101 protein-coding genes, 6 pseudogenes and 1 riboswitch (2 of these 108 only partly in view) are annotated in these 115,343 nt (G+C 34.4%); of the genes and pseudogenes, 83 read left to right on the top strand and 24 right to left on the bottom strand.

What is annotated here, in order from left to right; all coding sequences use genetic code 11:
• The 6 genes from MHH59_RS16075 to MHH59_RS16050 all read left to right on the top strand — a co-directional run.
• Positions 1-438 carry the 3' portion of a glycoside hydrolase family 113 gene (locus MHH59_RS16075; RefSeq protein ID WP_340851782.1) on the top strand. 630 nt of this gene lie to the left of the window's left edge, so the window shows 438 of its 1,068 coding nt (coding positions 631-1,068); its start codon lies beyond the left edge, outside the window; its stop codon occupies positions 436-438.
• An 88-nt stretch (positions 439-526) separates the two neighbouring features.
• Complete coding sequence (locus tag MHH59_RS16070) at positions 527-718, top strand: DUF378 domain-containing protein (protein ID WP_002084566.1); 192 nt, start codon at positions 527-529, stop codon at positions 716-718.
• A gap of 209 nt (positions 719-927) precedes the next feature.
• Positions 928-2,010, top strand: a complete 1,083-nt coding sequence (gene serC / locus MHH59_RS16065; RefSeq protein ID WP_002128120.1) for a 3-phosphoserine/phosphohydroxythreonine transaminase — start codon at positions 928-930, stop codon at positions 2,008-2,010.
• A gap of 12 nt (positions 2,011-2,022) precedes the next feature.
• Entirely contained in the window at positions 2,023-3,195 is a 1,173-nt protein-coding gene (locus tag MHH59_RS16060) for a 3-phosphoglycerate dehydrogenase family protein (protein WP_002128119.1), read from the top strand.
• Positions 3,196-3,208: 13 nt separating this feature from the next.
• Entirely contained in the window at positions 3,209-4,456 is a 1,248-nt protein-coding gene (locus MHH59_RS16055; RefSeq protein ID WP_002168017.1) for a DUF1015 domain-containing protein, read from the top strand.
• Positions 4,457-4,540: 84 nt separating this feature from the next.
• On the top strand, positions 4,541-4,918 hold the full coding sequence (locus MHH59_RS16050) for an enoyl-CoA hydratase (RefSeq protein ID WP_050000520.1): 378 nt from the start codon (positions 4,541-4,543) through the stop codon (positions 4,916-4,918).
• 231 nt (positions 4,919-5,149) lie between these two features.
• Here MHH59_RS16050 and MHH59_RS16045 read toward each other — a convergent pair whose 3' ends face one another.
• Positions 5,150-5,545, bottom strand: coding sequence for a DUF3224 domain-containing protein (locus MHH59_RS16045; protein WP_002128116.1), 396 nt, complete (start codon positions 5,543-5,545; stop codon positions 5,150-5,152).
• A gap of 217 nt (positions 5,546-5,762) precedes the next feature.
• Positions 5,763-6,794 (bottom strand): S66 family peptidase, encoded by a 1,032-nt coding sequence (locus MHH59_RS16040; RefSeq protein ID WP_002128115.1) that lies wholly within the window; start codon positions 6,792-6,794, stop codon positions 5,763-5,765.
• Positions 6,795-7,084: 290 nt separating this feature from the next.
• On the opposite strand from MHH59_RS16040, the gene MHH59_RS16035 reads away from it, so the two are divergent.
• Complete coding sequence (locus tag MHH59_RS16035) at positions 7,085-7,726, top strand: F0F1 ATP synthase subunit alpha (RefSeq protein ID WP_002168020.1); 642 nt, start codon at positions 7,085-7,087, stop codon at positions 7,724-7,726.
• Between the two features lie 180 nt (positions 7,727-7,906).
• The gene (locus MHH59_RS16030; protein WP_002110712.1) at positions 7,907-8,176 is read left to right on the top strand and encodes a 2TM domain-containing protein; all 270 of its coding nucleotides are present in this window, start codon (positions 7,907-7,909) and stop codon (positions 8,174-8,176) included.
• 465 nt (positions 8,177-8,641) lie between these two features.
• On the opposite strand, the gene MHH59_RS16025 is transcribed toward MHH59_RS16030, so the two are convergent.
• Entirely contained in the window at positions 8,642-9,997 is a 1,356-nt protein-coding gene (locus MHH59_RS16025) for an RNA-guided endonuclease TnpB family protein (protein WP_050000564.1), read from the bottom strand.
• A gap of 523 nt (positions 9,998-10,520) precedes the next feature.
• Between MHH59_RS16025 and MHH59_RS16020 the strand changes: the two genes are divergently transcribed.
• The 4 genes from MHH59_RS16020 to MHH59_RS16005 all read left to right on the top strand — a co-directional run bounded on the left by MHH59_RS16020 (position 10,521) and on the right by MHH59_RS16005 (position 14,359).
• Positions 10,521-11,360, top strand: coding sequence for a YitT family protein (locus tag MHH59_RS16020; RefSeq protein WP_003190353.1), 840 nt, complete (start codon positions 10,521-10,523; stop codon positions 11,358-11,360).
• A gap of 235 nt (positions 11,361-11,595) precedes the next feature.
• The gene (locus MHH59_RS16015; protein WP_002013739.1) at positions 11,596-12,273 is read left to right on the top strand and encodes a response regulator transcription factor; all 678 of its coding nucleotides are present in this window, start codon (positions 11,596-11,598) and stop codon (positions 12,271-12,273) included.
• A 1-nt stretch (position 12,274) separates the two neighbouring features.
• Positions 12,275-13,651, top strand: a complete 1,377-nt coding sequence (locus MHH59_RS16010) for a sensor histidine kinase (protein WP_050000565.1) — start codon at positions 12,275-12,277, stop codon at positions 13,649-13,651.
• A gap of 237 nt (positions 13,652-13,888) precedes the next feature.
• Positions 13,889-14,359: a DinB family protein gene (locus MHH59_RS16005; protein WP_002128104.1), complete on the top strand. Its 471-nt coding sequence runs from the start codon at positions 13,889-13,891 to the stop codon at positions 14,357-14,359.
• 226 nt (positions 14,360-14,585) lie between these two features.
• Here the strand turns inward: MHH59_RS16005 and MHH59_RS16000 are convergent, their stop codons facing one another.
• Both MHH59_RS16000 and MHH59_RS15995 read right to left on the bottom strand, forming a co-directional pair.
• The gene (locus MHH59_RS16000) at positions 14,586-15,869 is read right to left on the bottom strand and encodes an MFS transporter (protein WP_016127264.1); all 1,284 of its coding nucleotides are present in this window, start codon (positions 15,867-15,869) and stop codon (positions 14,586-14,588) included.
• Between the two features lie 69 nt (positions 15,870-15,938).
• On the bottom strand, positions 15,939-16,562 hold the full coding sequence (locus MHH59_RS15995; protein WP_016127263.1) for an ArsR/SmtB family transcription factor: 624 nt from the start codon (positions 16,560-16,562) through the stop codon (positions 15,939-15,941).
• Positions 16,563-16,745: 183 nt separating this feature from the next.
• Between MHH59_RS15995 and MHH59_RS15990 the strand changes: the two genes are divergently transcribed.
• Both MHH59_RS15990 and MHH59_RS15985 read left to right on the top strand, forming a co-directional pair.
• Complete coding sequence (locus MHH59_RS15990) at positions 16,746-17,810, top strand: ABC transporter permease (RefSeq protein WP_048516809.1); 1,065 nt, start codon at positions 16,746-16,748, stop codon at positions 17,808-17,810.
• Complete coding sequence (locus MHH59_RS15985) at positions 17,810-18,481, top strand: ABC transporter ATP-binding protein (RefSeq protein ID WP_016127261.1); 672 nt, start codon at positions 17,810-17,812, stop codon at positions 18,479-18,481. The genes MHH59_RS15990 and MHH59_RS15985 overlap by 1 nt, the downstream gene beginning before the upstream one ends.
• A 72-nt stretch (positions 18,482-18,553) precedes the next feature.
• Here MHH59_RS15985 and MHH59_RS15980 read toward each other — a convergent pair whose 3' ends face one another.
• The gene (locus tag MHH59_RS15980) at positions 18,554-19,678 is read right to left on the bottom strand and encodes an LPXTG cell wall anchor domain-containing protein (RefSeq protein ID WP_098632714.1); all 1,125 of its coding nucleotides are present in this window, start codon (positions 19,676-19,678) and stop codon (positions 18,554-18,556) included.
• Positions 19,679-19,823: 145 nt separating this feature from the next.
• A complete protein-coding gene (locus MHH59_RS15975; RefSeq protein WP_340851772.1) occupies positions 19,824-20,411 on the bottom strand; it encodes an AAA family ATPase in 588 nt (195 codons plus the stop codon).
• Between the two features lie 213 nt (positions 20,412-20,624).
• On the opposite strand from MHH59_RS15975, the gene MHH59_RS15970 reads away from it, so the two are divergent.
• Entirely contained in the window at positions 20,625-21,545 is a 921-nt protein-coding gene (locus tag MHH59_RS15970; RefSeq protein ID WP_078206917.1) for a class I SAM-dependent methyltransferase, read from the top strand.
• 67 nt (positions 21,546-21,612) lie between these two features.
• Positions 21,613-21,747 carry a hypothetical protein gene (locus MHH59_RS15965; RefSeq protein WP_016127259.1) on the top strand — a complete coding sequence of 45 codons (135 nt, stop codon included), beginning with the start codon at positions 21,613-21,615 and terminating at the stop codon, positions 21,745-21,747.
• Between the two features lie 95 nt (positions 21,748-21,842).
• On the opposite strand, the gene MHH59_RS15960 is transcribed toward MHH59_RS15965, so the two are convergent.
• Positions 21,843-22,280, bottom strand: a complete 438-nt coding sequence (locus MHH59_RS15960; protein ID WP_000372086.1) for an Lrp/AsnC family transcriptional regulator — start codon at positions 22,278-22,280, stop codon at positions 21,843-21,845.
• Between the two features lie 142 nt (positions 22,281-22,422).
• Between MHH59_RS15960 and MHH59_RS15955 the strand changes: the two genes are divergently transcribed.
• The 6 genes from MHH59_RS15955 (at position 22,423) to MHH59_RS15930 (ending at position 28,510) form a co-directional block, all read left to right on the top strand.
• Positions 22,423-23,004: a DJ-1/PfpI family protein gene (locus MHH59_RS15955; RefSeq protein WP_016127258.1), complete on the top strand. Its 582-nt coding sequence runs from the start codon at positions 22,423-22,425 to the stop codon at positions 23,002-23,004.
• 216 nt (positions 23,005-23,220) lie between these two features.
• Complete coding sequence (locus MHH59_RS15950; protein ID WP_016127257.1) at positions 23,221-23,856, top strand: LysE family translocator; 636 nt, start codon at positions 23,221-23,223, stop codon at positions 23,854-23,856.
• Positions 23,857-24,393: 537 nt separating this feature from the next.
• On the top strand, positions 24,394-24,852 hold the full coding sequence (locus MHH59_RS15945; protein WP_000615631.1) for a VOC family protein: 459 nt from the start codon (positions 24,394-24,396) through the stop codon (positions 24,850-24,852).
• Positions 24,853-25,254: 402 nt separating this feature from the next.
• Positions 25,255-26,487, top strand: coding sequence for a DUF4073 domain-containing protein (locus MHH59_RS15940; protein ID WP_002185448.1), 1,233 nt, complete (start codon positions 25,255-25,257; stop codon positions 26,485-26,487).
• A gap of 268 nt (positions 26,488-26,755) precedes the next feature.
• Complete coding sequence (locus tag MHH59_RS15935; protein WP_340851761.1) at positions 26,756-27,751, top strand: D-cysteine desulfhydrase; 996 nt, start codon at positions 26,756-26,758, stop codon at positions 27,749-27,751.
• 129 nt (positions 27,752-27,880) lie between these two features.
• Positions 27,881-28,510, top strand: coding sequence for a class I SAM-dependent methyltransferase (locus MHH59_RS15930; RefSeq protein WP_002142425.1), 630 nt, complete (start codon positions 27,881-27,883; stop codon positions 28,508-28,510).
• 814 nt (positions 28,511-29,324) lie between these two features.
• Here MHH59_RS15930 and MHH59_RS15925 read toward each other — a convergent pair.
• Entirely contained in the window at positions 29,325-29,927 is a 603-nt protein-coding gene (locus tag MHH59_RS15925) for a hypothetical protein (protein WP_340851758.1), read from the bottom strand.
• 526 nt (positions 29,928-30,453) lie between these two features.
• Between MHH59_RS15925 and MHH59_RS15920 the strand changes: the two genes are divergently transcribed.
• Positions 30,454-31,932: a DHA2 family efflux MFS transporter permease subunit gene (locus MHH59_RS15920; protein ID WP_078179035.1), complete on the top strand. Its 1,479-nt coding sequence runs from the start codon at positions 30,454-30,456 to the stop codon at positions 31,930-31,932.
• A 528-nt stretch (positions 31,933-32,460) separates the two neighbouring features.
• Positions 32,461-32,775, top strand: a pseudogene (locus MHH59_RS15915) (tyrosine-type recombinase/integrase); the annotation flags it as partial.
• 497 nt (positions 32,776-33,272) lie between these two features.
• Here the strand turns inward: MHH59_RS15915 and MHH59_RS15910 are convergent.
• From MHH59_RS15910 to MHH59_RS15900, 3 genes are all read right to left on the bottom strand, one after another.
• The gene (locus MHH59_RS15910; RefSeq protein WP_078179037.1) at positions 33,273-35,060 is read right to left on the bottom strand and encodes a helix-turn-helix transcriptional regulator; all 1,788 of its coding nucleotides are present in this window, start codon (positions 35,058-35,060) and stop codon (positions 33,273-33,275) included.
• 114 nt (positions 35,061-35,174) lie between these two features.
• Positions 35,175-35,753, bottom strand: a complete 579-nt coding sequence (locus MHH59_RS15905) for a sensor domain-containing protein (protein ID WP_016127249.1) — start codon at positions 35,751-35,753, stop codon at positions 35,175-35,177.
• Positions 35,754-35,956: 203 nt separating this feature from the next.
• On the bottom strand, positions 35,957-37,294 hold the full coding sequence (locus tag MHH59_RS15900) for an erythromycin esterase family protein (protein ID WP_078179038.1): 1,338 nt from the start codon (positions 37,292-37,294) through the stop codon (positions 35,957-35,959).
• 360 nt (positions 37,295-37,654) lie between these two features.
• Between MHH59_RS15900 and MHH59_RS15895 the strand changes: the two genes are divergently transcribed.
• Positions 37,655-38,536 (top strand): CPBP family intramembrane glutamic endopeptidase, encoded by an 882-nt coding sequence (locus MHH59_RS15895; RefSeq protein WP_002128073.1) that lies wholly within the window; start codon positions 37,655-37,657, stop codon positions 38,534-38,536.
• Positions 38,537-39,279: 743 nt separating this feature from the next.
• On the opposite strand, the gene MHH59_RS30865 is transcribed toward MHH59_RS15895, so the two are convergent.
• Both MHH59_RS30865 and MHH59_RS15890 read right to left on the bottom strand, forming a co-directional pair.
• Positions 39,280-39,456, bottom strand: coding sequence for a SpaA isopeptide-forming pilin-related protein (locus MHH59_RS30865; RefSeq protein ID WP_157835323.1), 177 nt, complete (start codon positions 39,454-39,456; stop codon positions 39,280-39,282).
• A gap of 127 nt (positions 39,457-39,583) precedes the next feature.
• Complete coding sequence (locus tag MHH59_RS15890; protein WP_000132592.1) at positions 39,584-39,727, bottom strand: hypothetical protein; 144 nt, start codon at positions 39,725-39,727, stop codon at positions 39,584-39,586.
• A gap of 481 nt (positions 39,728-40,208) precedes the next feature.
• On the opposite strand from MHH59_RS15890, the gene MHH59_RS15885 reads away from it, so the two are divergent.
• The 13 genes from MHH59_RS15885 to MHH59_RS15825 all read left to right on the top strand — a co-directional run bounded on the left by MHH59_RS15885 (position 40,209) and on the right by MHH59_RS15825 (position 60,945).
• The gene (locus MHH59_RS15885) at positions 40,209-41,438 is read left to right on the top strand and encodes a helix-turn-helix domain-containing protein (protein WP_002017151.1); all 1,230 of its coding nucleotides are present in this window, start codon (positions 40,209-40,211) and stop codon (positions 41,436-41,438) included.
• 1,347 nt (positions 41,439-42,785) lie between these two features.
• Positions 42,786-44,105: a hemolysin BL lytic component L2 gene (gene hblC / locus MHH59_RS15880; protein WP_002128071.1), complete on the top strand. Its 1,320-nt coding sequence runs from the start codon at positions 42,786-42,788 to the stop codon at positions 44,103-44,105.
• 61 nt (positions 44,106-44,166) lie between these two features.
• Positions 44,167-45,387, top strand: a complete 1,221-nt coding sequence (gene hblD, locus MHH59_RS15875; RefSeq protein ID WP_078178959.1) for a hemolytic enterotoxin HBL lytic component L1 — start codon at positions 44,167-44,169, stop codon at positions 45,385-45,387.
• Positions 45,388-45,423: 36 nt separating this feature from the next.
• Positions 45,424-46,551 carry a hemolysin BL binding component B gene (gene hblA, locus MHH59_RS15870; RefSeq protein ID WP_016127245.1) on the top strand — a complete coding sequence of 376 codons (1,128 nt, stop codon included), beginning with the start codon at positions 45,424-45,426 and terminating at the stop codon, positions 46,549-46,551.
• Positions 46,552-46,876: 325 nt separating this feature from the next.
• On the top strand, positions 46,877-48,274 hold the full coding sequence (gene hblB / locus MHH59_RS15865) for a hemolysin BL regulatory component HblB (RefSeq protein ID WP_340851747.1): 1,398 nt from the start codon (positions 46,877-46,879) through the stop codon (positions 48,272-48,274).
• Between the two features lie 688 nt (positions 48,275-48,962).
• Positions 48,963-51,368 (top strand): PAS domain S-box protein, encoded by a 2,406-nt coding sequence (locus MHH59_RS15860; RefSeq protein ID WP_078178957.1) that lies wholly within the window; start codon positions 48,963-48,965, stop codon positions 51,366-51,368.
• 273 nt (positions 51,369-51,641) lie between these two features.
• A complete protein-coding gene (locus MHH59_RS15855) occupies positions 51,642-53,858 on the top strand; it encodes a binary toxin-like calcium binding domain-containing protein (protein WP_340851744.1) in 2,217 nt (738 codons plus the stop codon).
• 372 nt (positions 53,859-54,230) lie between these two features.
• A complete protein-coding gene (locus MHH59_RS15850) occupies positions 54,231-54,944 on the top strand; it encodes a response regulator transcription factor (RefSeq protein WP_002017159.1) in 714 nt (237 codons plus the stop codon).
• Entirely contained in the window at positions 54,941-55,999 is a 1,059-nt protein-coding gene (locus MHH59_RS15845; protein ID WP_002128066.1) for a sensor histidine kinase, read from the top strand. The genes MHH59_RS15850 and MHH59_RS15845 overlap by 4 nt, the downstream gene beginning before the upstream one ends.
• Before the next feature lie 98 nt (positions 56,000-56,097).
• A complete protein-coding gene (locus MHH59_RS15840; RefSeq protein WP_002017161.1) occupies positions 56,098-56,595 on the top strand; it encodes a DM13 domain-containing protein in 498 nt (165 codons plus the stop codon).
• Between the two features lie 1,125 nt (positions 56,596-57,720).
• Positions 57,721-58,419 (top strand): L-serine ammonia-lyase, iron-sulfur-dependent subunit beta, encoded by a 699-nt coding sequence (sdaAB, locus tag MHH59_RS15835; protein ID WP_002128064.1) that lies wholly within the window; start codon positions 57,721-57,723, stop codon positions 58,417-58,419.
• 22 nt (positions 58,420-58,441) lie between these two features.
• Positions 58,442-59,332 (top strand): L-serine ammonia-lyase, iron-sulfur-dependent, subunit alpha, encoded by an 891-nt coding sequence (gene sdaAA, locus MHH59_RS15830; RefSeq protein ID WP_002128063.1) that lies wholly within the window; start codon positions 58,442-58,444, stop codon positions 59,330-59,332.
• A 293-nt stretch (positions 59,333-59,625) separates the two neighbouring features.
• Positions 59,626-60,945: an aromatic amino acid transport family protein gene (locus MHH59_RS15825; RefSeq protein WP_002128061.1), complete on the top strand. Its 1,320-nt coding sequence runs from the start codon at positions 59,626-59,628 to the stop codon at positions 60,943-60,945.
• A 105-nt stretch (positions 60,946-61,050) separates the two neighbouring features.
• Here MHH59_RS15825 and MHH59_RS15820 read toward each other — a convergent pair.
• Positions 61,051-61,161 (bottom strand): annotated as a pseudogene (locus MHH59_RS15820) (IS6 family transposase); the annotation flags it as partial.
• 755 nt (positions 61,162-61,916) lie between these two features.
• On the opposite strand from MHH59_RS15820, the gene MHH59_RS15815 reads away from it, so the two are divergent.
• The 6 genes from MHH59_RS15815 (at position 61,917) to MHH59_RS15790 (ending at position 68,410) form a co-directional block, all read left to right on the top strand.
• Positions 61,917-63,449, top strand: coding sequence for an alpha/beta hydrolase (locus MHH59_RS15815; protein WP_340851739.1), 1,533 nt, complete (start codon positions 61,917-61,919; stop codon positions 63,447-63,449).
• Positions 63,450-64,053: 604 nt separating this feature from the next.
• Positions 64,054-65,499, top strand: a complete 1,446-nt coding sequence (locus tag MHH59_RS15810) for a L,D-transpeptidase family protein (RefSeq protein ID WP_002128059.1) — start codon at positions 64,054-64,056, stop codon at positions 65,497-65,499.
• Positions 65,500-65,848: 349 nt separating this feature from the next.
• The gene (locus MHH59_RS15805) at positions 65,849-66,064 is read left to right on the top strand and encodes a hypothetical protein (RefSeq protein ID WP_002017170.1); all 216 of its coding nucleotides are present in this window, start codon (positions 65,849-65,851) and stop codon (positions 66,062-66,064) included.
• A gap of 209 nt (positions 66,065-66,273) precedes the next feature.
• Positions 66,274-66,903: a LysE family translocator gene (locus MHH59_RS15800; RefSeq protein WP_340851737.1), complete on the top strand. Its 630-nt coding sequence runs from the start codon at positions 66,274-66,276 to the stop codon at positions 66,901-66,903.
• A gap of 617 nt (positions 66,904-67,520) precedes the next feature.
• Positions 67,521-67,682 carry a hypothetical protein gene (locus MHH59_RS15795; protein ID WP_000441003.1) on the top strand — a complete coding sequence of 54 codons (162 nt, stop codon included), beginning with the start codon at positions 67,521-67,523 and terminating at the stop codon, positions 67,680-67,682.
• Between the two features lie 329 nt (positions 67,683-68,011).
• Entirely contained in the window at positions 68,012-68,410 is a 399-nt protein-coding gene (locus MHH59_RS15790; RefSeq protein ID WP_003190280.1) for a DUF1259 domain-containing protein, read from the top strand.
• A 236-nt stretch (positions 68,411-68,646) separates the two neighbouring features.
• Here MHH59_RS15790 and MHH59_RS15785 read toward each other — a convergent pair whose 3' ends face one another.
• Positions 68,647-70,020 carry a sensor histidine kinase gene (locus MHH59_RS15785; RefSeq protein WP_002185472.1) on the bottom strand — a complete coding sequence of 458 codons (1,374 nt, stop codon included), beginning with the start codon at positions 70,018-70,020 and terminating at the stop codon, positions 68,647-68,649.
• Positions 70,017-70,691, bottom strand: coding sequence for a response regulator transcription factor (locus MHH59_RS15780; RefSeq protein ID WP_002128055.1), 675 nt, complete (start codon positions 70,689-70,691; stop codon positions 70,017-70,019). Before MHH59_RS15780 ends, MHH59_RS15785 begins: the two co-directional genes overlap by 4 nt.
• Positions 70,692-71,020: 329 nt before the next feature.
• Here MHH59_RS15780 and MHH59_RS15775 point away from each other — a divergent pair, with 329 nt between their 5' ends.
• The 3 genes from MHH59_RS15775 (at position 71,021) to MHH59_RS15765 (ending at position 74,072) form a co-directional block, all read left to right on the top strand.
• Positions 71,021-71,491 (top strand): hypothetical protein, encoded by a 471-nt coding sequence (locus MHH59_RS15775; RefSeq protein ID WP_002013601.1) that lies wholly within the window; start codon positions 71,021-71,023, stop codon positions 71,489-71,491.
• Positions 71,492-71,511: 20 nt separating this feature from the next.
• Complete coding sequence (locus MHH59_RS15770) at positions 71,512-71,835, top strand: PepSY domain-containing protein (protein ID WP_000912126.1); 324 nt, start codon at positions 71,512-71,514, stop codon at positions 71,833-71,835.
• A 929-nt stretch (positions 71,836-72,764) separates the two neighbouring features.
• On the top strand, positions 72,765-74,072 hold the full coding sequence (locus MHH59_RS15765; protein WP_002165467.1) for a condensation domain-containing protein: 1,308 nt from the start codon (positions 72,765-72,767) through the stop codon (positions 74,070-74,072).
• Between the two features lie 227 nt (positions 74,073-74,299).
• Here MHH59_RS15765 and MHH59_RS15760 read toward each other — a convergent pair.
• A pseudogene (locus tag MHH59_RS15760) lies at positions 74,300-74,622 on the bottom strand (hypothetical protein).
• Positions 74,623-74,803: 181 nt separating this feature from the next.
• On the bottom strand, positions 74,804-75,196 hold the full coding sequence (locus MHH59_RS15755) for a VOC family protein (protein WP_002185477.1): 393 nt from the start codon (positions 75,194-75,196) through the stop codon (positions 74,804-74,806).
• A 111-nt stretch (positions 75,197-75,307) separates the two neighbouring features.
• On the opposite strand from MHH59_RS15755, the gene MHH59_RS15750 reads away from it, so the two are divergent.
• Together MHH59_RS15750 and MHH59_RS15745 are read left to right on the top strand one after the other, a co-directional pair.
• Positions 75,308-77,617 carry an AAA domain-containing protein gene (locus tag MHH59_RS15750; protein ID WP_340851733.1) on the top strand — a complete coding sequence of 770 codons (2,310 nt, stop codon included), beginning with the start codon at positions 75,308-75,310 and terminating at the stop codon, positions 77,615-77,617.
• Positions 77,618-77,692: 75 nt separating this feature from the next.
• Positions 77,693-77,794: riboswitch (SAM riboswitch) on the top strand.
• Positions 77,795-77,882: 88 nt separating this feature from the next.
• Positions 77,883-79,088, top strand: coding sequence for a M20 family metallopeptidase (locus MHH59_RS15745; protein ID WP_033734082.1), 1,206 nt, complete (start codon positions 77,883-77,885; stop codon positions 79,086-79,088).
• A gap of 105 nt (positions 79,089-79,193) precedes the next feature.
• On the opposite strand, the gene MHH59_RS15740 is transcribed toward MHH59_RS15745, so the two are convergent.
• Together MHH59_RS15740 and MHH59_RS15735 are read right to left on the bottom strand one after the other, a co-directional pair.
• A complete protein-coding gene (locus MHH59_RS15740; RefSeq protein WP_002128048.1) occupies positions 79,194-79,727 on the bottom strand; it encodes a DUF2199 domain-containing protein in 534 nt (177 codons plus the stop codon).
• Positions 79,728-79,861: 134 nt separating this feature from the next.
• Positions 79,862-80,302, bottom strand: coding sequence for an Lrp/AsnC family transcriptional regulator (locus MHH59_RS15735; protein ID WP_001178569.1), 441 nt, complete (start codon positions 80,300-80,302; stop codon positions 79,862-79,864).
• A gap of 321 nt (positions 80,303-80,623) precedes the next feature.
• Here MHH59_RS15735 and MHH59_RS15730 point away from each other — a divergent pair, with 321 nt between their 5' ends.
• From MHH59_RS15730 to mntA, 15 genes and pseudogenes are all read left to right on the top strand, one after another.
• Positions 80,624-81,388, top strand: a complete 765-nt coding sequence (locus MHH59_RS15730; protein WP_002128046.1) for an SDR family oxidoreductase — start codon at positions 80,624-80,626, stop codon at positions 81,386-81,388.
• Between the two features lie 335 nt (positions 81,389-81,723).
• Positions 81,724-82,290 carry a TetR/AcrR family transcriptional regulator gene (locus tag MHH59_RS15725; protein ID WP_070128202.1) on the top strand — a complete coding sequence of 189 codons (567 nt, stop codon included), beginning with the start codon at positions 81,724-81,726 and terminating at the stop codon, positions 82,288-82,290.
• 58 nt (positions 82,291-82,348) lie between these two features.
• Positions 82,349-82,603 carry an SDR family NAD(P)-dependent oxidoreductase gene (locus MHH59_RS30860; protein ID WP_445290617.1) on the top strand — a complete coding sequence of 85 codons (255 nt, stop codon included), beginning with the start codon at positions 82,349-82,351 and terminating at the stop codon, positions 82,601-82,603.
• Positions 82,564-83,291: pseudogene (locus MHH59_RS15720) on the top strand (alpha/beta hydrolase); the annotation flags it as partial. The gene MHH59_RS30860 and the pseudogene MHH59_RS15720, both read left to right, overlap by 40 nt.
• 534 nt (positions 83,292-83,825) lie before the next feature.
• Positions 83,826-84,335: a DinB family protein gene (locus tag MHH59_RS15715; protein ID WP_087996081.1), complete on the top strand. Its 510-nt coding sequence runs from the start codon at positions 83,826-83,828 to the stop codon at positions 84,333-84,335.
• A gap of 533 nt (positions 84,336-84,868) precedes the next feature.
• Positions 84,869-85,174, top strand: a complete 306-nt coding sequence (gene arsR / locus MHH59_RS15710) for an arsenical resistance operon transcriptional regulator ArsR (protein ID WP_000046014.1) — start codon at positions 84,869-84,871, stop codon at positions 85,172-85,174.
• Positions 85,175-85,234: 60 nt separating this feature from the next.
• Positions 85,235-85,672, top strand: a complete 438-nt coding sequence (locus tag MHH59_RS15705) for an ArsI/CadI family heavy metal resistance metalloenzyme (protein ID WP_002128040.1) — start codon at positions 85,235-85,237, stop codon at positions 85,670-85,672.
• Between the two features lie 18 nt (positions 85,673-85,690).
• Complete coding sequence (gene arsB / locus MHH59_RS15700; RefSeq protein WP_002128038.1) at positions 85,691-86,731, top strand: ACR3 family arsenite efflux transporter; 1,041 nt, start codon at positions 85,691-85,693, stop codon at positions 86,729-86,731.
• Positions 86,732-86,756: 25 nt separating this feature from the next.
• Positions 86,757-87,161, top strand: a complete 405-nt coding sequence (gene arsC / locus MHH59_RS15695; RefSeq protein WP_002128037.1) for an arsenate reductase (thioredoxin) — start codon at positions 86,757-86,759, stop codon at positions 87,159-87,161.
• Positions 87,162-87,468: 307 nt separating this feature from the next.
• On the top strand, positions 87,469-88,125 hold the full coding sequence (locus MHH59_RS15690; protein WP_033730768.1) for a uridine kinase family protein: 657 nt from the start codon (positions 87,469-87,471) through the stop codon (positions 88,123-88,125).
• A 321-nt stretch (positions 88,126-88,446) separates the two neighbouring features.
• On the top strand, positions 88,447-89,421 hold the full coding sequence (locus MHH59_RS15685; protein WP_340851729.1) for a phosphotransferase enzyme family protein: 975 nt from the start codon (positions 88,447-88,449) through the stop codon (positions 89,419-89,421).
• Between the two features lie 63 nt (positions 89,422-89,484).
• Positions 89,485-90,084 (top strand): DJ-1/PfpI family protein, encoded by a 600-nt coding sequence (locus tag MHH59_RS15680; RefSeq protein ID WP_000701587.1) that lies wholly within the window; start codon positions 89,485-89,487, stop codon positions 90,082-90,084.
• A gap of 368 nt (positions 90,085-90,452) precedes the next feature.
• Positions 90,453-91,202 (top strand): metal ABC transporter ATP-binding protein, encoded by a 750-nt coding sequence (locus MHH59_RS15675; protein WP_033730765.1) that lies wholly within the window; start codon positions 90,453-90,455, stop codon positions 91,200-91,202.
• Positions 91,199-92,065: a metal ABC transporter permease gene (locus tag MHH59_RS15670; RefSeq protein WP_002165479.1), complete on the top strand. Its 867-nt coding sequence runs from the start codon at positions 91,199-91,201 to the stop codon at positions 92,063-92,065. The genes MHH59_RS15675 and MHH59_RS15670 overlap by 4 nt, the downstream gene beginning before the upstream one ends.
• A gap of 17 nt (positions 92,066-92,082) precedes the next feature.
• Entirely contained in the window at positions 92,083-93,018 is a 936-nt protein-coding gene (gene mntA, locus MHH59_RS15665) for a manganese ABC transporter substrate-binding protein/adhesin MntA (RefSeq protein WP_016127228.1), read from the top strand.
• Between the two features lie 91 nt (positions 93,019-93,109).
• Here mntA and MHH59_RS15660 read toward each other — a convergent pair.
• Positions 93,110-93,703 (bottom strand): annotated as a pseudogene (locus MHH59_RS15660) (IS4 family transposase); the annotation flags it as partial.
• A gap of 212 nt (positions 93,704-93,915) precedes the next feature.
• On the opposite strand from MHH59_RS15660, the gene MHH59_RS15655 reads away from it, so the two are divergent.
• From MHH59_RS15655 to MHH59_RS15615, 9 genes are all read left to right on the top strand, one after another.
• The gene (locus MHH59_RS15655; protein ID WP_000846735.1) at positions 93,916-94,488 is read left to right on the top strand and encodes a histidine phosphatase family protein; all 573 of its coding nucleotides are present in this window, start codon (positions 93,916-93,918) and stop codon (positions 94,486-94,488) included.
• Positions 94,489-94,673: 185 nt separating this feature from the next.
• Positions 94,674-95,057 (top strand): hypothetical protein, encoded by a 384-nt coding sequence (locus tag MHH59_RS15650; protein WP_000532580.1) that lies wholly within the window; start codon positions 94,674-94,676, stop codon positions 95,055-95,057.
• A gap of 393 nt (positions 95,058-95,450) precedes the next feature.
• Positions 95,451-96,362, top strand: coding sequence for a 1,4-dihydroxy-2-naphthoate polyprenyltransferase (gene menA / locus MHH59_RS15645; protein ID WP_002084661.1), 912 nt, complete (start codon positions 95,451-95,453; stop codon positions 96,360-96,362).
• A gap of 287 nt (positions 96,363-96,649) precedes the next feature.
• Positions 96,650-96,976 (top strand): hypothetical protein, encoded by a 327-nt coding sequence (locus MHH59_RS15640; protein ID WP_002128033.1) that lies wholly within the window; start codon positions 96,650-96,652, stop codon positions 96,974-96,976.
• A 330-nt stretch (positions 96,977-97,306) separates the two neighbouring features.
• Positions 97,307-97,993, top strand: a complete 687-nt coding sequence (locus MHH59_RS15635; protein ID WP_002128032.1) for a response regulator transcription factor — start codon at positions 97,307-97,309, stop codon at positions 97,991-97,993.
• Positions 97,990-99,774 carry a sensor histidine kinase gene (locus tag MHH59_RS15630; RefSeq protein WP_340851722.1) on the top strand — a complete coding sequence of 595 codons (1,785 nt, stop codon included), beginning with the start codon at positions 97,990-97,992 and terminating at the stop codon, positions 99,772-99,774. The genes MHH59_RS15635 and MHH59_RS15630 overlap by 4 nt, the downstream gene beginning before the upstream one ends.
• Positions 99,775-99,900: 126 nt before the next feature.
• A complete protein-coding gene (locus MHH59_RS15625) occupies positions 99,901-100,584 on the top strand; it encodes an N-acetylmuramoyl-L-alanine amidase family protein (RefSeq protein WP_002142388.1) in 684 nt (227 codons plus the stop codon).
• Between the two features lie 253 nt (positions 100,585-100,837).
• On the top strand, positions 100,838-101,680 hold the full coding sequence (locus MHH59_RS15620; protein ID WP_002033202.1) for a polysaccharide deacetylase family protein: 843 nt from the start codon (positions 100,838-100,840) through the stop codon (positions 101,678-101,680).
• 275 nt (positions 101,681-101,955) lie between these two features.
• Entirely contained in the window at positions 101,956-102,666 is a 711-nt protein-coding gene (locus MHH59_RS15615) for an alpha/beta hydrolase (RefSeq protein WP_002185483.1), read from the top strand.
• A gap of 115 nt (positions 102,667-102,781) precedes the next feature.
• Here MHH59_RS15615 and MHH59_RS15610 read toward each other — a convergent pair whose 3' ends face one another.
• Positions 102,782-103,147, bottom strand: a complete 366-nt coding sequence (locus MHH59_RS15610) for a YxeA family protein (protein ID WP_002168073.1) — start codon at positions 103,145-103,147, stop codon at positions 102,782-102,784.
• A gap of 201 nt (positions 103,148-103,348) precedes the next feature.
• On the opposite strand from MHH59_RS15610, the gene MHH59_RS15605 reads away from it, so the two are divergent.
• The 3 genes from MHH59_RS15605 to ppsA all read left to right on the top strand — a co-directional run bounded on the left by MHH59_RS15605 (position 103,349) and on the right by ppsA (position 107,689).
• Positions 103,349-104,614 carry a Y-family DNA polymerase gene (locus tag MHH59_RS15605; protein ID WP_340851719.1) on the top strand — a complete coding sequence of 422 codons (1,266 nt, stop codon included), beginning with the start codon at positions 103,349-103,351 and terminating at the stop codon, positions 104,612-104,614.
• A complete protein-coding gene (locus MHH59_RS15600) occupies positions 104,611-104,952 on the top strand; it encodes a YolD-like family protein (protein ID WP_002165494.1) in 342 nt (113 codons plus the stop codon). Before MHH59_RS15605 ends, MHH59_RS15600 begins: the two co-directional genes overlap by 4 nt.
• A gap of 130 nt (positions 104,953-105,082) precedes the next feature.
• Positions 105,083-107,689, top strand: a complete 2,607-nt coding sequence (gene ppsA / locus MHH59_RS15595; RefSeq protein WP_340851717.1) for a phosphoenolpyruvate synthase — start codon at positions 105,083-105,085, stop codon at positions 107,687-107,689.
• Between the two features lie 55 nt (positions 107,690-107,744).
• Here ppsA and MHH59_RS15590 read toward each other — a convergent pair whose 3' ends face one another.
• Positions 107,745-108,362: a TetR/AcrR family transcriptional regulator gene (locus MHH59_RS15590; RefSeq protein WP_016127224.1), complete on the bottom strand. Its 618-nt coding sequence runs from the start codon at positions 108,360-108,362 to the stop codon at positions 107,745-107,747.
• A 170-nt stretch (positions 108,363-108,532) separates the two neighbouring features.
• Between MHH59_RS15590 and MHH59_RS15585 the strand changes: the two genes are divergently transcribed.
• The 7 genes and pseudogenes from MHH59_RS15585 to MHH59_RS15555 all read left to right on the top strand — a co-directional run.
• The gene (locus tag MHH59_RS15585) at positions 108,533-109,714 is read left to right on the top strand and encodes a YhgE/Pip domain-containing protein (protein ID WP_016127223.1); all 1,182 of its coding nucleotides are present in this window, start codon (positions 108,533-108,535) and stop codon (positions 109,712-109,714) included.
• A gap of 424 nt (positions 109,715-110,138) precedes the next feature.
• On the top strand, positions 110,139-110,837 hold the full coding sequence (locus tag MHH59_RS15580; protein ID WP_002013637.1) for a response regulator transcription factor: 699 nt from the start codon (positions 110,139-110,141) through the stop codon (positions 110,835-110,837).
• Positions 110,830-111,924 carry a HAMP domain-containing sensor histidine kinase gene (locus MHH59_RS15575; protein WP_103458754.1) on the top strand — a complete coding sequence of 365 codons (1,095 nt, stop codon included), beginning with the start codon at positions 110,830-110,832 and terminating at the stop codon, positions 111,922-111,924. The genes MHH59_RS15580 and MHH59_RS15575 overlap by 8 nt, the downstream gene beginning before the upstream one ends.
• A 225-nt stretch (positions 111,925-112,149) precedes the next feature.
• A pseudogene (locus MHH59_RS15570) lies at positions 112,150-113,177 on the top strand (efflux RND transporter periplasmic adaptor subunit).
• Positions 113,174-113,848, top strand: coding sequence for an ABC transporter ATP-binding protein (locus MHH59_RS15565; RefSeq protein ID WP_103458756.1), 675 nt, complete (start codon positions 113,174-113,176; stop codon positions 113,846-113,848). The pseudogene MHH59_RS15570 and the gene MHH59_RS15565 overlap by 4 nt, the downstream one beginning before the upstream one ends.
• Before the next feature lie 2 nt (positions 113,849-113,850).
• Positions 113,851-115,035: an ABC transporter permease gene (locus MHH59_RS15560; RefSeq protein ID WP_340851714.1), complete on the top strand. Its 1,185-nt coding sequence runs from the start codon at positions 113,851-113,853 to the stop codon at positions 115,033-115,035.
• A gap of 133 nt (positions 115,036-115,168) precedes the next feature.
• Positions 115,169-115,343, top strand: partial view of an ABC transporter permease gene (locus tag MHH59_RS15555; protein WP_340851713.1) — the 5' portion only. It continues 1,193 nt past the right edge of the window; 175 of the gene's 1,368 nt are visible here — the first part of the coding sequence; the start codon lies at positions 115,169-115,171; the stop codon falls past the right edge of the window.

Raw genomic sequence — 115,343 nt, 5'->3', positions numbered from 1 at the left:
AAAATAAATCGCCCGTATTTAAAAAAGGTGGACATCGTAAGTATTGATAGTTGGTTTGAAGTTTCAGGAAAAAGAAATCCATCATACGAAGAAGTAAAACAAAGCTTATTTGCGACGACAGTATACAATCGGGGCCAAAATGTTGTTCAGCAACTTGAGACATTACATAAAACAACTGGAAAGCCAGTTTATTTTGGTGGATTTAATGTGCCAGCACGTGAACTTGGACTACAAAGCCCGTGGAACCCAGATATTACGAATGTGTTTTCAAAAGATGTACAACTTAACGGGTGGCGTGCTTACCGAGATGTATTAGAAGCGAAGCCATATTTTAAAGGTTTTTCAATTTGGTTTATCGGATCTAATGATAGTAATCATTCATATCAAATACATAGTAAAGAAGCAGAGACAGTTATTAATGGCTGGTATCGAAAATAAATTTTATAAAATAGGTAAGTTTTAGAATCCATTACATATATTTTAGTGAAAGGCCTTTCACCATCTTATCACCTAGGGGGCAATCATAATGAAATTTTTGTCATACCTTACAGTAATTTTGGTGATTCTTGGCGGTTTGAATTGGTTGTTTGTGGCGTTAGATTATAATGTAGTTGAGAAATGGTTTGGTTCTATGCCGGCGCTTGTGGATACTATTTATTGGCTCTTTGGTCTTTCAGCTATTTATCAAATTTTCGATCGGTTCTTTACGAGTAAGTAGCTATTATACTTAATTACTAGAGTGTTAAGTACGATTATGTACTTAACACTTTTTTGTGTGTTTATAAAAAGCAGGGTGCACATGCAAGCGATTCCATTGCGTCTTGCACCGTAATAACGGAAAACAAATTGACCGTGTATTGTATATAGGTTATAATTCAGAAAGTTTAAAAAATAATAAAAATGAGAAATAGGGAGGTTATCTGGGTGATGGAGAGAGTGTATAATTTTTCAGCAGGACCATCTATACTCCCTTTGCCAGTTTTAGAGAAAGTGCAAAAGGAGCTTGTAAATTATAACGGGACAGGCATGTCTGTTATGGAAATGAGCCATAGATCTTCTTATTTCCAAAGTATTATTGATGAAGCAAGTAGCTTACTTCGTGAATTAATGAACATTCCTGATGAGTATGAAGTTTTATTTTTACAGGGCGGTGCGTCATTACAATTTTCTATGATACCGTTAAATTTAATGAGTACGTATAAAAAAGCTGGGTACGTACTGACAGGTTCATGGTCTAAAAAGGCGCTGCAAGAAGCCGGAAAAGTAGGAGAAGTACAAGTGATTGCTTCTTCTGAAAAAGAGAAGTTTACTACGATTCCTAAAATGGATGATTTACCAAATGATGAAGAACTAGATTATGTACATATTACAACGAACAATACAATTGAGGGGACAAAATATGTGGATATTCCACATTTAGAAAGAGTGCCGCTCGTTGCGGATATGTCCTCAAATATTTTATCAGAACAATATGATGTTACGAAGTTTGGTCTCATATATGCGGGTGCGCAAAAGAATTTAGGGCCAGCGGGTTTAACGATTGTAATTATAAAAAGAGATTTAATTGGCAGTGCAAATAGTGCTTGTCCTACGATGTTAAACTATGAAACTTACAGTAAAAATAACTCCCTATATAATACACCGCCATCCTTTAGTATTTATGTAGCAAAACTTGTACTAGAGTGGTTGAAAGAACAAGGCGGGGTATCTGCGATTGAAGAACAAAATAGAATGAAATCTTCACTTCTTTACAATTTTTTAGATGAATCTAAATTGTTTACTTCACCAGTTGATCCCACGTATCGGTCACTTATGAATATTCCGTTTACAACACCGTCAGAAGAGCTTAACAATCAGTTTTTACAAAAATCGAAAGAGCGCGGTTTCGTTACGCTAAAGGGACATCGTTCAGTCGGCGGTATGCGCGCTAGTGTTTACAATGCGATGCCAACCCAAGGTGTACAAGAATTAGTAGACTATATGAAGGAATTTGAGCTTGAAAATAGATAGGGAGATGGGGATATGTTTCGTGTTCAGACGTTAAATCAAATTGCAGAAAAAGGTTTGCAAATTTTTGATGGGAATCGCTATGAGATTGGAGACAAAGTAGGTCATCCAGATGGTATTTTACTTCGCAGCTATTCTTTACATCAAGAAGAGTTTTCAGAAGATTTAAAGGCAATTGCAAGAGCTGGTGCCGGTGTAAATAATATTCCTGTTGAGCGTTGTACGGAAAAAGGGATTGTAGTATTTAATACGCCAGGGGCTAATGCGAATGCAGTGAAGGAACTTATTATCGCAAGCCTTATTATGTCTTCCCGTAATATTATAAACGGAGTGAGCTGGACGAAAGAGTTGGATGGAGAAGAAGTACCACAGCTTGTTGAAGCAGGGAAGAAGCAATTCGTTGGATCAGAAATTGCAGGGAAACGTTTAGGGGTTATCGGTCTTGGCGCAATCGGTGCTTTAGTTGCAAATGATGCGTTATCTTTAGGTATGGACGTTGTTGGATATGATCCGTATATATCAGTTGAAACGGCATGGCGTCTTTCTACACAAGTACAAAGAGCGTTTAGCCTAGATGAAATTTTTGCAACGTGTGATTATATTACACTTCATATTCCTCTTACGAACCAAACGAAGGGGATTATTGGTGAACACGCTATAGAGACGATGAAAAAAGGAATGCGTCTATTCAATTTCTCTAGGGGAGAACTTGTAGATGAAACAGCTCTTCAAAAAGCGTTAGAAGAAGATATTATTACACATTACGTAACGGATTTCCCGAATGAAAATGTGATAAAGATGAAAAATGTAACAGCGACGCCTCACCTCGGTGCATCTACGTCTGAGTCTGAAGAAAATTGTGCGGTAATGGCAGCTCGTCAATTACGTGAATATTTAGAGACAGGAAATATTCGTAATTCAGTAAACTATCCAAACGTAGAACTTCCGTACATTGGAAAAAAACGAATTACGATTATGCATCAAAACGTTCCGAACATGGTAGGGCAAATTACAGGATGTTTAGCAGAACATCATATTAATATTGCGGATATGATTAATCGTAGTAAACATTCTTGGGCGTACACAATGATTGATATTGATAATGGTATTGATGATATAATTAAAGAGAATATTGTGGAAAATATAAGCAAAATTACAGGTGTTGTAGCCGTTCGAATGATTGTGTAAAGGAGAGAGGAACTTGGCAAATATCCGACCGTTTCGGGCCATCCGTCCAGTAGAAGAAAAAGCTGTGCAAGTGGCAGCTTTACCTTACGATGTATTAAATAGTGAAGAGGCAAGAGAAGTTGTAAAAGGGAATCCATATTCTTTCTTACATGTTGATAAAGCAGAAATTGATTTAGATCCAGCACTTTCACCGTATGATGATCGCGTATATGAAAAAGCGGGTGGAAATTTAAAGCAATTTATACAAGAAGAAGTGTTCGTTCAAGATGAAGAGCCAGCGCTTTATATTTATGAACTGACGATGCAAGGAAGAACGCAGTCAGGCCTTGTCGTTTGTACATCGATTGACGAGTATGAAGACGATACAATTAAAAAACATGAAAGAACGCGTCATGAAAAAGAACTAGATCGCATTCGTCACGTAGATGTGTGCGATGCAAATACGGGTCCTATCTTTTTAACTTATCGTACAAAAGAAGAAGTGAAACGTTTAATTGCAAGCTGGAAAGAAGAACATGTGCCAATTTATAAATTTACAGCAGAAGACGGCGTTGAGCATGTTGCGTGGAAGATTGCAGATGAAGATGTAATTGCAACTTTAGTAAACGCATTTGAAGACATTCCGAACTTGTACATTGCAGATGGACATCACCGCTCGGCATCAGCTGCAAAAGTTGGACTTATGCGAAGAGAACAATATCCGAATTACACAGGAGAAGAAGAGTTTAACTTCTTTTTATCAGTTCTCTTCCCTCACGATGAATTATCAATTTGGGACTATAACCGAGTTGTGAAAGATTTGAATGGCTTATCAGAGGAACAGTTTTTAAAGCAAATTGCACAATATTTTTATGTGGAAGAAGCAAATGTTTCTCCATATAAACCAAAGGAACCAAAATCATTTGGCATGTATATAAACGAGAAGTGGTATAAGCTTACTGTGAAAGAGGAAACGTTTGATGCGAACGATCTTGTGAGAGGTTTAGATGTATCTATCCTGCAAGATCATTTATTAAGCCAAGTACTTGAAATACATGATCCACGCTCTGATTCCCGTATTGATTTTGTCGGCGGAATCCGCGGGCTAGAAGAACTACAGCGCCTTGTGAACAGCGGTGCATATAAAGCGGCATTCGCATTATATCCAACGTCAATGGAAGATTTATTAGCAATCGCAGATGCCGGGGAAGTAATGCCACCAAAATCAACGTGGTTCGAACCGAAACTGCGCAGTGGGTTGTTTGTTCATTCGTTAAAGTAAATAGACTTCGTTAGTTTTGAAAAACCGAACTGATTTTAGTTTCGGTTTTTCTTATTTTAAAAGAGTTTTTGAGGAGGGGTATCGATGAAATTGCAAGTAGGCGAAAAAATCACCTTTGAGCGAACTTTTACAAAAGAAGATGTTGTTTTATTTACAGAAGTATCTAGGGATGAGGGAATTCATCATATTACACCAGATGAACAAGGACGATTTGTTGTACAAGGTCTTTTAACATCAACGCTTCCTACGAAAGTTGGCGGTGATCATAATGTATTAGCTCGCAAGATGGATTTTGAATTTTTACGTCCCGTTTTTAGCGGTGATACGATTCGTTGTGACGTAACAATTGAACAATTTGAACCCGATGAAAAACATCGCACAAAAATTATTGCGATGTTTATATGTAGAAATCAACTTGAAAAAGAAGTTATGAAGGGGAGTTTTTCGGGGATTATTCTTTAGTTAGTAGGAAAAGTAATGAATAGGTGGGGGGCACATGCCTCTCGGGCTTAGATTTTTAATTCCATCATAACGAAAATTTTATGCATTGCTGAATACTGATAATAAGACGTTATGTAATATACTCTTTTCTTTTCTTAACTAATAGAAGAATAGTTGAATAAGCTCGTCAACAAAAAGGACATTCCTAGTATTACAAGAAATGTCCTTTCCACTATATTATAGGGTATTTTGCTAAAATTCAAACTCTAAAATCAGTTTACTAGTTTGACCTGTAAACTGATAATTATAGGACCCTCTCAGATTTTCTAAGTTACCGGTAGCTTTAATAATTGTTCCTGGGGAATCTAGATTTCCTTTATCAAATATTCCTTGCTCTACAGCTGTAAATGTTCCTTGTTGCCCCTTATAAATTCCTTCAAAGTGTAAAAATCCAGAAATTTTAGCAGTAGCCAAGTGACCATCAGTTATATTTGAGTCTAAATAATATAATAAGTACTCAACAAAAGCTTTTCCTTTTAATTCACCATCAATATCATATTCAACATGGGCAATATTAATAGGAAAATCTTTTCTAGTATCATCAATTAGTTTTTCATCCCATTTACTTACTGTAAATGTTACTTCCATACACGTAATCCCCCTTTATCATTAGATAAGTAATCTCCATATCATTTAAAAAGTACCGATTCACAGTCATATCTCATAAGAGTGTTTTTATTTATTTGAGTCCTGCCATATCGCTATCAAGCTAATAAAATACTCCCTAAAATGAAAAATACGCTATTCTTTCTGTAGGATCAGGAAAACATAATTATAAAACTTATGGCCCTAATTATTTGAATTTTCACTCCACGCCACTTTCCAAAATAGAGAAAAATACATTTTCACAATTAATTTCTGCCATCGCACCGTAAGGCAAAATAAACTTCGGTTCGGTATGGCCAAAATTTAAATTATAAAGAATCGGCAAATCTTCTAAGTTATGTTCTTTCATAACTTTCAGTATTTCGTGTTTATATTCTTCATAATACTTTTCGTCTTTCGGTTTACCAAAAATGATGCCTTTTGCTTTTTGTAGAATGCCTTGCGCTGCATAATTTCGTAACCAATACTTTATATAACTTGGTTCTGGATGGTCTTCAGAAGTTTCAAAGAAAAGGATACTATTCTCCCAATGTTTTTTCTTAGGCCAAAGTTCAGTTCCTTTTGTAAATTCCAGTACTTCCATACAACCACCAATTAAACGCCCTTGTACAGTAGTAGAGCCTTGAAGTAGCTCATATCCATTGTTTTGCTGCATCGTACGCCGTTGATCCTTATTCGCCTCTATCCATTCTAAACGCTCACTCGTCCATTCATGAGCTGGTTGAATCTCGCCAATATTCTCATTTGAAAAGAGAGTTCGATTCACCATTTCAATTGTATATGGATCCATCTCCACATTTTCGGCAAAATCAGTTAAGATTGCTGGACCGTAAAAAGAGGGAATTCCTGCTTTATGACAAAACAAATGTGAAACGGTATCGTCAGAGTAGCCCATAAAGATTTTCGGATTTTCGCGTATAACATTAAAATCTATATAAGGAAGTAAACGGATGCTATCTTCACCGCCAATATTCGTAATAATTCCTTTAATACGAGTATCTTTAAATGCTGTCATTAAATCTTCCGCACGAGCTTGTGGGTTGTTGTAAAGGTATTCGCTACCTTTTAAACTATTTGGCATTGGGACAACCTTAAGACCGAAGACGTCTTCTAATCTTTTTACTCCTTGCTCATATCGCCATCTTAGCTTAGAATCACCAGCACCTCCCCATGAAGAACTTACTGTCGCCACAATATCTCCTGGCTGTAATCTTTTTGGTTTCATTAACATATTAATTCCGCTCCTACATAATGTAATTAACTACGACTATACAAACCGTAGCATTGAAAAAATATGATGCATCACATTAATTTCTTCGTTATCAATCCGTTTACCTGCTGGTATTCAAGAATTTAGCACTCGTGTTGAATATAGGAATAATCGATTTATATTTAAAAATTACAGTATGCAACATTGCATAAGAAAGATGGTTGCTATTTTCTATAACCTGTAACTATAATAGTTACAGGTTGGTCGTATCCAATCAAAAAATATAATCATCATGAATGGAGAGGTTACATATGGGTATGAAAAAAATAATTTTAGCAGGTGCTTTAGGGATCGCAGCATTATCAGGAACGAATTTACCAGGATTAGAACTGTCAAAAGCGAGTGCTGCTTCTATTGAATCGAATCTCTCGACGTTAGAAGGGCGAGTAGTAGAAGTAGATAACGGTGTAATTGTCGTAAAATCTAAGCAATATGAGGAACCTGTTAGTGTGTATATAGATTCCCTTTCAAATGTGAAAGTAGGGGATGAGGTTAAAGCTACTGGATCTATGATGCGTAATTTTACGGAATATATGATTGCAAATACAGTTGAAAATACGTCAAATAAATTAGGTATGCACATGAAAGAAGACGGTTCTCCTGATTATGTGATTGGGGAAGTATCAAAAGTAGGAACGATGAACGATGAGGGAGACGATTCCACTAAATATGTCATTGTTCAGTATCCATCAGTAAATGGAAAGAAAGCTATTATTGATGTTTTCTTAACGAAGGGACAAGTATTTAATATGGGTGAGAAAGTGAAAATTGATATGAAGTATGTAGGTTGGGGCGGAATTTCTATTAACTACAACACAACGGATCATATCGAAAAAATTCATGAGGTAAAGAGCAACGTTGAAAATAATGATGATGTTTGGATTTGGTCTTAATTAGACGCTTGTAAATAACAAATGTATCATGCAGTACCCATCGAATCATCATATGTATGATAATTCGATGGGTACTTTTTTGTTTTATGTTTTTTTGAGAATAATGGATTTCCGATTAGAATATGATGTTAACACTGGAGCGAAGGTGAAAAAATACAATATTGAAAGAGGTGTTTAAGGGTGGAGCGAGATGAGGTTTATTTACGAGCTAAAAAAAGAATGGAGAATTTAAAAGCATTTTATATTCATTTAACGGTTTATATACTAGTGAACTTAATGCTTTTTATTATAAATATAAGTTCTGATTCAAGTAAATTATGGTTTTTATATCCACTTGCAGGTTGGGGGATTGGTATCGTTATACACGGATTGACAACTTTTCCATTTGGGATATTCGGAAAAGAGTGGGAAGAACGAAAGATTAAAGAATATATGGAGAAAGATAAGTAAATTTATTTCTGGAATGTATAAATATAAATCTCTGTGGTCAAATGTTTGATGCGAAGTCTATTATATAGCTTCGCCTATTTGCTTTGTATTCGAAGTTTGTGCGAGTGAGTATTCATATTCATATTCATTTTTTTAGCAACAATTGCATGTGAAATCAAAACTTTATTTGTAGTACATAGTCAACTACCCCCACTGAGATGAAGCGTTTCAGTGGGGGCTTGAGTTAGAACGCTAGGTCTTGTCGTCTATCGCTAGACAGTTGACGCTCTAACATTCATGCCACCTTACGGTAACACCCCAAGTAAGTTTTTGGTTGGTACTAGAAACGAACAATCGTTTCCCCACTTGCACCACCCTTTTGAAAAAGAGCAGTTCTTCCTTATGGAAGAAGCCACCACTCAGATGACCCCGGCGTGTGCTACAAGCCCCGACAAGTCGAGTACACATGGATGGTTGACGCACCCACTAAGCTATGCGCGAAGCAACAGCCTTACGTTTTTGCACTTCTAATAGAATCGGCGTTTTCCCTTTGAGGTTGTCATCCAATTCTACAACTCTTGATTTTTCCAATGTATTCAACGCACCATTAATATCAGCATGGATACATGTTCCTGCTTTACTTTGGTACAGGCCACGAGTGATTCGTCTGCCACTAAAGCGATAATGCGCCCTATCATCCTTAGACCAAACTGGAATCGGATCTTTATCCAGAAAACTAGCTTTTGAAGTATAGCTTTCTTCTTGTTTCAAAAAACGGATGCCTTCTTTTATACATTTATTCTCAATCGCTGCAATCAGTTTATGAAATGGAATTTGAACAAACTTTTGATTATTCTTTTTTCCCATATCAGATTTTTGTTTCCAACCCGTGTTATACCCTACGACAATAGTATCTATATCGAATGCTTTCACTTTTTTGAACAACAAGCCTACAGTTTGTGAAATATAACCGTTTACTTGTCTTTCTCGTTTATGCCAAAGTGCGGCCATTCTATTCGTTACAACGCGTTTTGAAATTCCATTTTCTATATTTTTCTGCTGCAAATTACGTATCTTTTTGTTGAAGTATTGGTTAATGGATTTTAATTTTTTTCCATCAATTAAGAATGTATCACCTGTATTTGTTACGCAACTTAATAATCTATCTACACCTAAATCGCAACTCAAAGCGTTACTAGTAGTCGTGGATTGTTGTTTCATTTGAGAAACGTGCATTTCATATGTGTAATGCACCTCAAAGAACCGACCTTTTTGCTTCGGTACAATCTCAATGTAGGAGATTTTTTTATTTCTTAAGTTCTTTGGCATACGTATTTTAATGGAACCGAATTTTTTCCTGAATGCAACATTCATCGGGATCATCCAATACCCGTTATCATCCACTTTTGGAACTTGATAGATTTCAATAATTCGTTTGTCCGTTGAACGAGAATAATTTGGAAACTTAGGACGACCTGTGAAGGTTTCAGGATTTTTCTTCCACTGTTCCCATGCTTTAAAAAAGCTCTTCACTTCTGTAAATAAGGCTCTACGAATCGCTTGAACAGAGTTTGATTGAATGCCCCAGTAGTTCATATCAGCCTGCATGGCATTGTCCACTTCTTTTACAGTAGCCATTTTATTATGGTTCAAATAACTTTGTTTAATCGTGTACAATCCAACATTTCGCAATGCTTTTGAACTATGTGACATGCGTTGCAGTAAACGAAATTCTTTAGCTGTGAGGCAAGCCCGTCCGATATTCTGTTTCTGCGTGAATCGTTGTATGTTTTCTCTTTTCTTTTGTTTACGTAATACTTTCACTGCTTTCTTTTTAACCATCGTTTTCACCACCTTTCTTAGAGAGTTCATTAAAAATATTTTTGACAAATCAATATTTGGAACGAAACGGAACAAAATATGAACATGTTCTTCAGCGTAATTCCATTCTTCTACAGTAATTCCTTTTGGCTCAAGTGACCGAATGATTATTATTATCCAATTTCGTTGTCTTACGATATATTCCCTCTTTATCTACGACATATCGTAAGACAAAAAGAAACAAATATTCGTCCGCGAAAAATTGTTATGAAGGAAACAAAAGAGTTCAGTCTACCTTCTGACGGCAATTCATCACCACCTGAATTGTTGGGTTTCACCCCTAGCACAATTCAGGTGGAGTCTTCTTGCCGAAAAGGATAAATAAAGTTGTTACCCTTTTTAAATTACATGTGGATATAGGATGAAGTTGATTTATTACCCTATATTAAAATAAAAATAAACCACTGTTCGATTTGAATATTCCACGATATAATGGTGAGAGTTTATGACAGAATAAATATTTACATAAGAAGTGAGGTACTGTATGAAAAAAAGAACGACAGACATTATTTTTATTATTATTGGTGCATTTCTTTTTGCGTTAGGTGTCAATTTGTTTGTTATCCCGAACGAGTTTGGTGAGGGCGGGGTAACAGGTATCACGATTATTACGTACTATTTATTTGAGTGGTCACCAGGCTTAGTCAACTTAATTTTAAATGCAATATTGTTAATAGCCGGTTATAAATTTTTAAACAAGATCACAACAATTTATACGATTATTGCTGTAGTTACGAATTCGCTATTCCTTCATTTGACAGAAGGTTGGACGATTACTTCGGATGAAATGCTTGTAAATGCCATTTTCGGAGGAATATTTATTGGGTGCGGGATTGGTCTTATTATTCGTGTTGGCGGAACAACAGCAGGTACTACCATCTTAGCAAGGATGACGCATAAATATTTAGGATGGAGCATTAGCTATGGTCTACTGTTCTTCGATTTAATTGTTGCGTTTTCATCTTATTTCATCATTGGTGCAGAAAAACTGATGATAACAATTATTATGCTATATGTAGCAACGAAAGTGATGGAGTTTGTAATTGAAGGTTTAAATCCGAAGAAAGCCATTACGATTATTTCTGATAACCCGAATGAAATTGCCGGGAAGGTAACTACCTTAATGGGCAGAGGGGTTACCGTGTATTCAGGTCATGGCTATTACACGAAAACGCCGAAGGAAATTCTTTATATTGTTATTAATAAGCAAGAAGTAGTGAAGCTAAAACGGATTGTTCAAACTACGGATCCGGCTGCGTTCATCGCTATACACGATGTTCGTGATGTGTTCGGAGAAGGATTTGTTGATATTTCTAAAGCTTAGTAAGAGTAGAAATTGTTTTTATTAAAATAATCTTAATACTAAAACGAAAGAATCTATTTTGAATAATTTTTTTCAAAATAGATTCTTTTTATTTATCTTAAAATGTTGGCTTGTAGCGTATTATGTATCAACTCTTATTCAAAAAAACTAATAGCAGTTTGTTTTTCTTTTTCTTGCAAAAAGTACAATTGTTTCTTAATGTAAGAATGTAGAAGGATGAACAAGAGAGGGTTTAATGAAGATGATACATATTTTATTAGCTGATGATGATAAACATATTAGAGAGTTATTGCATTACCATTTACAAAAAGAGGGCTTTAAAGTTTTTGAAGCGGAAGATGGAAAGGTAGCGCAAGGCGTTTTAGAGAAAGAAAATATTCATCTTGCGATAGTAGACATTATGATGCCGTTTGTTGATGGCTATACGTTATGCGAAGAAATCCGGAAGTATCATGATATACCTGTTATTTTATTAACTGCAAAAGATCAGCTAGTCGATAAAGAAAAAGGATTCATTTCTGGTACGGACGATTATATTGTAAAACCATTTGAACCAGCTGAAGTAATTTTCCGTATGAAAGCTTTATTGCGCCGTTATCAAATGCTTAGCGCTGATATTATTACATTACATGGGACGATAATTGACCGAAAAGGGTTTGAAGTGAAGTGTAACGGTCAGACGATTTTGCTTCCATTAAAGGAATTTGAATTATTATCACAACTTGCTAGTTATCCTGGAAGAACCTTTTCAAGAGAAGAATTAATTGAATTAGTATGGGGAATGGATTTTGAAGGAGATGAACGAACAGTTGACGTTCATGTGAAGCGACTGAGAGATCGTTTTTCAAAACGAACAGATGATTTTCAAATTACGACAGTACGCGGACTCGGTTATAAGTTGGAGTTGAAATAAGATGAAATCATTGTATTCTAGATTTGTTTTTATGACAGTCGGTATTATGCTTCTTAGTAGTATTATCGGTTTTTTATTAACGAACGTATATTATCAAGTGAAGTTAAAACCGTACAATAGTGAAAAGATTTTAATGTATGCTAAAGAAGTAAAATCATTATATGAAAAGCAAAGTGAAGAAAATAAAGAGGCATACTTACAGTCTATTGCGAAGTTAGGGTATGAAATTTATATTGTAGATGACGAAAATCATGGAAAGCGTATTGGGAATGCGTTTCGTAAGATAACAATTAGTGATGATACCGTTCATAAAGTATTGCAAGGTGAAACGTTTAATGGCGTTTCCACATATCCAACCCGTTTGTTTATTACAGGATTTTTCGATAATGAATTAATTAATAGTGTCGGTGTACCGCTAAAACACGATGATAAACAGTACGCTTTATTCATTCGCCCTGATATTCAGCAACAATTCGGCGAGATGAGAATTTTTCTAGCGGTATTACTCGGTTTCATCGTTGTATTAAGTATCATTTTTATAGCGATTGCAGCAGGTTATATCGTTCGTCCTATTCGAACATTTACGAAAGCGACTCAAAAGATTGCAAGTGGTGAATATGATATCGAATTAGATGAAAATCGAAAAGATGAAATTGGTACACTAGCGACTAATTTTCAAAAGATGACAAAGAGCATTAAAGAATTAGACCAAATGAGACAAGAGTTCGTTTCTAACGTTTCTCATGAATTCCAATCTCCACTTTCTTCGATACAAGGTTTTTCGAAAACATTACAATCGGAGAATATGAGTGAAGAGGAAAGAAAACGTTACTTGAAAATTATTGAGGGTGAAAGTAAGCGGATGTCTAGTTTATGTAAACAGTTACTTACGCTTGCTTCATTAGATAAAGAAGAGAAGGTTTTACAGATAAAAGAATTCAATCTGCAGAAGCAAATTAAAGACGTCATTTTTATGCTCGAATGGAAATGGCGTGAAAAAGATATAGCTGTTGAATTTGATGTACCGGACATATCTATAGAAGGTGATGAAAACCTACTACATCAAGTATGGAGTAATATTTTTACGAATAGCATTAAGTTTTCAAACGATGGCGGGACGATTGAATTTGTTGTAGAAGAATTAGAATCCGGTATTGTCATTTCTATATCAGATAACGGAATTGGTATGGAACAAGAAGAAATGGATCGTATATTTGATCGTTTTTACAAAGTAGACACAGCAAGGGCAAGAAACGTAGAAGGAAGCGGCTTAGGATTATCTATCGTGCAGAAAATTGTTGAACTGCATCAAGGAAACGTTTCAGTTTATAGCACGAAAGGGGAAGGGACGACTGTTCGGGTTGAGCTTCCTAAATAGATGGAAAGGAAGAGGCTGTTTTTAGAACAGCCTCTTCTTATTTTTGTCAATTGGTCAATATATTATCACTTATGTGTAAAGTGATAAAAAGTTGTTTAAAAAAATGCGAGTCATTCTATTTCACAATTGGGTCAGTTTGTGGAATAAGATTAGCAGGAAGTTTATTTAAAAATGTAGAATCTCTACAGAGTTATAAGGATTTTATTGAAACTTTAACTATTTAGGGAGGCGATTACTCTGAAAAGAATTGACTTGTTTTTAAACGGACTAGATTCCACATTCGATAAAGAGAGTTGGTATGCACCGTTTAAACATGCTATAGAAGGACTTACAGCCGAACAGGCTATCTGGAAACCATATGGAGAGGCAACTAAAACCATTTGGGAGAACGTTAATCATCTCATTTATTACAAAGAGAGACTTGCTGCAAACTTGGAAGACCGTGAATGGATACATAATCTCGACGGTGATGAAACCTTTTATCTTACCAATCAATCTAATGATGATAAGGAATGGAAGAAAGTCGTTGAACGTTGTGAAAATGCCCAACGTAATTTAAGACAGGCATTGAGTGCAATTTCCGAAAAAGAGCTTGAGCAAAATTCACTTGAGGGGAAATTACTGGACATTATGCTTCATGATGCTTATCATACAGGTCAAATTATTCAATTAAGGAAAATGCAGGGGTCTTGGCCATCAAATCGTTGAATGAACGTTTTAGTTATTCCATTAAAGGGTGCTATTTTTGAATAAAACTTAGGTTTTCAAACGACTTTATTGTTATATTTTTAGTGTTGTGAAGTATCTTGCATCCAAAATAAAACAGGCATAACCCCGTCCTAAATTTAGAACGGGGTTATGCTTGTTTGAGCTTTTAAAATTAAATAACTTTATTATCTCTACACATTACGGATTACATGATATTTTCTATTTGCTATAAGGCAGCACCTTTCCCGCGCTCTTCCTTAAAGCGAAGCCCAAAAGTATCCGCTGTAATTTCATCAGCTTTCGGCAATGAACGTAATTTCGGATGAAGTAGCCATACGAGAGAAATAAATAAAATTCCGATGCTAGCGAGCGCGAAAATGAGTTGGCTACTAAATACATTTGCGGTGTATCCGCCAATTAAAGAGCCGAACGGCATAGCGATTGTACCCATGCTTCGTGTGACTGAATTGATGCGTCCAAGATATTGATTTGGAATTACAATTTGACTAATTGTCGCAAATAATATGTTGGTCGCACCAATTGGTATCCAAGCTAGGCCGAATAAAAAAATTGATAACCATTGAAACGGTACAAACGTAGAGAGAAACCAAAAGAAAGCGCTAGTCGCAAAGCAAATAATGGAGACATGGCTAATATTATGTTTACCAACCCATGAACTGAATAGTGCTCCAATTAAACTACCGGCGGATATAGCGGCTAAAAAGAAACCGTATAATTTAACCCCTCCTAAAGAATCGGCGAAAGAAGGGAGTATTGCCATCGTCATACCGATTGAAAAATTAGCGACAACTGAACCGATTAAGAAAACGCCCATTAATGAACGAAAGACGATTGAAAAGCCTTCTTTTAATTCAGAGAAATATTGTTTGACCGAAAATGATGTATTGTCTTCAGAAGGGAGACCTGTATTGGTTTCTACTTGTCTTGGCATTTTCAATGAAATAAACAAAAGGGCGGTAATCGCAAATGTAAAAGAGTCGATTACATATAAAGTGATTGCGCCAAGTAGTGCTACTAATATTCCAGAAAGAGTCGTGCAAATTAAATCAATGCCTTGATATGCAAATGAAAAGAGTGAGTTTCCCCTTAATAATTGTGTTTTATTCAGTAGAAGTGGTAAAGCTTTTGATTGTGCGGGATAGGCGAATTGTTCGATAAAGGCTACGATTGGCATAATGGTGAGTAGTAGTTGGACTGTTAGTAGATCGAAGTAGTGTGTAATAGGAATAATTAAAATAAGAATGCATTGCAGGACTTGTGTGATGACGAGGGTGTTTTTAATCGACCATCTATCAACGAATGGACCAGTAAGAAATTGAAGTGCAGAAGGTAATAACGTAAGAAAACCTGCTAATCCAGAATAAAAAGAATTACCACTCAGCTTATATACGAGCCACATCGCTGCTACATAATACAAGCTATCTCCTATGTTTGTAAAAATTCTCCCTAAAAATAGTAAGAGGAAATTCCGGTTTTTTAATATGTCCACTTTATCTACTCCTTTATAAAAAAATTATTCGGTAAAATAAAATTGACCGTCTCGGTAAAAAAAATCGTATTACGATTTTTCTTCTTTTTTAACAAATTGCTGCATTGTTCTTTCAGCGATTTGAAGTGCAGTAGTAGAAATATAATAAGCTTTACTATTTGGATCTTTATCCGCACCTTTTGTGATTTCGTTTAATTCAGCCATTAATTCATGAAACTTTTTCACCCACACTTGAAATTGTTCTGGCGTAGCATCAAATTCCCAGCAGGATGAAACGTAATTCCACTCAGCTGGGTCTTCACTTGCATTTCGTAATGTAAAAGATTTTTCTGGTGCAGCGAGAATATGGCTTTTCGTTCTTTCCGTCATTTGTAAAAAGATTTGGCGACCTGATTCACTTAATATTTCTAAATGAGGTAATAGGTCCGCGGCAGGGGTAAATCCTTTAGCGACAGATTGATAAAACTTTTGAACGATGCCATTCTTTTCTTCTGTATAAACGATTTCTATAAGACCATTCTTCTCTAATTCTTTTAAATGATAATGAATTTTCGCCCTTGAAATGCCGAATTTTTCAGATAGCAGTTGTCCTGTATAAGGACGTTCGCATAGACGCATCATCATTTCGGCACGTAGTGGATCGCTTATTGCTTTTAGTTGGCTATAAGTAGTTAGTGTTAACATGGGCTTCAAATGATCAACTCCTCAAATTAAATTACTCGGTCAAGATTATTTGACTGAATTGTATCAAGGATTTTAATTGTTTTCAATACTTTCTGAAAATTTAATTTTCATTCTGTAATCTTCCGTTCATATTCCGTTCATATTTCTTTTTTATGATAAGTGCATAGAAAGTAATAGGAAGGAGCGAGCGAAATGTTTTTAGCTCTGCGTGAATTAAAACAATCAAAATTAAGATACGGATTAATCGGACTTATTATGGTGTTATTATCATTTTTAGTCCTTGTAATTTCAGGATTAGCAAATGGATTATCATATGATAATGCTTCATCGATTCAAAATATGGAGGCAAATAAGTTTGTATTAGCAGATGATGCAGAAAATAAATTACTTCGTTCACAAATTAAGAAAGATGATGTAGATAACGTAGTAAATCAAGTAGGCGAGAAAGAGGCCGTTCCGTTTCGTGTGAAAGTTTCAACGTATGAAAAGAAAGATAGTTCGAAAAAAGTGGATGTCGCTATTTTCTCAAGTGAACGTGATTCATTTTTAGAACCGAAAATTGTAGAAGGCGAGAAATTAGGTACAGCAAATAACGAAATGGTTGCTGATGAATCAATTAAAGAAAAAGGAATCGATATTGGGGATACAATTATTGATCCTGTTTCAAAGAAAGAATTTAAAATCGTTGGATTTACGAAAGATCAAATGTTTAGCCATACACCAGTCGTTTATGTAAATGAAGACGTATGGGGCGCTATTTCACAACCAAACCAAAAAGATTATAGTGCAATTGCGCTTAATACAGATAAAGAAATTAAAAATGCACATGTTATCGACAAAAAAGAAGTGCTACAAAGTATTCCAGGATTTAAAGAAGAGCAAGGAACATTAACGATGATCATTGCGTTCTTACTTGTTATCGCTGCGTTACTAATCGGTGTATTCTTCTACGTAATTACACTGCAAAAAACACAGCAATTAGGTGTACTAAAAGCAATTGGAACGAAAAATTCTTATTTAGCAAATAGCTTAGTCGTACAGGCGTTATTCTTATCAGTCGTTGCGATGGTAATCAGTATTGTTCTTGTACAAGGATTAGAACAAATTTTACCAGCGGGTATGCCGTTCTTATTAACAACACCGATGATTGCACAATATGCAGCAATCTTTATCGTAATTAGTATTTTAGGAACACTTATTTCGTTATACCAAGTATTAAAAGTTGATGCATTAGAAGCAATTGGAGGCGGGATGTAATGACTTCATTATTAAAATTAGACAAAGTAAGTAAAGTGTACGGAGAAGGGAATACGGAAGTAACAGCCCTTCATCCGATGTCGCTTGATGTGAAAGCTGGAGAATTTATCGGAATCGTCGGTCCTTCTGGATCAGGGAAAAGTACGTTATTATCAATCGCGGGTGCTTTACTATCACCGTCAAAAGGGGATATTTACATTCGCGAGCAAAATATTACGAAGTTATCAGAAAAGGAAATGACAGACATTCGTTTGAAAAAAATCGGCTTCATTTTCCAGTTCGCAAATCTTGTTCCATATTTAAATGTAAAAGAACAATTGCTTTACATTGCAAAGTTAAAAAAAGAAAGCAAACAAGAATCGGAAAAGCGTGCGGATCACTTGCTAGCAGCATTTGGATTATCTGAAAGAAAAACTCATTATCCAAATCAACTATCGGGCGGGGAAAAACAAAGGGTAGCAATCACTCGTGCTTTCATGAACAACCCAGATTTAATATTAGCGGATGAACCAACTGCAAGCTTAGACTCAAAACGCGCACGTGAAGTCGTGGAAATGATGAAACGTGAAGTGAAAGAAAGTCAAAAAGCAGCAATTATGATTACGCATGATGAAAGAATGCTTGATGTATGTGATCGTATATTGACACTTAGAGATGGACAGTTAATATAAAGAAAAAAGGCCAACCGTACATATATGTGCAGTTGGCCTTTGTATGATTATTTTAAAATAGATATAATGGCTTTATTTTGAGAATAACGTTTTAATTTTATTTCGTGTTACTAATAAAAGTCCACCTAAGACAGATAACATTCCTAAAGGCACGTTACTTGATTGCTCACTACCAGCGTTAGGAAGTTCTCTAGCACTGTTTTTCGCTGGAACAGTAGTATTGTTATTGTCTGTTTGCGTTTGTTTCGATTGTGATACTTCATTAATTTTGTTATCTACATTTTGCTTTGTTGTATGTAACTCAGCTAATTTGTCATCAATTTTTTTCTCAGTATGTTTAAAATCGTTTATTTTAATATCTAAGTCTTGTTTTTTCTTTGTTAAATCATCTGAAACAGTTTGTTTCGCTTGTTTCATTTCGTTTATTTTATTTAGTAAATCTTGTCTAGCTTCTTGTAATTCAGCTAGTTTGTTTTTTACATCTTGTTTAGCTAGTTCTAAGTTAGCGGAAAGACTATCTAAATTGCCTTTAATTTTCTTAAGCTCCTCTAACGTGTTCCCAGTATTCGGCTTATTTTCTTTTAGCTCAGCAAGTTTGTCCTCAGCAGTTTGTTTCGCTTTCTTTAACTCAGCTAATTTGTCATCTACCTGTTTTTTTACTTCCTTAAGTTCATTAACCTTCTGATCGATGTTCTCTTTATGTTGCTTAATTTCATTCACTTTTTCATCGACAGTTTGTTTATGTTCTTTAATCTCAGTAACCTTATTATCGATATTTTGCTTATGTTCTTTAATTTCAGCAACTTTATCATCTACTTGTTTTTTATGCTCTTTAATTTCAGCGATTTTATCTTCGGCGATTTGTTTGTCTTGCTGAAGTTTTGCATCTAACTCTTGTTTATGTTGTTTAATCTCGCCAATTTTTTCATCAGCAACTTGTTTACGTTCATGTAGTTCATTTACCTTTGTATCAACATTTTCCTTAACTTGGTTAAGTTCATTTAATGTTTGATCCACATTTTCTTTGTGCTGCTGCAATTTCGCATCTAACTCTTGTTTATGTTGCTTAATTTCAGCTAATCGATCTCCAGTACTTTGCTGGGGAGTAGCTTCATTTACTTCTGCATGAGTAGGGGTAGATCCCGCAATCATTGCTAAAGCTAGTGTAGAAGCAGCGATTGTTTGTTTTGTTTTCATATTTTTGTACCTCTTTCCTATGAGTGAACTCTATTGTGTAAAATTGAGCATATAGAAGTAGATTATTTTATCATTATATACCATGTTCGGCGCTTAGAGGAAGTATTTGCATAATAATCTATGATTATGTGATTCTTATAGTCTCTTATTTTGGGATAGGGGACAAATCTTCAGCAAGATGAACAATTTCTTCTATAGTAGATTTTACATCTTTACTATCGCGAATAACAAACAAATAATCAGCCTCATTTTCTACAGGATCTACCACATCTTCATGCAGTGATTCGGCCTGTTGGCGATTGAGTACCTCTTTGAAACTAGAATAGTTACCTCTAAATATATTTGTACTTCGCTTGCTACGAGTCACTCTTTCATAAAGAACATCATCTGGGATGTCAAAATGAACTAATATGCGTACATATTCCTCTTCCTCTTCCTTAAACAGCTCATTCAGCAAATACATTCGTCCGTTTCGGGTTCTATTTGAGTTGCAAATAATAAGGTGTAAAATCGTATGTTCTTTTGCATAATCAACAATGAATTTCGAAAGAACGTGCTTAAATGTATTAGGGCCTTCAGTTGGCTGTAATTTTTCATAATGCGTGTTAATAAATTCGGCTTGGTTATCTGGATCCATAATGAAAGAGTGGGGGAACTCTTTTTCTAGCGCTCTTGCAAATGTAGTTTTTCCGCTGTGCGTTTTTCCTACTGTAATAATGACTAGTCGTTTCATATTGGCCTCCATATGTATTGTTATAATCTGGAATATTCGATGTGGATCGAAATCTTCCTGCCAAGGAATACATAAATTGTTGGAGCGGTAATGGGTTGAAAACTTGACAAAAAAACTTATTTATGCTATAATTTACCAATATAAAAATAAAGTGTATAATAGGGTTCTCCTGGCCAGGGGAACCCTATTTTTGTTGTGAAAATGAAGGAGTGTATGTGCATGAAACAAGGTGAAGCAAGTGTAACGTCGTTAGTATCAGCTTTCGGAAGGGCGTATCATAGTGAATTTGATAGTTCTAAAATCTTTGATGATTATGTAGCTAAAGATCTTATTTCACAAAAAGAACGTAATGATATTGAAACGAACATGGTTCAAGGAATACATTTTTTCAATAAAGACATTGCACAGCAGTTTCAAGACAATCCGAAAGGAATTTTAAAATGGATTACACAAGTTCAATTATCACCAACACCTTTGGCACGCGCGGCATATTGTGAAAGAGTGCTATTACATGAAATTGCATTAGGTGCAAAGCAATACGTCATACTCGGTGCGGGCTTAGACACATTTAGTTTTAGACATAGAGAGTTAGAGAATAAAATAGAAATATTTGAAGTGGATCATCCTTCTACGCAGCGTTTTAAGGTGGAAAGAGTGAAAGAAGCAGGGCTTGAAATTCCAAGTAATCTTCATTTTGTTTCGATAGATTTTACAAAAGAATTTCCTTATGAAAAGTTACGTAATGAAGGATTTGAAAATACAAAAACTTTCTTTAGCCTTTTAGGTGTTACGTATTATTTAACGAAAGAGGAACTTTCCAGTTTAATAGAATATTTATTCGAGATAGTTCCAGCAGGAAGTTCTATCGTATTCGATTATCCCGATGAAAACTTATTTACGGAAAAAGGATTATCCAATCGAGTTGAAAATATGATAAAGATGGCTGAGATAGGCGGAGAGCCGATGAAATCGTGTTTTTCTTATACCGAAATGGAAGCACTGTTAGAGAAGGTGGGCTTACTCATTTATGAGCACTTATCACCAGAGGATATTAATAAATTATATTTTGAGGGACGAAACGATTATTTAGAAGCTTTTGAGACGGTGCATTATGTACATGCGGTGAAGAAGTAGAGAATTAGTAGGCATGGGGAGGGATCTCTGTGTCTTTTTTTTGTAAAAAAGGAAATGAGGTGTAGTGATGGGAAGTAATAAGCATGTTGCTATTGGAAGTAGAGGGATTGTGAAGAATAATTTAAATGTTTATATAGGGGGAAGTGCACATCGTTACCCAGCTAATAAAAATGGGTTACCCAAAAACGATAAAAATGATTAGAGACCCTGATTTTTATACAGTCAAAAAATCAGGGCTATTTTTAAAGGATTAAGGATTATTGAGTAAGTAATAGTTAATTGATTGTGCCAGTATTTTTATTCTTCACTAATAAAGGGAGCAATTATTTTTTTTTCATAAGAAGATAACACGATATTCGTTGATGGTGTACCATATTGCATTGTATCATCAATAAATTGTTCTAAACTTTCTACAGAATACGTTGCTAATTTGACAATATAGCTAATTTCCCCTGCTACTCTGTAACACTCAAGTACATCTGGATGATTATAGCAAAAGTTAGCTAATGATTTACAATCCTTTGATTTAAACAATATAAGTGCAGAAATTGGACGGTTTATTTTTTTTAGAGAAACATGTGCATGGTAACCTTCAATAATTTTTTGCTCCTCTAACTTCCGTACTCGCTCAGTTACTGACGGAGCAGATAAGTGAACGGCTTCTGCTAGATCCTTCATTGAAATTTTTGCATTTGACTGTAATAATCCCACGATTTTTTTATCAATTTGATCCATAAATTATCCAACCTTTTTTTATAAAATAGGATAACCTAAATTCCTTATATAATAAAGCCAAACAATCGAATATCCTTATTAAACTCATTTATCAGCCTTATATATTTGTATAAAATAAGGATAACAGGAGGCGATTTACGATATGAAAAAGGTTTTATTATTATTAGCTGATGGATTTGAAGCAGTAGAAGCTAGTGTATTTACAGATGTACTAGGTTGGAATAAATGGGAGGGAGATGGATCAACTGAGGTCGTAACAGTTGGCCTTCGGAATAAATTAACCTGTACTTGGAATTTTACTGTCATACCCGAAAAAACGGTTGATGATATTCAATTAGATGAGTTTGATGCATTAGCTATTCCAGGAGGTTTTGAAGAAGCTGGTTTTTATCGGGATGCATATAGTAGAGAATTCTTACATGTTATTCAACATTTTTATGCCAAGCAGAAGCCTATTGCCAGTATATGTGTCGCATCATTAGCGCTTGGAAAAAGCGGGATTCTTACAGATAAAAAAGCCACCACATACAGTCATCCAACGAGTAAACGAAAAGAGCAGTTAAAGAATTTCGGTGCAATAGTACAAAATGATTTAATCGTTCAAGATGGAAACATTATTACATCTTCAAATCCAGGTACAGCTTTTGATGTTGCATTTTTATTACTTGAAAAACTAACATCTAAAAAGAACGTTAAACATGTAAAGGATCTTATGGGGTTTTAGGCATTGCTCTTCAACAAAGGGATACTTGGAGTATTTTAAAATATCTTAACGAACATGGTCCAAAAGAGTGGTCATCTAATTGGGTGATTGCTCCAGATAAAAGAGAATGGAAATAATATGTAATAACAGATGGTAATGAATCGATCAAAGGTAAGTGCCCTTTTCATGCATAATTTAATAAAAAGAATAATAATTGATTAAAATAGGAGAATTTTTATGATTGTAACACTCTTTACATATATATTGTTAGGTTTATCTTTATCAATACCTGCAGGTGCTATGACTGTCCAAATGACTAAACAAGGAATGAGAAATGGTTTCGTACATGGTTGGTTTGTAGGTATAGGAGGAATGACTGTAGATTTATCTTTAATAGTTCTGATTTATCTAGGGTTCTCTAGTGTATTAACCAATCCGTGGGTAGAAGCAGTTATGTGGTTACTAGGTTTTGGGTTTTTAATGTTTATTGGAATAGAAAGTATTAAAGAAGCAAAGTCAGAAGTTAACATAGAGGGAGAAAATCCTAATAAATCTTTATTAACAGCTTATTTATCTGGTTTTATGATTGCTATATCACCGGCTAATATTGTCTTTTGGATAGGGGTCTTTGGGCCGGTTCTAGTTTCTTCATTAGGTAATGCAAGTACATCAACATTTATATTAATAGCTGTAGGTATTTTATTAGGTATCTTTATGCATGATATGGTCTTATTAAGCTTTGTTCATTTTACTAGACGGTTTCTAAATCCAACCTTTATTAAATGGGTATCTATATTTGCCGCAATAGTACTATTCGGATTTAGTGGTTATTTTGGTTACGAGTTTATAAAACAAGTAATTACTTTTATTTAAAAAGCATAACTTTTATAAACTTAAACATGGCGGTTGTAATGTAAATGAAAAAGATACGCATTTTAAACCCAAACGCAACGTAATTGTAAATATGTTATATTACGTAGGTATCCCCTTAGGAATTCTTTGATTTCTAGGGGAGGGTTAAATTCCTTACATATAGGCTTTAGAAAAAGAAACAACCTCTACTATAATTGACGGTGTATGAACTTAGCTTGATAGCGATGGGGTAATTGCACATATCTATTTGCTGGAAAATATTAACTGAATTCAAGAGTGAAAAGCGCTATTCTTACTAAAAGAATAGCGCTTTTTTATTATTTTAGTATGATTTCATCTGAATGTATTGGAAATTTCTCCTGCAAAAGTAGTAGAATTTTTATTTGAATTTACTACTTCAGTTGGATTTATCATATTTCAATTTCGATAGAATAGTAAATAGGTATATTGGATATGGAGATAAATTACAATGATTATACATACTTCAGATTTAGAATTACAGTAACTACTTAACTAATAAAGAAAGGAATAAGCAGAATGATACAGAACATATATGAAACACATTTACATGTAAGAGATTTAGAAAAGGCGATAGATTTCTATCAAAATAAGTTAGGGTTAGCGTTAGCAAGAAAACTATCGAAAAGAAAAGTGGCTTTCTTTTGGGTAGGAGAAAGTAAAAAGCAAATGCTTGGACTATGGGAAGTGCATAATATTGAAGATTTTGAGATAAAACACTTTGCTTTTGGTGTAGATTTAGAATTTCTAAAGACTTCTAAATTGTGGTTAGAGAATCGTGGAATAGAAGTGGTGGGGAGCCAAGGGAAAGGAAATCAAGAGCCAATTGTCCAAAGGTGGATGCCAGCTGCAAGTGTATACTTTCTGGATTGTGATGGGAATAAATTAGAGTTTATTTCTATGTTACATGATAATCCGGATGAATTAGAATATGCATCTTATTTAAGTGAATGGGATGCGGAGCACCAAGAAAAATAAATGAGATTGTATCTATAAAGGGGGGAAAACGTTATTTTTTTGTGAAAAATATACAGAAAAGATGGACGTTTTACTTTACCAGAGTTATTCGGATTAAATGAAGAGAACTTAAAAAGATAGAGTATTGTGTTGCGGTTATATAATTTAGAATAAAACACAACGTACCTAACTAAGAGATTTATCGTATAAATTTACATTTATTTAATGTTAGTGAATAGAGAGCAAGATTGGCGCGATTCGGTAATTGTGGAGTGCGAAAAAAAGACAAAATCTCTTAAAAAACACTTAAATTTTTCCTCCATCTATCTTTACAATCCCTCTCTATAATATGAATTGGACAAGCACCTAAGAGAAAGCAGAACATGTCAGATTATACATTCTATTATTAGGGAGAGAATTTGTATGAAAAAGACAGTAGCTTCATTGGCTGTTATGGCAGCTTTATTACCGACACTTTCGATGCATGCGGAAGGGAAAGAGCAAGTTCGAAAATCAGCTACAACTTTTAACGTTATTAGTGACATTCAAGGAGATTTAGGGGACTTTGATCACGTATTAAAAGATATGAACAAAGTGACGCCACTTTCCAGAGCGCTTATTATGAATGGGGATATAACGCAAACTGGGCAGCAGTCACAATATGATGATGTGAAGCGTGTGTTAAACAAAAATAAGCATCCGGAAAATGTATGGTCAACTGTTGGGAATCATGAATTTTACGCTGGTAAATGGACAGCTGATGGGAAACTCTCTCAAAATACATGGCCAAATGGTGTAACGGAAGAAACATTGTTTAATCGATATTTAAAATTTAGCGGACAAGATAAGGTATATCATAAAAAAGAATTAGACGGTTATCCGCTTTTATTTTTAGGAACTGAAAAATATATGAAATACCACGATTCGAAAATGTGGGATGAAGTATATATGAGTGATGAGCAATTAGGATGGCTAAAACAAAATTTAGAAGAGTATAGTCAAAAAGATAAAAATAAGCCAATTTTCATTTTCTCTCATCACGTTTTACCTGATTCTGTATCCGGATCAAGACAATCACCATATTTACAAGACTATTTAAACGTGGATAAATTGTACGATGTATTAAAAGACTACCCGCAAGTTGTTTTCTTTACGAGTCATACGCATTGGGATTTAAACTTGCCAGACTGGGCTGGTAAAAAGAAAATTACAGGCGGAGATGAAAAAGGATTTACGGTTGTAAATACGGGCGGAATTGAAACAGGCTGGATGTCAGCTGGACCAAATGGCGGAGAGAAGACTGCTCCGGATGGATCTTCTTTCAAACAAGGATTGCAAGTGAAAGCATACGGTAACGATGTTGTCGTAACGGCTTACGATTATAAACGGGATAAGGGCATAAAGAACTTATTAATTAGTGACGCAAAAATTGCACAAATGGCACCAGATGTAACAGCAGATGATAATAAAAATGTAATCGTTGGTGCTACTGAATATATGGAGTACTCTGTAGAAGGAACGAATGAGTGGCATACGTATTATACAGCAAACCCGCCAAAATTTGATGGGGACAAGATTGTATATGTACGCCATAAAGGAGAAATGAATTTAGAAGCAGGATTAACGCAACTTCTTCGTTTTTCGGCAAATAAGTGATTGGAGAGAGCCCACATTTAAATGTGTGGGTTCTTTTTTGATTGATGAGAAACGGGCCTCTATTTGTATATTTTTGTCGTTGAATCGATATATTAAGAAAACCGTTCATATAATTTCATTTACCGTACTGGAGTTAAAAATCATTGATATAAATTGCATTTACCGAATTCTAATACATTTTTAATCCAGAAAGGTGACTTCATCATTTTTCCATGTAATAATAGTATGGTTACATTTACTGTGAAAGAGTATAAAAGGAGCGTTATTGATGAATTTAGCTAAATTTCCGAGAAAAAAATATACAGAATCATATACACCAATTGAAAAATTAAACAATTTTTCTGAAGTACTTGGTGGGCCGACTATTTATTTTAAACGAGATGATTTACTTGGTTTAACAGCTGGCGGTAATAAGACGAGAAAGTTAGAATTTCTAGTTGCGGATGCACAGGAAAAGGGTGCAGATACGTTAATTACAGCTGGTGGTATTCAGTCAAACCATTGCCGTCTAACACTTGCAGCTGCGATAAAAGAAAAAATGAAATGTATTCTTGTGTTAGAGGAAGGGCTTGAGCCAGAAGAAAAGCCAGACTTTAACGGAAACTATTTCTTATATCATTTATTAGGTGCTGAAAACGTAATTGTTGTACCAAACGGAACAGACCTTATGGAAGAGATGCATAAAGTAGCGAAAGAAGTCAGTAAAAAAGGAAATACACCATATGTCATTCCAGTTGGTGGATCGAACCCTACTGGGGCAATGGGATATATTGCTTGTGCGCAAGAAATTATGGCTCAGTCATTTGAGCAAGGAATTGATTTCAGTTCAGTTGTTTGTGTAAGTGGTAGCGCTGGTATGCATGCTGGTTTAATTACTGGTTTTTCCGGAACACAAAGTAAAATTCCTGTAATCGGAATAAATGTAAGTAGAGGAAAAGCGGAGCAAGAAGAGAAAGTAGCAAAACTTGTAGATGAAACTTCAGCTCACGTAGGTATCCCAAACTCTATTTCACGCGAGGCAGTTACATGCTTTGATGAATATGTAGGACCAGGATACGCGTTACCGACGCCAGAAATGGTAGAAGCAGTTCAATTACTTGCGAAAACAGAAGGTATTTTACTTGATCCAGTTTATACAGGTAAAGCAGTAGCAGGATTAATTGATTTAATTAGAAAAGGCAAATTTAATAAAGAAGACAACATTTTATTCGTACATTCAGGTGGTTCACCAGCTTTATATGCGAATACGTCTCTATTTGCGTAAGTGTAAAAAGCATTGGGTATCCAATGCTTTTTGTTTTGAATTAATGTTGAAATTTGATACAATTTCGTGAATATGCGATGATTTTTCAACATTCAACGGTAAACAACGATATATAAAGGAGATTGATGTATGACAGAATTTTGGGAAGCAAGTTTTATAGAAAATCAAATGATGTGGGGATTTGAAGCTGCAGATTCCGCAATTTTGACGAAGGATTTTTTCCTTGAAAAGAAAGTGAAGGATATATTGATTCCTGGTATTGGATATGGAAGAAATGCAAAGGTTTTTATTGATAACGAAATACAAGTAACAGGTATTGAAATTTCAAAAACAGCGATCGAATTGGCGAGGGAAAATGAAATTAATGCTAATTTATTCCATGGTTCAGTTACGGATATGCCTTTTGATAACAAACTGTATGATGGCATATTTTCTTATGCACTTATTCATTTGTTGAATAAGGATGAGAGAGAGAAGTTTATTAAAGATTGTTATAGTCAGTTAAAACCAAACGGATATATGATTTTTACTACTATTTCTAAAGATGCCCCAATGTTTGGGAAGGGGAAACAACTTGGTAAAGACTACTTCGAGATAATGGAAGGGGTAAAAATGTATTTTTATGATGTTGACTCGGTACAACAAGACTTTGGAAAATATGGACTGATAGAAACTACGGAAATTTTGGAGCCGCATAAAAATATGGAAAGTAAACCTCCATTTAAATTTATAATGATCAAATGTCAAAAAACACTATAATTACAATTGTGTAAAAAATAGTGAAAGGTTACTTAATAAGCTTGATGTGTAAGCTACTCACTAATTATTCTTTAAAGGCGAAGTAAGGGAAGTCAAATGGCATCCCTTACTTCGCTTAATTTAGTTTAAAACATGTTTTAAACTTCCAATGAATTATTTGTTATATAATGGAATTATTGAAGCGTGAGAGGGGTGATTATATGAGTACAACATTAAGAGGGGTCATATACACAATACTCAGTATTTCTATAATATTAATAATTTTTTTAGGTTACGGATTATATTTGTATCTTAAGTGAAATGATAACTGAACCAAAGGAAAGATAAAATAATTGCTGTGTTAAATAGAGTAAAACACAAACCGCTAATATAATTGCTATAACAGCGGAAGTTAATATGAAGTACGCGAAAGGAACTACGTAATCTACTCCAACTCTTTCTAAAATAGGGAGAAAGAGATTAATATTTTGTTTGCTTCACTTTTTTTCGGCACTCTACAGCTAGATGGTATTACTGGCACGTACAAGTTATCAACAATCTTTATGTTGAAAGAATCTTAGCGTACGAAATTCGCGTTTTGTTGGTGCGACCACATCTCTATTAAGCTAACAGATGCAATCACCTTCAACTATCCCTTATCAGATAGAAGGTAACAGATGTTTTTATAATTTGAAAGACGAGGAAACGAACTTGGAGGGAGTATTGGAAGCATACAATAAATACATTGAGGGGGCATGTTTGAGAAGATTAAATCAATGGAAAAGGAAATGATTCTTAAGTCTGGGCTATGGACCTATCCTCCCGTTCTAATTAACTAAAAGAAGAACTTCCCCATACCGATTAGACTACTAAGCATTCCTATTCCATTCATGGTGCCTTTTCCTACTGTAAGTAAGTTTCCAAGCATTCCTGCCTGACCGTTACCTCCATTATTCCCCCATCCCATGGGACTTACCTGTCCTCCCCACCCTGGAGGGTTTCCAAAAACACCCCAGTTATTGGTATTAAAATTAAAAGGCTTGGCTGGCGGCGATAGTAAAGCGGCAAGATGACCTTGTGCGAACATCCCTGTATGATTGAATGGTTGGGCCCAGGGGAAGGGATGTTTTTGAAAATTAAAACCTGCCTGGCCTGGTAATGGAATCCAATTAGCAGGATATCCTTGGGGCATCATCCCTGCATAATGGATTGGCTGACCCCAAGAGAAGGGAGGGGGTTGGGGATTGAAACCCGTATAATTGGTTGGTGAATCCCAACCAAATGGATAGACTCGACAACTCCAATTCACAGGAATCTTCAGACCATTCATTTCCTCAGCTTTAGTTATTTGGGGCTGTGAATATAATGATGACATTGAAATTTGGTTATTATATTGCCCACCGTTTCCCTTTGAATCCAAATACCAATATTGGTGCATAAGCTTATTCCCCTCACTTTAAAAATGTAATGTTAGACTTAGCCTATGTAATATTCCTTTTTATGGATGGTTACATAACTAGATTTACAAGCCCGTATTTAAAAGAATGGGTGTGTGGTCTTGTTGATTTATCCCGCTATTTGTGGGCAGTAAGACACCGCCCCCTCAAAATTCAGCGAAAGCAAAGAAGTTTGAGGGGGGGACTGCCTGTAAAAGTCCCACTGAGTAAAGTTTCACTTTATTTTAGAAGGGTATTTTCAGTTGCTCCTTTTGTTTATTTCAGCCTAATTTAATTTCGGTTAAAAAACGTGTTTAAATATTCATTCAAAATCTTATTTAAATGTTTATAAAGGTTTAATCAATAAAAAAGATTTTAAAATGTTATGTTGAGCAAGTAGAATTGCTAAAAAGAGAATATCCATTCGAAGAGTTTGGCAAAATACTGCAAGGATAATGTATTCGTTTGCAGATATGCAAACGATTTAAACTAATCAATGAAATTTATAATGAAGGGGCAAATAAATATATGAGTGAAACATTACATAAAAGAAAACCACCATATTTAATGCTTGTAATCCTTTTTATTGGGGCATTTGTTTCATTTCTAAACAACTCGCTTTTAAATGTAGCCTTGCCATCAATAATGAAGGATTTAGACATTAAAGATTATTCAACGATCCAGTGGCTTTCTACAGGGTATATGCTTGTAAGTGGTATATTAATTCCGGCATCAGCATTTTTAATAACCCGCTTCTCCAATAGGAGCTTATTTATTACATCTATGGTGATTTTTATTCTTGGTACGGCCTTAGCGGCTTTAGCACCGAACTTTGGTTTATTACTTACTGGCCGGATGGTTCAAGCAGCAGGTTCTTCAGTCATGGGGCCTTTGTTAATGAATATTATGCTAGTAAGCTTCCCAAGAGAAAAACGGGGAACAGCAATGGGGATTTTTGGATTGGTTATGATTACAGCTCCAGCAATTGGACCGACACTATCAGGTTATATTGTAGAGTATTATGACTGGCGTTTGCTTTTTGAAATGATTTTACCGTTAGCAATCATTAGTTTACTGTTAGGGATTTGGAAATCTGAGAATGTCATGAAACAAAACAAAAATGCAAAACTTGATTATCTCTCATTACTATTATCTTCTGTCGGTTTTGGCGGTTTGTTATATGGATTCAGTTCTGCAAGCTCCGATGGTTGGACGAATAAAGTTGTCTTAACAACCTTAATCATAGGCGCTATTGCCCTAATTACTTTCATTATCCGTCAATTAAAAATGAATGAGCCGTTATTGGATTTACGTGTTTACAAGTACCCAATGTTTGCACTTGCGTCTGTAATTGCAATTGTCAACGCGGTGGCCATGTTTTCGGGTATGATTTTAACACCAGCTTATGTACAAAACGTCCGTGGTATTTCGCCGCTGAACTCTGGGCTGATGATGCTTCCAGGTGCGGTAATAATGGGGGTTATGTCACCAATTACAGGTAAACTATTTGATAAATATGGCCCTCGGATTCTTGGCATAGTAGGACTTTCCATTACAGCTGTTTCAACTTATATGTTGGCAAACCTGCAAATTGACTCTAGTCACACACATATTATTCTTATTTACACACTGCGGATGTTTGGGATGGCAATGGTGATGATGCCACTTATGACAAATGGTCTTAATCAATTGCCAACTCGCTTAAATCCGCACGGTACGGCTGTTAATAATACAGCTCAACAAGTGTCCGGTTCGATTGGTACTGCTATTCTTGTTACGATTATGAATTCTGTAACAACAACAAAAGCTGAAAGTCTAATGTCGGATGTAGATCCAACGACCTTCACAGAAGCTACGAAGGCAGTATTAACTCAGAAGGCTTTATTATCGGGAATTCAATATTCATTCTATGTAGCGCTTGGCATGAATGTTGTTGCACTGCTATTAGTTTTTTTCGTTAAACGTGTAGATACAAGCGCGGAAGCTGTCGAGAGGTTAAATCGATAGAGAAAAATAAAACTCTAGATAATGATTCCTACAAGTTTTTTTGCTGATTAGTTAGACAAGGAAGCTTTTATCTGGTAGTTATCAAATCAAAGAAACTTCCAGTGAAATTTGCATTGAAAAATATTGAAAATAGGAGTGAGTGAAAAACGTAGGGGATTCCTCTACGTTTTTTTATGTGAACATTAATAAGGTGTTCAACACTAGCCATGATAATGATCTTTTCACCTTATTACGGGTAGTGGCAGCTTCGCTGGTACTACCCGTAATATTGAATTTGAAAATAAAAAGTGAAACAAACTATCTCATAACTTGAATCGGAGCAAACACTCTAACCACGGGTTGCTTTTATTATATACCAAACCTTAACATACGCCCTTTAGATATTTGGAAATTATGTGAATTTTAAAAAAGAGAACAAATAACTGTTTTAAGTCCCTAAAAATTCCAATTGAACATTTTGAACAAAATATTTTAAATCAATATATATTTCATAATAAATTATAAAAAATGTAGATATAGGTAAATAGAGAAGAATGTCCTTTATTGGTAAATCAAAGAGGGAATTTTTATAATCCAAAAACGTTATCAAATCAAGTAACAGACATGATAAAAAAGACAAATCTAGATTTTCTACAGTATCGTGAAAATCCTGTAACGGCACATACATTCCGTCATGCATTTGCAATCATGGCAGTTGAACAAGGAAATGCGGATCTATATCATTTAATGCAAACGCTGGGCCACGAAAATATCCAAACAACAAAAATCTATTTAGAGAAGCATATGAAACGGGAGAATAATGTGGGTACTTCAGGCGGATGCGATGCGGATATGTTGATGTGAATTTGAAACACTCCAAACCTTATTTAATTATGTATTTTTTATATAATTAAATAAGGTTTTATTCATGCGGAAATATAAATGGATAATTATTGGTAAAGAAATAAAATTATAATTTCACCTGTTATTGGGTAGATAAGTATAGAGACAGCTAGTGAATTAGGAGACATTTGGATTAGAGGGATTCTCACATGTAAATAGTTCTGTAGGTGGAGAAATTACGAGATATTTATTTTGAATTAGAAAGGAATAATTATCAGATGAAAAGACTTGAAACTGTCTTCTGTATAGTGATAATAAAGACGTGTAATTCCAATATAGACAACAATAGCGTTATTACATATTGAATGTAGTAACGCTATTTAAAGTTTATTAAAACAGAATTTATCTTTCTAAAATTATCTATCAAAAATGATATTCAATAAAATTCGTAGTTTTATCCTTTACGGCATCTTGTAACTACAGCTTACTTAGCTCTAAAGAAACAACAAACATTTTTCTTATTCAATAACTCCAATTTCTAGAGCCTTCTGGACAGCTTCTTCCTTGTTACGCACCCCTAACTTTGTGTAAGCCGAGGAAGCATAGTTCCTGACTGTACCACTCGACAAATATAACCTTGAAGCTATTGTAGTGTATCGGAGTCCTTTTGCTACTAGCTGCAATATTTCTATCTCTCTGGTTGTTAGCTCATAAGCAGTAGCTTTTGATTTTGGTGTCTCGATTTGCTCATCAAACTTCTCAAATATTTTGTGAGACATTCCCTGATCAATTAGTGTCCCACCTCTGTGAATAAGTCGGATCGTATTAGCTAGCTCCAATGTTTCAATAGATTTAAGTAAAAAACCATCCGCACCGTTACGAAGCGAGTCCAGCGCCTGTTCCGTATCCTGAAACGTTGTAAAAATCAATACGCGGATATGTGGCCATTGTTGCTTTATCTTTTTGGTTGCTTCGACTCCATCCATGTGCTGCATATCTAAATCCATAAGTACAACGTGGGGTTGAAGGCGCCCACACAAATCGATGGCTTGATTGCCATCCTCAGCCAAACCGACTACATTTAAATCTTCATATCTATCGAGTAGTGTCCTCAAACTTTCCCGAACAAATGGCTGGTCGTCTACAATTAACAAACGAATAAGTCCATCTCTTATTTCAGTTTGTCGCGGTATGGTACATGTAACAAGCATTCCTTCCTCTGGCTTTGTATATACAGACAATTGACCTTGTAAATTCATTGCCCGCTCTTTCATAGCATTCATACCGAAGCCTTCCTGCCATTCTACATTTCCCTTTCCATTATCTTGAACTTCCAGCCTCGTATATTGTTGTTCAAACTGCAATGAAACTATAATTTCAGTCCCCTGACCATGACGTACTGCATTCGTAAGGGACTCTTGTAAGCAACGAATAAACGCTATCTTCGCTTGCCGAGACAGTTGGTATTCTTCTCCGAATGCTCGAAAGCTTACATTCACCCGAGCGTGCTCCTGAAATTCGGCTCCAAGATTTTGTAGAGATTGAATCAAGGAAGGCGATTGACACGGAGACTCCATTTGATGTAGATAACCTCTCACGTCCTCGATGCTTTTACGTCCCATTTCAAGCAGAGAATCTAGCCTCTGAATACCCATTTCGGTAGCAAGCTCGGTGCGCATCGTTTCCATCCCCATAATAATAGAAGTATAAGCGTGACCAACTGTATCATGAAGCTCGCTCGACAGCCTGTTTCGTTCCTCTGCCAGTGTAATGCGTTCGATTTGAGACATATATTGCTCAAGTACCGCGTTTTGTTTACGAATCGCTTCATTTTGTTTATGATTGACGATTAATAAATGAAAAGCAAACCCCATTACATAAGAGAGTCCGTAGTAGGTGACCATAATCCAATAGTTATTACTTGGCGCAACTGCATAAAAAATTCCAGTTGTTATAAAAACTGTTGTTGGAGCTGTCCAATAATAGGACGAATGCTTACTATTCGCAGCGATAAGAAATACCGATATAAGAAATGTGTTGTAAGCTTCCGGAAATAAAGAGGTTAAATATATAGACAGTCCACCATATAGCAGTATTTCTGTGAACAAGTAATATTTATAATTGAACAGTAAGGCTACCCATGGAATAGAGAAGGCAACAACCTCCCAAAGAATAATAATCCAAAGTGGCAATGTTAAACCATCCTGAAAATTTAATGTAGCTAGGATGATAGACACACTAGCAATTAGACGGACCCCTAACATAATCCAATCATACCAAAACCAATACTTAACCATATCTAACAAGTTATTTACCCCCTAAGTAGCCTACCTTTTTACTTCTTATATTATAAATTAATCCTTTATGCATTGTTATACTTTTTAATTTTACACTGCGATCCTCTCACAGACTGCAAACTTCTATCGATTTAGTTGCCGAATCATACTACGTGTATAACCACCAAATTTCTTTGTCAAACCATCTACTATTCGAATACTTATGGCGATAGACACTATACCCATAGACATGACAAAGAGTGACTTGGAAAAAGTATCTATCTGTATGAAAATAATATTCATATCGATGTATCGATACAGTAGTGGTGCCAACAGGAACATAAGTGGCATTATATAAAAAATGATTACACTAATGAGACTGAAAATGCCAATCACAAATTTCTGCATTAACCAAAATACAGCAGACCAGGTGCGACGATCCGTAAGTCCTAATTTCACCTGAGCCCAGTTTGATGTATCCGTTGTTATACTTCTATCGTAAGAGTCAATCGAAATATCGGTATAAATTTTCGTCTGTATACGCTCGAATTGGATAAAAGGTGTGGTAGTCTGTAGTACTCGTATAACTAATGGAATCCCAACTACCGTAAATGAAAGGGTGAAACTGAATAGCAAAGCTATTAGGTAAAAACAAAAATAAAACAATCCTGTAACGAAAGTTAGCAATAAAAAATAACCATTCTGGATGAATCTTGATTTCATAAAGTTCATCGCTCCTCTCTGTGTAATAACCGCATCATACTGCTTTTTTTGTCAAATTCACCAGTGTAAAAATGTCATATGACATTTTTAAATGATGCTAAAAAGGGGAGAGTAACCTACTTCTGGTTAAAAAAGATGCTTATATTAATCTCCATAAAACAATCCCGTTCTTGCAGATGCAAGAACGGGATTGTTTTGTACTTTTATTTAATATGAGATGGACTTGTTTTTCGAATGTGAAAAATAATATCAAATTGCTCACGCAATGAAGTATCAAAGTATAACGAACCGTTCGGGAGGAGTTGTCCCCCAATACTCAGTAATGGCCTTTTTTCTCTAACCCATTTATCTGCTTGCCCTTTAAGGTGACGGTTATCTAACAAAAACATTTGATACGGGACTTTTCCAAGGGTATAATTGAAACTATTTACATCTTGTGGAATAGTATCCGTTGCAATCTTACCTCCGGTGGAAGGATTATATTCGCTGTATAATGTGAATGTCCCCTCCATAGTTGTACTACCAATTGTGACATAATTATTCTCTAAACGTTCCTTCAAAAACTGCCCCGCAGCATAAGGATATAATTTCTCATCGATAATTCCTTTAGCTATATGAATATTGTGTCCCCATACCATAGTTTTACCACCCAATGTCTCTTGTGCCCACATTGCTTGATCGGCCATGTATTGCTCATGTAGCTTTATCATACTTGGATAGTCATTAGGAAGCAGCATTGTGGTGAATTTCTCTATTGCATTCGCTGTTGCTTTTACCCAGATGTACTCGGATGAAACTATTTCTGTGTTTGCCTGCCCATTATCATCTTTAAGTAATTGGGCTACTTTCTCAGCGTTTGCCTTGAACTTTTTTTTCATTTCAGGAGCAAGCGTCATGTATTCCTGTACACTTCCAGTGAAAGATGACAGTTCTTTATAATTTTCTTCTACTTCTGCCAGCAAATCTGGTCGATGCAGCTTTACGTAATCAATTACTTTATTAAAGACACTTTGGTCCAGCGTCTTTAAGTCTAGTCCAATAAATTGGATCTTTTTTTTATTGGAAGGATTAGCATTATAATCCTTCATCCATTCAATCATGGCAATAATTTCATCAGTAGGATATAACAAGTTTAAAAATTCCCTAGGGTTTCCTTTTCCTGTTTGGATATATTCATTTAGTTTTAAGCCGTTTCCCCAATCTTCTTCCATTCCAAAATTCGTAAAACCCATCTCAGTAACCAAATATTTCACAAGGCGAAATTTCATGGTGAAAATTTCAGAGCTTCCATGAGTATTCTCTCCTAATCCTACATATTGTGCACTCCCAATCATTTTCTTAAGTGGTTTTAAATCCTCAAATGATTTTGACGGTTCTATCGTTTTTAATGGGTAAGCCTGTGATTGTATTGATTTAACTATATTTTTTTGGATTGATTGACCTGAATTTTCGACTGCTACTGTTTGAGCGTTTCCTACTTCTCCACATCCTGTGACTAATAAAGCTGTACTAACCATTGCAATTATTCTTTTCTTATTCATTTTTTTCCACCTCAATTGAATTGTTTTTAAAAGCGAGATTGATTCATGTACTTGCACGAATCAATTGCCTTAATTCAATTGTTATCTATCCCATATCATATTTTCTAGTTACATATTGTCATAAGGTTAATTGACACAGGTCATTGGCTAATCATTACACTTTTGTACTATCGGCTATGACAACTTATAAATAATAATTACATTGATGAGTCGCAAGTAAGACTAGATTATAAATTTGAGAGGGGTTTTAAAGATGGATTAATCTATATGCCAAAATATTTTCATTCTAAGTTGAATTTGTTGAAATGACAGGAAGTCGGTTCGATAAACAAATTAATAAAAGGGGAAGGGCGGATTACAATGATATTACATGCAGAATCATGCCGCAATAAAGATAAAGTCCAACGTGCAAAAAGAGGACTTCGACTCTTTTTAACTATCTTGTTCATTACTTCTATTATTCTAAATTTAGTAGTAATGATTACTAAAAGTATGCCGCTTATTGTGGTATATATGTTTACCCCAGCATTTTCTTCTATTTTGACTCGCATAATACTGAAAGAAGGGTTTAAAGATGTATCTTTTAGTCTCGGTAACTTAAAGATATGGAAGGGAATTGGTCTTGCTCTGCTAATACCTATGATTATTTGTGGAATTACTTATTCTATCGCCTGGTTGAGCGGAATTGCGAAGTTTCAGCATCCCGAAGGTGGTATGTTAGAACCAATCTACAATATACTTGGACTTCAGTATCTATCGGCACCATTCAGTTTCATTTATCTAGTAATATTGAGCGGCATTTTAGGAAGTTTGCTTAACTTAATCCCAGTTTTAGGAGAAGAAATGGGCTGGCGAGGTTATATGCTCACAAGGCTAGTCGATGCAGAGTTTTCAAGGCCCATCCTTATTAGTGGATTGATTTGGGCAACGTGGCATGTTCCAATTGTTATTGCTGGTCTATATGTAGAGGGACCATCTGTCTTTCTTTCAGTACTTGGCATCTATTTTTGTATTGTACCATTCAGTTATATTACAGCTTATTTACGACTTATCACAGGTAGCATTTGGCCTTCGGTTATCATCCATACTACTTGGAATGCCATTATTCAAGGACCTTTCGCACGTGCAAGTACAGGATATCAAACTGAGATTTGGATTGGAGAATCTGGATTGATAACCGCCCTTATTATCTTGATTACGGCAATAATTGTGTCTCGGATAATAAGATTTACTAAATATTGATTTTTTACATAAATTTTAAAAAAATGATTGTGAATCAGAAAAACGGACTCTCAGATTGCTTTTTAAGGGTTTTTAGTGGTCATGTGAATGTCATACGTATCGATAAGGATTAAATTCCACACGATTAAAAACAGGGTGTTTAAACAATATTTTGTTTTTATTCGTAATTTTAAATCTGAAATACTGAAGCCAATGTAATACAATTTCATTGGCTTCAGTATTTTGATTCTTAACTAAAAATAGAGTGGGAAATTAAGGGTGTCATATATATTAATTAAAAGTAGCATACAAAGAATGCTTAAGTGACATTTCTTTTGTTATAGAATAAACAAATCCTGATATTGCAGTAACTATTATTTTGAGGTCAATTTACAGTGAAATAAGTGTCTAATGTCTACTATTACTTTGGATTTATGTTACTGCACCTCTTAATTAGAGGTGTTGTTTTTGTTAATTAATAGCCATTGTACTTAGAAAATAAATAATATGTTTATGTGATGGAGTAATAAAGCTAGGTAGCATAAAGACTGATACTACAAAGATTAACAACATATAAAAAAATTATTTATATGTTGTGTCACCGCTGCTATTCCTAATAATTTTGGAATCTATTTATTTCTTCCGCTTTTGCGGAAACTAAAACTAATGTTGCGACCAGTAATATAGTGCCAATTAGATAAAAATAGTTGGACCTATATCGTCAGTATTTTTAATATTCCATTCGCTTTTTGTGTTTTCTATTTTTATTTTTGTACTGATGATAAGACCTTTCCCTCAATTAGATCTTTAAATAACGTAGACCTATTTGGTGCTTGAATTTCTTCCAACGTGAATTTTCCGAAGCATAGTGGTTCAGAAATAGCTTTATCATTTTCATCTGCTGTTAAATTTTCGACTTCTTTATTATCTTTGTCAAAAATTTGGAATACAGCAGTTTATCAGTTTTATATTCGAATTTGCAGCATCCACTTTTTTAATCTCAGTTTGTCCAAGTGATTGAATTTTTGGCTGTTAGTTCTTACGGTGATACAGTATCTCCTTGGACTTTCACTGTATTTTTAATCTTTTTTCCAGCTTGTCCCTCGCATGGAGTACCATTGTATGCCACTCTGTATGTGTCACATCCCAAAATTCTTCGTTTTCTTTTCCTACATTAAATTTACTTTTGTCTGTATCGAATGTATCTGTCACTGTTTAGCCTACTATTTGTAATGTACCTGGGGCATATTCTAGTTCGTCTGGCAATGTATCCGCAAAGGCTAGATTTTTCGCAGGATTAGCAAGAAGCTATTACTTACTAGAGTTGTATACTCCAATCATCCCTTGTTTCTGTATTTTGTAGGTTCTTCACTGTTTTCTCAAGTTCTATGATTAGATCTTGGAGAATTAAGAAACGACCCCCGCTCATTTCATTGTCGTTTAAAAACTTATAAGAAAAGAATCTATTTCTTTCACACTTTTCCTAACTTCTCCGATATGTAGATGCTAATTACAAATAAATAATATATGATTTTCATAAAAAAAATATAGTAATATTTTGTCGTGAATTGTACTATTTTGATATTTTATAGTAATATTTTGTCGTGAGTTATACCTGACGGAAAAAAATTTAGGAATTTATACAGTAACGATGTAAAAATTTATCATTTAATCTAATTAAGAGGAGAAGGTAATGAATAATTCTATCGATATACAACACTTGTGTGATCTCGCACATAAAGTCTTTAATGTACCTGTTCACATTTTATCCACAGACAAAAAAATCTTATATCATTCTACTTCTGATGATATTTGTAGTCCTTTTTATTCTTCTAAAGAAGAACATCTTAGTGACATTTATCAAGAAAATGATCCCAATAACTTGCCACTTTTCAGATGTAACAGTTATCTTGAAAATTTCGTCCTAATTCATATAGCAAATCATGATTACATAAAAGGGACTATTATAATCGGTCCCACTATACATCCAAAGGGCTCAGATGATATAACCTTTAAACTTCGGAAAGAATTTAACTTAAATAATAATATTCAAGAAAGACTAGCCTATTATCAGTGCCTACCTGAGATTAAAAAAACTACTTTAATTGATATGGGAGTTTTATTACATTACATGATTTTCAATGAAAAGTTAGATGTAGATATTGTTTTAGAAAAAAATAAAGTGCTAGAGGAAGTTCCCTATAAAATTGTGAAACCTGATCTATATATTTTAAAACGCCAACAAAATAAACCTAAAACTCACAACATGGCATTAGTACATAATTATTTTTCAGCAATCAAAGAAGGAGATAAAAAGAAGTTATTGCAATATATGTATGCAGTTTCGCAGGAAGATACTGAATTAATTTTAACAGCGGATCCACTCAGAAACCAAAAAAACCATGGGATTATTGCGATTACTTTAGCTACTCGATATGCGATAGAAGGTAATCTCCCACCAGACATTGCTTTTGCTCTTAGTATTTTGTATATCCAAACCATGGAACAACTAGATAACGTGGACTCTGTAAGGCGATTGTCGGGAGATGCTTTACGTACTTTTGCAGATCGGGTGAAAGAATTCAATGCGCAAAAATTTTCAAATGCGGTTACTACATGTATGAACCATATTAGTAAAAATGTTTACGATGGAATATCTCTCAATGAACTCGCTAATCATTTGGATATTACGCCTACTTATTTATCTAAATTATTTAAAAAAGAAGTGGGAATTCCTTTAAGTGAATTTATTCAAAGGGAACGAGTGGAAGAAGCAAAAAAATTATTAACACTCACTACATATCCATTATCAGATATTTGTGCTTGGCTTAATTTTAACGACCAAAGTTATTTTACAAGGGTTTTCAAAAAATCAACTAACATGACCCCTAGACAGTATCGTGAAAAATATACCGTAATATAAGCTTAGTATCAGTTTCTTGTGCAAAAACTTTAATATATGCCCAAGTAACTCTAAAACTTGAGCATACTGTTTCTTTTACTCTAGAAAGGGTATGTGATTGATCTAGAAAAGGAATATGTATTCAAATAGATCTTGAAGAGTCCATGAAACATATAGCCAAGCTAAAGGACAATGGAAAGATTTATACCATGTTGTTAATTTTAAAGAGTACACTAACCATCATTTTTCTAAGGAAACAAAAAACAGAAGGCTGCAAAGGTTCTTTTCGAGAAAGCTTTGCGGCTTTTTAAAATTTTAAAACCTATAGTAATAACGATGGATAAGTTTATAGATTAATATCTTCATGTTAAGTATTTATTAATGGTGATATTAGGGGCTATTACATAAAATTTAACAAAATAACATATATCACTTGATATATCTATATTATATGCAATTATACATAACCAAATAAAGGGAATAAAGTATAAAAAAACCTATTAAATTATTCTATAAGTATTTTTAAAAAAATAAAACTGTACGGTTAAGCTAAAATAGTTATTAATTAACCGTATACACTTTAATTTGTAATCATTACAATTACAGAGATAAAACTCCTAATTGATTATATTGGTATAATATTTTCAACACGATTTTTTACTTGACAGTTAAATTATCGGGCGCAATCGACAAAATTTTGCTATTTACGCATCGAAAATTTAATGTTTTAATGAACAACATAACTGGTATGATCAGACAGAAAGGAGAAGATTACGCTAATAGGAGTATAGTGAAGTTGCAAGTAACATCATGTTAAGTTTAATTTTCTTAATAATCAGTTAATTTATCAGGAGGTCTAGAGTCTCAAAAGGATCAAGTTTGTAATAAAAGTGTTTTAAGTTACTGCATAACAAAAGTGAATTTATTCCGCAATAAAAGTATAAGCAATGTACAGTATAATTTCATCTTTTGTAGTCTTGTAAGGCTATTGCTGACAAAACTAAAAACCATATTATGAAATTGATATTAAAAAAAGGTCATGACAGGATTAACTCTAGAAGCAATAGTTTATCTATCTTCACGGCTCTGTAAGTTAGCAGCTCTAGGGGAGAAATAATATTTTACTACTCATTGGGCAGCTAATTCAAATATAGCTGATGAATTTTTATCGTTTCCTATTTGAAAAATAGAGTATCTAAATGAGAGGGAAGTAAAATCTTTAGATCCTATTAGAAGTAAATAATAACGATAACACCCTATCCGAAAGACTTCCCCTTCCTCATGCGTGTGCAAGGAGAGAGCCTAGCGCTAGGGCGTACAAGTTATATGAATCGAGTTATAAAAAACAATGGTAAAGGAGTGTACGGAATGAAAAATAAAATAATGACAGGATTTTTAATAACATCCATTGTAACTGGAGCAACTATTCCTATCAATACTCTCGCAACACCAATCGTTCAAGCAGAAACTCAACAGGAAAGCATGGATATTTCTTCATCATTACGAAAATTAGGTGCGCAATCTAAATTAATCCAAACGTATATTGATCAATCTTTAATGAGTCCTAATGTACAGCTAGAGGAAGTCCCAGCTTTAAATACCAATCAATTCCTAATCAAACAAGATATGAAGGAATGGTCATCAGAACTCTATCCACAGTTAATTCTATTAAATTCAAAAAGTAAAGGATTTGTAACGAAATTTAATAGCTATTACCCGACATTAAAATCGTATGTAGACAATAAAGAAGATAGTGAAGGGTTTTTGGATAGACTTGAAGTTCTTCAAGAAATGGCTATGACGAATCAAGAAAATGCGCAACGACAAATTAATGAATTAACAGAACTTAAATTACAGCTTGATAAAAAATTGAAAGATTTCGATACTGATGTGGCAACAGCACAAGGCATACTAAGTACAGATGGAACAGGGAAAATAGATCAGTTAAAAAATGAATTATTAAATACCAAGAAAGCAATTCAAAATGATTTACAACAAATTGCATTAATACCAGGAGCTTTAAATGAGCAGGGATTTGCTATATTCAAAGAAGTTTATAGTCTTTCAAAAGAAATTATTGAACCGGCTGCTCAAGCAGGGATGGCAGCGTATAACAAAGGAAAAGAAATTAACAACTCTATTCTAGAAGCAGAGAAAAAAGCAGCGCAAGAAGCGAAAGAGCAAGGTAAAACTGCTCTAGAAATTGAATCAGCCAAAAAAGCAGCTCGTGAAGCAATTGAGCGAAGCAAACAAGGTGAAATAGCTGCAGCTGCAGCCACAAAAACGCAAGAATATGACCTGATGAAAGCCATTGATACTGAAAAGATTAAGAAAACACTTGGTGTCTTCGCTGAAGTAAATAAACTAACAGCAGAACAGCGAGCATATTTAGATGATTTAGAGAAACAAAATCAAAAAATATATGATTTAACAACGAAACTATCAATAGCAGATTTACAAAAATCAATGCTTCTTCTTTCACAAAATGATTTGCATACGTTTGCAAACCAAGTAGATGTAGAACTTGACCTACTAAAGCGCTATAAAGAAGATTTGGATCTAATAAAAAATAACATTACAAAATTATCTACTAATGTTGATGCAACTAACGAGCAGTCTCAAAAAGATACATTAAGACAATTAAAAAATGTAATAAGTTACCTTGAAGAACAGGTATATAAATTTTGATATTACGTTTTTGAAAAAACTATAAAGATTATAAGAATCTAGCGAAAGAAGGAGAATAGTTATGAAAAAATTCCCATTCAAAGTGCTAACTTTAGCCACTCTGGCAACGGTTATAACTGCTACTACTGGTAACACTATTCATGCATTTGCACAAGAAACGACCGCTCAAGAACAAAAAGTAGGCAATTATGCTTTAGGTCCCGAGGGACTGAAGAAAGCATTGGCTGAAACAGGGTCTCATATTCTTGTAATGGATTTGTACGCAAAAACAATGATTAAGCAACCGAATGTAAATTTATCTAATATCGATTTAGGATCAGAAGGAGGGGAGTTGCTCAAAAATATTCACCTTAATCAAGAACTGTCACGAATCAATGCGAATTATTGGTTAGATAAAGCGAAGCCACAGATTCAAAAAACAGCTCGTAATATTGTAAATTACGATGAACAATTTCAAAATTATTACGACACTTTAGTAGATACTGTACAAAAGAAAGATAAGGCAGGTCTAAAAGAGGGCATAAGTGATTTAATTACTACAATTAATACAAATTCAAAAGAGGTTACAGATGTAATTAAGATGCTACAAGACTTCAAAGGGAAACTATATCAAAATTCTACAGATTTTAAAAATAATGTTGGTGGTCCAGATGGGAAAGGTGGATTAACTGCAATATTAGCAGGTCAACAGGCAACGATTCCGCAACTTCAAACTGAAATTGAGCAACTTCGTTCTACTCAGAAAAAACATTTTGATGATGTATTAGCATGGTCAATTGGTGGTGGATTGGGAGCAGCTATTTTAGTTATTGCAGCTATTGGAGGAGCAGTTGTAATTGTTGTAACTGGTGGTACAGCAACACCAGCTGTTGTTGGTGGACTTTCAGCTCTTGGAGCAGCTGGTATCGGTCTAGGAACTGCGGCGGGTGTCACGGCATCTAAGCATATGGACTCCTATAACGAAATTTCTAACAAAATCGGAGAATTAAGTATGAAAGCAGATCGTGCTAATCAAGCAGTTCTTTCGCTTACTAACGCGAAAGAAACATTGGCATATCTATATCAGACTGTAGATCAAGCGATATTATCTCTAACAAATATTCAAAAGCAATGGAATACAATGGGCGCAAATTATACAGATTTACTGGATAATATCGATTCTATGCAAGACCACAAATTCTCTTTAATACCGGATGATTTAAAAGCTGCTAAAGAAAGTTGGAATGATATTCATAAAGATGCAGAATTCATTTCAAAAGATATTGCTTTTAAACAGGAATAGAACTGAAAATTAAAACCTAAATTGGAGGAAAATGAAATGATAAAAAAAATCCCTTACAAATTACTCGCTGTATCGACGTTATTAACTATTACAACCGCTAATGTAGTTTCACCAGTAGCAACTTTTGCAAGTGAAATTGAACAAACGAACAATGGAGATACGGCTCTTTCTGCAAATGAAGCGAGAATGAAAGAGACCTTGCAAAAAGCCGGGTTATTTGCAAAATCTATGAATGCCTATTCTTATATGTTAATTAAAAATCCAGATGTGAACTTTGAAGGAATTACTATTAATGGATATGTGGATTTACCTGGTAGAATTGTACAAGATCAAAAGAATGCAAGAGCACATGCTGTTACTTGGGATACAAAAGTAAAAAAACAGCTTTTAGATACATTGACGGGCATTGTTGAATACGACACAACATTTGACAATTATTATGAAACAATGGTAGAGGCGATTAATACAGGGGATGGAGAAACTTTAAAAGAAGGGATTACAGATTTACGAGGTGAAATTCAACAAAATCAAAAGGTTGCACAACAACTAATAGAAGAATTAACTAAATTAAGAGACTCTATTGGACAAGATGTTAGAGCATTTGGAAGCAATAAAGATCTCTTGCAGTCGATTTTAAAAAACCAAGGTGCAGATGTTGAAGCCGATCAAAAGCGTCTAGAAGAAGTATTAGGATCAGTAAACTATTATAAACAATTAGAATCTGATGGGTTTAATGTAATGAAGGGTGCTATTTTGGGTCTACCGATAATTGGCGGTATTATAGTGGGAGTAGCAAGAGATAATTTAGGTAAGTTAGAGCCTTTATTAGCAGAATTACGTCAGACCGTGGATTATAAAGTAACATTAAATCGCGTAGTTGGAGTTGCTTATAGTAATATTAATGAAATGCACAAGGCACTTGATGATGCTATTAACGCTCTTACTTATATGTCCACGCAGTGGCATGATTTAGATTCTCAATATTCGGGCGTTCTAGGGCATATTGAGAATGCAGCTCAAAAAGCGGATCAAAATAAATTTAAATTCTTAAAACCTAATTTAAATGCAGCGAAAGACAGTTGGAAAACATTAAGAACAGATGCTGTTACATTAAAAGAAGGGATAAAGGAATTAAAAGTGGAAACTGTTACTCCACAAAAATAGGGAAATATTAATTCTGTTGCAAAGTGAACCATAACATAGAGAGTCTATGATTACACTGTTAAACAGTAAAGCGATAATTAATAAATCCTTATATATTAAAAAGGCGGAGTCTCATTAAAGACTTCGCCTTTCACTTATATATAAGTTTTATCCAAATAAAAAGATAGCCATGTAGTTTACTTGTTTTTAAAAATTTGTAACAGAATCGATTAATAGGGGACAGTTTATATAGATTCGCTTAATAATATCGAATCTATGCAACTACATCGTCTTTTAATAAGAATAGGACTTGAAATCATACTCTATACAGGAGGAATAAGAAAAGATGAAAAAAAAACCTTATAAAATACTGGCTGTATCAGCATTTTTAATTATGACAACTACCTATGCAGTCACACCAGTAGCAACCTTTGCAATTGAAACTGAACAAACGAACACTGGAGATATGTCTCTTTCAGCAAATGAAGAAAAGATGAAAAAAACTGTACAAGATGCTGGGTTATTTGCAAAAGCTATGAATGAATATTCTTATTTGCTAATTAATAATCCGGATGTGAGTTTTGAAGGAATTTCTATTAATGGGTATGCAGATTTACCTAGTAAAATTGTACTGGATCAAAAGAATGCAAGAGCACATGCTGTTACATGGAATACAAAAGTAAAAAAACAGCTTTTAGATACATTGACCGGCATTATTGAATACGATACAAAGTTTGAAAATTATTATGAAACATTAGTAGAGGCGATCAATAATGGAAATGGGGATACTTTAAAAAAGGGGATTACTGATTTAAGGGGGGGAATTCAACGAAACCAAAAGTCTGCAAAAGCATTAATAGAAGAATTAACTAAATTTAAAAACGCTATTGGAGAAGATGTTAGAGTATTTGGAAGCCATAAAGAGACCTTGCAATCGATTTTAAAAAACCAAGGAGCTGATGTGGAGACTGATCAAAAGCGTTTAGATGAAGTTTTAGGACAAGTAAACTATTATAAGAAATTAGAATCTGATGGATTAATAATGGTGAAAATACCTTTTATCCCCACGCTTATTTCTGGTGGCATAATGATAGGTACTGCTAGAGATAATTTAGGTCGATTAGAGCCTGCTTTAGCAGAATTACGTAAAACTGTTGATTATAAAATTACATTAAATCGTGTAGTCGGAGTTGCATTTCATAATATTAGCGATATGCATAGTACGATTGATAGTGCTATTACTGCTCTTACTTATATGTCCACACAATGGGATGATTTAGACTCTCAATATTTGGGCGTACTGGGGCATATTGATAAAGCTGATGAAAAAGCTGATCAAAATAGATATAAATTTTTAAAGCCTAACTTGAATTCAGCTAAAGATAGTTGGAAAACATTAAGAACAGATGTTGTCACATTACTAGAAGGCATAAAAATTGCAGAGAAGAAAGAACAGGATTTTATGAATCTACTTCGTCCATCAAACGTTTTTTACTTTTATAAAAAAATCCATAACGCATACACTTTTGAAATAAAGACTGGAACAAATGCACCAAATGCGTCTTATAAAGTTATGAATTTAACTAAAAACACTGTTCATCATATGTGGAGTGGAGGTGCTAATACAAGCATGTGGGCTGACTGGCTTTCATTCAATCCAAATGATGAATTTGCGGTGGTAGTAGTAGTGGATGGGAAAGAATATGTTGTGTATAAAGACAAAGTAGAAAATATAATGAACTGAACCCAAAAAAATGCATTAATTGGGGATGGTACACATCGCTATCAAGCTAAGAAAAACAAATACCCCCAGAACGAAATTTTGTGCTAACTTTTAACAGAAAAGCTCATTTTTTCGTTTTGGGGTGAATCTATTTTCTTAAGTTGATGGGCATGGGGATGGTACACTAAACTAGACACCAAGTTAAGTGAAAAATTGAACGGCATAAGGCTCCTTATTTCCTAGAACACCTAGCTAAAGCAAAAGAATTTGTACAGTAAAAAAGTGAATATTGAATCAAGGTGCTGGTTGCTTTATGTGTATGGCTTAACCAAAAGATTGCAAATACATTAAAAGAGCAACTTGTAATAAAGATATTGCAATATTTTTAAAGCGAAAAGCCGAAATTGAGGAATTTGAAGAATTGTAATAGTGAAGGAATTGATTAATTTATAAAAAACATAGGAATTAAATATTCCTACGTTTTTTTGTACATAACATTTAAATAAAAAGAGAGAATAAACACCTTATTTTTGGGGTGTTTGAAGGTTCAAATGGAAGATTCCCTGGTTTTCGATTTGAATCAATATGATACTATTTACATGTACTGTCATGTAGGGAATTATATTTTTTACACCTGAACTGTTTGTACTATTTGTAGGATTTTCTGTTTTTTTGTCGAATATATCTTTAATGCAAGGAGGGACATTACATGATTATTAAAGACTATTTCATCAATCTTTCTATTTTTTCTTTATTAGTTAGCGCAGCGATATTTATTCAAGTGTTTTTGATTCATTCCAGGCGATATTTCGAAAAATTCTATGGAGGGATTATTGCAGTTACTTTGATGCTCTTTTCTTTTCCATACATGGGATTTTCCTACGATCTTCGAGTTGTTCCTCTTATTTTATCTTTTATTTACTTTGGTCGCATTGCTGGTTGGATTACATTAATTAGCATTATTATCATGCGTATCTTTTACATTGGAGGTTACTGGGAACCTCCTGTGATTGCTTATTTAGGTTTGGGTATCCTATTTGTTACTTTTAAAACATATTTTAAAAACCTTCATCCTTTTAAAAGTGCATCTTTATATTTTTCTGTTTTTGTTGGAATAAAGTGGTTAGTTGGTGTATTCTTTAATACTAAGTTACTTTACACTGGAGGCTTATTATATATAGCTTTAGGGCTTTTAATTGGGCTATTTCTTATGGAAGCCTACCAGAGATTATATTATTTAACACAGGACTTATCTAAAATGAATCGGGAATTAAAAAAATCCAAGCAAGAACTCACAGATACCGTACATGAGCTTCAAGGAGGGATTTTTAAATTTAAAAAAGTGGGTAAGCACTTTATACACACTTTATGTGATGGACAGTTTTATTATCAAAAAGGATTTTATTCTGAACAGGTGGTAGGGAAAAGCTTACGGACTATTGATGCTTCTATTGTTCCACCACATTTAGTTCCACAATTGATGAAGTATTATCTTCAGGCATGGGAAGGGAAAGAAAATATATTCGAATTACCCTGGCCAGATGATAAAACGATTATTCTTATTGCACTTAGGCCGATTAAACGAAATGGACAAGTTATGGAAGTTGTTGGTTCTATAGTCGATATAACCGAAAGGAAAAAGGTAGAATCAGAATTAAGAGCTACCAAAGAATTACTAGAATCATTTATAAAGCATAATGTAGATGCTATTACCATTTCTGATCGAGAAGGGCATATTTTACAAGCAAATAAAGCTTATGAAAAGATATTTGGATGGTCATTACAAGAAATCATAGGTAAGAGATTACCCTGTGTACCAGATTTCTTAATGGAAGAATCACTTGGAAATATTCAGAAAATTCTAACGAAAGAATCCGTAGTTACTAGATTAGAAACTGTTAGACGACGTAACGATGGAAGTCTTCTTGATGTCAGTCTGACAGTTTCTCCTATACTAGACGTAAGAGGAAATGTGTTAGCTTTATCTGCAATATGTAGAGACATCTCTGAAAGAAAACAAGCAGAAAGAGAACGACATCGATTACACCAACAATTAAAAGATAGTGAAATGAAGTACCGTGCACTAATCGAACAAGCAACTGATGCAGTATATGTAGTAGAGCTGAATGAAAATCATGTTCCAAGTCGATTCATTGAGGTAAACCCTGTTGGTTGTAAAAGATTTGGATATAGTAGAGAAGAGCTGCTCTCGTTACCATTTCCAAATGTAGTACCACAAGATTCTAAAATGATTGTAAGGTTGTTAAAAAGAATTAGAGAGGGACAAACTTCCTTCACTTTGCAAGATGAATATGTTTTTCCAACAGGAAAAATAATAACAACTGAGTTTAGTGTCCGTGTTTTTAACTTAAATGGTAAAAAAGTTTTCCTAAGTATTTCTCGTGATATCACTGAACGGCTAAAAACAGAAGAATTACTACGGAAATCTGAAAAACTTGCTGTCGTAGGACAATTAGCGACTGCAATGGCTCATGAAATTAATAATCCATTAACCGCAATGAAAGGGTTTATGCAATTACTAAAATCAACGGAAACTGAGAATAATCGGGGTTATATAAATATAGTATCATCAGAGATTGAGCGTATAGAAAGTATTACTAATGAATTTATGGCGGTAGCCAAACCACAGGTGGTAAAGATACAACCTAATGATATTGGTGTGCTAATGGATCAAGTTTTGACGCTACTGCAACCTCAAGCAATGATGAATAATATACAAATTAGAATCGATTTTACACCTGATATTCCATTGATTCCATGCGAAGGAAATCAATTAAAACAAGTATTTGTTAATATTTTAAAAAATGCAATTGAATCCATGCCAACAGGAGGAGAAATTTTGATTCAATTTGATAAACTTGATAATAATCAAATAAGGATTCGCTTTATCGATCAAGGATGTGGGATTCCAAAAGAACGTATACCATATTTAGGAGAACCTTTTTACAGTATTAAGGAAGAGGGAATCGGCTTAGGATTAATGGTCTGTTATAAAATTATTGAAACACACCAGGGGAAGGTATTTATTGAGAGTGATGTGAATAAGGGGACTATAGTTGAAGTCACTCTCCCAATTTGCACACTTCAAAATTAATACATTCTTTTACTGAAATTTTATAAGTTAGTGAGCAGTTAGCTTTGGCTAGCTGCTTTTTTGTATATATTGTAATCGATTCTTCATATTACGGCTTTTTGATGTTTCATATAGATTTTATGGCTTTTGAAAACTCTGTAAGTGTTTTGTAATATTTACGAGAGACTTTTTTAACAGTTATGAGAGAGAAAAGAAAGATTTGTTATATATGATGAAATTAATCTTACTAGTAGGTGTTCTAATGGACCTAGAAACCAAGGAGGAAAAATAACAATGAAACAATTGAAGCCAGCAATTAGTGTATTAGGTAGTGTATCGATGGCACTGACTTTAGCATCTCCTGCTTTAGCAGATGTAAAACAACCGAATCCAGGAGGTACAGTTGAAATATTCAAAGAGAATGCAAATGTAAAAAAAGAAGATAAGAATTTCACGCTCGGATCTGATGGGGAAATAGGTTCACTCATTACACAAAACATTGAAATGGCAAACAACGATTGGGATAAAGATGGTATTTCCAACGACTTAGAGATTAATGGATATAAAATTGAATTCAATTCACAAACTGGAAAAAATGAAGCGAAAGCATGGGATCCCGAGAAGGATAAAGGGAAACCAAAATTTATATCGAATCCTATGAATGCAAATACGGATGGTGATCCTTTTACTGATATGTATGAGGTTGAGAATTATAACAACGATTCTGATACTAATTTCAATCCGATAGTTGCCAACATGCCGAATTTGCAAATTGGTGTCAAACGAATTGAAGTAATTCCTATTGCAACCATTACGGATAATAATGGTGGATCAGTTAGTAGAGGATGGGAAAAAAGTGTATCTACACAACATTCATTTAATGTAGGTTTAAGTGGTTCAGGTGGTGCAGAAGGCTCAGCAGCCGGTCCTGTTCCTTCCGGAAGTGTTTCAGCAAATGTGGGATACGGATATTCAAAAACAACTACGGAAACGGAGAGTTATACAAATAATTTTGATTGGTCTACTGCAACAACTGTGGATACAGCGAACGCAGCAAAATTACGGGTACATTTGGAATATAAGAATGTAGGAACAGCATCCGCTGAAAATGTTTCGCCTCATTTTAATATTCGTTTAGGAAACAAAATTATTAATACTGTAAAGGCAACACAAGATCGTTATAAAGCAAACTATTTAAGTACAGAAAAAGGTGGACGGAATAAAACAGAAGTAGTAATTGACAGTTTAGAAGGACAAGCAGATGCGAATATTGTCTTATCTTTGGATGAATTGAAAGCTGTTGAACAAGGGGAACTTCTTTCGATTGAAGTTTTACCTACAAGTACAATGGATTTATCTATTGAAAAAGGTGAAGAAATTATGCATTTGGGGGATTCAGGGAGATATGAGTCTAGAGTAAATGCAGCTACTGAACAATTAGAAACAGATATAGGAAATATACCAAAGTTTAGGGTATATACTCCTAAAGACAAATCTCTTGCTGATAAGCCAGTTTTATCCTATAACGAAGTTTTTCAACAGGTAAATATAGATACGAAAAAAGTAAATCATATTGTAAACAAGGCTAAAAGTACTAATAACGTATCAGTGGTTTCAGCTAATAATGGAACTGATGCATTGAACGATTTAAAAGCGGGACAGGGAGATCGCGGTTATTTACATAAAGACTCTGTACACGGAGCTTTTGCAAAGCTACAGCAACCAACATTAGTAGAAGGTAGTTATGATTCTGTGACGCAAAAGATTAGGGCAACAATTTTACCTGGTTTATTTGGAGGGAGTAAAGATATTCCTACTACTTATAGTAAGAAATGGAATGCTCCGTCACAAACAGTAACACTGGTTAAACGTGAAAATGGATTTACATATGAGTCTAGAGAAAATATACACCCTATTAAATCTGAAATTGCTGCGCACAGAAAAGTTACATTTGAAATCAATGACGCACACAATCTAACGCCTACACAAAAGATTGATACTGAAATTAAAGCTAATAAAGAATTTGAAGATTATGTAGTAGATAATTCAGGTGAATTTGTTACAGAAGGAGTTCCTTATACCGTGGCTTCATATGGAAATACAGCTTATTTGGGAAGTCATCATGCAGGGAATAAATGGGAGTATCTTTGGGCTGAAAAATCTAGCGATGAAAAAGTGAATGTAATTATTGAAAGAGTAGGTCAACCTAAACCTGGAAAACCAATTAAAAAGGATGAAGAGGTATTAATTAAATTTCAAAATCCTATTTATTCAGATTATGCATATTTAAAACTTCAAGATAGTTATATCCATTTAGATCAAAAACAGAACGCAAGTACTTTTAAATTTAATCATGCATATCCAAAGAATTTCACTGGACACCATAAGCAATGGAACATACTATCTAATGGTAATAAGTTAAAGGTAGGATATTTAATCGATTATATGAAATATGGTAATGGAGAGAATGGGACTGATACTATAGCATGGAATCTATCAAGAGTTCAGTAATAGGTAACAGTTCTGTTGCTAAGTTTGGAAAGAGAACTGGAAATGAATTGAATCCGAAAAGTTAGATACAATAATTTAGGTTACTAATAAGGAATGAGTTCGATGGTGAATCGGACTCATTCCTTTTAATTTATATAATTTAGAAACTACTATTTTAAATACTTATCTAGTCATATAAGTAATCAAATGTTAAGATTACTATCTGTATTACATGATTTATTTTCCGAATTTTCATTCGTTTCGAGGGTGAAATGTGGAATTCTGATTTATTTATGTGATTAGTTTTTATATCTTTACCTATAAAGATATTTTTATTGGATAATAGAAAAAATAAATTTTTTGTTATTGGTGAAAAAGAAGTGAGGATAGTATATGAAGAAAAGAATTTTAATCGTAGAAGATGAAGAAAATATTCGAGAAGTATGCAAACGGTATTTAGAAAGAGAAGAATATGAAGTTTATACCGCTGTAAATGGTAAAGAAGGTTGGGATTTATTTCTTACACATCAACCAGATTTAATTATATTAGATTTGATGATGCCAAAAAAAGATGGATGGGAATTATGCGAGGAAATTCGTCAACAATCAAATGTCCCTATTATTATGTTAACTGCTAAGGGAGAGGAAAGGGATCGAATTTTAGGCTTAACAATGGGGGCAGATGATTATTTAACAAAGCCATTTTCCCCTCGTGAATTAGTATTAAGGGTTCAAATTATACTAAGAAGAGGAAGCCATGTACAAATACAAGCAAAAGAATCCTTATTGGAAGTGATAGAGTTTCCAGATTTAAAAATATATCCAAAGACAAGATATGTACTTGTTTGTAATAAGGAAGTGGAGTTAACGGTGAAAGAGTTTGAGGTACTTTATCTCATGGCAAAGCATCCAAAACAAGTATTTTCTCGCTCGCAGCTTCTTGAATTAATTTGGGATTTTGGACATGAAGGAGCATCAAACACAGTTACCGTGTTAGTGAGTCGTTTACGTGAAAAGCTCGAGAAGCATACGATAAAGAATCGTTGGATTCATACGGTTTGGGGTATAGGATATCGCTTTGAGCCAAATGGAGGAAATGAAACATGAGATTACGTATTCAATTGTTACTCATGAATCTATTAAGTACTAGTATTATGGTAATTGCTATATGGTATAGTGATACGAAAATGTTACTTGAACCGGAACAAACGCGGTTATTAACAGTAATTGCATTTGTGGCATTCATTATTTCAACGTTTATTTATTGGTTAATGACACGTCCTATCATGAGATCTATACAAAATTTAATAAAATTGACGAAACAATTTAGTGATAGACACTTTGAAACGATGTATATAATTGGGCAAGAACCACGTGAGTTTAAAGAATTGGCAACAGCCTTTCAACAGATGGCAAAAAAATTAGAAGAAGGGTTTACTAAGTTAGAGGAACAGGAAAACTCTCGTAAGGAGCTAATTACCAATATCTCACACGACTTACGAACACCTATGACTAGCATGCAAATGATGATAGAAGCATTACAAGATAACCTGATTGAAGATCCTGAAATGAAAAAGCAATACTTAGCAACGGTTTTAAAAGAAATAGAAAGATTAAATGGATTAATTAACGACTTATTTGATCTTTCAAAGTTAGAGTTTGAGCAAGTAGATTTTCATCCAAGTTTCACACATTTAGATAAAGTTCTATTAGATGTATTAGAGTCACATTCTGTCTTATTAGGAGACAAACAAATTCATGTGCAATTGGATGTCCCTGATACATTACCTCGACTTTTGATTATGCCTTGTAAAATAGAAAGGGTCATAGGTAATTTATTACATAATGCAATTCGATATTCTCCTATCTCTGGAACAATTGAATTGACTGTAGTGGAAAATAAACCAACTCAACAGGTCCAATTCACTTTGCGGGATGAAGGAATGGGAATTTCTCCAAATGATCAATTACGCGTATTTGAACGTTTTTTTAGAACAGATCGATCAAGAAGTTCACAATCTGGAGGTTCCGGACTTGGATTAGCTATTGCAAAATCATTGATTGAAATGCACAAAGGGGAAATTGGTGTAAGGAATCGCGCAGATGGTAAGCAGGGAAGTGAATTTTGGTTCACTCTTCCCATCACATCAGTAAAAAAATAAGACGGCTGAAAGACTTTTGTAACATTTACGTTAGAAAAATGAAAGACCTTCTTGTTAACATACTACTACACAGTATGTTACAGGAGGTTTTTTACTTTATGAAAAGAAAATATGTATGGCTTATAGGTGGTTTGATAATTGTATTGGGGATTTTATGGTCATTGTTCCGACCAGAGAAATTATTTATTGATAAGCACGTAAATGAATCATTGCCACAAGCAGAGATACAATCAACTGAAGTAAGGCAACAAAGTGATCGAGTAATAAGGGAAGGTCAGTTTCAAAACGGTGTCCATGAAACAACTGGAACGGCAAAAATTTACCAATTAGCGGATGGAAAACGTGTTTTACGACTTTCTGATTTTGCAACATCTAATGGGCCAGATGTACGAGTTGTATTAGTTCCTACAAATCGTTTGAAAAATAATGAAGACGTGAAAAACTATCAGTATATTGAATTAGGAAAATTAAAGGGAAATAAAGGAGACCAAAACTACGAAATTCCTGAAGGGATAGATGTAAGTGAATATGGTTCGGTTTCTGTTTGGTGTAAAAGATTTAATGAAAACTTTGGTGCGGTTTATTTTAATAATTAAATATGAACTTAAAATTTCCTCTTACAGGCAAAATTCATCGGGGTAATGATAATAGTTGCAGCGGACTTAGTTGCTAAGAAGGGCACTCATAAGAGTGTTTTTTTCATATTCTTCAATATTTGTATATTTTAGAGCTATTGGACGTTTACGGAGAGATTTTATTTAGTGTGGAAGCGTACTGTCTGTGAATAGAAGGATGAATAATATGTTACAGGAAAACATAACTCTTTTATAACTTAATTTTGAAGGAACATATACTTTTTTCATTTATCGGCTTGTAAAGAAGTATGGAAATTAAAGTTTATAATTTAAAAGTCAGCTTAAAGATGCAATAAGCAATTTGAATAGTAATCTTAAGTAAATAAAAAAGAGAGAGGAGCATCGATGAGCTCTTCTCTCTTTTTAAATCTAATTAGGGTTTCCATAACTGTAAAGGGGATGGTGTAAATTGTTGGATATTACCAAAATATTACTTTAAATTAAGATTATAAAAAAAGAAGTTCCTTTTTTCTGAAAAATGAATTTTAATGCAAAAATAATGATTAATATTCAAAAATGATTTTATAGTTCACTAATTTATTACTTGCTATCTATATTAATCATTTATTGCAACAGCTTTCATGTCCAAAATTAAATGTTTCAACAAAGGATAATATAAGTATCATTATAATGATTTTCCAATATAATCAATGTGTTAATGAAAGGAACTCTGTGTTATTTTTGCTTTTCTACTAACTAATACAGCTTCAAACAAAGGACACAATTGCTACATGCTAAGTGTAATCTATTACCCATTCAAGATTCTGTTTATTCAATCTTTCTAAAAATAAAAAAATATTGTACTCATAAATATACAAGCTATAATGAGGGCGTCGAGAAAGAATTTATTACCTCTAGAGAAAGTATCAAACCTAGTTTTTTTGCAAAAATCCTAATGACATTGTAAATAACCGTTTAAATTTGGACATACTGACATGATTACTCTAAGAAAGGTATGTGATCAAAAGGAAAAGTGTATTTGACACGAGAATGAAAGCGCCTTCAATAAGGTCTTGTTTTGAATCAGTCATTTTAGTAACTTAGATTCAACTGCAATTAAAAATAATAAATTATGGGGGTGCTTATATGAACATGAATGTAGCATCTATTAAAGAAAAAAAGGTTGTTAAATACAAAAGTTGTTTTGATGTGATTGGGCCCATAATGATAGGTCCTTCAAGTTCACATACTGCAGGTGCTTTGGCTATTGGAACAGTAGCCAATAAATTATTTCAAGGTCTTCCAAAAAAAGTCGTGGTAAGGTATTATGAATCATTTGCTGAAACCCATAAAGGACATGGAACTGATTTTGCGATTATTGCTGGGATACTAGGATTTGCAGCCGATGACAGCGAAGTGCCAGATGCTATTAAAATAGCAGAATCTAAAGGAATCGACATTACCTTTATTGAAAAAGCGGGTGATAGTCCTGCTGATCATCCAAATACGGCAGATGTATATTTAGAGGATGAAAGTCGAAGTATTAGAACGATGGGTATTTCTGTCGGCGGTGGATTAATTGAAATCAAACATGTTGAAATTGACGGATTTAGTTTAGATCTGCAGGGGCCATTGCCAGTCATTATTGCAATTTCCGAAAGAGCTGACTTTGAATTTGTTTTACGCAGGATCTTTAAACAATATGATGTAGAAATTAATAACTTTCATAGTTTAGAAGGAAATAGGAAATATTTATATGCATTCGCATTGGATTCGCTATTGCCTGGTAATCTCCAGGAGGAATTAGGAAATTTAAGCAATATAGCTAAGCTCATTATTCTTTAGTTACATTAGGGAGTGAAAAAATATGTATATGGCCATAAAAGAAATTGTGGATGCAGCTAATAAAAGCCAAAAGACAATTTATGAATTAGCAATTGAACAGGAAATTGAACAAACTAAATCTACTTATGAAGAAGTTTGGAGTAAAATGGAACGAAATTTAGCGACTATGCAAAATGCTATAAATAAAAGTATCGAGGGCGACGGTGTATTTTCTCCAACTGGTTTAACCGGAGGTGATGCTGTTAAAATTAAAAACTATCGAGAAAATAGGAAAACCCTTTCTGGAGATTTGATGGTGTTAGGGATCCAAAGTGCTATCGGTGTTAATGAAGTAAATGCTGCATTAGGAGCTATTTGTGCAACTCCAACAGCAGGTGCGAGTGGGACGATTCCGGGAGTCCTATTTAGTATTAAAGATACGTTGCAGTTAAGTCATGAAGATATGATTCATTTTCTATTTACTTCAGCGTTATTTGGAACGATAGTCGCAAACAACGCTTGTATTTCAGGAGCGTACGGAGGATGTCAAGCTGAAGTAGGCAGTGCCTCAGCGATGGCGGCTGCAGCTGCGGTAGAAGCTGCAGGTGGAACGCCACAGCAATCTTCTGTAGCTTTTTCGATTGCATTACAAAATTTACTCGGTTTAGTTTGTGATCCGGTCGCTGGTTTGGTAGAAATTCCTTGTGTAAAGAGAAACGCCATTGGAACGGCAAATGCTTTAGCAGCAGCGGACATCGCATTAGCCGGCGTAAACAATATCATCAATGCTGACGAAGTTATTGAAGCGATGTATAGAGTTGGAAGACAGATGCCTCGCGAATTAAGAGAGACAGGTTTAGGTGGAATTGCAGCAACACCTACAGGGATTGCCATTAAAAATAAAATCTTTGGAGAGAAACAATCAAATCAATGAACAATCATCGGGTATATTGTGAAATAGTTAACAATCTATTCTCTATTGTTCGCCTAAGGATGTCTGTATATTGGGGGAATTACTAATAAAATATACTACTATACAATTGGAATATTTTGCAAGTTGTAACAACCCCGTCAGATTGATGCTTCGCTAATTTTTTGATTTTGATTAACTTAGAAGAAGGATATACGATGTGGCGCACTTTATAAGCAATTCATTTTTCAAGAACGGTCTATATTCCGATGCCTTAAATAGAGAAGTAAGAATAGGAAACTAGGAGGAATTATTATATGAATGGGAATACTGCAAAAAACATAGAATTTCAAGCTGATAATACTGCAGTAAAAAATGAGAAATATCCAGACCCTAAAAAGTGGCATAAACAGGATACTACCTGGGCATTGAGTCTTTTTGGAACAGCAATTGGAGCAGGAGTACTCTTCTTACCTATTAATGCAGGTTCAGGTGGTTTATTATCATTACTGTTAATTACCATACTTGCATATCCAGTTATGTATTACTCACATAGGGCGCTTGCTAAAATGATATACGCTTCTAATTCTGCTGATGAGGGGATTACGGGTACTATAAGAGAGTATTTCGGAAATAAGGCAAGTATCATTTTTAACATAGTATATTTCGTCTCAATTTATACGATCGTGCTGATGTATTCGGTTGCACTTACAAATACTGCAAGTAGTTTTATCGTGCATCAATTGCACATGCAGGAGCCTCCAAGGGCCATTTTATCGCTTGTATTAGTACTCGGTCTTATCGCTATACTAAATTTTGGTCAAGATATTACTGTAAAGATAATGAGCATGCTAGTATATCCTTTCATTGTTTCTCTACTTTTTATCGCAATATCTTTAATTCCACAGTGGAATACGTCAATGCTAAGTTTTTCAAGTGTTTCTACTGCTTCAACTGGAACGGGATATTTTGGAACAATATGGATGATACTACCAATCATCGTATTCTCGTTTAATCATTCTCCTATGATTTCGTCATTCGTTATGAAACAGAGAGCTACGTATGGAATAGATGCTACTGATGCCAAGTGTGCTCAAATACAAAAAGTTTGTTATATCATGACATTCGCTGTTGTTATGTTCTTTGTTTGGAGCAGTACTTTAAGTTTGACTCCAGATGATCTTAAGGTGGCAAAAGAACAGAACTTGTCAATCCTATCATATCTTGCTAATGAGCTTAATTCACCAGTAATCACTATTGCGGCTCCTATCATTGCATTTGTGGCTATTACAAAGTCTTTCCTTGGCCATTATATAGGGGCGTATGAGGTAATGCGTGACATGATTATCAAGTCCGGTAAAAAACGTGGGAAAGATATAGGAGAAAAAACAGTTAAGACAATGATTCTTACTTTTGTCGTATTAACATGCTGGTATGTTGCTTATACAAATCCAAGTATTCTTGGAATCATTGATGCCCTTAGCGGTCCGTTAGTTGCGGCTATCTTATGTCTATTACCAATGTATGCAATTCGTAAAGTGCCTGTACTAGCTAAATATAGAGGGAAGATGAGCAATGTATTTGTTATTGTTATAGGTATCCTTACTGTCCTAGCGAGTATTAAGTCGTTATTCTAATTTACTATTGTTAGTTCTGATGCAAAAATAGTGGGATATGAAAAAAGAATGAAAAATTCCTAGCGGAACTGAATTAAATATTATTAAACCAGAGCGATTATGGTATTGGACAAACTTTTCCCCTTGGGGAGTTTGTCCTTTTTTGATTATAAGCATAACTTCTATTCCAGCAATCACTTTCTTAGCTGTTTGTAATGAGTTTAATTCAATCATATTATGGTGCCAATTAATGTACATCAAGCTAGTATTTTGAAAGAATCCTTCTTATTTTTCGTTCTGGAGAATATCCGTTTCTTAAGTTAATGGTTTTGAAGTCACCCTTAAATGAAAATTTTCTGTCTCTACATTTAGTTATTTTGAGAAGTCAGCTCATTTTTTGTTTTGAGGCGTTTCTTTTTCTTAAACTGTTGGATATGAGTACCCTCTAGTATAAATTTTACTATTGAAACAAGTGATTTTAACAACGTTAGGAGTGTTCCAGACAGCACAATGTAATTTGTGTTACATAGCAAGAAAAATAATCAAAATTTAAAGCGTGAAAAAGAAGCACCAAAGCAAATAACATTGGTGTTTCTTTTTTTTGCGCTTTCAGGCACAGAGGTTCATACAGCACTATTATAAAAGCGATTTCGAATGTAAGGGATTTGTAAGGAATAGGTAAGGAAAAAGAGATTTTCATTGTATATGATAAAAATATAAAGTAGCACGAAGGGGGAAACAGGTACGACTTATATATGAAAAATAAACCAGTAAAAAGAGTGTTTTAAAGAAAAGAAGTAATTTCTAGAGTTAACATACATGTGGAAAAAGAGGGAGAAGGCATTTTATATTAAAGTTTGTTTATAATAGCTTTTTAACCCGTTAGAGGGGATTGTAAAATAGATTATTAATCGCCTGTAAAATTTCTATTTCCTTATAGTACTAGGCATGCTGTATTAAAAATTTTAATTGTGAAGGGAGAATTAATAAATATGAGCACGAAAAAAAGAATAGGGAGTAAGTTATTACTTGTCGGTGCAATGTGTGCAATAACCATTCCTTCGGTTTCATATGCGGAGGAAGTAATTTCACCTAAAAATTTCGAGGATTATTCAAACTTGTATGAGGGACGGAATAAGGACGTATTGAAAACAAGTTTATATCAAAATACATATAATAATCCGTTCAACCACCAAATTAAATCGAAATTAAAGGAAACAAACACAAATATAAAAAAAATAGACAATATTGACGATGAAAATCCTGTTATATCTACTGCTCTTTCATTTATCCGTTCTATGCATACTGAAGATTATAAATCTGCATTTGATTTAACTTCTCGATCATTACAGAAAATAATATCTGAAAAATGGCTGAAGAACTATTGGGAGGAACTTCCTACGAAATTACCAGCAGGTTCTTTTATGGGAATTGGAGAGGTGACACAAAAAGAGACGAATTCTGTTCATACAAATGTTGAGATTAAATTAGTTTTTGAACAATTTACAGTACCTTTATTAATTAAACTAGATCCATCTGGAAAAATAGATGATTTTCAACTCAGTATGTCGTTTAGTCCTGTTGCAGATCGGCCATCATATAGTAAACCTGAATCATTTATTGATAAAGAAGTAGTAGTTGGAAGTGGTGCATTTCCATTACCAGGAACATTATCTGTTCCAAAGGGAAAGGGCCCTTTTCCAGCGGTTATTCTTGTTCATGGAGCTGGAGCAGTCGATCAGGATTCAGCAACGTATGCTTTAAAACCATTTCGCGATCTAGCTGAAGGTCTTGCTTCGAAAGGAATTGCTGTCCTTCGCTATAATAAACGAACCTATGAACATGGATTGAAAACAGAACTTAGTCCTTTTTATACAGTTGATAAAGAGACAACAGATGATGCTCTTTTGGTGACTCATTTTCTTCAAAATGAACCTATGATAGATAAGAATCAAATTTATATTCTTGGTCATAGTCAAGGTGGAATGATGATTCCGAGGATAATTGAAAAAAATCAAAATCAAAATATTGCTGGGGCAATTGTGATGGGAGGGGCGGCCAAGGCATTCATAGACAATGTTTTAGATCAATTTGAGTATCGTCTTTCTATTGGAGAAATGAAACCAGAAGAATATAAATTTTACAAATCGCAATTTGAATTATTAAAGGATCCTAATTTCTCTAGTCAGAATCCTCCAAAGGATTTTTCTTTAGGACCACCAGTATATTGGGATTCAATCCGTAAAATTAAAGCAGCAGAAATGTCAAAAGAACAAAAAACACCGCTTCTTATTCTTCAAGGAGAAAGAGACTATCGAGTTCCTTCAAAAATTGAAATTCCCTTTTGGAAAGAACAATTAAAAGGGCGAGATAACGTTGATTATCGACTATATCCAAAGTTAAATCACTTCTTTACAGAAGAAGATGGAGAATTAAGTAAATCGGATGAATATTATAGTCCTGCTAATATCCCTGAGTATGTTATAAATGATATTGCTACTTGGGTGCAAGGAAGATTGAAATAAAATTAGCAACTATATTTTTAAATAGCTATTTTCAGTCCTTAAGATAGAAATATATATAATTATATTATGATGTAAATAACTATAACGAACGGAGTAAAGTTTCTTATTCAAATACTTTAGATTCTCATACCTGGGGGCATCATCCATGCTAGCGTCTTAATATTTGGAAGTATATACAAATACTCTAAACGAAAAAACGGTATTCTTTCTATCTAAGATGTAGAAGGATTATCGTTTATTTTTTTGAAATGTAAAAAAAATTAACATTAATAACAGAATTATATAAACTAATAATGTAAAAGTTTTTGGCAAAATTAGGGGTGATGTTCATAAAAATGGAGAACATACTTCGTATTTTACGTAAAGAGAAAAAGCTTTCACAAGAGATTTAGCTAAATCCCTTGGTGTAACAGTTGATTAAAGTTTCAGTTTATTACTTGTAAAGGGTTATTCAATGTATCGTACTATTGAAAAACCCGAATTTAATTAATTAAATGCGATAAAATCTTTTTAAAAATAATGAAATTTTAGGAAAAATAAGGTACACTAGTCAATGGTTTTAGTTTAAAATCGATTGACGTTAATGTATACGGGGGAAAGATTGATGAACAATAATCCAATAAATGAATCAGTTGAAGAAGTTGAGAGAAAACGAGTAAGATCAAGCAAACGTTTTACAAATTGGAAGCTTATTGCAGCGGGTGTTGGTGTAATTGTACTTCTCATTGGAGGAATGAGTTATTATCAGACAACTCACTTCAATTCAAATGTTACGATTAATGACACAAAAGTCGGTGGTCTGAACGCTGATCAGGCAATACAGAAATTAAAAACATCTGGACTAGAAAACAAAGTCTATGTTGATCAACAACAAATTTTAGATGAAAAAGATACAAAAACGGAACTTACGGAAAAAGATTTGCCTCAAGTTAAGAAACTATTAAAAAGCCAGTGGACATTTTTCCCTTCCTCAAAGGAAAAAAAATATTCAGTGCTACCGGAAAAGGCGGATCAGTATCGTAGTGAAACGATGAAAAAACTTGTAGAAGAAAAGCTCATCTCTATGAATGAAAAATTAAAAGCGCCTCAAGATGCTATGGCGAAGCTTGAACAAGGAAAAGTTGTTATTTCGAAGAGCGTTGATGGAAAACAGTATGACGTTACTAGTCTACTGAAAGATTACGACAAGCAGAAGTATAAAAGTGAAATTCATCTGAAGTCTACATACATACAGCCTATTAAAGAAGACGATCCGATTGTCAAAAAAGAGGAGAAAGCACTACAGAATCTTCTTGGGCAGTCTGTTGAGTATAAAGTGCAGAATGAAGTGTATCCTTTAAAAGCGAAAGATTTAATTCAGAATGCCTCTATGTCAAAGGATATGAAAGTTACAATCGATGCGAGCGACATTAAAAATAAGATTGCTGAAATTAATAATGCTAAATCAACATTAAATAAAAATTTCAGCTTTAAAACCCATTCCGGTTCGGTCATATCAGTAAAAGGACAAGGCTACGGCTGGGCACTAGATGTTGAAAAAGAAACAAAACAAGTTCAACAAGCTTTTGAAAAGGGTGAAAAATCGCTATCTGCTTCTAATATCCATGGAAATGGTTGGGAGAAGGAAGGTATCGGTTATGAAACAACATCGAATAATGGCATCGGAGACACGTATGCGGAAGTTTCAATTGCAGATCAACAAATTTGGATTTATAAAGATGGGAAATTAGTCGTCACAACAAATGTAGTAACTGGTAAACATAGCACGAGTGAAGATACATCACCAGGTGTGTGGTACGTTCTATATAAACGAACACCATACACGCTGAAAGGCAGCGCAGTAGGTAAAGCTGATTATGCAGTTAAGGTAGATTACTGGGTTCCATTCACAAATAGCGGCCAAGGATTCCATGATGCAGGCTGGCGAAAAGACTGGGCAAATAATGCTTATTTAACAGGGGGATCAGGCGGGTGTGTAAACCTTCTTCCTAATGTTGCAAAAACTGTATATGATAGTTTGAACACTAATGATCCAGTTATTGTGTACTAGAAAATAGCTACGTATCAAGAAATAAATAAAGCAGGAAATCTTATCTGATGGTACATGAAAAAACACCTCTTGAATTCGCATATTTAGTGTGCAAATTCAATGGAGGTGTTTTTGTTTGAAAACAAGAGTTCATTGCCTATAAGAAACGAAGTAGAAAGAGATTGAGATGATAAATAGATATTCAAATAGTCAATAAAATTGACACTGAATATCATTTTCATTTATTATGAAATCGTCGCATGTAATTGGACATGATTTTTGTGAAAAAGTTTACTTTTTTATTAATATAATAGATTTCTATTAAGGTGTCCCATTTAAGAATTTAAGCGTAGGAAAGGGTAAAATAAAAATGAACTGGAAAAAAGGCGGATTATGGATTATTATTTTTTTCATTGTAAAAGGTACGATTTCTACACTTTTAATAGTTACAGGTGCTAAATATTTTGATTTATCATTTATGCAACTTTTCGTACTAATACTGATCTTATTACTGATTTCTCTCATAAGTCGAAAATTGCTGCATAGACACAAACAAAACAAAAAGCAAAAAGAGCTAAATATATAATGAAACCCCAGAGACCTTTGGATTTCTGGGGTTTTACTTATTCAATAGTGAGTTTTAGGTCCGCGATACGAATGATACACTCCATCAGTTTTATTGGTTGTAAATTAAAAAAACATTAATTTTATTGAATAAATAGAAAACACTTTTCTTTTTCTTTTATTTAATTTAATATCAATAAGGGCACCAAAAAAATAGATAGGGGTGCTAGAATGTACGGTATTATTAATTACGAAGTGTTTTTACTAACAGGGATTTTATTAAATCTAATTCCTGGCGCAGACACCATCTATATTGTGGGAAGAAGTATTTCACAAGGTAGAAAAGCAGGTGTGTATTCTGTTTTTGGTATTATTACTGGTTCTTTAGTTCATACATTATTGGTTGCTTTTGGTTTATCTATTATACTTACAAAATCCATTGTGTTATTTAACACCATTAAGGTTATAGGTGTTATCTATCTTGTATATTTAGGGATTAAAATGATACTTGATAAAACAAATGTAGCTTTCCAAGCCTCATCCAATAAATTGAACATTAGAAAGATATATTTACAAGGACTCTTAACAAGTCTCACGAATCCAAAAGTCTCTTTATTCTTTATTGCGTTTCTTCCGCAATTTATAGATACAAAGGCTTCAGGCCCTATGCCTTTTATCATTTTAGGAATTACTTTTACAGTCACTGGATTATTGTGGTGTTTATTTGTTGCTTATTTCTCTTCATATGTCACAAAAAAATTAAGAGGAAATCAAAAGGTAGGGATGATTCTAAATAAAGTAACTGGAATGATTTTTATTGGTATGGGGTTAAAGTTGCTTCAAACGAAGGCTCCTCAATAAACCTGAATAATATAAAAATGCCCCCTTTTCAAGAAATGTTATCTTTGATTTAAGCTAATTTCTATATACTAAAAAGCCCCTTCAAATTTGAAGGGGCTTTTTGCTGGTTTATCTAAAAATTTATTTTATAGTGCAGGATCTATTTTAATTAATTGTCATGAATATATGTGCCCTCCAATGACAAGGTTAAATCTTTTCCAGTATTACATTTAGAAAACTAGAATAGAGGAATCTAGTTATACCAACTAAATGCAGTCTAAGACATTTTTTAACTGAACATTTGGGAAAGAATGTGTTTCTTAACTTAATAGCGATGGAGTAGCACCCCATACCCATCAAGCTGAAAAGGAAAAACACCTTATAACAAAAAAATTCTGCACTATTTAAACTCTGGTAACAATTCATATGATCAAGAATAATTGAGCTAACAGATTTCGTTAAGTTATTATAATATAAAAAAATTAAATTCACCTTCTGCAATCCATTCAAATGGCTCAATTTCCGCATCTTTTGAATTCCCTGAAAGTGCTAAACCTAAGCAAAATAATTAACTATCTCATGCAAGAAAGTTAGGCTAGTTAATCGCATATGTTTTATTGAAGGGATGTGATTGAATTATGGAACGGCCGAATTGGGGAATTGGAGGATTAGTATTCGTTGGCTGCATGTTTCTTGGCGGAGGAGTGGGATCTATATTAGGTGATACTCATGCTGGATGGCTAATAGGGATGGGTGCTGGATTTATTGGGATGGCTTTAACGAGACTGATCAGAAAGTAATATAACGGGGATTATTCTTCCGGTAAATAAGGAAATATGTATGTAAGTAATTCATGGTATAAGAGCTCTATAAGTTATAGTTAGAAGTTTCTCTTTTCTAAATTTCTCCATACATAGATATGATTCTCAAGTCGGAGGATGGCACCTTAGGGTGTCTTTTTTATGCTCTCTAAAAATGTCTTAACATATATAGCCGAGTTAATTCAAATGATCAAGAATAATTGAGCTAACAGTTTTCGTTAGATTGCCATTATCTTTTTTGTAATAGAATAGATTCATTACCGTTTCAGACCTATGTATTCATTCATAACCTAACAGTAAAAGGGGGGATGATTGAAGGTATGGCGATTAATGAGGAATCAATTTGTCAACAGTTTGCAAGAATTATCGGCGGCCAAGAAGGATTCGCCGGTGGAAAATGCGTGGCAACAATAAATCGAGATGAAATACAAGCAACAATCTTGGGGAAACGTTTTAGAGTAACAACTTCCTTCTCATTCGAATCACGAGATAATAAAACTGGACGGGCATTATGTCTAGGGCGGGTAGCACTCTTACAAAAGGAAGTCACTGAATTTGTTGCTACAATTATTAAACAAGGAATAATTGTTTCGTCTATACACAATGAGTGGTTATGTGATGATCCAAATTTAATTTACGTTAATATCGAAGACGTTGATGATCCACTAATTTTTGCAAGGAAAGTCAGAAGAGCATTATGCAATTAACCAATTTTTTTAGTTAAATGAGTGATTGTGCTGATTAGAATATTTCAGATTGTTGAATGGTATACTTGGAAAATAGATTTAAGTAGATGGTTTTATAAAATCTCATATATAGCTAAAAAGAGTAACTCCATTTTGATCGCTTTTTTTCAAAATGGAGTTTTTGTATTTACTTTTAAATAAGGACTGAATAGAGATTTTTAATCAATCTGTATTCTAAAGCTAAAACCGAGCATACATTATGCTCGGTTTTCAATTGGTAGTTTAAATGTAAAAGTACTGCCTTCTCCTAATTCACTTTCAACGGTAATTTCTCCTCCGTGTAGTTCTATAATCCATTTTACCATCGACAATCCTAAACCTGTGTTTCCATTGTTTGAAGATGTTCGTGCTGCGTCAACTCGATAGAAGCGGTCCCATATTTTCGCAATATGTTGCTCGCTGATGCCTATGCCATTATCGGAGACTTTACCTATTATGTTGGTTTCATCTCGGAACAGTTGCATATTCACAGTGCCGTTCGCTTTGCTATAAGCAATCGCATTCGTTAGTAAATTCATTAATAAACGCATCATCAATGTTTGATCTGCTTTAATAAACAGGTCTTCCTCTATATGTGTTGTTATATTAATCGAAGCTTCTTGAACCATTAATGAAAGCTCTTCTACAACGATTTCCGTTAATTCACTCATATTGATACATTCAAATTGAAAAGTATTATGCTTTTCTTGGTCAACTCGTGCTAATAATAAGAGTTGCGAGATTAACACGGACATTTTACGCGATTGCCTTAAAATTACTTCTAACGATTCTTCCATTTCTTTCGGATTATTCCTCTGCGATAAAGCGTATTCGCATTGCGAAATAATAACAGATGTTGGTGTTCTTAATTCATGAGATGCGTCAGATGTAAATTGTTTTTCACTTTCGAATGATGTCTCCAATCGCTCAAACATTTTGTCAAAGGTTTGTGCTAAATGATACATTTCGTCTTTCGATGAACCTTGTAAATTAATTCTCTTCGAAAGGTCTTTACCATCACCAATTTCACTGGCTGAATCACTCATTTGTTGCACAGGTCGAAACGCTCTTTGCGTAATAAAATATCCTCCCACTGCCGCAATGAGAATAAGTAATGGAAATGAGATGAGTGTTACCACAATAAGCGTATTCATGGTTGATGATAATTGATTCATGGTCATTATGCCACGAATCCAGACTTGCTCATCGCCGCCTACATTATGGAGAAAATCATATACTATCCATTCCTTATTACCGTCTTTAATGGTTTGTATTTCATCGGATTTAAGCGATACCTTTTTATTAAAGGTTGTTGGATTATGTCCTGCCATCAGCTCACCTTGTTTACTATAAATGATGATATTTACTCCATCTTCTAAGGCCTCAAATTCATCGTCAATCTTTAACTGTCCATGCTTATATTCGATATCTTCAATGCTTTCTTTTACTGTGCTCTTCAATTGATTTTTCATATTAAAAAGCAAAACTTTATCTGAAGAAGTTAAAATAAAAGCTAACACGAGTGCCATAATAATTACAACTAGCCCCGTATACCATAGGGTCACTCTCATTTTTATTGATAGTCTTTTCATGATTCTACTCGCAATACGTAACCAGTTCCTCGTACTGTATGAATTAACTTCGTTTCAAACTGGCTATCAATTTTTTTGCGAAGATAGCGGACGTAAACATCAATAATATTCGAGCCACCTTCATAGTCGTAATTCCACACATGTTGCTCAATTTTATCTCGTGTCAACACAACTTCTTTATTACGAATCATATATTCTAAAATAGCAAATTCTTTACTGGAAAGATTGATAACTTGATCTCCTCTTGTTACTTTATGCATATTGCAATCCACCACTAGGTCAGCGATTTCAAACACATTAGATGTATTTCCTGTTTTTCTTCGCATCAACACTCGAATTCTTGCTAACAGCTCATCAAAAGCAAAGGGCTTTACTAAATAATCGTCCGCACCTAAGTCGAGTCCTGTTACGCGATCATCAATTGTATCTTTAGCTGTAAGAAGCAAGACAGGAGTTGTATTATTGTCCGCACGTAATCTTTGTAATACTTGTAAACCATCTATTCCGGGAATCATAATGTCAAGCACAATCAAATCGTAGGTAGCCATGCTTATATAATCCAAAGCATCTTCTCCATTCCCACATCCATCGACACTATAATATTCTGCATTTAATCGTTTTACCAATATATTTTGTAAGTCTTTTTCATCTTCGACAATAAGAACTCGCATTAACATTCTCCTTTTCTTCTTATTTATATGTATCACTATAATTCCGAAACATTAAAGAAAGATTAGAAACTATTTAATTATATCATTTTATCCCGCATTAACGGGCAGTAAGACTCCTACCTCAAAATTCGGCGAATGCGAGAGAGTTAGGTGGGAGCCCTGCTGCCCGTAAAAGCCCGATTGGTGAGGGCTGATAATCAGTGGGGGATGGACAAAACCCCCACTGATTAAAGTTTCACTTTATTTTTTGGCACATTAATCTTCCTTTAATGTTTGTTCAGTAATATAAGGACATGGATAAGGTGCACATGTAAAGGGAGGAGAACATAATGGGAAAATGGATGATGATTGGAGCAATGTCTTGTTTATTCTTAACAGCTTGTTCTACTCAAGCTGATAACGATACAGAAATACAACAACTGAAAGTAGAAAACGATACATCACAAAAAGAAGGTACGCAACTACAACACGAACCACACAAAACAGGGCCTGCTATGAATGATACTAAGCAAACACAAGATTTCAAAAACGAAGTCACATCTATTGTAGAAAAGGCAAATAATACGAAACCAGTTGGAGCAAAAGAAGATAACTTAAATACGTACTTAGCAGCAAAAAAAGAAATTGACCAATTAGATGACAAGATAGATCTATCTGATGATCAGCTAGAAGCAGATTTTCACGCTGGGACGATAACTGTTGAACAATATCAAATACAAGAAAGAGAACAAGATATACTTGAAGATCAATTAGAGCAAGCAGAAAATGTACTTGAAGCAAGATTTGGAATAAATGATTAATTATTAAGGAGTGGATGGAAATGTTAAAACATAAAAAGAAAATAATTATAAGTGTAATTGCTATTTTAATAATCGGTATCGCTATTGTTGGTGGATATTATGGTATGGGTTACAATTATGCGAAAAAGAATGAAAACTATACAGAGAAACAAGTTCGTGAAATTTCTTTAGCTCATACAAATGGAGAAATTATTAATGTGAAAAAAGAATTCGAATTAGAAGATGACAACTTAGCACAATCTAAATTTGAATATGAAGTGGAAATCAAGACACCTGAGAATCTATTAAATATTTTAAAGGTTAGTGCTAGAACAGGCACGATAGAAATCAATAATGAAGACTGAAGAAATATTGATAAATAAAATATCACGTATTTTAAAAAACTTCTAACAAAATTTGTTAGAAGTTTTTTCACGTTTATACTCTACTATTCTAAAAGGGGCCAGCTACATCGCTATCAAGTTAAGAAATACACTCATCTAAAAAACAAAAATATAGACTGTATTCATCATTTTCTACTCCTCACAAAATGATTGTTTTTTAATCTGGGTAAATTTTTAGGTTGAAGGTTACGGTTCTTCAAACCATTGCTGCACTTGCGAAAAAAGGGGCCAAAATTCCGGCTCCTTTTTTTCGCTATTTGTGGGCAGTAAAACTCCCACCTCAAAATTCAGCTGGAGCAAAGGAGTTAGGTGGGAGCCCTGCTGCCCGTAAACGCCCGATTGGCGAAGGCTAATAATCAGTGGGGATGGACAAAACCCCCCACTGATTAAAGTTTCACTTTATGAAGACCTAGTTAGTTTGGAAGTTTGAAAATGATGAGGTGATACAAGTGCAAACAGGAGTTATTTGTAAACAATGTAATAATGAATACCAACATCTAAAGCAATATGATAAAAGGTTGGTGGTCCTCCATGCCCATCAACCTTTTTATTATGAAGTAACACCTAAACGTATTATATTATTTTTTTTATTAACAGACATAAAAATAATTTGTTTTTATTGATAATTACCAAACGACATTGTAAAATGTTTGTATATATATAAACTAAATATATTTTCGTTTGATTTTAAGAGGGGAGGTAGGAAGTGTTAATAATAATAAAATAATGGTTATATCACCTACAAAGAGCCGTAAAAAGAATGGAACCAGTACGGAAAAGATACTTTTGTGAAAAGTTCAAAAAATAATAATTATTTACTCTTGAAGAAAATTTACAACCATATGGAGAATAAGGTTATGCAAAAAAAGTCTTAAAAGGGGGACGGAATTATGGAACAAAGAAAGTTTTCAGTAACACCTCAAGATCGAATGAATTATGTATTAGGTCTTTATTCTGCAGATCAACAAATTAATGCAGTTCTTTATTTTCCTGTAGGTATATCAAAGGAAATACTTGAACAATCAGTAAGGATAACGTTACAATTGCAGCCGGTTTTGAACAGCCGGTTTGTAGAAAATGATATCCCTTACTGGGAGGAACATTCATCTGCCACTAACTCACCTATTTGCCTTTTTGCAGAAGGAAATAATCAAGAACTTGAAATAATGGCAATAGATTTTATTAAGGAACCCGGTGATCGTATTCAGGGGCCTATGGTTCAAACAAAATTATTACGAGGCACTACAACAGATATGTTAGTTGTGAAATTATCTCATCTATGTTCAGATGGCGCAGGGGTCAAGGAATATATTAATTTGCTTGGAGCAATTTATACTCAACTTTCCTTGGGACAATCTAAGAATCAAATTATGAAGGAATTTGGTGAGGGAAATGAGAGTTTTCGAGATCAATCACATGTATTCAAATATGCTGGAATATCGGACATAAAAAGCGCGTATCGTCCTAGCCAAGAACAACAAGCATCGTTATGGTCTTTTCCATCTCAACCCAACAAAAATAAATCCCCTCAAATGTCTGTACGGCGGTTGAGCCATGAGCAATCTCTACGTCTAACCCAATGGACAAAAGCACAACAGGCTACCTTGAATGATGTAATCATGACTGCCTACTTCCGAGCTTTATCACATTTCACTGTGTATGCAGAACCTCGCACCGCAGAAAAAATGATCGGTTTAACAATTGATTTACGTCGATATCTGCCTAATTATACAACTGGTGCTATTTGCAACTTATCCGGCATGGAAATGCCAGTGATTAAAATGGAGGATAATGAATCATTTAATCAGACTCTCGTTCGAATTAAACAATCAATGGATAAAATAAAGTCTCAAAATCCAGGTCTGTCTTCAGCAGCAGGAATGGAGCTACTGGCAGGTATGAAGCTATCTGTGGTGAAGGAAATGTATAATCAGCAATACGAGCAGGCTTTACAGATGGGGATGGCGTTGCCGTTACTGACAAATTTCGGGGTGATCGCTGATGAACCTATTCAGTTTGGTGAAGTTCAAGCTGAGGACGGGTATATGACATCACCCATTATGTATGCGCCATTCTTTTCAATGGGTGCAAGCTTTTATAATGGGAGACTTACATTTACGATTGGTTATCATACACCGGATACATCAAAAGAAGAGGTAGACAAATTTTTGGAAAGTGTTGTTAATCAACTATCATAAATAAAAGGGAATATAGAGCGGAGATTTCTAGCGGAATTGTATTTTAGGGGCTCGTCCCCATGTTCATCAAGCTAATATTTTGAAGTATCCCTAAAACGAAAATTTTATATCACTACAACAGTTATTTATGAGAATTCAGGTCATTTTTTTCGTTTTGGGGTATTCGCTTTTCTTAGCTTGATGGTTATGGGCGGTACCCCAGTAAAGAAAGAAATAGGGAAAACACCCTATTTCTTTTTATTTCTATGAAAAAATATAATTATTAAGCCGAAAGTAACGATAATAATTAGAAGTAACAAGTGTATAAGTGCATCAGTTTTTCCATTTAATAAAGACTTTATAAAGAAATCCCATTCTGTTTCATAGGGGGCTCTGCCCAATTTCGTTGCAGTCCTACATACATTCCATTTAAGAAAAAGACGATACTTAATAGAATCCTTCCAATAAATACGGCAACTACTTTTATATTCCAATGCTTTATCATGATTACATACAGGATTGGGAATAGTATAAGTATCCAAAAAACAATAATATAGATTGTATTTATCATTCCTTACTCCTAACAAAATGATTGTTTTTTAATCTAGGTGAGTCTTCAGGTTGAAGGGGTTTTTAATACTGTCTACTTGACAGGGATAAGACCAAATTCCGGCTCTTTTTTATCCCACAAAAGCCCGATTGGTGTGGGATAAAAAAGGAGGAATGGACACCCACCTGATTAAAGTTTCACTTTATCTCTCCGTCTCAAAAAACTCAATCCACTCTCCGTCAGGGCCAGCGAAGAATATGTAACGTGTTCCATCTGGTAATGTTTCAATTTCTTCTCCTAGTAGAAAGGTTACTTTGTGTTTCTTTAGTCTTTCGATTTCATCCTCTAATGAATCCACTTTAAAGCAAATGTGGTGTACTTTTCCTTCTGCCGGAAGAGAAGAGTTGTAGCCTTCAATGAGTTCGAGTATCGTTTCCTTCGATTCTTCTACACCTAAAAAAGCGAGTTTTAAGTCTGGATTCGGGTGCCCCATACGTTTAATGAGCTGTAAGCCGACTACTTCTTCATAAAATGAAATAGATGTTTCTAAGTTTGCAACCATAAGTCCAACGTGTTCTATTCTTCTAACTGGCATGTAGATTCCTTCTTTCTGAAAATTATATACAATATATTATTGAAAATTAAGAAAATAAGCAAGATAAAAACCTTACAAATTTTAGCGTGTTATATGGTATAGTGAGAAAGTATGTTTGGGGAGAAGGAAGGAGATTATACGATGAATACAACTACTCAAACTCCTTCATTATCGGCAACGATGAAAGAGTGGCATTATGCATTAGCGTATGAAATTAAACATTGGAAAACGATAGGTGGTAGTAAAATTTCTATCATGAACGGTCGTTTTTTATATACAGATTATGAAAGTACAGTATACGTATTTCAGCTTATTTCGGAAGTAAGCTTACCTGAAGGTTCACCAATTCGAATTGAGTTCGATGGTGAGGAAGCGACGGGGGAAGTATTATCTGTACATGGATTAGAAATAGAACTGAAATTAAATGATTATATACAAGGTGAAATACGAGAAGCGGTTTTATACAGTGAACCGTGGCAATTGTTAGAACAACTACAAGAGCGATTGAAAGAGGCACATAAAGATAAGCTAAAACGTAATCGTATAAAGCGTCTTGTTGATGGGACGAGCAGTCCGAAACATCTTGAAAAGATGAAAAATACGAAAAATGAATTGGCGTATCGTTCTTTTTACAATCCAACAACGTACGTGTGGGGACCACCGGGAACAGGGAAGTCGTACAATTTATCACGTATTATTTCGGCTCATTATCAAAAAGGAAAATCGGTACTTGTGTTAGCTCATAGTAATGCGGCAGTAGACGTATTAATGAGCGAGGTAACGAAGCAAATTGAGAAGAAAAAGAAATGGACGCCTGGCGAAATTGTTCGTTACGGTTATAGTCAACATGAACATATACGAAATCATGAAACGTTACTTGCATCGAAGTTAGTTGAAACGACGAATGGATCTTGGGGAGAAGAAAGACTCTATTTAGAAGAGACACGACAAGATCTTCGTGAAAAGATTTTATCATATAAAGCGACTTCTGCTGATAAGAAGCGTATACAAGAGATTGAAAGTGATCTTCGAAAGCAAAAAGCGAAAATTAAAGAAGTAGAAAAAGAATACATTGAAAATGCGAAAGTAATCGGTGCGACTTTATCGAAATGTGCAATTGATTCACTTATTTATGAGCGTACATTTGATTTAGTTGTCGTAGATGAAGTAAGTATGGCTTATGTTCCGCAAATCGCATTAGCTGCTTCACTTGGGAAACGTATTGTCGTTTGTGGTGACTTTTTACAGTTACCTCCGATTGCGATGGCGAACCATGAACTCGTTCGAAAATGGCTCGGTGAAGATATGTTTTATCATGCAGGGATTGTTGATTCTGTAAATAAATCAGAAGCACATCCGAACCTTTTTATGCTGCAGGAGCAAAGACGTATGCATACGGATATATCGAAGTTTACGAATTCATTTATTTATAAAAACAGAGTATACGATCATCCATCTGTTTCAGAGCGTAAAGAACTTGCGAAACTGCAACCGTTCGCAAATGAGGCGAGTGTTTTATTTGATACGAGCTTAATGGGAGCCTTTTCTTTAAAAGACGCTGCTTCCGGTTCTCGTTTTAATATTATGTCTGGTTTAGTAGCGATGCAAATGATGTTAATTGGATTGTTAGACGGTGTTCAATCTATCGGTGTAGTTACGCCTTACAGGGCACAGTCCCGCTTTTTATCAACGTGCATTAGAGAAATGTTGCAGAAAACGAAATATCAAAACATACCAGTTTTAGCGGCGACAGTTCATAAGTTTCAAGGGTCTGAAAGAGATATGATGATTTTTGATACGGTAGATAGTTATCCGCAAGAACGACCTGGCGTGTTATTCTTTGACCATAAAAATCATCGCCTCGTCAACGTTGCAGTTACGAGAGCGAGAGGGAAGTTCATTCAATTATCAGATTGCCACTACATGCGTAAAAATCTTTCGAGAAAACAAGCGTTATCACAATTAACAGCTCATATAGAACGTCACGGAGATGTATATGATCGCACGACATCAAGACAATTGTGGGAGCGGAAAATTTCGAAACGTTTACGCTGGTTTATGGAAATGAATCTTGAAGAGCCGAAAGGGTTATTGAAAGATATTTTAGCCGCAAAACGAAAAATTATTATTTCACTTCCAAGTACAAAGCAAGTGGATAAGCGAGTCTGGCAAGCGTTAATGCGTACAAATGCGCAAATAACATTGTATAGTGATGGACCAGTTCCGTTAAAAAATGTAAAGTTACAAAGACAAAATAAAGCATTCCCGTTTATCGTAATCGATGATGAAATCTTTTGGGCAGGAGCACCTCTTACATCTCAAATGATGTTTGAAGGTAGTATGGAATTTCCGTACATATGTGCAAGATTACAAGCACCTGAAACAATTGGCGTATTAAAAGGGTTTTTAGATATTCGGTAAATTCATATAGGAATTCCTTGACTTTTGTCTGGAATGAACTTAGAATGAAAATAATTTAATATAATTTTATGAAAATTCTTATCACGAGAGGTAGAGGGACTGGCCCTATGACACCTCGGCAGCGGATTCTTTATGAATACTGTGCCAATTCCAGCAAGGTAACTTGAAAGATAAGAAAGAAGCTCATTTTGACTGTATATACAGAAGCCTCTTTCTATCTTTTAGAAAGAGGCTTTTTTACGTGAAAATAAAAGGAGGAAGAAAAATGGGAGCGACAGGAGTAACGTCACAAAGAAAAACAATTGAAGAGAGTATAGAAAGAAATAAGGAAAAGTACATAGAAACAAGTCATAATATTCATGCGAATCCGGAGATTGGTAACCAAGAGTTTTACGCATCAAGAACGTTAAGTTTGTTGTTAGGAAGCGCAGGATTTCAGTTGCAGCACAATATAGCTGGTCATGAAACAGGATTTATCGCGCGAAAAAGTTCCGGGAAACAAGGACCAGTTATCGCATTTTTAGCTGAGTATGATGCTTTACCAGGACTCGGTCATGCGTGTGGTCACAATTTAATCGGAACAATTAGCGTTGCAGCAGCGATCGCGTTATCAGAAACGCTTGAGGAAATCGGCGGAGAAGTTGTCGTGTTCGGAACACCAGCAGAAGAGGGCGGGCCAAATGGTAGCGCAAAATCGAGTTATGTGAAAGCTGGCTTATTTAAAAACATTGATGCGGCGCTTATGATTCATCCGAGCGGAAAAACAGCTCCAACGAGTCCGTCACTAGCAGTTGATCCACTAGATTTTCATTTTTACGGAAAAACAGCTCACGCAGCGGCCTCACCAGAAGAAGGAATTAACGCATTAGATGCGATTATCCAGCTGTATAACAGTATTAATGCACTTCGCCAACAACTCCCATCAGATGTGAGAATTCATGGTGTTATTACTGAGGGCGGGAAAGCACCTAATATTATTCCTGACTACGCCGCAGCAAGGTTCTTCATCCGCGCAGCAACGAGAAAAAGATGTGCGGAAGTAACAGAGAAAGTAAGAAACATCGCACAAGGAGCAGCGTTAGCAACAGGTACAAAAGTAAAAATTCATCAATTCCAAAATGAAATCGATGAACTACTCGTAACAAAAACATTTAATGACGTTGTAGCGGAAGAGTTAGAACTACTAGGTGAAGATGTAAACCGTAAAGAAAGAGTAGGAATTGGCTCAACAGATGCAGGAAATGTAAGCCAAGTCGTACCGACAATTCATCCGTACATTAAAATCGGTCCAGATGACTTAATTGCACATACGAATGAATTTAGAGAAGCGGCACGTTCAGAATTAGGAGATAAAGCGCTAATTACATCCGCAAAAGCACTAGCAAATACGGCGTATCGATTAATTACAGAAGAAGGTTTGTTAGAAAAGGTGAAGGAGGAGTTTAGGGAGGAGCAGAGGAATCAGGGGTAGGTGGTTAAAATACAGTTGAGTGTTCTCTTTTCGAAGAGAAATCTGATTAATAAGTGAAAATGCAATAAAAAAGAACATTGATTTTTCAATGTTCTTTTTTATTTACTAATCATTTATTTCTTCGTTATTTTGATAACAAATTTCTTCAGCAATTTCTTGGATGCGATCTAGTTTAATACCATCTTTTTGTTCAATAGATAATGGATGGTCTGTTAGTTCGAGTTGAATATAAGGTTTGTAACCGATTTCTCTAGTATGAACCATTGTTTTTAAACTTACTGTATCTGGATAACAAGGAAGTTGGGTAGATAACCAACCAAACATTGGCTCTAATTCGTTTTCTCTTCCTTTCGTTTCCCAGTAATCAAGCGTCTTTTGGAAGTTTGTTTCACTTAAAGATACCCATACATCCCATATAAAAGGTCCCTCTCCATCTAAAACTGGAATTTCAATACAACCTTTCATAAAGAAATATTCATCATCAATTACACATAGATCTTCATCCATTTCAACTCGACTCTCTAGCTCTTCTTCAGGGATATAGTAAAAATAATCGGGAGCCTCATTCCCATAACATATAGGGAGTTCATCGTGAAATACTCCGCAAAATTTACAAACATAGCCTATTTTTTCGTTCATTAATTTTCTCCTAACCATCTATAACAATTGTGTTTGATCATTTGATTTTAAATAGATTATATCATTTGTTTTTTTGATTTCTCTCACAAAGAAGCAACTTTTAATGTTAGCGGAGGTTAATACGTATCCTTTTATCAGAACGACAATTTCTCTTCAAATTCACTCTTTAAAACAATTAAAGGAGATGATAATCCAAATTGCATTAAAGAGTCTAAAAATGCAGCGAGAGAATCCATCGAATCGCTCATGACTTTCATCATATAATTAAATTCCCCGCTAATTCGATATAAATCTGTTACTTCAGGAGCGGCATTACAATATTGGATAAAATCAGAGCATTGACTCGTTTTGAACATAATGAATGCTTGGATGTTTTTATTAATTTTGGAAGGCTCAAATTTCGTTCGGTAAGCAGCTATAACCCCTTGATCTTCAAGCTTGTTAATGCGTTCTTTTACAGCAGGCTGCGTCATGGATATAATACGTCCTATTTCTGAAACAGAAATTCTCGCATTTTCATACAACAAGTTCATAATTTTATGGTCAATTTCATCTAGTTTTACTGCGTTTTGCATTGGATAGCCCCCCCTTTTTATTTTCTAAAGTAAATCGTAAATTATAACTATAATATCATAAGTGAAGGAACTAAATTACCTATAAATCTATATTTAAAATTATTAGTATTTGCTTAAAAATATAAGTATAGGATTTATCCCGCTATTTGCGGGCAGTAAAACTCCCACCTCAAAATTCAGCTGGAGCAAAGTGGTTAGGTGAGAGATTAACTGCCCGTAAAAGCCCGATTGGTGAGGGCTGATAATCAGTGGGGGATGAAGAAAACCCCCACTGATTAAAGTTTCACTTTATCAAACGAAAATTTAGGAAGGGTGGAAAAAATGAAGAATCTTGATGGGAAAGTAGCGTTAGTAACAGGGGCGAGTCGCGGTATTGGTCGTGCGATTGCGATGAGATTGGCAAACGACGGTGCATTAGTTGCAATTCACTATGGCCGAAATAAAGCAGCTGCAGATGAAACAATTAGTGAGATTGAATCAAATGGAGGAAAGGCATTCTTAATTGAAGCGGATTTCAATTCAATTGATGGTGTCAAAAAGATAGTAGAACAATTGAAGAATGAATTACAAATAAGAGTTGGTACATCAGAGATTGATATTTTAGTAAACAATGCAGGGATAGGTACACAAGGAACAATTGAAAATACGACAGAAGAAGTTTTTGATGAAATTATGTCTGTAAATATTAAAGCACCGTTCTTCTTAATTCAGCAAACATTACCGTTATTACGAGCGGAGGGGCGAGTTATTAACATTTCATCAGCTGAAGTAAGACTTGGTTTTGCAGGGTCCATTGCATACGGTTTAAGTAAAGGTGCACTAAATACGATGACACTTCCTCTAGCTAAACATCTTGGAGAAAGAGGTATAACAGTGAATGCAATTATGCCTGGATATACGAAGACAGATATAAATGCGAAATTGCTAGATAATCCGGAAATACGAAATTTTGCTACGAATTCATCTGTGTTCGGACGAATAGGGCAAGTTGAAGATATTGCAGATGTAGTAGCATTCCTTGCTTCTTCTGATAGCCGCTGGGTAACAGGGCAAATTTTAGATGTTTCTGGAGGATTTTGTTTATAGGGGCACTACTTCATACCCATCAAGCTAATATTTTCATCTCCCCCTAAATTAAAATTTTCTTTCTCTACAGATAGCTATTTTGAGAAGCCGCTCATTTTTTCGTTTTGAGGGCATTTCTTTTTCTTAAGTTGATGGGTATGTATGGTGACCCCTATTAGACGATAGTGAATTAACAATTTCGGGGTTCAGTTCCACTTTATTCAAAATAAGATTTTTTTGCAGTAAAATCAATGTTAGTGGAACTTTTTTAATCAAACTTTTTTCCAAATTAACATAAATCCTTGCAACATTTAAATTAGTACTATATAGTTCTAGTTATGACAAAGGTAAAATTAATGAATCAAAAACGTGTGATTGAAGTAGCTGCAACATTATTTTTAGAAAAAGGGTTTGCTTATACAAGTATGGATGAATTAGTACGTGTAAGCAAAGTTTCAAAGTCTAATGTGTATTATCACTTTTCTAATAAGGAAGTATTATTAGAAGGGGTCGTTGATTATTGGATTGGAATGTATCAATCTGCAATTGATGACGTACTTTCTCAGAACCAATTTTTAGTTGAAGATCGTATCCAACTGTTTTTAAAGCAATTATCACAAGGAGTTCAGTCGAGAGAGTATAAGGGGAGCTGTCCATTTATTACTCTTTATATTCAAAGTCCTACACAGGCCACGCAAATAAAAGAAAAAATAGGTCTTTTTTTTACAGAATTACAAAAGAAAGTTTCTCTATTACTTAAACAAGGGTTAGAGAATGGAGAATTCAGAAATACGATTAATATTGATGAGGTTGCATCACTTTTTATTACAAATCTTGAAGGAGCGTTATTTATTTCAGAAACATTGAAGGATGCAACTGTAATCACGAAAACAGCAGATCATTTATTTAACTTGCTTCGATAAAAGAAGCTTTTTTTTTACATCAAATTAGTACTGAATAGTACTAAAAAGGAGATTTTATATGAGAACAGTATTTTTAATTGGTGGAACAGGCTTTATTGGAAAGCAATTAGTGAAAGAATTAGCTAAAGAGGATGTTAAAATTCTTCTTTTAGTGAGGTCGAAAAGTAAAGCAACACGCATTTTTCAAGAAAGAGGCATCTTAAAAAAGGCAGTTATGCACTTTATTGAAGGTGATTTGACGGAAATAGATTTAGGTCTAAGTGCTGAAGATAAGGAGAGGATAAACCGTTTATTTTATTACATGGTTTATTGAGTGATGGAGAGGATTTATTTCCTTTAGCACAAGAGCTTCATGAAAAAACTGGTCAACCTGTATGGATCTTGGATCTTCCAGGTTTGGGACGTTCTCCTTTTAAACAAGAGAAAAATCTTCTAGATATCTATTTGAATGTAGTGAAAAAGTTATTGGAGAAAGCTACTAATGGTGCACATCTAATTGGCCATTCATTCGGTGCGTTTATTCTTCTGGAAGCATTGGTACAAAAGTACATAGATAAGAAGTATTCAATCACTTTACTTCAGCCACCTGTTGCTAAAAAAATGCTAAATCGCTAAATGTTCCCCAATTTATGAACAAATGGACATTAAAATTGGCAAATACTAATTTGATAGGGCGTTATTTATTAAGTAATGGTTTGTTTGAAAGTATGGAGAGCATCCCTGAACATTATATCGAAAAAATAAGTAACAGTTTTACTTCTCCTAGAATTTTAAATACTACGGTTCAGCTTAACAGTTTACTACTGAAAAACGATCAAGGTGATTTCAATGAAGTAACAAAGTATAATCTTCACATTATTTGGGGGGATTATGACAGAGGCTATTCTGCTCCATCGCATCTTGGTAAGGTTGATTTTGTTCCATATGGCCATCATTTTCCTCTTAGCCATCCGAGTGAAACGGCAACATTAGTAATAAAAAATAGTAATACTAGCAGATGAGAGTGTGGGATAAATAAACAGTGTGTAGTAAGATCGTTGTGTCTTTGAAATAAAATCGTACTGTTTGGGGTCCCACCCCATACCTATCAAGCTATACTTCTGAAATATCCCCAAAACGAAAATTTCATCCTTTCATAGTTGTCCATAGGATCTTAGGTCGATTTTCATTTTTGAGAAGAATACATTTCTCAAATTGATGGCAATATGGGGGGGGAAATAATGTTACGATGTTTATAAAAAAGTAGTTAGACCAGTGTGTTTTACTCCGATTCATTTCAAAATATAATTGAAAATCCATCTTTAAATTAAAAAAGAGGGTGTTACCTTTATATATTAATAACTTCGAAATATTGTATAACAGATAATTTTTATGCATTGCTTATTGTGCTAACGAATCAAGATAGTGTGGCGACCGACAAACTAAATAGTTGCTTATCCTCAATTATTAGAAGGAAAGTTCTATCATTTCGAGAATTTATTAGACATAGACGAGTGCTATAATTTTCTATATCTACATATAAGAGGTGACTACGCATGAATCAAAGACCGTCAGAAGAAGAATACGCCGGGAACTCCGGCGAATATATCCGTTTGGTACCGGACGGTAACATCATCGACATTCTGCTCGCCCAGGAAAAGCAAATGATCGAGCTCCTGGCATCGTTGACCGAAAGTCAGTACGCGTATCGGTATGCGGAAGGAAAATGGACGCTGAAAGAAGTCGTGGGCCACATTGCAGACGCGGAACGCGTCATGACCTACCGCCTGCTTCGGTTCGCAAGAGGGGACCAGACGTCTCTGACTGGTTTCGATCAGGAATTGTTCATGCCTCCTTTCGGAAGCTGGACAACCGAGCAATTGGCCGAAGACTACCGGGCCGTACGGCAATCAACGATCACATTGCTGCGCGGGCTACCGGCGGAGGCGTGGACCCGAAAGGGCACAGCCAACAACCTAAGCATTACGGTGCGCGCCCTCGCGTACGGCATCGCAGGACACGAACTTCATCACATGGGGGTCATCCGAAATCAGTACTTGAGTTAATCGTCGGCTGAGGCCTTTGGAATGGAACTAACACCTCTCATACAACCTTAGATACCGTTCTTATTGGGGTCCCGCCCCACAACCATCAACTTAAGGATTTAGACTATTTTTGAAATTAAAAGCACATTACTATTCTCTTATGTTAATGAGAAAATAGTAATGTGCTTTTTATGAATATGCACCAAAAACAAGAGTTATCTTTATTTGCCGAAGAGTTATATCGATTTTTTTCATTTGGGGGTATTTGTTTTTCTTAGCTTGATGGTGATGGGGCACTACTCTATAATGGTCAAATTAAAATTTAAAACAGTTATAGAGACTCCATTCCTCGGAAATATTGTAACTATCAAGTTGTAAAAAGAACCATAGTTTTTTATTTTTGAAAAGGCTATGGTCCTTTTTAGTTGTAGCAAAGATATGATGTGAGGAAGTTTTTATAAATCAAAAAAATTTGATTAATTAGTTGCGTAATAAATTAATCAGCGTATATACTATAAATATCAAAAAAAGTTGATGAAGGGAAGTGAACTACGGTGGCACAAGATTTTCAGCTCTATGAAAAAAAGTTTAAAGCGTTGGCGGATCAAAAGCGTTTAGAGATTATGTATGAGCTTTGTCAGCGAGGCCAGACGTGTGTATGTGATTTAACAGAGATTTTTGAAATGACGCAATCTAAGTTGTCATATCATTTAAAGATTTTATTAGATGCAGGTTTAATTGTAAAAGAAACAAAAGGCACGTGGAGTTATTATGATTTAAATGATGCGGAAGTAAATAATTTATTATCAGAAGAATTGTGCTGTATTTTTAGAAAAACAGGAAAAGGTAGCTGTTGTTAAAATTTTATACTATTAATCAAAAAAAATTGATTAATAACATATAAAGAGGAGGAGTAAGCTATGAGATATGTTCACGTTGGTATAAATGTTACGGATTTAGAGGAGTCTATCGAATTCTACGAAAAGGTATTTGATGTGTCACCAGTTAAGGTGAAAGTAGATTATGCAAAATTTTTATTAGAGATGCCAGGACTTAATTTCACGCTGAACGTACGAGATGAAGTGAAGGGAAATCAGGTAAATCATTTCGGTTTCCAAGTGGATACTGCTGAAGAAATTACATTACATAAAGAAAGATTAGAAAAAGAAGGTTTCTTTGCGCGTGATGAGATGGATACGACTTGTTGCTATGCAGTTCAAGATAAGTTTTGGGTAACGGATCCTGATGGTAACGAGTGGGAATTCTTTTATACAAAAGCACATAGTGATGTTCATAAAATTGAAGATCCATCTTGTTGCACGACTTCTAACGTAGTAGATAAAAATTCTTGTTGTTAATAGGAGATGGAAAATAAAATGAAACGTTTATCTTTTCTAGATCGATATTTAACACTATGGATTTTTCTAGCGATGGCTGTTGGGATTGGTTTAGGGTTTGTGTTTCCTAGTGTAGTAGACGGACTAAATACATTACAAGTTGGAACGACGTCCATCCCGCTCGCTGTTGGTTTAATTGTCATGATGTATCCACCGTTGGCGAAAGTTCGTTACGAGGAAATGGGCCGGGTATTTAAAGATGTAAAAGTATTGGTTTTATCTTTAGTGCAAAACTGGATTATTGGTCCTGTACTTATGTTTGTTTTAGCAATTATTTTTCTTCCAGATAAGCCAGAATACATGGTCGGACTCATTATGATTGGTTTAGCACGCTGCATTGCAATGGTAATTGTTTGGAACGACCTTGCAGATGGGGATAAAGAGTATGCAGCAGGTTTAGTGGCTTTTAACTCCGTATTCCAAATGTTATTCTTCTCTGTTTATGCATACGTGTTTGTAACAGTCATTCCAGAATGGTTAGGAATTGAAGGGGCTATTGTCGATATTACAATGGGAGAAGTAGCGAAATCAGTATTTATCTATTTGGGAATTCCTTTTATAGCAGGTATGTTGACACGTTTTGTACTCGTTAAGTTAAAAGGAAGACAATGGTATGAAAAGGTGTTTATACCGAAGATTAGTCCACTTACATTACTTGCATTACTATTTACAATCATCGTTATGTTCTCTTTAAAAGGGGAAATGATTGTTAGCGTACCATTAGATGTAGTAAGAATAGCAATTCCGTTATTAATCTATTTTATTGTAATGTTTTTTGTTTCTTTCTTTATGGGAAGAAAAATTGGTGCAAACTATCCGGTGACTACAACGTTAGCATTTACAGCAGGTAGTAATAACTTTGAGTTAGCGATTGCTGTAGCAGTTGGTGTGTTTGGTATTCATTCAGGCGCAGCATTTGCAGCTGTTATCGGGCCGTTAGTTGAAGTACCTGTAATGATTGCACTTGTAAACGTTGCTTTTTGGTTTAAGCGTAAATATTTTAATGATCAACCAGTATAATTTAAAAATAAAGGCGGAAAACAACATGAAAAACAAAAAGACAATCTATTTCTTATGCACAGGAAATTCATGCCGAAGCCAAATGGCAGAAGCATGGGGCAAACAATATTTAGGCGATAAGTGGAATGTATATTCTGCAGGAATCGAAGCACACGGAGTAAATCCAAATGCTATTAAAGCGATGAAAGAAGTAAATATCGATATAACGAATCAAACATCGGATATAATTGATGTAAATATTTTAAATAACGCTGATTTAGTTGTTACCCTTTGTAGCCATGCGGATTCTGTTTGTCCTTCGACACCTCCTCACGTTAATCGTGTTCACTGGGGATTTGATGATCCAGCAGGAAAAGAATGGTCTGAATTTCAACGTGTTCGCGATGAAATTGGAGAACGTATAAAGCGATTTTCTGAAACAGGGGAGTAAATAAAGGAAAGAGCCAATCTTCTATCGTATAGGGGATTGGCTCTTTCCTTTATTAGTCATGACTGCATTGGTTCGCATAAATTACCGAAAAATAGAGGATATTCTATTGAATTGATAAAGTTAGAAATGTATTTAATCATGTAGGTGTTCACAAATAATAAAGTCATTTAAAAGATAATAAAGTTGTTTAGAATTAGAGATGGTATGATGAAAAATCACACTATCTTTTTCTTTTTATGTATAATTAAATAAAAGGATTTTCGGATATTAAAATAAAGGGTAGTATATTAGCGTAAGGGGGAGAATGATGGATAAGTTGTTACAAGAAATCATAAATTGGTTAAGGATGAGCGATGAACAAATTGTTATTGGTATTTCAGGACATGGTGCAGCTGGAAAAACAACGTTTGCTAATAGACTCGTAAACCTACTAAATCAAAATGAAGTAAATTATATTAATACAGATCCTTACATTGTTAGTTCGGATATCCGTAAGCATGCAGTGATTCATTATACATATCAAAATGAAAATCATCGTTATAAAATGACAGCTTGTCATCCAGCAGCGCACCATTTGGCAGCTTTAGAAAGAGATATTCAGATGGTTAGAGCTGGGCTAGATTTTTATACGATAGATACGCATTATATGAAAAGTAAGTTGATTTCTTCGAAAAATAAAGTAACGATTGTGGAGGGAATGAGCGCCGCATTTATTAATCCTGATTTATTTGATTTGAAAATTTATTTTTATACAGATGGCGAAACGGAACTAATGAGAAGATCAAGCCGGGATATAGCTGAAAGGGGAGCTGATATAAATTATTTAAGGCAGTCTCATGAAGAACGCCGGATTCAATATGAAGTATTTATGCATTCGTATAGTCAGCGTTTTGATATCATTATCAAAACTTCCGATGAAACAACATGTTTAGAAAAAAATATATTTGAGTTTTATGAAGTTTAAATGAAAATACTCAATTTGTTAATTTCATTATGACGGTTAATTTTTCTTATTTAGTACTTGTATTAAACAAATTTATTATTTAATCAAAAATACATTCACTATGAAATAACTAGATTTTTAAAAAGATTTAGCAGTCTTCTTTCATCTACATAGATAGAAGGCTACTGTGATTTTGGCGGCAAAATTACATAACTTTATTATTACTCCACAGTAGGATATGATTCTTTATTTGAATAAATTAAGTGTATCTTAATAATCCTTACTTTAAAAGGTTTTTATTCGGAAGTATAAAAATGAATTTTTGCATGAAAGGGGAATAGGGTGAAACACATAATAAGAAATGTAGTAATGAATTATTTTAAAGAAATTCATTCACTAATAGTGGAAGAAGAATTACATAAGAACAGTTGGCATACAGATTTGCATTATAAAATCATCGTAAATGGAAATCGGTATTCCGCACGGTTGATGAATAGCAAGCGAACAATCAATCCGGCCTTTGGGACTTTATCAAATGAACAATTGAAAGAGCAAGTACAGTTTACGTATTATTTAAGAGAGTATGGAATTCCATTTATGCAGATTAAGGAGAATAGGGCGGGAGAGTCATTTACATTAGTCACTTGGAATGATGAACAGTACCGGTTTGTATTGTCTACTTGGATTGATGGGGAACATATTACTCATTGTACAGAAACGATGGCAGAAGTCTTTGGAAGGGAAGCAAGAAAGATACATGACCTTTCTAGTACATTTCAAAGCCCGATTTTTCAAAAGAAATCACATTTAGATGGATATAATGAGTTTATAAAGCTATTAGAAAATAAGAGCGGTATATGTAAGGAATTAAGAGGGTATATAGATCTCGCTAAGTATCATATAAAATGCGCACATACGAGTGATTTAGAGTTTATTGTACAGACAGATTTAAATCCTTTAAATGTTATATGGAACTCAAATCAATATGTAAAAGGAATTATAGATCTTGAATCGATTGGATATGTAGATCGCATTGAAGGATTAGCCTTTTTAATAAAATGGTACTCTCGAACGAAAGGAATACAGTCGCATAAAGTATGTCCGGAAGTTGCTAGAGCATTTTTAGAAGGGTATAAAGCTAATAACATTTTAACTTCAAATGATTATAAAAGACTTTCTTCGTTGCTATGGTTATCCGGTAGTTTAAATTGGAACTTCGTTAAAAAGACGATGAGTCTATTAGGTGACGGGAGAGAATTAGAGGAACATTTGAAAGTTTATAGAGTAAGGGGAGAAAGGTTGTCTTCATTGTTTTAATTTGTAGATAACATTTCTTCTCTTTTGGGATTTATAAAACAAAGCATATGAGGTGTTCTAAAAATGAAAATACAAATTGTAGTGTTTGACGGTTTTGGAGAGCTTGTCTCTTTTGCACCTTTTGAGGTATTGAAAAGAGCGATAGAAGAAGGGGCTCCGTTTACGGTTGAATTAGTTTCTAGTGAACCAAAACAAGAGGTTACTACTTCGTTTGGAGTTACGGTTAAATTACATGATTTTTTACGAATGGATAATCGTCCAGATTTGTTAATTGTACCTGGTGGTGGCTGGAATCATAAAGCTGAACATGGGGCACGAAAGCAAGCAGAGCTTGGTAATTTGACCAAAATGATTAGAGAGATGCACGATGAAGGAACAATTGTTGCTGGAGTTTGTACAGGAGGTATGTTACTAGCTGTATCCGGTATATTGAATGATAAAAAGGCAACAATGCATCATTTGGCGCAAAATGAAATTAGTCAATATGGAGCAGAACTTCTTCATTACAGAATTGTGGATCAAGGCGATATTATTACTGCAAGAGGAGTTACTTCAGGAATTGATTTAGGTCTTTGGATCACGGAAAGGTTTGCAAGTCCAAAAATTGCAGCTGCTGTTGAATATAGAATGGAATACGAGAGGCGAGGTGTTGTTTGGAAGTGATTTGAACGTAATCATAGTTTTTTGCTGTAGAGCGTATTACATATCCTTAAAGAAAAAGGGCCTACTCGTATGAGTTGGTTCTTTCTTTTATACACTACTATTTTTTACAGTAATATCTTTTCCAAAAGAGCATAGAATGGATCATGTATTTTGTTTCATAGTGATAATGATTTTTATTATATATTCATAAATTTGTAAAAAGTAGTTTACAAATTTGTATCTGGCTTATATAATTCGACTCATATAAAAAAGTTTCCTCAGGGAAACTCAGGTATGGATTTACATTCATATTATATTTTTTTGTCCGAAAGTTGCCTTTGTGCAAAATAATTATATTAACGAAAAAAAGAAGGGGGAATACACAAAAAATGAGTGAGGCTATAATCGTCAAAGATTTGTTTGTATCCTATCAAGGGAATCAAGTAGTTCAAAACGTTTCTTTTGAAATTGAAAAAGGAAAACTCGTTGGAATTATCGGTCCAAACGGTGCGGGGAAATCTACTTTAATGAAAGCTGTTTTAGATTTAATCCCAAGTGATAAGGGATATGTTCGGATTCTTGGAGAGGATATTCAAAGCGCTAGAAAACATGTTGCATATGTACCGCAAAGAAGTGATATAGATTGGGATTTCCCGATCACAGTAATAGATGTCGTACTAATTGGAACGTATCCATCTTTAGGGATGATGAAAAGGCCGAAGAAAGAGCATCGGGATTGGGCGTTTGAATGTTTAAAAAAGGTCGGAATGGAAGAGTTTAAAAATCGTCAAATTGGTGAGCTTTCAGGTGGACAACAACAACGTGTCTTTTTGGCGAGAGCGCTAGCACAAAAGGCAGAGATATTTTTCTTAGATGAACCATTTGTTGGAATTGATGTAACAAGTGAAGAGACAATTATTAAAATTCTTAGAGAGCTACGTATAGAAGGGAAAACGATTGCTGTTGTACATCACGATTTAAGTAAAGCAGAGTCCTATTTTGATAAATTACTATTACTGAATAAAAGCTTAATTCATTACGGGGAAGTACGACAAGTATTAGAACCAACTGTTATGTCAAAAGCATATGTGAATCAAGGAATATTGTTTAATAATGCAGCGGAGGTACATTCATCATGAAGATTGTAGAATTTATAGATGCATTAACGCAGTACAGTTTTCTGCAGAAGGCGCTTTTAACTTCCGTTATGGTAGGAGTGATCTGTGGGGTAATAGGATGTTTTATTATTTTACGAGGTATGGCATTAATGGGTGATGCGATCTCACATGCCGTTCTTCCTGGAGTAGCACTTTCTTATATGATAGGTATGAACTATTTCATAGGGGCGGTTTTAACAGGTGTTATTACTGCAGTTGGAATTGGATTTGTAAGTCAAAATAGTAGAATTAAACATGATATGGCGATAGGGATTATGTTCACTTCTGTTTTCGCTATAGGGATTATTTTAATTACCTTTATGAAGAGTAGTTCTGATTTGTATCATATTTTATTCGGGAATGTCCTATCAGTTCGTTCTTCTGATATGTGGATGACACTTATTATCGGAGTGGTTATTATCGGGCTTGTGATGCTATTTTACAAAGAATTACTCGTATCCACTTTTGATCCAACGATGGCGCAAAGTTACGGACTACCGAACAAATGGATTCATTATGGCTTAATGATTCTACTTACAATGGTTACAGTAGCATCACTTCAAACTGTAGGAATTATTCTAGTTGTCGCTATGCTTATTACACCAGCGGCTACAGCGTATTTATTAACAAATCGTTTATGGGTGATGATTTATTTAGCCGCAGGTATTGGTGCACTTTCATCTGTAGTAGGGCTATATTTTAGTTTCTCTTATAATCTTGCTTCAGGTGCAACAATTGTCCTTGTCGCAACATTCTTGTTCGCATTGGCATTCTTTTTTTCACCGTCACAAGGTTTGTTTTGGAGAGCTATCAAAATTAGAAAAAATAGAGCAGAGTTGTCATAATTGATTGGAGGATAAAGATGAAATTCAAAAATGTTTTATTATCGATACTTTGTATTTTCGTATTTGCATTAACAGCGTGTTCGAGTAACACCAATGGAAAAGAAGAGGGCAATGGAAAATTAAAAGTTGTAACTACATACTCCATTATATATGATATGGTGAAGCAAATTGGTGGAGATAAAGTTGAGATTCATAGTCTTGTTCCGATTGGAGCTAACCCGCATGAATATGATCCGTTACCAAAAGATGTTATGAAAATGACAGATGCAGATATGGTGTTTTACAATGGATTAAACCTAGAAGAGGGCGGAGCATGGTTTAAAAAACTATTGAAAACTGCAAACAAATCAGAAAAAGATGCACCGGTTTATAAAGTAAGTGAAGGTGTAGAGGCTATTTATTTAGAAACTAAGGGATTAGAAAAAGAACCAGATCCGCATGCATGGATGAATATTAAAAATGGTATTTTATATGCTGAAAATGTGAAAAAGGCATTAATTAAAGAAGACCCTAAAAATAAAGAGTTCTATACTAAAAATGCCGAAAAGTATGTAGCAGAACTTCAAAAGTTACACGATGAGACAGTGAATAGAATTCATCAAATTCCTGAGGAAAAACGTTTCTTAATCTCTAGTGAAGGTGCTTTTAAATACTTTGGAAAAGCGTATGACATTAAGACGGGATACATTTGGGAAATTAACTCAGAAAACCAAGGTACGCCAGATCAAATTAGAGATGTTGTAAGTGTAATTCAAACAAACAAAGTTCCAGCTTTATTTGTAGAAACAAGTGTAGATCGACGTAGCATGGAAACTGTTTCAAAAGAAACAAACGTGCCAATTGGAGGGACAATTTTTACAGACTCACTAGGTAAAACGGGTGAGGATGGAGATACGTATTTGAAAATGATGAAATGGAATATAGATACAATTATTAATGGGTTACAAAAGTAAAACCTATCTGTTTATCAAGGTAGCGTAACTATTGAAGATTTTTAAAATAAGAGAAAAAAGGCCAACTCCTAGGAGTTGGCCCTTTCGTTTATTCCCGAATACATAAATCGCCAGGTCGTAATGTTGCTAAACATTCTGTTCCAAAGGTCTTATCAGTGTTCTTACCCGGTTCAACTTGAAAATTTAAAACCTGTCTACTATGTAAATCATATTCTAATTGAATCTTTATACCTGCTGTTTGTGCACAACCACCCGATCCAGGATACACACTAGCTAAATGTTTTGGCACTTGAAAAATCGTCGCATCTAAAATATGAATCTGTTGAAAATAGGTAATTGAAGAGCTTGGAATCACTGATGTTTCACAAATTTTATTTTTTAATAATATAGAGAAGATATGTTTTAAAAAGCAAACAGCCTTCTTATTGAAGCGTTTATTTAGTCCTTCTGGACTCATAAGAGTTCCTGTAACAGCATGAAGTTGACTACACAGTCGAACTAAGGAATCACTCGCTACACGTTGACTAATCCATACACAAATAATAGCTAAATCACGTCCTGAAAATTTACGCTTTCGTTGTACAAAAGCTAGTTCTCTAGCGAGTTTTTCTAAAAATGATGGGGTAAGATGTTGATGTAATTCTTCAGCAAATAATTGTAGCTCGCTTCGAATCGAAAGATTCATAAAAATTTCATCCTTTCTAATAATCAAGCTTGTTTAGAAAGAATAACGTTTTTTTATACCTGAGGATAGTGAAAACTTCGCGTCTTTCTTACAAATATCGTGAATTCATTTCAAATTCGCACAGTTTTCTGTTAATTAAAGGAGACAAACTTGGATATATATGCTAACATCAGGGAGGAATTGTAAAGGAAACTGGAAAAATGGAGGTAATTATGAAAACTTTCATATATATGGTTAGACACGGAGATTCACCAAAGTTTGGAAAAGAAGGAACAAGAGGATTAACTGAAAAAGGAAAATTAGATGTTCAACGAATAACAGATATATTACAGAGTGAGGGAATCGACGTTGTTATCTCAAGTCCATACAATCGTTCAATTCTAACTGTTCAACAGTTAGCGAAGCAAATAGGACAAGAAGTTATAGTATTTGAGGACTTAAAAGAGAGAATTTTTATTGCTGAAGAGGAACGAATGTCGGATAAAGAATTATTCCCTTTGATAGAAAAGTCATTCTTAGACCCTGACTTTGCTTTAATGGGAGGAGAGTCGAATGTCGACTGTCAGAAACGTGCTATAAAAGTTTTAAAAGAATTATTAAACACCTATCGAGGACAGAAAGTAGTATTAGGCACTCATGGAGCTGTAATGACTTTGATGATGGGATATTATGACAGTAAGTATGATTTGAATTTTTTACTACAGACATCAAAACCAGATATATATAGAATGGAATTCAATGGGCAGGAATTGGTGGAAGTTAAAAGATTGTGGGAAATTTCATAGATTGACTTTATTCATCCATAGCTTACCTAAATGACGTGTATTATAAGAAAAAGGGTTACTGCGGTAACCCTTTTTCTTATGGCACTGACGGGGATTGAGTTCAACAATATAAAAATTCGGTTTCTTAGCGTACAAAATTCACGTTTTGTTCTTGCTATCCCGAGGTGAAATGGGAGGGAATGTTTTTGGGCAGGATATTTTTAAAGTTATTTTTTAAATCAATCCTATTTGTTTTCTTATGTGGTATTGTTGTTTTTTCTATATTTCAGATTATTTTTGTCTGGAGTGTTTCGACAGGATTAGGGAGAGATGATATAGTCGGATTTTCTGATAATAAGTATGTAATTGGTCGTCCACCTGTTAGCTATAATTTATATAAAAAAGATAGTGGAGAAACTATATTAGATAATGTTATTGGTTATAAAAAAGGAAAAACTAAAAGCTATATTCGGAATGAAATTGAATTTGTAGTAATAAATGAGACAAAGGGTAGCTATGAATTGTATAAAATAGAAAAGGCTTCAGAAAAGGATATAGAACGGCTGAAAGAAATGAAGAAATTAGAATAAAAGAGACCATCTGAAAGGTAAAAATGTACACTTGTTATTGTTAGATCTAAAAAATGGTTTAGACTGATAACTGGGTTTTATTTTATGAAAAGAATTATTATTAAAATAAAGCATTAGGGGTTCAGTCCCATGCCCTCAAGCTAATATTTTGAAGTGTCCTCAAAACGAAAATTTTCTTCGTTTTGGGGAACTACCAATTTCTTAAGTTGACGGACATGCGGCTGTACCACATATTAGAAAAAACGATATTTTGATGCAAAGTTATGGTGCAAGCAAGAGCATTAAAGTTCTATCGCTAATTCTTTTTTTGATATAATAGATGTGAAGCAGGAAATAGATAGAAAGATACTGCTAGTAATTTATACTTAAAATGTAGGGAGATTGAACAGAGTTATGGGGAATGAAAAAGAAATTAGTTCCGCTAAATTAATATGGAAGATGACGCGCCCACATACATTAACGGCGACGTTTTCTCCTGTAATTTTAGGGACAGTGTCATCACTTTATGTTGCCGAAATTCATTGGCTATTATTTATTGCGATGATGGTTGCATGTTTAGCGTTGCAAATAGCAACGAATTTATTTAACGAGTACTATGATTTCAAACGTGGATTAGATACCGCTGATTCTGTTGGCATCGGTGGTGGAATTGTCCGTCATGGATTGAAGCCAAAAAATGTATTAACAGTTGCGCTTTTATTGTATGTGGTAGCAGCATTTATTGGCATTTATATTTGTATGAATAGCAGCTGGTGGTTAGTTGTCATTGGTTTAATTGGGATGGCGGTTGGCTATTTATATACAGGTGGTCCATTACCAATTGCGTACACTCCATTTGGAGAATTAGTTTCTGGATTGTTAATGGGGACATGTTTTGTACTCATTGCTTTCTTTATTCAAACGAATACTATAACGATTGAAAGTATATTGATTTCCATTCCAATTGGAATTTTAGTAGGTGCAATTAACATGTCGAATAACATCCGAGATATCGAAGAAGATATTAAAGGTGGAAGAAAGACGTTGGTAATCCTCCTTGGGAGAGAAAAAGCAGTGGTAACACTAGCTGTAGCCTTTTTAATTGCTTATTTATGGATTGCCGTAATTGTGTTGATGGGTTATATAAGCCCTTGGGCATTAGTTATGTTCCTAGGTTTGAAAAAGCCAATCTCTGCTATTCAAAGCTTCCAAAAAGGAGCAAAGGATCCCGGGTATATGCGCATCGCAATGAAATCAACAGCGATGACAAATACGATTTTTGGCTTCTTATTATCAGCAGGACTATTAATTAGTTACTGGTTTTAAATAAAAAATATTTTTAAGTGACTAAACCCCGATTTCTCGATTTTAATATAGAGAAATTGGGGTTTTTATTTTTGTATTTCTTTAATAATGATCAAACTCTTTTATAAATCTACATTATTTAATAGATTAGTTGAGATAAAGATCAGGATAGTGAGAGGAATGCTTTTTATATTTGTCTAAGTTATAGAGATTTTCAATAAAAAAATAGTAAAATACAATATTTTTTTATTGAAAAACGATAAATGTTATGTTAATCTTTAAAAAAAGATAGACAAGGATGAAGAAGAATGAAAAAAATAGTTTTAGTTGGACTTTCTACCATAACTTTAATTATTATTGGTTTTGTCTCTTACATTACATTAACAACGAAAGATCCATTAAGTGACAAAGAATTTCCAAAAACTCAAGAAAAAGCAAAGGCAACTGCTATTGAATATTTTCAAAAAGAAAAACAGTTAGATGTTGTTATAACTAAAGTTGGAGTAGTGGGGGAAATAGGATATAAAGTTTGGATCGAAGGACATGAGCTGAATAATGAACAACAAAAAATTGATGCAATTATAGATGTTGCAAAAGAAGATAAATATAAAGTAATAAGTTCTAATATCGATTAAATATCGATTATTACGTATAGTTGATATTACTTTATTAATATAATTTATCATAGAATGCGACCTTTAAAATGAAAAAGCGCTATCCTGTTTGTAGAAATATACAGAAAGGATGGCGTTTTTGTATGGATTTTTTGATTCAAGATGAGTTTCATTATTTGTTGAAGAATTACAGTTATCTCTGCATTTTATCTTTATATCAGTATGCTATTATCTTGATATAACTATGTTACATTTAGTAGTGACAGAAATAGTGAAAGATTTCTAATTGGTTAAAATATAAAATGAACTATTTCTTTATAAAAATAAAATTAATCGTGGGGAAGATGAAATATGCAAAGAACAATTTTAATTGTAGAAGATGAAGATATTTTACGTGAAATCATGAAGGATTACCTACTAAACGAAGGGTATAACGTCTTAGAGGCGATTGATGGGAAAGAAGCGTTATCTATATTTGAAGAACATGAGGTACATTTAATTATTCTAGACATTATGTTACCGGAATTAGATGGTTGGGCGGTTTGCCGGCGAATTCGGAAGAAATCTAATGTACCTATTATTATGCTAACGGCTCGGGTGGATGAAGATGATACCTTACTCGGATTTGAAATGGGAGCGGATGATTATGTTACAAAACCATATAGTCCTCCTATTTTATTGGCAAGGGCAAAACGATTAATTGAAAGCCGATATTCTTCCACTATTAATGTATCTACTGAAGACACATTAACTAGTAGTGGTATCCATGTACATTTCCCTTCTCGTACAGTAACTGTAGATGGGGAAGACATAAGTATGACACATACAGAATTTGAAATATTAACGTATTTCATGCAAAATCAAGGGATTGTGATTTCGAGAGAACAACTAATCACTAAAATTTGGGGTTATGAATTCGCTGGGGATGATCGTACTGTTAATAGTCATATCCGTAATTTGCGTCATAAATTAGGACAAAAAGCGACTTGTATTGTAACCGTTGTGCGAACTGGTTATAAATTTGAGGGACAGGTATGAAAAAAGGAATTGTATTAAAGTTATTTATATTAACTACGGCATTATGCACACTTATTTTAGTGACTATTTTTATTGGACAAACCATATTTTTTAAGCAATATTATTCGAATCGAAAAGTTAATGATATTAAAACGAATATTCAATCCTTTGAAAAGGCATATATAAAAGCTGGAGATGACGCGAAAAGGATTCAAGAGTTGGAACAAAATTTCTACCAAGATAATGCGACATGGATTACAACGCTAGATAGGGTAGGGAATATAAAATATGCAAGTGATTTTTCTTTAGAAATTCAGTTAGATCCTAACGGAAATAACACCTTTTCTGAACGTTTAATTCAGATACCGTTGTATAGTTTTGTTAATTTAGAAGATATACAAAGGATAAAAGATAGTTTAGAACAGAGGAGTCATATTATTATCGATGGAGTGCAGGAAGGTGATGCAGTAGTCCCTGCGATGTTAACAATAAAAGAGAAGAATATTGGTTTGGAGAACAAGCAGTTGTCAGAGAAGTTATATGGCCCAAAAGTCGCATCTTCAAAAGAAAATTCACAGTTATATTTAGCAGGAAGTATTAAGAACGTGCAGTTACCGGAGGGTACTGTAGGAACTAACTCTATTTATGGAAATCGTGTGTTAATAGATAGAATAAAACAATTTCAGGTTGATTTAATATTAAATCAAAAACCAAATAATATTACTTCTACAGAAATAGTGGATTATGAAGAAAATGATATTAAATATAAACTATTAATCAAACCAACAATAGATGCAGATGGTAAGGTAAATTATATATTTGCTATGACATCATTGCAACCAGTTGATGAAGCTGTGCAAATGATAAAGGATTATTATGTATATTTAATTATCTTTGTTTTGATTTTAATCGTTTTGATATCGTTCTATTATTCAAATAAAATCGCCAAACCACTATTACAAATAAATGATACTACAAAAAAAATCGCTGGTTTAGATTTCTCAGAGACGATACCTATTACTACAAAGGATGAAATAGGTGCTTTATCACAAAATATTAATACACTTTCTAAGGCTTTGCATTCGTATATTAATCAATTGCAGCAAGATATAGAGAAAGAAAAGCAATTAGAAAATACACGTAAAGAATTTATCGCGGGTGTTTCACATGAGTTAAAAACACCTTTAAGTATTATGAAGAGCTGTATTTCAATTTTGGAGGATGGTGTTGCTAGTAATAAAAAGGATTATTACTTTAAAGCAATGTCAAAAGAAGTAGATAAAATGGATATGCTTATTATTGATATGCTGGAGTTAGCAAAATTCGAGTCTGGTACGTATAAAATGGAAATGGATGTTTTCCATATTGATGAGATGATTGATTATATATGTGAGCAATTAACCTCGGATATAATAGCTAAGCAATTACATGTGCATAAACAACTTTCTAAAATTGAGGTAGTTGCAAATCCACATCGAATAGAACAGGTGGTTACTAACTTTATTACGAATGCGATTCGTTACACACCAGAACAGGAGAATATTATTATTTCTACAATAGAAGAGAATGAACGTGTAAAAGTATGTGTAGAAAATAAAGGAGCACATATTGAACTAGAACATTTAGAGAAAATATGGGATCGTTTTTATCGAGGAGATACGTCTCGTCAACGCTCCAAAGGTGGAACAGGATTGGGCCTTGCTATTTCAAAAAATATATTAGAGCTGCATGGTGCGGAATATGGTGTTTCGAATACAGAAGATGGAGTGTTATTTTTCTTCTACTTAAATAAAAACGTGTAGAATTTTCATTCTACACGTTTTTATCATTTTTAAACAAAATCGACATTATCTGCATTTTATCTTTATCAGCATTCATTAATATCTTCATTAGAAAGGGAATGAAAAGCTGATAAGGAGATTGTTAAAATGAAAAAAAGAGTGACATTGCTTTTATTTATAATATTAATAATGGGCACAGGAGTTAGTTTCATACATGCTAAGGGGCATAAAAATATATCACAAGAGGATTTACGATTAAGAGGAAAAACAATTGTAATTGATCCAGGGCATGGTGGAGGAGATAGAGGGACGAAAGGAAAGAAATTTGGAACGATTGAAAAAGAGCTTAATTTAAAAGTAGCACAAAATATAAAGAAAGAATTAGAAGAAAGAACGGATGCAAAAGTTATATTGACGCGTGAAAAAGATGCGAGTTTACTTTCAGAAACAAAACAAAAGGAAGAATTGCAAGCGCGTGTCAAAGTAGTGAAAGAACATGCGGCGGATCTTTATATTAGCATTCATCATGATGCTTTTGAGGATACAAATGTAAAAGGAATAACAACTCATTATGGATCTAATAAAAGGAAAGATAAAAAATTAGCTAAGATCGTACAAGAAGCTATTTTTGATCAAAATATAGACAGCCGAGATCGAGGTGTTCATGGCAGTGATTTTCTTGTCTTACGAGAAAATTCTTCTCCGGCTATCCTAATAGAATTAGGGTTTACATCTAATGCGAGTGATGAAAAAAGAATGAATTCAGAAGAATTCCAAGCAAAATCGCAAAAAGGAATTGTGGATGGCATTATTAATTATTTTACGATGTAATAAAATAGGCAAATAGAAAAATACTATTCTTTCTAAATCTTAATTAGGAAGAGTAGTATTTTTTATTTTGGGTGTATATCCAGTTTTCAAATTAAAAACAAATATTTTTCTAAAGAGTGGATGCAATACGCTATTCTTTAACTGATTTCGACATTATCTGCATTTTATCTTTATCCATCTCTATTAATCTATTTATTGTAAACACCGGGTGAAATTAATGATTCAGTCGAGTAAAGGCTCAGCCTTATAAATAATGAAAGAATCACAAAGTAAGAAAAAAACAAGTCGATTAACTAAGGTAATAATATCTCTAGGAGTTGTTTTAGCAACGACCTTTTTCACTTTCTTTTTAATTGGAAAATGGCACTCTATCCCAGCGAAGGGAGTAGCTAATGAAAGTATGAAACAAGTTAATACGCAACAACAAGAAAAGAAAAAGGAAACATCACCAGCAAAACAAAAAAGACCTGATGGAAAACCGGTAGGAAAAGTTGTCTATTTAACATTTGATGACGGTCCTAGCGAATTGACTGGGAAATTTTTAGATGTACTAAAAGAGCAAAATGTTGCCTCTACATTTTTTATGCAAGGTAGCAATTTACAAAATACAGGTTTTCAGGAAAATGTAAAACGAGCAGTAAAAGAAGGACATTATATTGGTGCACATAGTATGACACATAATAGTGATAAGCTATACAAAAAGGGACAATTTGTACCAGAGATGAAAGAAACGTTAGATCTTATCCATAATATTACGGGTACAACTCCTAAACTGGTCCGTCCGCCATATGGATCTGCACCAGGATTAAAGGGAGAGGAAATTCGGAATCAAATTGTAGAAGCAGCAATAAAAGTTTGGGATTGGACAGTAGACTCAAATGATTGGAAATTAAAAGATAATCCAACTCAGATTATCGAAAATGTAAAAAAACAGACAACAGAAGAAGTAGAAGTTGTTTTAATGCATGAAAAAGCACAAACATTACAAGCTCTTCCTGAAATTATTAAATTTTATAAAGAGCAAGGGTATGAATTTGGGGTATATAATGATGAGGATCATTTTCGTCTAAACTTCCAAAAAGATCAACGTCTATAGTATAAACATAGTTATTTTAAAAGGTGTTTTTATTACTAAATCAATAATTAAGCCAAAAGTCGATTTCCTATACGATAAAGAAATCGGCTTTTTCTTTATGGAATTTTACTTTGTGTATGAAGCCTGTGTTTTAGGATGAATATATTGAACTCATTTTAAAACGGCATTTGAGGGCTCGTATTATTTTTTCTAAATTTATTAGTTAAGATTATTCGACAATTATATAAATAATCATTTAAAGTATAAAATATACACATCTTAGGGAGGGCATATATGTGAAGAAGTGGATGAAAATTGTTCTTTACTCTTTACTAGGTATTTTACTTATAGGAAGTATTACGTTTTTGACTTGGTCTCAGTTTACTTATAAACCAACGAAAGAGGCTTTGTCGTTAGTAGATGATAAAAAAGATGAAGGTAATATAGTATTTGGAGAGAAAGATGCTAAAATAGGGGTTATTTTTTATCAAGGAGCTAAAGTAGAAGCTGAGGCTTATAGTTACTTAGGAAAAGCTCTTGCAAAAGAGGGGCATGTTGTAGTAATGCCTAAGTTACCATTAAATTTAGCGATACTTGGAATCAATGCAGTAGACAGTGTAATTGAACAGTATCCTGAAGTTCAAAAATGGTATGTTGCGGGGCATTCAATGGGAGGAGCTATGATTTCTAAGTATGCCTTTCAACATGAAGACAAGGTAGACGGGATCATTTTCTTAGGTTCGTATCCTGCAGATGATTTCTCTACTAAATCGATTCCAATGTTATCAATTTATGGGGAAGTAGATGCTTTAGCAACTGTAGAAAAAATAGAGAGCAATAAAAAGTTAATGTCAAAGAATACAGCTATGCACATGATAAAAGGCGGAAACCATGCTCATTTTGGCATGTATGGTGAGCAAAAAGGTGATAATGCGAGCTTAATTACGTCAAAAGCACAACGAGATGAAACAGTGAAAGTAATTGAAGAATGGTTATTAAAACAATGATAGCGAATGTAATAAATTTACCGAAAGGATTCTCCCATCTCAAGCATGTGTAGGAAGATAGCCTAACGGTAGGTGGGAGAGATAATAAAGAGCCAACTCGTACGAATTGGCTCTTTTATTTATTTGCTATCTCCAATTGGCCCCTTATTTTCTCCGGAATGTCCTTTTCAGAAATAATGTCGTAGGAATAGACATACTTACCTTTCACATGAATTTTTAAGTAAGTTTTTCTTATAAAATCATTAGGAGTGTTCGTTCCTACTTTATATTCCTTCTCATTCCTTAATTCATCAACACCTTTTAGCGAGTACATAGCTCTTCCTTTATGATGGTAATCTGGAACGCCATATTCCTCCGTAATAGCGTATACATTTTTTTCTTCAGCAATCGGATTAAATCTGTCTAAATCTCCGCGTAATATGAAAGGTAGTAAGTATATAGGGAGGCCTATTCCTATTATGTAAAGTACAAATTTCTTCATGATTGTTTCTCCTTTTACGTATTTACGTTTTTCAGTATAGAAAAAACTTCTTATGAATATAGCGGGGAATTTCTTAAGTTTTTCTTAAAAAAATTTTTAAAGTAAGGTTATTTTAACCAAAATTTTCATGAAAATACCTTCAAAAAGAACGTTAGTTCGTATATAATAAGAACAGACGTTCTTTTGTTAGGAGTGATAACCTTGTATGATTATTCTCTTTTACCAAATCGCATTATTCTTTGTGTAGATCTTCGTAGCTTTTATGCGAGCGTATCATGTATTAAAAAAGGACTTGATCCACGTTATACAAAATTGGCTGTCGTAGGAGATGTAAACCGCAGTGGATCAATTGTATTGGCAGCAACACCGCCATTAAAAGCGTTAGGAATAAAGAAGATGGCTCGTTTGTACGAAATACCGAAGCGGCAAGATATTATTATTGTGAATCCAGTTATGCATACGTATGTGAAATGTTCAAATTACATAACGGGCTTAGCTTTACAGTATGTTGCGCCGGAAGATTTTCATCAATATAGTATCGATGAGTTTTTTATGGATATGACTGCAAGTATTCATTTATTTGCGAGTAATCCGTGCGAATTCGCATTAAAGTTCAAGAGAGAAATATATGAACGTACACGGATCGAAAGTACGATTGGTATTGGTCCGAATTTATTATTGAGTAAAGTAGCGATGGATGTTGAGGCGAAAAAGAATAAAGATGGAATAGTACAGTGGACGTATGACGATATACCCGAGAAGTTATGGAGTATTAGACCACTCAGTAAATTTTGGGGTATATCGTATAAAACTGAAATGAAATTGAATCGAAAAGGTATACATATAATTGGAGAATTAGCTCAGTATCCTTTGAAATATTTAAAGCAATCTTTCGGTGTAATAGGGGAAGAATTACATCTACATAGTAACGGGATTGATTTTAGCAGAATAGCAGAGAAATACGTTCCAGCGACAACATCTATAGCGAAAAGCCAAATATTATTACGGGATTATTCGATAGAAGAGTTCATAGTTATTTTATTAGAGCATATAGAAGAAGTTTGTTATAGGTTGAGAAGGGAAAAGAAATACGCGCAAACGATACATTTTTCAGTCGGGTATAGCAAGGAATACGGAGGAGGAATAAAAAAAGCATATACGTTAAACAGAGCAACAAATTTAACGATGGATATTTACAACGTTTGTACATATTTTTTATACGAACGGCATACAGGAGAGCCGATTCGCTCGATAAGTCTTTCCTTAACAAATTTAATACATGAAGGAGAAGAGCAAATTTCGCTTTTCGATAACATTATACAAAGAGAAAAAGAAATGAGATTAACGAAGGTTATGGACGAAATTCGAACACGATTTGGTAAGAACAGTATTTTACGTGGGGTTTCTTACACAAGCGTCGCAACAGCAAGATATAGAAACACATTACTAGGAGGGCACAAATCGTGAAGAATGCTAATATGCCAAAAGGAAGAGGAATGGTAAAGTGGCAACCGTTTGCTAGTATGCCAGAACAGTTCGTCTGTATTAAAGAAATGATACAGGAGCAAACAAAAGTCCCGCGTCCAATTTTAACGCAAGATGCAAAAGAAAGGATTGAAAATAAGCTGTTAATTTCATATTTAGGTGAAGAAGAGGTTTTACTTACATATTATAAAGAGGGCTATCTATATAAAAATTACATAACAGTAGCTGATATAAATCCATTAAATAAGACGATTACTTGTACCGATGCTTTTCATAATCAAAGGATGTTTAAGTTTGTTGATGTAATTGAAGTGAATTAGAGGGGGAGAAATAAAAAATCATCTCTTCCTAACTTAATTATATCATGTAAATCAAGTTCGAAATAGACTGTTTATTCTCATTTACTACTGCTACAATCAAGAACACACACATAGTAAGGAGAGATGTTACATGAGTTCTTTCGTTCTCGATTTTCAGGAAATAGAAAAAACGCAGCTTTCGCTCGTTGGCGGAAAAGGATTGAATTTAGGGGCATTATCAAACATTCAAGGTATACAAGTGACAGAAGGTTTTTGTGTTACAACGGTAGGGTATGAAAAGGCCATCGAGCAAAATGACGAGCTTCAAACTTTGTTGCAGCAGCTAACAAAGTTGAAAATGGAAGAGCGATCCCAAATCGGTGGAATTAGTAAGAAGATTAGAGAAGTCATTATGGCAGTAGAAATCCCTTCTGAAGTAGTGGAAGCGGTAGCTCATTATCTCTTACGTTTTGGAAATGAACATGCGTATGCCGTGCGTTCTAGTGCTACGGCTGAAGATTTACCGTATGCCTCATTTGCTGGTCAACAAGATACGTATTTAAATATTATCGGAGAAGAAGTGATTTTGCAGCATGTAAGAAAGTGCTGGGCTTCTTTATTTACAGAGCGAGCAGTTATGTACCGCATGCAAAATGATTTTGAACATAATCAAGTTTCTATATGTGTTGTCGTTCAAAAAATGGTTTTCCCTGAGGCTTCGGGCATTTTATTTACTGCTGATCCGGTTACTTCTAACCGAAAGGTAGTATCAATCGATGCCAGTTTTGGACTTGGTGAGGCATTAGTATCAGGACTGGTCTCTGCCGATAATTATAAAGTAAAAGAAGGCGAAATTACCGGAAAGATGATAGCAACTAAAAAATTAGCTATTTATGCTTTAAAAGATGGCGGAACGGAGACGAAACAGATTGATCCGGCTCAGCAAAAGCTTCAAACATTGTCTGAACCACAAATATTACAACTAGCACAGATTGGAAGACAGATTGAAGCTTATTTTGGTTGTCCGCAAGATATTGAATGGTGTTTAGTGGATGATACATTTTATATTGTCCAAAGTCGCCCAATCACGACTTTATATCCAATACCAGAAGTAAATGATGGGGAAAATCATGTGTATGTATCAGTTGGTCACCAGCAAATGATGACCGACCCCTTGAAGCCATTAGGAATGTCTTTATTCCAGTTAACATCTTTTGGACAGAGGTTTCAAGCTGGAGGAAGGTTGTTTGTTGATGTTGCACAAAGATTGGCTTCGCCTACTAGTAGAGAACTTTTATTAAATATGATAGGGAATTCGGAACCGCTTATTAAAGATGCATTAACAACTGTAGTCGAGCGAGATGATTTTATTACATTGTTACCAGATGATGAAAAAGAAAAGAGTGTTGGTAAAAGTGGACCACCTGCAAGTTCACAACCAAAAATCGAAAACAATCGATCAATCGTTACGGATTTAATAAAGATGAATCAAGCATCAATCGAAGAGTTAAAACGAAACATGCAAACGAAATCAGGGGTGGATGTACTTGATTTTATTTTGGAAGATATGCAGCAATTAAAGAAAATATTATTTCATCCGCAAAGTATGGCTGTCATTATGGCAGGTATGGATGCTTCAACATGGATCAATGAAAAAATGGAGCAATGGCTAGGCGAAAAGAATGCAGCAGACACACTTTCTCAATCAGTACAAAACAATATTACGTCTGAAATGGGGCTAGCATTACTCGATGTTGCTGATGTGATTCGGCCATATCCAGAAGTTATTGCGTATTTACAACATGTAGAAAATGATAACTTTTTAGATGAATTCGTTCAATTTAAAGGCGGAGAAAAAGCTAGAGATGCCATTCTAACTTTTCTAAATAAATACGGAATGAGATGCAGCGGAGAAATCGACATTACGAAAACGCGCTGGAGTGAAAAGCCAACAACCATTATCCCGATGATTTTAAATAATATAAGAGATTTTGAAGATGGTGCTAGTAAACGGAAATTTGAAGAAGGACTGCAGGAAGCTTTGAAAAAAGAAGAAGAGTTAGTAGATCGATTGCAGCATTTGCCGGATGGTAAACAAAAAGTAGAAGAGACGAAGCGAATGATTCGTAACATCCGGAATTTTATCGGTTATCGTGAATATCCAAAATACGGTATGATTAATCGCTATTTCATATATAAGCAGGCAATATTGAAAGAAGCCGAGCAACTCGTGCAAAATAAAGTTATTGATGAAGTAGAAGATATATACTATCTAACTTTTGAAGAACTTCACGAAGTTGTCCTTACGAATAAACTAGATTACGAGCTTATTCATAAACAAAAAAATGATTACAAATTATATGAAAAACTAACGCCTCCACGTGTAATGACGTCTGATGGAGAAATCATTACTGGGAAGTACAAACGAGAAAATCTCCCGGCTGAAGCAATCGTAGGTCTGCCTGTTTCTTCAGGAGTGATTGAGGGGAGAGCACGCGTTATTTTAAATATGGAAGATGCGAATTTAGAAGATGGAGATATATTAGTTACTGCCTTTACTGATCCTGGCTGGACACCATTGTTTGTGTCTATAAAAGGGTTAGTCACTGAAGTTGGCGGACTGATGACACACGGAGCAGTTATTGCACGTGAATATGGATTACCAGCAGTCGTCGGGGTAGAGAATGCTACGAAATTAATAAAAGACGGACAACGAATTCGGGTACATGGAACAGAAGGCTATATTGAAGTGTTGTAATGAAATAAAAGATCATCCGCTATTATAGTGGATGATCTTTTATTATATAGCGGACTTATTTCTTTAAACCAGCCGCATAAAAAGGTCCATGGACTGCGATTGTTGATAAAATACGAGCAATCTCCTCAGGTGTTTCTTTTTGTCCGTTATTTAACCATTGTTGAATGACACCTATATGAGCAGATGCCATATAAGAAGCTAAGTATTGGCTTGGGACAAGTAAATTCTCCTTATTAATGAGAGGACCATTCGTATCTTCAAATAGTGTTTTCCACATAAAGTCTTTCAGTTTCGTTTGGAAAGATAAATCTCCTTTTGGGCTTAGTACAGCTTTCATAAAATCACTATTTTCATTTAGAAATTCAAGAATAGAAGCGATAAGTATAAATGGCATTGTTGGGGAAGGGCTTGATCCAAGATCAGCAATAACTTCCGGTAATCTCTGTTTAGCAATGCTAGAAAATTCATGCATAATTTCTTCTTGGCATTTTGTCATTAAATCAAATTTATCTTGGTAATGTGTATAAAATGTACCACGATTTATGTTTGCTTTCGTAGTAATATCTTTCACTGTTATGGCGTCAAAACCTTTTTCCTCAATTAATTCCACTAATGCATTTCGTATGGCAGTTTTCGTACGAATAACACGTAAATCTAAATTACTATCGCGCAAAGTATGTCCCCCCTTAATTTTAGCCAACACATTTCAAGGATGTGTCTTATAACCGACACATTCACGATTTTTGATTATTGTATAAGGTTCAACTCGAACATATAATTCAAATATAAATAAACAACACGTTGTTGGTTATTATAAATCAAATTAAAGGAGGAGAAAAGAAAATGTTTAAAAACAAACTTTTATTGTTATCTCCAGTTATTGCACTACTTGTTGTTTTTATTTTTTCATTAACATTATTTCCAACCGTTCAACCTAAGCCGAAAAACTTACCAATCGCAATTGTAAATGAGGATCAAGGAGTAGAAATTCCGAATCAACCGAAGATGAATATGGGGCAAACGATTGTTGATAATATGAAAAAGACATCAAAATCAGAGGAAGAACCTGCGGTAAAGTGGGTAGAAGTGCAAAATAAAGAAGCAGTTCAAAAAGGCTTAAATAATCAAGAATATTATGCAGCATTGGTTATTCCGAAAGACTTTAGCACAAAACAAGCATCATTACGAACACCACAGCCATCTTCGCCAGAGGTAGAAATATTCATCAATCAAGGAATGAATACAGCAGCATCAACTATGGCAGGACAAATGTTAAATGCGATCGTTGATAATATGAACAATACTGTTCGTACACAACTATTAGAAGGATTGAAAGCAAAAGGAGCTACATTAACAGCAGACCAAGTTTCAAATGTAGTAACACCTATTACGAAGAAAGTGACAAATGTGAATGAAATCGGCAAAAATAGTGCGAACGGTAACTCGCCAATGTCTTTATTCCAGCCGTTATGGATTGCAAGTTTAGCGAGCGCAGCAATTATCTTTATTGCGATAAGTAAAACGCAAGTGGGTACAAGAAAAGAGAACTTCGTATTGAAACTAAAACAAATAGTAACAGGAGCAATTGCTACACTTGTAATTGGATTTGGTCTTACATGGATTGCGGATGGAATGGTAGGATTAAATATCCCGAATTTCACGGATACGGCTTTGTTCTTATCCATTACTTCTTTTTGTTTCTTCTTAATGATTTCTGCGGTGCTTTCATTAGTTGGACTAAAGGGTATAGGTATATTCGCTCTATTACTTTTCTTTGGGGCACCGCTATTAGCATTAGCGCCTGAAATGATGTCACCATTTTATCAAGATTGGGTGTACGCATGGTTGCCAATGCGATTTATGATTGAAGGGCTTAGAGAAATATTCTTCTTTGGAAAAGGATTAGCTTGGAATACTCCTCTTACTGTACTCGTTTGGATTGGTGTAGTAAGCGTGGTTATTATACTTGGAACAGCTTTCAAACGTAGTGTAGTAAAGGAGCAAAAAACTGAAGTGAATGCATAAAAATAAGTAAAGGAAAAACCGTTTCACTAGTAGTGGAGCGGTTTTTATGTTGAAATACAAGTAAGGGTACAAAATATATTGATATAATGAAAGGAAGTTAGTTATTTGTGAAACTAACTGTCACTTAGCTAGGCTTGATATGAAGGGATCCTACTGTAAAATCTGTTGTACTATATAATTATTATCTCTGATATACTTTAGTTTTGTTAGTTTTTCTACATTTTCTACCATAAAATGTGAAATCGTAGAGGGTGTTGCAAAGTTAACAAAACATAAACATGCAAAAAAAATGCAGAAGAAATATAGTACTCGAAGTTATCTCTAAAAAGTAAGAATCTCATAATAATGTTCTTTTAAGATGATATAAACAAAATAGACTAGTTTAAAATTGGACGTATGAAAAAGGAATGAGGGGAACAGCAAAATGAAGCAGATTTCAATTTTAATAGCGGATGATGAGGTGGAAATTGCTGAATTAATTGGGATACATTTAGAGAAAGAAGGTTATCATGTTGTGAAAGCTACTGATGGAGAAGAAGCTGTTCTTATTATTCAATCGCAACCAATTGATTTAGTTATTTTAGATATTATGATGCCAAAAATGGATGGTTATGAAGTAACGCGACAAATTCGTGTGAAGTATAATATGCCAATCATTTTTCTAAGCGCGAAAACATCTGATTTTGATAAGGTGACAGGTCTTGTACTAGGTGCGGATGATTATATGACAAAGCCTTTTGCCCCAATTGAATTAGTTGCACGTGTAAATGCACAACTACGTCGATTTCTTACGTTAAATCAACCGAAAGTAGAGGAGAACAAATCCGTTTTAGAAGTAGGCGGAGTGGTTATTAATCTTGAGCAACGAAAGCTAAATGTATACGGAGAACAAATTGAATTAACCCCAAAAGAGTTTGATATTTTATATTTATTAGTGAGCCATCCGAAAAAAGTGTACAGTGTGGAAAATATCCTTCAGCAAGTGTGGGCGGATGATTATTATGATGGGGGAAGTACAGTTGCGGTACATATTCGTACTTTACGAAAAAAAATTGGGGAGGATACAAGAAAGAATAAGTTAATAAAAACGGTATGGGGGGTAGGGTATACTTTCAATGGCTAACATGATGAGAAGTTTTCGTTTTAAAATGATTGCTTTGTTTGCGCTAAGCATGGTGTTAGCAGCTGGCGGAACATATATAATCTATAAAGTATTACAGCTTTATTATAGAACGATGGTACATTACGAAGATTACTTAGCCCAATTTAGACCAATCGTAGATATTAAATTCTTTTTAATGTGTTTTATCCCACTATCTGTTGTATTCTATTTCTTTTTAACAAAACCATACTTAAAATATTTTAATGAAATTTCTAACGGTATTCACCATCTTGCTAACGGTGATTTTACAAAGAAAGTTCATATTACTTCAAATGATGAATTTGGCGAGATTGCGCGTGAAATTAATATAGCGAGTGAAAAATTAAAAGAGGCGGTTGAGAGAGGTGATTTTGCAGAAAGTAGTAAAGATCAGCTCATTGTTAACTTAGCACATGATTTAAGAACGCCTTTAACATCAGTTTTAGGTTATTTAGATTTAATTCTTAAAGATGAAAATTTGTCAAAGGAGCAGATTAAACGTTTTTCTATGATTGCATTTGCGAAATCGCAGCGACTTGAAAGTTTAATTGATGAGTTATTTGAAATTACGCGAATGAATTATGGCGTGCTAAAGTTAGATAAAAAAACAATTAATATAAGTGAGTTGCTTATACAGTTAGATGAGGAATTGTATCCATTATTGGAGAAACATCATTTAGAAGCTAGGTTGAATGTTAATCCTCATTTATATATTTACGGTGACGGGAATTTGTTAGCTCGAGTATTTGAAAATCTTGTAACAAATGCAGTTAGATACGGAGATAATGGACAATTTGTTGATATGAATGGATATATTGATAATGGAGAGGTTATCGTACAAATTATTAATTACGGAGATAGCATTCCAGAAGAAGATTTGCCTTATCTTTTTGACATGCTTTATACAGGTGATAAAGCAAGAACAGGGCAGCAGGGCGGTACGGGCCTTGGGTTATTTATTGCTAAAAATATTGTTGAACAGCATAATGGGACGATTTCAGCAGAAAGTAATATAATTAGAACAATATTTGAAGTAAGATTGCCAAAAGAAGAGAGTTCAAGAATTTAATAAAAATTTAATGTTTACCCCGCTTTTTATTTAACTAGTTTTTTCTATCCTATACGTATGTTAGGTCAAGGAGGAACTGGTAATGAAAAAGTGGGGCTTTTTATATTGTACATAGTATGTACGGGGCTTTATATATCAAAAACTATTAAAGAAGAGGACATACAGTTTCTAAAAATAAAACACATGAAAAAGTGAGGATATTATGAAGAAAGCAAAAAACTAGTCATCGTTGGTGTAATTACAATTGGTTTAGGGGTCGGGTCTTATATGACATTTGCAGGAGAATCTGAACCAGTTAAAACTTATAAAATATATGAAGTGACAGAAAAACAAATAGAGAATGAGCAAAAATTAGGTGGCGAAGTTATCCCAAATGGTATAGAAGCAAATTCATTCGATCCAACAAAAGGTACGAATGAATTAGCTGTTAAAAAAGGTGATGAAGTAAAAAAGGACAGCTTCTTTTTAAATATAATGACCCTATTACTAAACAAGGTGTAACATTGCATCAGAAACAAATGGATGCAGCGAAGCAGAAACTAAAAAAAGATAAAAACGCTGGTCTTCCTGAGGAAGCGTTAAAAGCATCAGAAATCGAAGTGCAACAATTAGAATTGCAACTTGAAATGAAAAAGTTTGAAGTAGAAAAAGCTGATGAAATAATTAAATCAGCAAAAGAGAAAGTGAACACACTTTCTGTAACGAGCCCGGCTGATGGTGTAATTGATGACATTGTCAAAAATAATGATGCTGGTATGAGCGGAATTACGCTTCGTCACGCTGGTCCATTTAAAGTAAAAGGCCAACTGTCTGAATATGAGCTTGCGAGTGTGAAGATTGGGCAAGAAGTAACAGTTTCATCAAAAACTGTATCTAGTAAGACGTGAACAGGAAAAGTTACAGAAATCGGATCCACACCATTAAAAAATATGGATGAAAACAAAACAGTTTCCAGCTATCCATTCACTGTTACATTGAACGATAGTGAAGGATTACAAAACGGTTTCCACGTAAACGTGACAAACAAAACAGGTGAAGCAACAGGTACAATCGTTCCGAAAAGCAGTATGGTGAAAAAAGGTGACAAAGATGTTGTCTTCGTTGTAAAAGATGGAAAAGTGAAAGAACAAGTGGTTACGGTTGAATTTGAAACGAATCATGAAGCAAAAGTTTCTGGAGTGAAAAAAGGTGTACAAATTATCTCTGAACCTATGAAAAATGTAAAAGATGGTATGGAGGTTAACACAAAATGATTCATTTAAAAGGCATCACGAAATCTTTTCAAAACGGTACAGAGTCCGTCCAAATATTACATGGAATCGATATAATACTGAACCAGGGGGAATTCACTTCCATTATGGGACCATCTGGTTCTGGTAAGTCAACCTTAATGAACATTATCGGTTGTTTAGATAAACCAACGGCAGGTACGTATGAGCTAGCTGGTCAAAATATTTCAACCATGTCTGAAACAGAACTTGCACACGTTCGTAATAAAGAAATCGGCTTTGTATTTCAAAATTTCATGTTACTACCAAGGCTTACAGCACTTCAAAATGTAGAATTACCTCTTATTTATGCAGGAGTTGATAAAAAAGAAAGACGTGAGCGTTCGTTAGCTGCTTTAACGAAAGTTGGGTTAGCTGACCGTGCTACCCATCTTCCAAGTGAGCTATCAGGTGGTCAAAAACAGCGTGTTGCTGTAGCGCGTGCGATTGTAAATAATCCGAAATTTATTTTAGCCGATGAACCAACTGGTGCACTTGATACGAAAATGAGTGAACAAATTATGGAGCTCTTTTACGAATTAAATAAACAAGGTTCAACGATTATTATGATTACTCACGATCGTGAAATCGGAGAAGCAGCAGTACGTCAAATTGTAATTCGTGACGGCAATATCGTACAAGATTGGAGAGAATAAATTTGAATACGAATGAAAATATACGCATGGCCATATCTTCTATTTTTGCGCATAAAATGCGATCTATATTAACAATGCTAGGCATTATTATTGGAATCAGTGCAATTATTACAATTATTTCAATGGGAGATGGACAGACTGCAAAGATGCAAAAGGAACTTGCAGAGAATCAGCATATGGATGAACTTAAAATAGAATACTTCAACCCGGATTCTCCGACAGAAAAAGAAAAAATTACACCACATATGGTAAAGCAATTGCAAGTGATACGAGGTGTAAAAGATGTGTATCCCAATGTGCATATGGACGTAAAAGTATATACGGGATCAAAAAATGTTTCCTTTAGTTTAAATGGGGGAACAGGAAACTTTATGCAGGACTCTAAAATGAAAATGGTACATGGGCGAGAGTTAACACCGGATGAACTAAAAAAGCCAATTCCTGTTGTAATTGTAGCTGAAGATTTATTTAAAACACTATTTGATAATTGGAAAGATGATTTGTATATAGATATAAAAGGAAAACCATATAAGGTTGTTGGGGTGTACAAATATGAAGACGGTTTTCAACGTCAATTTAAATTGTATGAAGGATATACATCTATCGACAATGCACCTTTAATTGCAGGGATTGAGGAATACGATACAGTGAAAATTAAGTTAACTTCTCCAAGTGAGCGAGAGGCTGTAGAAAAACAAGCTATATCTGTATTGGATGAATTGAAATCCCCAGAATTTGAGCATTCTTTTACAGTCGAGGATACGAAAGCATATGGTCAAAAAATAGAAGAGTCAACACGAACGATGAAAATAGTATTTGCTAGTATTGCTGGAATTTCCTTAATCGTAGGTGGTATTGGTGTGATGAATATCATGCTTGTATCCGTTACAGAGCGTACACGTGAAATAGGTATTCGAAAAGCGCTCGGTGCAACGAGAGGAAAAATATTAACACAATTTCTCATCGAAGCATGTATTTTAACGTCATTAGGCGGGGCGGTTGGTTTTGGATTAGGTATGTTTTTTGCTTGGATCGCTTCGTCAATAGGTGAATGGCCACTAGTTATTTCTGTAAGTCTTGGATTACTCTCAGTTGGAATATCGATGTCAATTGGTATTGTCTTTGGCATACTGCCGGCTAATAAAGCGGCTAAATTGGATCCGATTGAGTGTCTGCGGTATGAATAAGTGAAAAGGGTAATTTTTTTGAAAACAAATCATTGATGTAATGTCTTCCATTTCTGGAGGGATGGCTGGTGACCTTATCTAGCATTGCCCTTTGTAATATTTTGCATCAATCATTTCCTGGAGGTTAAGATAAATGAATTTATTTAATATAGTTCAACGTAACATACGGCGTAATTTTAAAGAGTATATACTCTATTTTGTATCGTTAGCTTCAAGTATGCTTATCTATTTTATATTTGCATCACTTCGATATAGTAATCAAATAAAAAAAGAAATGGTTAATAATGTGATGATTAATAGTGTTCTTC

Origin of the sequence: Bacillus sp. FSL E2-0195, assembly GCF_038003645.1 — a bacterium.
GTDB classification, from domain to species: Bacteria; Bacillota; Bacilli; order Bacillales; family Bacillaceae_G; genus Bacillus_A; species Bacillus_A mycoides.
This window is presented reverse-complemented; position numbering and strand designations above follow the sequence as displayed.

What these genes read in the sequence shown, in the direction of transcription:
- MHH59_RS16070 (WP_002084566.1), top strand. Translation starts at nt 527, where the DNA reads ATGAAATTTTTGTCATACCTTACAGTAATTTTGGTGATTCTTGGCGGT.
- serC (WP_002128120.1), top strand. Translation starts at nt 928, where the DNA reads ATGGAGAGAGTGTATAATTTTTCAGCAGGACCATCTATACTCCCTTTG.
- MHH59_RS16060 (WP_002128119.1), top strand. Translation starts at nt 2,023, where the DNA reads ATGTTTCGTGTTCAGACGTTAAATCAAATTGCAGAAAAAGGTTTGCAA.
- MHH59_RS16050 (WP_050000520.1), top strand. Translation starts at nt 4,541, where the DNA reads ATGAAATTGCAAGTAGGCGAAAAAATCACCTTTGAGCGAACTTTTACA.
- MHH59_RS16045 (WP_002128116.1), bottom strand. Translation starts at nt 5,545, where the DNA reads ATGGAAGTAACATTTACAGTAAGTAAATGGGATGAAAAACTAATTGAT.
- MHH59_RS16040 (WP_002128115.1), bottom strand. Translation starts at nt 6,794, where the DNA reads ATGTTAATGAAACCAAAAAGATTACAGCCAGGAGATATTGTGGCGACA.
- MHH59_RS16035 (WP_002168020.1), top strand. Translation starts at nt 7,085, where the DNA reads ATGGGTATGAAAAAAATAATTTTAGCAGGTGCTTTAGGGATCGCAGCA.
- MHH59_RS16025 (WP_050000564.1), bottom strand. Translation starts at nt 9,997, where the DNA reads ATGGTTAAAAAGAAAGCAGTGAAAGTATTACGTAAACAAAAGAAAAGA.
- MHH59_RS16020 (WP_003190353.1), top strand. Translation starts at nt 10,521, where the DNA reads ATGAAAAAAAGAACGACAGACATTATTTTTATTATTATTGGTGCATTT.
- MHH59_RS16015 (WP_002013739.1), top strand. Translation starts at nt 11,596, where the DNA reads ATGAAGATGATACATATTTTATTAGCTGATGATGATAAACATATTAGA.
- MHH59_RS16010 (WP_050000565.1), top strand. Translation starts at nt 12,275, where the DNA reads ATGAAATCATTGTATTCTAGATTTGTTTTTATGACAGTCGGTATTATG.
- MHH59_RS15990 (WP_048516809.1), top strand. Translation starts at nt 16,746, where the DNA reads ATGTTTTTAGCTCTGCGTGAATTAAAACAATCAAAATTAAGATACGGA.
- MHH59_RS15985 (WP_016127261.1), top strand. Translation starts at nt 17,810, where the DNA reads ATGACTTCATTATTAAAATTAGACAAAGTAAGTAAAGTGTACGGAGAA.
- MHH59_RS15980 (WP_098632714.1), bottom strand. Translation starts at nt 19,678, where the DNA reads ATGAAAACAAAACAAACAATCGCTGCTTCTACACTAGCTTTAGCAATG.
- MHH59_RS15975 (WP_340851772.1), bottom strand. Translation starts at nt 20,411, where the DNA reads ATGAAACGACTAGTCATTATTACAGTAGGAAAAACGCACAGCGGAAAA.
- MHH59_RS15970 (WP_078206917.1), top strand. Translation starts at nt 20,625, where the DNA reads ATGTGCATGAAACAAGGTGAAGCAAGTGTAACGTCGTTAGTATCAGCT.
- MHH59_RS15965 (WP_016127259.1), top strand. Translation starts at nt 21,613, where the DNA reads ATGGGAAGTAATAAGCATGTTGCTATTGGAAGTAGAGGGATTGTGAAG.
- MHH59_RS15960 (WP_000372086.1), bottom strand. Translation starts at nt 22,280, where the DNA reads ATGGATCAAATTGATAAAAAAATCGTGGGATTATTACAGTCAAATGCA.
- MHH59_RS15955 (WP_016127258.1), top strand. Translation starts at nt 22,423, where the DNA reads ATGAAAAAGGTTTTATTATTATTAGCTGATGGATTTGAAGCAGTAGAA.
- MHH59_RS15950 (WP_016127257.1), top strand. Translation starts at nt 23,221, where the DNA reads ATGATTGTAACACTCTTTACATATATATTGTTAGGTTTATCTTTATCA.
- MHH59_RS15945 (WP_000615631.1), top strand. Translation starts at nt 24,394, where the DNA reads ATGATACAGAACATATATGAAACACATTTACATGTAAGAGATTTAGAA.
- MHH59_RS15940 (WP_002185448.1), top strand. Translation starts at nt 25,255, where the DNA reads ATGAAAAAGACAGTAGCTTCATTGGCTGTTATGGCAGCTTTATTACCG.
- MHH59_RS15935 (WP_340851761.1), top strand. Translation starts at nt 26,756, where the DNA reads ATGAATTTAGCTAAATTTCCGAGAAAAAAATATACAGAATCATATACA.
- MHH59_RS15930 (WP_002142425.1), top strand. Translation starts at nt 27,881, where the DNA reads ATGACAGAATTTTGGGAAGCAAGTTTTATAGAAAATCAAATGATGTGG.
- MHH59_RS15925 (WP_340851758.1), bottom strand. Translation starts at nt 29,927, where the DNA reads ATGCACCAATATTGGTATTTGGATTCAAAGGGAAACGGTGGGCAATAT.
- MHH59_RS15920 (WP_078179035.1), top strand. Translation starts at nt 30,454, where the DNA reads ATGAGTGAAACATTACATAAAAGAAAACCACCATATTTAATGCTTGTA.
- MHH59_RS15905 (WP_016127249.1), bottom strand. Translation starts at nt 35,753, where the DNA reads ATGAAATCAAGATTCATCCAGAATGGTTATTTTTTATTGCTAACTTTC.
- MHH59_RS15900 (WP_078179038.1), bottom strand. Translation starts at nt 37,294, where the DNA reads ATGAATAAGAAAAGAATAATTGCAATGGTTAGTACAGCTTTATTAGTC.
- MHH59_RS15895 (WP_002128073.1), top strand. Translation starts at nt 37,655, where the DNA reads ATGATATTACATGCAGAATCATGCCGCAATAAAGATAAAGTCCAACGT.
- MHH59_RS15885 (WP_002017151.1), top strand. Translation starts at nt 40,209, where the DNA reads ATGAATAATTCTATCGATATACAACACTTGTGTGATCTCGCACATAAA.
- hblC (WP_002128071.1), top strand. Translation starts at nt 42,786, where the DNA reads ATGAAAAATAAAATAATGACAGGATTTTTAATAACATCCATTGTAACT.
- hblD (WP_078178959.1), top strand. Translation starts at nt 44,167, where the DNA reads ATGAAAAAATTCCCATTCAAAGTGCTAACTTTAGCCACTCTGGCAACG.
- hblA (WP_016127245.1), top strand. Translation starts at nt 45,424, where the DNA reads ATGATAAAAAAAATCCCTTACAAATTACTCGCTGTATCGACGTTATTA.
- hblB (WP_340851747.1), top strand. Translation starts at nt 46,877, where the DNA reads ATGAAAAAAAAACCTTATAAAATACTGGCTGTATCAGCATTTTTAATT.
- MHH59_RS15860 (WP_078178957.1), top strand. Translation starts at nt 48,963, where the DNA reads ATGATTATTAAAGACTATTTCATCAATCTTTCTATTTTTTCTTTATTA.
- MHH59_RS15855 (WP_340851744.1), top strand. Translation starts at nt 51,642, where the DNA reads ATGAAACAATTGAAGCCAGCAATTAGTGTATTAGGTAGTGTATCGATG.
- MHH59_RS15850 (WP_002017159.1), top strand. Translation starts at nt 54,231, where the DNA reads ATGAAGAAAAGAATTTTAATCGTAGAAGATGAAGAAAATATTCGAGAA.
- MHH59_RS15845 (WP_002128066.1), top strand. Translation starts at nt 54,941, where the DNA reads ATGAGATTACGTATTCAATTGTTACTCATGAATCTATTAAGTACTAGT.
- MHH59_RS15840 (WP_002017161.1), top strand. Translation starts at nt 56,098, where the DNA reads ATGAAAAGAAAATATGTATGGCTTATAGGTGGTTTGATAATTGTATTG.
- sdaAB (WP_002128064.1), top strand. Translation starts at nt 57,721, where the DNA reads ATGAACATGAATGTAGCATCTATTAAAGAAAAAAAGGTTGTTAAATAC.
- sdaAA (WP_002128063.1), top strand. Translation starts at nt 58,442, where the DNA reads ATGTATATGGCCATAAAAGAAATTGTGGATGCAGCTAATAAAAGCCAA.
- MHH59_RS15825 (WP_002128061.1), top strand. Translation starts at nt 59,626, where the DNA reads ATGAATGGGAATACTGCAAAAAACATAGAATTTCAAGCTGATAATACT.
- MHH59_RS15815 (WP_340851739.1), top strand. Translation starts at nt 61,917, where the DNA reads ATGAGCACGAAAAAAAGAATAGGGAGTAAGTTATTACTTGTCGGTGCA.
- MHH59_RS15810 (WP_002128059.1), top strand. Translation starts at nt 64,054, where the DNA reads ATGAACAATAATCCAATAAATGAATCAGTTGAAGAAGTTGAGAGAAAA.
- MHH59_RS15805 (WP_002017170.1), top strand. Translation starts at nt 65,849, where the DNA reads ATGAACTGGAAAAAAGGCGGATTATGGATTATTATTTTTTTCATTGTA.
- MHH59_RS15800 (WP_340851737.1), top strand. Translation starts at nt 66,274, where the DNA reads ATGTACGGTATTATTAATTACGAAGTGTTTTTACTAACAGGGATTTTA.
- MHH59_RS15795 (WP_000441003.1), top strand. Translation starts at nt 67,521, where the DNA reads ATGGAACGGCCGAATTGGGGAATTGGAGGATTAGTATTCGTTGGCTGC.
- MHH59_RS15790 (WP_003190280.1), top strand. Translation starts at nt 68,012, where the DNA reads ATGATTGAAGGTATGGCGATTAATGAGGAATCAATTTGTCAACAGTTT.
- MHH59_RS15785 (WP_002185472.1), bottom strand. Translation starts at nt 70,020, where the DNA reads ATGAAAAGACTATCAATAAAAATGAGAGTGACCCTATGGTATACGGGG.
- MHH59_RS15780 (WP_002128055.1), bottom strand. Translation starts at nt 70,691, where the DNA reads ATGCGAGTTCTTATTGTCGAAGATGAAAAAGACTTACAAAATATATTG.
- MHH59_RS15775 (WP_002013601.1), top strand. Translation starts at nt 71,021, where the DNA reads ATGGGAAAATGGATGATGATTGGAGCAATGTCTTGTTTATTCTTAACA.
- MHH59_RS15770 (WP_000912126.1), top strand. Translation starts at nt 71,512, where the DNA reads ATGTTAAAACATAAAAAGAAAATAATTATAAGTGTAATTGCTATTTTA.
- MHH59_RS15765 (WP_002165467.1), top strand. Translation starts at nt 72,765, where the DNA reads ATGGAACAAAGAAAGTTTTCAGTAACACCTCAAGATCGAATGAATTAT.
- MHH59_RS15755 (WP_002185477.1), bottom strand. Translation starts at nt 75,196, where the DNA reads ATGCCAGTTAGAAGAATAGAACACGTTGGACTTATGGTTGCAAACTTA.
- MHH59_RS15750 (WP_340851733.1), top strand. Translation starts at nt 75,308, where the DNA reads ATGTTTGGGGAGAAGGAAGGAGATTATACGATGAATACAACTACTCAA.
- MHH59_RS15745 (WP_033734082.1), top strand. Translation starts at nt 77,883, where the DNA reads ATGGGAGCGACAGGAGTAACGTCACAAAGAAAAACAATTGAAGAGAGT.
- MHH59_RS15740 (WP_002128048.1), bottom strand. Translation starts at nt 79,727, where the DNA reads ATGAACGAAAAAATAGGCTATGTTTGTAAATTTTGCGGAGTATTTCAC.
- MHH59_RS15735 (WP_001178569.1), bottom strand. Translation starts at nt 80,302, where the DNA reads ATGCAAAACGCAGTAAAACTAGATGAAATTGACCATAAAATTATGAAC.
- MHH59_RS15730 (WP_002128046.1), top strand. Translation starts at nt 80,624, where the DNA reads ATGAAGAATCTTGATGGGAAAGTAGCGTTAGTAACAGGGGCGAGTCGC.
- MHH59_RS15725 (WP_070128202.1), top strand. Translation starts at nt 81,724, where the DNA reads ATGAATCAAAAACGTGTGATTGAAGTAGCTGCAACATTATTTTTAGAA.
- MHH59_RS30860 (WP_445290617.1), top strand. Translation starts at nt 82,349, where the DNA reads ATGAGAACAGTATTTTTAATTGGTGGAACAGGCTTTATTGGAAAGCAA.
- MHH59_RS15715 (WP_087996081.1), top strand. Translation starts at nt 83,826, where the DNA reads ATGAATCAAAGACCGTCAGAAGAAGAATACGCCGGGAACTCCGGCGAA.
- MHH59_RS15705 (WP_002128040.1), top strand. Translation starts at nt 85,235, where the DNA reads ATGAGATATGTTCACGTTGGTATAAATGTTACGGATTTAGAGGAGTCT.
- arsB (WP_002128038.1), top strand. Translation starts at nt 85,691, where the DNA reads ATGAAACGTTTATCTTTTCTAGATCGATATTTAACACTATGGATTTTT.
- arsC (WP_002128037.1), top strand. Translation starts at nt 86,757, where the DNA reads ATGAAAAACAAAAAGACAATCTATTTCTTATGCACAGGAAATTCATGC.
- MHH59_RS15690 (WP_033730768.1), top strand. Translation starts at nt 87,469, where the DNA reads ATGGATAAGTTGTTACAAGAAATCATAAATTGGTTAAGGATGAGCGAT.
- MHH59_RS15680 (WP_000701587.1), top strand. Translation starts at nt 89,485, where the DNA reads ATGAAAATACAAATTGTAGTGTTTGACGGTTTTGGAGAGCTTGTCTCT.
- MHH59_RS15675 (WP_033730765.1), top strand. Translation starts at nt 90,453, where the DNA reads ATGAGTGAGGCTATAATCGTCAAAGATTTGTTTGTATCCTATCAAGGG.
- MHH59_RS15670 (WP_002165479.1), top strand. Translation starts at nt 91,199, where the DNA reads ATGAAGATTGTAGAATTTATAGATGCATTAACGCAGTACAGTTTTCTG.
- mntA (WP_016127228.1), top strand. Translation starts at nt 92,083, where the DNA reads ATGAAATTCAAAAATGTTTTATTATCGATACTTTGTATTTTCGTATTT.
- MHH59_RS15655 (WP_000846735.1), top strand. Translation starts at nt 93,916, where the DNA reads ATGAAAACTTTCATATATATGGTTAGACACGGAGATTCACCAAAGTTT.
- menA (WP_002084661.1), top strand. Translation starts at nt 95,451, where the DNA reads ATGGGGAATGAAAAAGAAATTAGTTCCGCTAAATTAATATGGAAGATG.
- MHH59_RS15640 (WP_002128033.1), top strand. Translation starts at nt 96,650, where the DNA reads ATGAAAAAAATAGTTTTAGTTGGACTTTCTACCATAACTTTAATTATT.
- MHH59_RS15635 (WP_002128032.1), top strand. Translation starts at nt 97,307, where the DNA reads ATGCAAAGAACAATTTTAATTGTAGAAGATGAAGATATTTTACGTGAA.
- MHH59_RS15630 (WP_340851722.1), top strand. Translation starts at nt 97,990, where the DNA reads ATGAAAAAAGGAATTGTATTAAAGTTATTTATATTAACTACGGCATTA.
- MHH59_RS15625 (WP_002142388.1), top strand. Translation starts at nt 99,901, where the DNA reads ATGAAAAAAAGAGTGACATTGCTTTTATTTATAATATTAATAATGGGC.
- MHH59_RS15620 (WP_002033202.1), top strand. Translation starts at nt 100,838, where the DNA reads ATGAAAGAATCACAAAGTAAGAAAAAAACAAGTCGATTAACTAAGGTA.
- MHH59_RS15610 (WP_002168073.1), bottom strand. Translation starts at nt 103,147, where the DNA reads ATGAAGAAATTTGTACTTTACATAATAGGAATAGGCCTCCCTATATAC.
- ppsA (WP_340851717.1), top strand. Translation starts at nt 105,083, where the DNA reads ATGAGTTCTTTCGTTCTCGATTTTCAGGAAATAGAAAAAACGCAGCTT.
- MHH59_RS15585 (WP_016127223.1), top strand. Translation starts at nt 108,533, where the DNA reads ATGTTTAAAAACAAACTTTTATTGTTATCTCCAGTTATTGCACTACTT.
- MHH59_RS15580 (WP_002013637.1), top strand. Translation starts at nt 110,139, where the DNA reads ATGAAGCAGATTTCAATTTTAATAGCGGATGATGAGGTGGAAATTGCT.
- MHH59_RS15575 (WP_103458754.1), top strand. Translation starts at nt 110,830, where the DNA reads ATGGCTAACATGATGAGAAGTTTTCGTTTTAAAATGATTGCTTTGTTT.
- MHH59_RS15565 (WP_103458756.1), top strand. Translation starts at nt 113,174, where the DNA reads ATGATTCATTTAAAAGGCATCACGAAATCTTTTCAAAACGGTACAGAG.